Source organism: Robertkochia flava, assembly GCF_020166515.1.
GTDB classification, from domain to species: domain Bacteria; phylum Bacteroidota; class Bacteroidia; order Flavobacteriales; family Flavobacteriaceae; genus Robertkochia; species Robertkochia flava.
Window position 1 is genome coordinate 346,029 of the sequence record NZ_JAINZT010000006.1, and the last position, 115,343, is coordinate 461,371.

Genomic DNA, 115,343 nt, shown 5'->3' on the forward strand with positions numbered 1-115,343 from the left:
ATCAGGGAGTCACCGAGAAGGCTATACAGGCAGCCCTTGAAGAACTGCGCAAGGGAGACCGGGTAACTTCCGCCAGTGCAGAAGACACCTATAATTCCCTGAACAAGTATGCAAAGAACCTGAACCAGCTTGCCAACGACGGAAAGCTCGACCCTGTTATCGGCCGGGACGAGGAGATCAGAAGGGTCCTGCAAATTCTTTCCAGGAGAACAAAGAACAACCCCATGCTGGTTGGTGAACCGGGAGTTGGTAAAACGGCTATTGCTGAAGGACTTGCCCACAGGATTATTCAGGGCGATGTTCCGGAGAATCTCAAGGACAAGCAGATTTTCTCTCTCGATATGGGAGCGCTGATCGCCGGTGCGAAATACAAGGGGGAATTTGAAGAGCGACTTAAGGCGGTTATCAAAGAGGTGACCTCTTCAGATGGCAACATTGTGCTTTTTATTGATGAAATACACACCTTGGTGGGGGCCGGTGGCGGACAAGGTGCCATGGACGCCGCAAATATTTTGAAACCCGCCCTGGCCAGAGGTGAACTCCGCGCTATTGGAGCTACTACTCTGGATGAGTATCAAAAATATTTTGAAAAGGATAAGGCCCTGGAAAGGCGATTCCAGAAAGTAATGGTGAATGAGCCGGATACGGAAAGTGCCATTTCCATTCTTCGGGGAATAAAGGAAAAATATGAAACCCACCACAAGGTACGGATCAAGGATGAAGCCATTATTGCTGCAGTTGAATTGTCTCAACGGTATATCACCAACCGATTTTTACCGGACAAGGCCATAGACCTGATGGATGAGGCTGCTTCCAAGCTCCGGATGGAGATCAATTCAAAACCCGAAGACCTGGATGTACTTGATCGTAAGATCATGCAGCTCGAGATCGAGATCGAAGCCATAAAAAGGGAAGATGATGAAAGCAAGCTCAAAAGTCTGAATGCCGAACTGGCCAACCTCAAGGAAGAGCGGCATGAGGTTTTTGCTAAATGGTCCAGCGAAAAAGAGATCGTCGATAAGGTACAGGCAACCAAAGAGGATATCGAACAGTTCAAACTGGAGGCCGAAAAGGCTGAAAGGGAAGGCGATTACGGAAAGGTGGCTGAGTTGCGTTACGGGAAGATCAAAGAGGCCCAGGAAGCCCTGGAGAAGAGCCAGGACGAGCTGCGACAACAGCAGGAAAGTGGTAAAAGTCTCATCAAGGAAGAAGTGACCAACGAGGATATTGCCGAGGTAGTGGCCAAGTGGACCGGGATTCCTGTGACTAAAATGCTCCAGAGTGAACGGGAAAAACTTTTACGACTGGAAGATGAATTGCACAGACGTGTGGTAGGTCAGGAAGAGGCCATCCAAAGTGTGTCTGATGCGATCCGCAGAAGCCGGGCAGGGTTACAGGATATGAAAAAGCCTATCGGTTCCTTTCTGTTCCTGGGTACTACCGGGGTCGGTAAAACTGAACTTGCAAAAGCTCTGGCCGAATATTTGTTTGACGATGAAAGCGCAATGACCCGAATCGATATGAGTGAATACCAGGAAAGGCATGCAGTAAGTCGCCTGGTAGGAGCACCTCCGGGATATGTGGGTTATGATGAAGGCGGGCAGCTTACTGAAGCCGTACGACGAAAACCCTACTCGGTAGTGCTGCTCGATGAGATCGAGAAAGCCCATCCCGATACATTCAACATCCTGTTACAGGTTTTGGATGAAGGCCGCCTCACAGATAACAAGGGCCGCCTGGCAGATTTTAAGAACACTATCATTATCATGACCAGTAATATGGGGAGTCATATCATTCAGGAGAAATTCGAAAACACCAATGACATCAACAGCGCCACAGAGGCAGCCAAGGTGGAAGTTCTTGGGTTGCTCAAGCAAAGTGTACGGCCTGAATTTCTGAATCGGATCGATGACATCATCATGTTTACCCCGCTTACGGAAGACAACATCAGGAATATTGTGGAGTTGCAATTAAAGCAAGTGACTCGTATGGTAGCCAAACAGGGCATTACCATGGATGCAACCCCTGAAGCGGTGGATCACCTGGCAAAACGAGGGTATGACCCTCAATACGGAGCGCGGCCGGTGAAAAGAGTAATACAGAAAGAAGTGATGAATGAACTTTCTAAAGAGATTTTGTCCGGGAAAATAAGTACAGACAGTATTATACTGCTCGATGCCTTTAACGATGAGATCGTTTTTCGCAATCAGGATGACCTGGTGAATAAAGCGGATATATAATGTAAGGAATGCAAATAAGCAGCGACTATTCACCCGATAGTTTGCTTAAGATGAAGGTAGATAATTCGTGATTGAATTATTTAGTTTTAAGTTGGTTGGTTAGTAAGCCCCTTTCGGAATACGGAAGGGGCTTTTTTTATAATCCTTAGGAAAGAATCTTGGAAAATACCAATCAGTATTATTATATTGGTCATGTGAAACCCTGGTTATGACCACAAAAGCAGAAAGAACCACCCAATTCATTGTACAGACCATTGCCCCAATCTTCAACAGAAAGGGGTATGCCGCAACCAGCCTTAATGATATTACTTCTGCCACCGGTCTCACCAAAGGAGCTGTTTACGGGAATTTTGAGAATAAGGAAACGCTTTATTTGTATTGTTTCGACCATCTGGCCAACCTGGTAATTTCCAACCTGGAACAGCAGGTAGCTTTAGAAAACGATCCTATGGAAGCCTTATTACAGTTTGCAAATTTCTATAAAGGATATTACGAATTCACAGATGCTATAGGCGGGTGCCCGATCGTTAACTTTGGAACAGACAGTAAATTCCAGAATGGCGATATGACCAGAAAGGTACAGGAGGCCATCCACCATATTGAAATGATCATGGCCAGCTTAATTGAAAAGGGAAAACTGAACGGGGCTATTCGAAGGAATATCAAGGGTGATGTCTATTCAAAGAGGTTTTATTCGCTGATCCAGGGTGCCGTTTACATGACCCAGGTTACCAATGATCCCTCCTATCTCAGAGATGCCATGAATGTTATTATTGACACCATGAACCAACGCTTTAAAACCACTTCTTCATGAATCCCATCAGCAGCTATATAGATCACACCCTCCTGGACCCTCTGGCCACTGGCAAAGCTATTGAAAGCCTATGTGAAGAGGCTATGATCTACAGTTTTCATTCGGTATGTGTTCATGGGTGCCATGTTCAACAGTGCCGGGAACTTCTTCGGGATTCCGAAGTAGTGGTATGCGCCGTTGTAGGTTTTCCGCTGGGTGCCGGCTCTACCACGGCAAAGGTTCGTGAGGCAGAAGATGCCATTGCGCATGGGGCCTCTGAAATTGATATGGTCATAAACCAGGGGTGGGTCAAGGAAAATGAATATCACAAGATCCTTCAGGAAGTACACTTTGTAAAGGATGTCATAGGTGGTGCCGTACTTAAAGTAATTATTGAAACTGCCAACCTCACCAAAGAAGAAATCGTTAATTGCGCGAGAACGGTGGTTGAAGGGGGAGCAGATTTCGTTAAGACCTCCACCGGTTTTGGTAATCGGGGTGCATCCCTGGAAGATATTAAAATCATAAAAAATACCATCGGGAATTCTGCAGCGATCAAGGCTTCAGGAGGCATTCGTAATTACGAGGATGCCATGAAATTTATCGAGGCCGGAGCCGGACGAATTGGAACTTCCAGTGGAGTAAAAATGGTCGGTTCCTTTGGTAAATCTTAATTAAGACTCAGGCCTTCCCCTATGGAATCAGGCACCCGAACCATTAAGCTTTTGGATTTCGGGGCACTCTTAACAGGAGTATAATCCCCAGAACAAAAGCAATCCCTATGAAGATCACCGAATTCCGAACACTTTCACTGAGTTGAGCTATTAGGGCGTAAAGTGACATTCCTATTACAATTCCCACTTTTTCGGAAACATCGTAAAAACTGAAGTACGAGGTAGTATCGGGCGTTTTGGGCAGGAATTTAGAATAGGTAGACCGTGACAAGGCCTGAATTCCTCCCATGACCAGTCCCACGATAGCAGCAGTTACATAAAACTGCTGCGGGGTTTCAATAAAATAAGCATAGATACAAATACCTACCCATATGATATTTATCCCGATAAGTGCAGGGATATTCCCGTATAAAAATGAGGCCTTTGAGGTTAACCAGGCACCGAGTATGGCCACCAGCTGTATGAGCAGGATAGAAACGATAAGTCCCATGGTACGTTCTTCTGCACTCCCCCAGGCTAACTCTTCTTCAGCAAAATAAGAGGCCACCAGCATTACCGTTTGCACCCCCATGCTGTAGACAAAAAAAGCTCCTAAATAGCGTTTCAACCTTCGGTCTTCTCCCAGATTGTTCCATACCATTTTTAATTCCCTGAAGCCACTGAACAGAACTTCCCTGTGTACCTTTCCACGGTTCTCATTCCCGTGTGGCAGGAAATAAAAACTGTACTGGGCAAAACCTGCCCACCAGACCCCTACCATAACAAAAGACAACCGGGTGGGTAAACCAGCACCCACAAAGCCAAACCAATCGTATTTAAGGATCATGATTAAATTGATCACCAGAAGAAGTACACTCCCGATATACCCCCAGGAATACCCTTTGGCGCTTATGTCATCCTGTTGCTCAGGATAGGCTATATCCGGCAGATAGGAATTGTAGAATACCAAACTCCCCCAAAACCCGATCAATCCGAGAAAATAAACAATCAAACCGTAATACAAATTTTCAAGGCTGAACCAGTAGAGTCCAATACTGGAAAGGGATCCGAGATAACAGAAAAACTTAAGGAACATCTTTTTATTTCCCACATAATCGGCAACTCCGGACAGGATCGGACTGATAATGGAAATCACGAAGAATGCGGCTGCAGTAACATACATGATAAGAGGGGCCCTGGCGATCATCCCGCCAAAGACCTCAACTTTCTCTATACCCGCTTCCCGGAATAAAGCCCCGTAGTACAAAGGGAAAATTGCGGAGGCAATCGTTAAACTGTAAACCGAATTAGACCAGTCATAGAATGCCCAGGCATGGAGCAGTTTTCTGCTTCCTTTTTCCAATTGTTTCATAGTTTTAGGGTATAAAAAAGCCGTTCTTTTAAAGGAACGGCGGCTAATATATTGAATTAATCCTTCTACCGGGTTATTTTTCAAAATTTGTCACCCCGTATTTCCGGGCCTCCGCTTTTGCATTCGGGGCGTTTTCTCTGAGATTTTGAATCCTCGTACTGCTGCTGGGGTGCGTGCTGAGGATTTCCGGCGGGCCACTGCCGTTGGTCTTTTCCATGCGTACCCAAAGATTGGCAGCTTCCATCGGATCATATCCTGCAATAGCCATCAGGCGTTGCCCGATAATGTCGGCTTCAGTTTCATGACTTCGGCTAAAAGGCAGCATCACTCCTACACTGGATCCTACCCCATAGGCAGCATTAAACAAAAGGTTCTTATCACTGTCGTTCATGGTAGCGACGTTTCCTACCACCAGACCCACCTGTTGCAGGGTCCCTGCACTCATGCGTTGTGCCCCGTGATCGGCCAGAGCATGAGCGATCTCATGTCCCATAACGGCCGCAATGCCTGCTTCCGACTCACAAACAGGCAGGATTCCGGTATAAAATACAATCTTTCCTCCGGGCATACACCAGGCATTGAGGTCTTCACTTTTTACCAGATTAAATTCCCACTGGTAATCCTTCAGGTAACCGGGGTAACCATTGGTATCGAACCAGGTCTCTGCGGCATTCTTGATGCGTTGCCCGACCCGCTTGATCTTTTCGGCTTCGGCGGTACCGGTTATCACCTCGTTTTCCGCTAAAAATGCATTGTATTGTTTAAATGCAGTTGGAAACAAACTGCTGTTATCCTGAAAATTGAGGGTTTGTTTACCTGTAAACGGATTGGTTTTACAGGAAACTATCAACAACAGAAAAACAGAAACTTTAAGTAACTTCTTCATCAAATATTAATTTAGCAGGTATAAAAAACTATTCTCCTATGATGTGTAATTCCGTAAAGTTCTTTGGTATTACCATACTCTGATCTCCGTTAAGCTTTACTTCGCTAAAGGGGATCTCGGCATTATCCAATTGAATCGCCTTCACTTTAAAGGGGATACCGTGAAGCTTTATTTTAAAATGTTCATAGGTCGTATCGTACTTCCCTTCCTTAAAATGCTGAATGATCAACTCATTCTTTCTTCCCGTAAGACGGAACTTTCTCAGGCTGTAACGGCCCTTCCTGTAATCAAATCCGTCCCCGGCATCCTCATAAACCCTGGATATTTCAGTACCTTCGGTATAATATACTTCCAGCTTCAGCTCTTCGATCACCTTCTCCCCCACATATTGCTGCACCGGCCATACCGGGATAATGGCTCCCTCTTTAACAAATAAGGGGATGGTATCCAGGTCAGACTCTACCCAGGTTTCCTTTCCTCCCAACAGCTTTTCATCTGTCCAATAGTTATACCAGTTACCCCTGGGCAGGTACATTCTTCTCCCCTTGGCATTGGGTTCCAGGATCGGGCATACCAACATGTGATTCCCGAAAATGAACTCATCATTCCTGTAATGCGTGTGCTGATCTTCCTGATCGTAATACACCAAAGACTTTAACATTGGAACACCGTCGTTCATATATTCCCAGAACATGGTATAGAGGTAGGGCAACAACTTATAGCGCAGTTCAATGAATTTTCTGGTAATGTCTGTAACCTCGCTATCAAACGACCAGGGTTCCTGATCGCCGTGATCTCCGCTGGAATGCACCCTGCAGAACGGATGAAAAACTCCCAGCTGTATCCATCGCGTAAAGAGTTCTCCGGAAGGCTGCTCGGCAAATCCGCCGATATCAGATCCGGTGAAAGACATCCCGCTAAGACACATCCGCTGCACCTGTACATTGGCGATCCAGAGATGTTCCCAGGTAGCCACATTATCTCCGGTCCAGGAAGAGGTATAGCGCTGAGCTCCCGAATACGCTGCCCTGGTAATTACAAAAGGACGTTTTGGGAAGGTGTACTTTCGCATGCCTTCATAGGTGGCCCTGGCCATTTGCATCCCGTAAATGTTATGGGCTTTTCGGTGACTGCAGGGATGCCCGTCATAATTGTGGCGTACATCGTCAGGAAAGGTTTTCCCCGGCACTTCCATCACTGCCGGTTCATTCATGTCATTCCAGATACCGCGAACGCCCACTTCAGCAATCAGCTCCTTGTAGAGCCCTGCCCACCACTCCCGCACTTCAGGATTGGTAAAATCCGGGAAATTGCATTCTCCGGGCCACACCTTTCCCTTCATATAAGGCCCATCGGCCCTTTTACAGAAATAATCCTTCTCCACAGCTTCCCGATACACCGGGTAATCCTTATCGATCTTTATTCCCGGATCAATGATCGCAACGGTCTTAAAACCATCTTCCAGAAGCTCTTTTACCATTCCCTTAGGGTCGGGAAAGTAGTCTTTGTTCCAGGTAAAACAACGAAAACCATCCATATAATCGATATCCAGGTAGATCGCATCACAGGGAATCTTCATCGCGCGAAAGGTTCTGGTAACCTCTTTTACCCTGCTCTCCGGATAATAGCTCCACTTACACTGTTGAAACCCGAGTGTCCATAGAGGAGGAAGTTCGGGTTTACCGGTAAGGTCTGTATATCCGTGTACCACTTCAGACACCTTAGGCCCGTAAATGAAATAATAGTTCATCTCTCCCCCATCGGCCCAGAACGAGGTCACATTTCTTCGCTCATGGCAGAAATCGAAATGGGTTTTAAAGGTATTGTCAAAAAAGATTCCGTAAGCCGTTTTGTGATGCAGCCCCAGATAAAAAGGAACTGCCTTGTAAAGCGGATTCTGATCTTTTCCGAATGCATATTGATCGGTATTCCAGTTCTCTACCCGCTTCCCTCTCATGTTCAACTGAGAAGGTTTATCGCCCATGCCGTAATAGCTTTCCGATTCCTGAGCGTGTTTGCTCATCTTTACAATATTACCACCGTAATGGTAACTCTCTTCCCAGTGAAAACCCAGCTCATCTTCGTTAATGATATTCCCCTCCAGGTCAAGGACGGCAATCCTCAGGTCTTTTTTAGAAATCCTGACTTCAAGTTTTGCTGTTAATACCCTGTAATAAGTGGGTTCCTCAACCACCTCCAGATGATTATATCCATAATTGGCATCTTCAGATATAGCATAGGAGAAATCCGATTCGAACCCCTCTTCGGTGGCGTAACGAAACCGTAGGATGCTGTCTCTTAAAACAGTGATCTGAAGGCTTACCAGGTTTTCTGTAGTGAAGGTTACCTTGTCGACATCCTTTTTATAATTTAGTATATGGGTGGGGTATAAATTCCCTTTATATTCAAGTTCTGTATTGGTGATCATATCTTCATTTTTCGCTCCCTAAAATAAGAGATTTCCTTATACTGTCACCTAAAAAACTACGAAATATAAAAGGCTACCATAGCCAGGGGCGGCAAAACAACAGATGCCGATTTCTCTCTTCCGTTCCATGGACTATCGAGGATGTCTATCGATTTTTTATTGCTCATACCACTTCCTCCGTACTTTTTATAATCACTGTTAAACACCTGAACCAGAGACTTCCCGGATGGCAGACCGATGCGGTAATCTTCCCGGGGCACCGGGGTCATATTACAGGCTATAACCAGGTGATTTTCTTCCTTGTGTCCCTTTCGCATAAATACCAGTACCGAATTCTCTGCATCTCCGTAATTTATCCATTCGAAACCTTCTGAAGAGAATTGCTTTTCATGTAAAGCCGGTTCCTTCCTATAAAGTTTATTCAGGTCGGTAACCAGCTGTTGTATTCCCTGGTGACTGGGGTACTGCAATAAATGCCAGTCCAGGCTGTTTTGAAAATTCCACTCTTCTCCCTGTCCGAATTCGCCCCCCATAAAAAGAAGTTTACCTCCCGGATGCGTATACATATAGCTAAATAACAAGCGAAGGTTGGCAAAACGCTGCCATTCATCTCCCGGCATACGACCCAAAATGGACTTTTTCCCATATACGACCTCATCATGACTCAAAGGCAGCATAAAGTTTTCGGTAAAGGCATAGGTCATACTAAAAGTAATATCATTCTGATGGTGACGACGATGTATGGAATCCTTCTTAAAATACTCCAGGGTGTCGTGCATCCAGCCCATCATCCACTTCATTCCAAATCCTAATCCTCCCAGAGATACAGGCTTGGTAACCATTGGAAAGGAAGTTGACTCTTCTGCTATGGTCTGAATCCCTTTAAAGGTACTGTAAACCGCTTCGTTGAGGTCTTTCATAAAAGCGATGGCCTCCAGGTTCTCTCTGCCCCCAAATTCATTGGGCTCCCATTCCCCTTCTTCCCGGCTGTAATCGAGATAAAGCATGGAAGCTACGGCATCAACCCTAAGTCCGTCAGCATGAAACTTATCCAACCAGAAAAAGGCATTACTGATCAGGAAAGATTTGACCTCATTACGGCCGTAATTAAATATCAGGCTTTTCCAATCCGGGTGATAACCACGCCTTCTGTCTGGATGTTCATACAAATGTGATCCATCAAAAAATCCTAATCCATGTGCATCTTCCGGGAAATGGGAGGGCACCCAGTCCAGGAGCACACCCACACCCGCCTGGTGCAGTTTATCGATCAGAAGCATGAGGTCTTCTGGCTTTCCGAATCTGGAAGTTGGCGCGAAGTACCCGGTGAGCTGGTACCCCCAGGACGGATCGTAGGGATATTCCATTACCGGCATGAATTCGACATGGGTAAATTGCATTTTTGTGACATAGGCCACCAGCTCCTCTGCCAGCTCCACATAATTTAAAGCCCTTCCTCCATCTTCCACCTTTCGTTTCCACGACCCCAGGTGCAGCTCGTATACAGAGAACGGGCGGTCCAGGGCATTGTGCTCCTCCCGGGTTGCCATCCAGGAGGCGTCTTTCCAATGGTAGTCGTGCTTCCAGGTAAGGGATGCAGTTTGCGGAGGTTTTTCACAATAAAAGGCATATGGGTCTGCCTTTTCGGTTTTAATATCGTTGTGATGAGAATGTATCTTAAACTTATAGCGGGCACCCTGGGTGATCTCCGGGATAAAACCCTCCCAGATCCCTGAGCCGTCCCAACGCACCTGGAGCGGATGATCGCCTTCCAGCCAGTAATTAAAATCTCCGATTACCGATACAGCCTTGGCACTGGGGGCCCAAACGGCAAAATAACATCCTTTTACCCCATCCTTTTCTATAAGGTGGGCACCGAATTTTTCGTAAAGTTTATAGTGTTTTCCGGCTTTAAAAAGATGAATATCAAATTCCGTGAAAAGACTGTGCGGTTGCACCTGATTGCTCATAGTATATAGATTATATATTCTTTAATCGGTTTCATCCAGGATACTCATGATCCCTTCCAGGGGTATGACCGCCCAGAGCGGCCTCGAATTCATTTCATACCCAAGTTCGTATACCGCTTTTTCAAGCAGGCAGTATTTTAATACATAGGTACGTTCTCCAAGGTAACCGATACTCAGGTTTTTTGCTCTTACCAGATCTATGTAGGTATCGGAGAACACGGCGATCATATAACGGTATAAGATCTCCCCGGCCTTAAAGAGCTGCTCCCTGGTCAAGGGATAATCTTCTTCATGATTAAAGATCGTCGCATAGATGGCATAATGGAACGATCGAAACATCCCGGCCACATCCTTGAGAGGGGGTTGTTTTACCTTCCGGTCTCTGATAGTGCTTTCGGGCTCGCCTTCAAAATCGAGGATATAAAAATCATCATCCTTCACCAAAACCTGACCCAGGTGATAATCGCCATGGATACGAATGCGTTCCCCTTTAAGTCTTGTCCAGTCAAAATCCACGAAACGTTTCCGGATCTCATTCTTGCGTTCCAGAAACTCTTGTGCCAGCTCCAGGGCCAGTCCTTCGAGTTTATGCAGGTTATTCTCAACCATATTCAGCCGGTTCTGAAATTGATGCAGCATCCTGTTCTTCAGCCAAACTTCATAATCTCCATTGTAATGGGTAGGGGTAAAGGCCATATCCTCGAACTCTGCGCCCAGGTTCACATGCATCTCCGCGGTGCGCAGCCCCAGTTTCTGTAATTTCTGAAACAGATTAAGACCGGCCCAGTCAATGATCTCCGGGGGTACATCCCTGATGCTTAACCGCGTGAACATATCAGCCTGAGGTAACCGGTTGATGTTGATGTGTTTGTATTCCAGGTTGGAAAACACCTTGTGCAGCTCATCGAGCATATATTCCCAGGCATCACCCTGGTTGGGCACAAGGCATTGCATCAGGGCTATGGTGATATTGATATTCTCCATATCCTTTACACTCATGCTCCCCATGTAGGCCGGGGTATTTGCAAATTCCTTCTTTTCCGATAAAAACCTGCTGAGTTCATAATCCGGATTCTTGGTGGCATATATTCTCCGGAAAAATTTAATCACGTACTTGTCGTTAATAATAATGGAGGTATTGCTTTGTTCCATTCCCATGAAGCGGGAAGATTGATATTCCTCCAGTTCCAGCTTATCACTTTTATGATACTGTACCTTGGTGGTATCAAAGGGCACTGCACTCTGAATTCGCTGAAAAACCACCCTGCGGAACGCTTCCAGGTTCACGGCATCAACAATATACCCTTTCTTTTCACCCAATGATAACTCCAGAATTCGTCCCTTTTCGGCGTAGGCCTCATCGGTAACAAAAGCAATGGGAAGAAAGTAATGCTGAAAGAAGGCTTCGTAAAAGTTGACCTCAAGAATAAGACCGTAATAAATCTCCCCGCTTTGCTGAATACGAAACTGCTCTGCAAGTTCAATATATTTGAGCTTACTGCTCTTCCCTCCGTACCACCGCTGCCCCACGATGTATTTTTCAAGAACATCAGAAAGGAATACCTTTAAAAAGTCCTGATGGTCCATAAGTTCTTCCCAGGTGGTCTTAAAAGTGTAGGGCGGTTTGATCACCTTACTTTCTGATTTCTTACTCATTGCGCTGTTATTTTAATATTTGAAACAGGTGAAAAGGTAATGCCGGGTGCAATTCTACATAGTTCCATTCCTTATCCCATACATATGTACTTCCTGTGATCAGGTCATGCATCTTGATCTGTTGTCCTTCGGAAACCCCCAATTCCTGCAAAGGCAACCGGACCCATCCCTGTTTGGAGTAATATGCATCCAGGTTAACCACCATCAGGATCTCATCCTGACGTGCCTCATCATATTTGTACCACGCCATGAGCTGGTCGTTATCAGTATCGCAAAACAGTATGTTATTGGTCTGTTGCAAAGCCTGGTGTTGCTTTCTCGCGTGGTTGATTTTGGTAATGATATGCGTGAGTTTATTCTCCTGTTCCCAATTCCAATATCGAACCTCATATTTTTCGGAATCCAGATATTCTTCTTTCCCGGGTACAGCATCAGAAACCATTTGCTCATATACCGGCCCGTAAACCCCGGTATTCGAACTCAGGGTGGCTGCAAGGAAATACCGTTGCATAAAAATGGATTCATTCCCACCCTGAAGGGGGTATGGGTTAATATCGGGGGTATTTGGCCAGAAATTCGGCCGGAAGAATTCCCGTTGCTCCGTACCGCTTAATTCCTTTACATAAGCCATAAGCTCCTCCTTATTATTTCTCCAGGTGAAGTATGTATAACTCTGGGTGAATCCCTGGCGAGCGAGCTCATGCATCACCTTAGGCCGTGTAAAGGCCTCCGATAGAAACAGGACATCGGGATGCTTCTTTTTAACCTCTGCAATAAGCCAACCCCAGAATTTAAAAGGTTTGGTATGCGGGTTATCTACCCGGAAGATCCGGATATCAAACTCCTCTACCCAGTACAGGGCGATACTTAATAATTCCTTCCATAAATTTTTCCAGTCGGGTGTTTCAAAGTAGATGGGAAGAATGTCCTGGTATTTCTTGGGTGGGTTTTCGGCGTATTGTACCGTTCCGTCCGGACGCCATTTAAACCAGGATGGGTGTTCTTTCACGTATGGATGGTCGGGAGCGCACTGCAGGGCAAAATCCATGGCGATCTCAATGCCGTGTTCCTTGGCTTTTTGTACCAGGTCCTTAAAATCCTGTGCTGTGCCCAGTTCCGGATGAAGCGATTTATGCCCCCCTTTTTCAGATCCGATGCCCCAGGGAGATCCTACGTCTCCTGGACCGGCCACTGTGCTGTTGTTTTTACCTTTACGATTTACCTCCCCTATAGGATGCACCGGGGGAAAATATAAAACGTCAAACCCCATACGGGCGATGCGTGGCAGCAACCGCTCACAATCCTTAAAGGTTCCGTGTTTTCCGGCTTCCGGTGAAGCCGACCTCGGGAAAAATTCATACCATGTAGAAAACAGCGCCTTGGAGCGGTCTACGTAAACTTTCAGGTCTTTAGACCGGGCCGAAAGAAATTTAACGGGATGCTCTAAAAACAGATTTTTTAATCGCTCGGAAACCGCCTCCTGTACCGCCTGCTGATACTGATTTTCATCTTCAAATATGGCTTTGAGTTCCCTCAGGTAGTCTTTATCCTTTTTAGAACATTTCCCTGCGATCTCCTCCAGGTAGGTTGCTCCTTCCAGGAGTTCACTGCGAACATGTTGCCCATCTTCAAGTTTTCTCGTGATTCCATACTGCCAGTTAAGCGCATAATCGACCCAGCCCTCAATATGGTAGGTATACAACCCTTGTTTCTCCACCCGAAAGCGGCCGGTCCAGTAATCATTGCCACGGTGCTCCATCCGCTCTTCTTTCCAGCTCCGTTCATTTTCATGCTTATAACGCACCACACAGGCTATGATATCATGGCCATCCGCAAAGACATCAGCTCCAATATCTACAGTTTCACCGGTTACTCTTTTAATATAAAAATCCCCATGTTGCAACTGGGGATTCACATTTTCAATTATAATACGTGTTTGATCTTGCATTTCGGGTAGTTAAAGTCATATAAAAATATAAAAAAGCAATCAAATTAAGTAAATTCGCTTCAAAATTGCAGACATGCCCGACCAAATGAAAGATCAGACCCCTGCAGACATGCAAGTTCCCGGGTTTATCAAGATTCCTGCAAGGATTCTTCAATGGATTTCACCCACATTGGCTGCCCGGTTTGCCGCCAGGATATTTTGCACTCCTTTTAAATTTAAAATGCCCAGGCGCGAGCATGATATGGACCGCCAGAGCAAACAGGAAAAGCTAATCGTTCCCGGCATTGGGAAAGAGATCGTGGTATATCATTACGGGAAATCTTCAAAAAAAGTGCTTTTGGTACACGGATGGTCCGGACGCGGCACGCAGTTATTTAAGATCGCCGAGGCGCTGAATAAGGCCGGTTACAGCACCATTAGTTTTGATGCCCCTGCCCATGGAAAAGCCCGGGGAAAACGCACCCAAATGCTCGAATTTATCGAGTCCTGTCTCTTTATCAACCGGGAATTCGGCCCTTTTGAATATGCCGTAGGCCATTCCCTTGGGGCTATGACCTTATTAAACAGTGTGCAAAGAGGCATAAAATTTAAGAAAATGGTCCTTGTTGGTAGTGGCAACCTGGTTACCGATATCATGAGAGACTTCACCGATAAACTCGGCCTGAAACCTGTAGTGGGTATACAAATGAAACGCTATTTTGATGAGATCTCCGGCATGGACGCGGCATCCCTCTCTGCCGAATATGTTGCCCCGGAGGTTGCCCTTCCGGTTTTGGTCATACATGATACCGAAGATCGGGATGTTCCTGTAGAAGCTGCATACCGAATACATAAAAACCTTCCCGAGAGCGAACTTATGATAACCGAAGGACTCGGGCATCGTAAAATCCTTGGAGACAAAAAGGTGATCCGACAAATCACAGAGTTCTTCACATAACTATCATAATGAGCTCAGCCCGGGTAATTTCCATACCCTGCTCCTGCACTTTTCTGCGAACCAGCGCACTTAGGGCGCTGCCCTGATTATTAAAAGGAAGAAAAGATCATTCGGACTACCTTTCTATTCACTCGCTTGCCGACAAAACACGTAACACCCTCATTATTAGTAAATAAAACCCTATAACAAATAATTTTTACGTATTTTTAACATTCCTTCAAGTCCTTTCCCATCTTTTCCTGATTTTCCTAAGGAACACTTCCCAAAGCTGCTCCCTACAATTTTTTAACTAACCATTAATTTTAAGTCAATGAAACGTATTTTAGTACTGTTGGCATTGGTAGCCTTTATCGGCACCTACGCCCAAGATGAAGCCCCCACTGTAGTTTTTGATCAGATCATGGTCACTCCAAATCCATCCAAGGTAGCCGAATTCCATAAGGCCATTGCCGAACACAACAAGCAATTCCATTCCGAGGCTCCCAGACAAGTGGCTGTTTACCAGATCATGACCGGACCAAATACCGGGAAATACATTTGGAACCTTGGACCCTGTACATGGGCCGATCTGGATGAACGCCCTATGGACAAAGCTCATAACGATCATTGGGCGAACGCTGTAGGCCCCACCCTGACCACAGAAGCCAATGCCACTTTTTGGGAATACCATCCGGAATTATCCAATATGAATATCGATTTTAAACTTAACATGCTCAACATTACGTTTTGGGACATTAAGATGGGAATGGGTAATTTTGATAAGGTAAAAGGTATCGTTGAGAAGTTCGTAAAACTGTACCACGAATCCTATCCAGACGATAATTTCGGGATCTACTCCAATGTCATGGGCTCTACTGCAGAAGGGCGGGATATGGCCCTTGTAGGATTCATGGACAAGTACGCAGATATGGCCGAAAGCAACCCTGACGTTCCTGAAAAATATAATGCCATGCACGGTGCAGGGAGCTATGAAAAAGATATGAACGAGTGGGTGAATCTCATCCAGGGCAGTGCTAACGAAATGTGGGTATTTATGCCCGAACTCAGCTCACGCCCTGCAGAGGTTCAGGTAACCCAGAATTAACAAGGAATCATCCTCATGATAAAGCCCATTACGATGGGCTTTTTCTTGTCCGTTTTTTTTTGGCAGGGTAATTGATATTTCCTGAGTACTAAAATCTTTATCTTATGAAAAAACTATTCTCTTTATTAGCACTTTCCCTCGTTTTGTTCACCTCCTGCGAGGGAGATCCGGGACCTCCGGGACCTCCCGGCATCGATGGAGCCGACGGACTAATAGGTACCGTTTTTGAGTATAACGTAACCTTCACCCAACTTAATGAAGATGTTCCGTTCGAGACCTTTGAATTCCCATCAAATCTGGAAGTATTTGATTCTGATGTGGTGCTGGCTTATGTACTGGTAGATGTCATTGATGGTACCGATGTATGGGAACCACTTCCAAGAACCTTGTATTTTAACGATGGAGGTATCCTGAGTTATGGATTCAATCATACATTTTTCGATATACAATTCTTTATGGATGGTAATGTAGATTACACCTTGCTTGATCCGCAATACACTGACAACCTCATCATGCGGGTTGCGGTATTACCGGCAGATCTTCTGGGGGATATCAACACAAATAATATCAACGAGGTGATGAGTGTTTCCAAAATGTTGACCAATACCGATATGGATATTGTCATAGAGTAATCTTGTATTACTCTTGATGCGAAGGTCATAAATGCAGTTTACCCTGTGTTTATGGCCTTTTTTTATTTTGAGCGAAACAGGAAGGAGACAACAAGCGTAGCGATCTGCACGGCAACGGAATATTAAAGCGGCTTCCATAACTTCTGTGTTGCTTCTTATAAAATTTGAAAACCCGCACCTGAACGCATACCACAGCACACCTGCTTCCCCACATCCCTATATCCCCACATCCCTATATCCCCATATACCAACCCCAAACTTTCATAAGTTCTTAACAGTAACTGCGACCAAATAACTATAACTTTAAATAAAAAAGTATGAAAAAGACACTATTGCTAATTATTCCCGCCTTGTTTATTTCATGCAATTCCGGGGCTCAGAACAAGGAGCAGCATAAGGGAGAGACCTCCTATGCCGTAGAGATGAGTGACGACCAATGGAAACAAAAGCTTACCGACATGGAATACCAGGTATTGAGAAAGGAAGCTACCGAAAGGAGAAACAGCAGTGACCTGCTGGACAATAAAGAGGAAGGAGTTTATGTATGTGCCGGTTGCGGGAATCCGCTCTTCAGGAGTGAGCACAAATACGATTCCGGCAGCGGTTGGCCCAGCTTTGACCGGGAAATACCCGGAAGTGTTGCGTACACCACCGATTACAAAATAGGAGTGGCCAGAACAGAGGAACATTGCGCCAGGTGTGGCGGGCACCTCGGTCATGTATTTGACGACGGACCTGCAGCTACCACCGGAAAAAGGCACTGTGTAAACGGGGTGGCCCTGGATTTTATACCAATTCAAGAATTTAACCGTGTAAATAAAAATGAGTAGTTATAAGGTAAATAAGACCGAAGAAGAATGGAAAAAAGAACTGGACCCCGAGAGTTATCGCATTCTGCGAAATAAGGGTACCGAAATGCCGCATTCCGGAAAATTCAATCTCCATTTTGATAACGGAAGCTATCGCTGCAAAGGTTGTGGGAGCGAGCTATTTGCCTCTGAAATGAAATTTAACAGTGGCTGTGGTTGGCCCAGTTTTGACAATGCCATAGAAGGAAGCATTGAATACCAGCAGGACAGAAGTCACGGCATGATCCGAACAGAGATTCTCTGTGCCTCCTGTGGCGGACACCTGGGACACATCTTCAACGATGGCCCTACCGAAACCGGCTTGAGGTATTGTGTGAATTCTTTGAGCCTTGATTTTAATGCAGACGAATAACAGCATTGACTGCTGCATCCTGAAATAAACACAGAATACGCAGTGTTGTGACAGCACTATAATTTAAAGCAAAAAAAACCGCTTCATATGAAGCGGTTTTTTAGATTTATTTATACAGAGTGGGTTACTTCACTTCTTCAAAATCTACGTCCTGAACGTCTTCACCTTCCTGACCCGAAGATCCTGAAGCTCCATCCTGGGCATCAGCACCTGCTCCTGCAGCCCCACCTTGTTGCTGGGATTCTGCCTGAGCCTTGTACATTTCTTCTGATGCGTGCTTCCACGCCTCATTGATCTTGTCAAGGGCGGGCTGGATCGTATCCACATCCTTGGCCTCATATGCCTTTTTAAGCTCTTCCAGGGCATCCTGGATTGGCTTTTTCTTATCATCACTCAGCTTATCTCCAAATTCTCCGAGTTGCTTTTCAGTCTGGAAGATCATAGAGTCTGCCTCGTTAAGCTTATCTACTTTCTCCTTCGCTTTTTTATCGGCCTCGGCATTGGCTTCAGCTTCCTGCTTCATTTTCTGGATCTCTTCTTCTGTTAGTCCTGAGGAAGCCTCGATTCGAATGTTCTGCTCTTTGTTGGTACCTTTATCCTTCGCACTTACATTAATAATACCATTGGCATCGATATCGAAGGTTACCTCGATCTGAGGCACTCCTCTTGGTGCCGGCGGTATTCCGTCAAGGTGGAATCTACCGATGGTCTTATTGTCTGCAGCCATCGGACGCTCGCCTTGCAACACGTGGATCTCCACGGAAGGCTGATTATCTGCTGCTGTTGAAAATACCTGCGATTTTTTGGTAGGAATGGTCGTATTAGCTTCAATAAGCTTGGTCATTACTCCACCCATCGTTTCAATACCTAATGAAAGCGGGGTAACATCCAGAAGCAATACATCCTTTACATCTCCTGTAAGTACTCCTCCCTGGATAGCAGCTCCAATGGCTACTACCTCATCCGGGTTAACGCCTTTTGACGGCTTCTTCCCGAAGAATTGTTCTACAGCATTCTGAACTGCAGGAATACGGGTGGAACCACCTACCAGAATGATCTCATCGATATCACTCTTGCTCAGACCGGCATTTTTAAGAGCCGACTCACAAGGCTTGATGGTGCGAGCCACCAGGTCGGCGATCAGCTGTTCGAATTTCGATCTTGTAAGGGTTCTTACAAGGTGCTTAGGTCCGCTGGATGTAGCAGTAATATAAGGCAGGTTGATCTCCGTCTGAGAAGAAGAAGACAACTCTATCTTGGCCTTTTCTGCAGCCTCCTTCAATCGCTGAAGTGCCATAGGGTCTTTTCTCAGATCCATATTTTCTTCGGCGTTGAATTCGTCTGCCAACCAGTTGATGATCTTTTCATCCACATCATCTCCTCCAAGGTGCGTATCTCCGTCTGTTGAAAGTACTTCAAATACACCGTCACCCAGTTCCAGGATAGATACGTCATGTGTACCCCCGCCAAAGTCAAAGACTACGATCTTCTGATCGGTATGCTTCTTATCTAAACCATAAGCCAGGGCCGCAGCCGTTGGCTCATTGATGATACGCTGTACCTTAAGTCCGGCGATCTCCCCTGCTTCTTTGGTAGCCTGACGCTGCGCATCGTTAAAATAAGCAGGAACCGTAATCACGGCTTCAGAAACATCCTGTCCCAGATATTCTTCAGCTGTTTTTTTCATCTTCTGAAGGATCATTGCTGAAAGTTCCTGAGGGGTATATTTTCTGCCATCGATATCCACACGCGGAGTATCGTTGTCTCCTTTGACCACTTTATAAGGAACACGCTCGGCCTCACGCTGACATTCCGAATATTTGTTCCCCATGAATCTTTTGATCGAGTAAATGGTTTTATGCGGATTGGTAACCGCCTGACGTTTTGCAGGATCACCCACCTTGATCTCTCCTCCCTCAACGAAAGCAATCACAGAAGGCGTGGTACGCTTACCTTCAGCATTTGGGATTACCACCGGTTCGTTACCTTCCATTACAGAAACGCAGGAGTTGGTAGTACCTAAATCTATTCCAATAATCTTGCTCATGTTACTATGTTTATGATGTTCTAAATTTTAATTCTTGCATTCTCTTTAAGTCAATCATTATGCCATGGAAAAAAATATGACAAGCTGTCATAAAACAGGCTTTTTTCATGACGAGATAACCCCCTTCAGGGGTATTTACGCTTCGTTTACAAACATCACAACGGGGAATAACACGGCGACAGGCGGCATGACATGTACATTTCACCTATAAGGAACGGTGTACCTGAAAGTTCAGGTTTTGTTTCTCGCGCCCACCTCAATGACAGAAGAATTTTTTACTTCTCCGATCATGAATATACTATGGGTATTACCGATATGCTTCAGATCGGTTAGCTTGGTCACCATGAAATTCCTGTAATCTTCCATGTTCGCTACATGTATTTTTAAGATGTAGTCGTAATCTCCGCTCACATGATAACACTCCTGCACCTCATGAAGGGAAACCACCTGTTTTTCAAACTCAGCGACATTTTCCTTGGTGTGCTGGGTAAGCCGGATATGACAGAACACTACAAAGGCACGATTGATCTTTTCACGGTCAAGTAAGGCGGTGTACTGCCTGATCACCCCTTCCCTTTCCATTTTACGAATACGCTCATATACGGCTGTTTTACTTAACCCCAGTTGCATGGAGAGTTCTTTGGTGGTTCTCTTGGCATCCTCCTGTAGAAGGCTGAGCAGTTTTCTGTCGGTTTGATCCAGGTTCATGGTGAATATTTTTCAGCAAGTTGACAAAATTAAGGAGACTCAACAAGCGATTGGACTATAAATTACATGAATGATAGTTTTATTCTCTAAAATTGAGTTCCATCATTGATATTTTATCCGCATTACACTTATTTAGCTATCTAACTTTCTAAAAACCCTAGACTATGAAATTTGAACCAGCAAACAAGATCCAGGACCTACAATACTTTGGAGAATACGGCGGGGTGAATCCTTCGATCTCCGACTCGTCCACATATACTTTCCTGTCTGCAAAGACGATGTTCGACACCTTTGAGGGGAATACGGAAGGATGTTACCTCTATTCGCGCCACTCTTCTCCTTCCAACCTTTACCTTGGAGAAGCTCTGGCAGCCATGGAAGGGAGTGAAACAGCTAATGTGACCGCCAGTGGTATGGGGGCTATCACCGCAGTGATCCTGCAGCTCTGTGAAGCAGGAGACCATATTGTATCGGGAAGGACGGTATACGGAGGTACGTATGCATTTATGAAGAACTTCCTTCCCAGGCTACAGATCAATACTAGTTTTACGGATATCACAAAACCTGAAGCCGTGGAAGCATTCATTACCCCTGAAACGAAAATGATCTACTGCGAGGCGGTAAGTAATCCGCTGCTGGAAGTAGCCGACCTGGAAGCGCTTTCTTCCATCGCTAAAAAACACGGGGTCCCGCTGGTGGTAGACAACACCTTTACCCCTATGAACATCTCTCCTCTAAAACACGGGGCCGATATCGTGGTGCACAGCCTTACCAAATTTATCAATGGCAGCAGTGATACGGTCGGGGGTGTGGTTTGTGGCACTAAAGAATTTTGTCTGAGCCTGAAAGATGTCAATAGCGGTGCCGCTATGCTCTTAGGCAGTACTATGGACAGTTTACGAGCAGCTTCGGTATTAAAAAATCTGAGAACCCTGCATATCCGGATGAAGAAACACAGCGAAAATGCTATGTACCTGGCAGAGCGCTTTGAAATGGACGGATTAAAGGTCGTATACCCCGGGCTCCCTTCCCATCCGGGCCATGAGACCATGAAGCGAATGATTAACCCGGAATACGGTTATGGAGGGATGTTAACCCTGGATGCCGGAAATCTCGATAATGCCAATGCGCTCATGGAAATGCTTCAGGAAAATAACCTTGGGTACCTCGCCGTTAGTCTCGGATTTTACAAAACCCTGTTCTCAGCTCCGGGCACCTCAACCTCTTCCGAAATTCCGGAGGAGGAACAAAAAGAAATGGGTCTTTCAGACGGATTGATACGATTTTCTATAGGCCTTGATCAGGATATAGAACGCACCTATAAAGCTATGCGCAGGTGTATGGAGGTACTAAACATCCTCCCAGCTGCTGTAAATGCATAATTGACCATACCACCCTTTTTGCAAACCGACCATTAACCAGTATCCCTTCGACCGCCATACACCCTGGCAAGGCCGAAGGGATTTTTATTTCAGGAGGGAGAGACATTTAAATTGCAGAAGAAACCACCAGACTTCTATCAAGTGTTTGGATCAGGGAAATCAGTAAGTGGGCAACTCAGGATAATATCGAAAGCACCCCGACAGGATTTGGGTTAAAATACTTATATTCATAGAGTTAAACCATTACAAATGGTCAATTTTTTACGTAAATTCAGATGGGATCTCATTCCGGGGAGCCGGATTCGAAAATACCTGCTCTACGCTCTTGGAGAGATCATTCTGGTTGTGATAGGAATTCTGATAGCCCTGCAGATCAATACCTGGAACAATGAACGCCTTTTACTCATCAAAGAAAAGCAATACCTCCGGCAGATCCGTAATGATTTGGAAGAAGACCTTCGGAACCTGGAAAAAACCCTTGAATTTAACGTCCGGAAGGAAGCTGCTATAGAGGATGCTTACAGGATACTTGCTTATAAAGATCCTGACAGTTTGGTCAGGGCATTCAGCAGTAAGATGTCCATCTTACCTAATTTCGAAATTTTTATCAGCACCAGAACTGCTTTTGATAATATGCTTAACTCCAATAGTATCGATCTTATTCGCGATACGGGACTCCGACAAGCCCTTTCTATCTATTATTCTGAGTTAGATCTGGAATACAGTACCCAGGGACGGGTCGTACTTTCTAACCGAAAGTTTGTTGACGACATTTCCCCCATGATCACCACCAGGGAGTTTATTAACCAGGTTATGAGTGCAAGCCTGGATATTCCGGATAACGCCTCTGTAAGCATACAGAATGATCCACGCACCATTGGTAATCTCTTCCAGCTTTATATGAGCACAATAGCCCAGGACTCTTACCTTATTGATACACGAACGGAAACTGAAAAACTGATCGGGCTTATCGATAGCTATCTCCAAATTACACAAGGCAATGAGTAATATTAAGGGGAATAGATACCAGGTTAAAGCACGGCGGGTCAGGAACGGGAAAATATAATACGGGAGCAGGGTAAAAAGTTTAAGGTATTGAACCAAAGACGTTTTAACCTTAAAATAACTTCCTTATGCTTCCATAACAAATACCGCTTACTAATCCGGTATCAGTTCACAAAACCAGAAAGAGGAATCCCAGGTAACCTCATCCTCATCACGGAAACAATTGTCTTCTTCTTTTTCTGAAGGTTTATAGGATCTTAAAATCTTCTCCCCTATAGAAAACGATACCGGGTCTTTAAAAACAGGGCCGTCAAAAACAAAGGTGTGAAACTCCCCGTTTTCTCCACATGGATCTACTCCTTCGGGCAGATCTTTCAGGAATTGATCATCCACAAGTCTTCCGATAAAATCCTTCCCCAGTTTTTTATCGCTTACACTCACCGTGATTGCCTTAAAACCGGCATCGATAAATTCGCGCATCAGGGATTTGGTGTCATTCTTCCACAGGGGAAAAACCGCTTTAACCCCTAAGGTATTTAATTGTTCTTCCCGGTAAGCTTTCAGGTCTTCCAGGAAAATATCACCAAACACGGCATGGGTATAACCATCATTTTTGAGTTGTTGTACATGCTGATTCATGATCATCCCGTACTGCTCCATAGACACCACCCCGGGCAGGTTAATCGTATGTAATGGCAAGCCAATCTGCTTTACCTGCTCAAATAGCAGTTGTTTAGGCAAACCGTGCATGCTAACCCGACCCACTTCATCATTCATTGTGGTTACCAGGGTACCCACATCGTATGTATCTTCCTGAAGTATTCGGTACAGTGCAAGACAGCTGTCTTTACCACTGCTCCAGTTCATATATGTTTTATAAGGCATTTTCATTCTAAAAAGCTTTGTATGGCCAGGTCATAAGACAGGAGTCCGAACCCCAGGATCACTCCCCTGGCATTGGGTGAAATATAGGATTGGTGCCTGAAGGCTTCCCGGGAGAAGGTATTTGAAATATGCACCTCCACTACGGGCGTGGCAATAGATTTTACCGCATCTCCTATGCCTACTGAGGTATGGGTATAGGCTCCTGCATTTAACACAATGCCGTCGCAATCAAACCCTGTCTCGTGTAATTTATCAATTATTTCACCCTCTATATTACTTTGATAATATAGCAGTTCGCAACCTTTAAATTTCTTTTTCAATCCCTCCAGGTATCCCTCAAAAGAGGTGTCTCCGTAAATTTCAGGCTCCCGCTTTCCCAATAAATTCAGGTTAGGGCCATTGATAATAGCAATTTTCATAGACATTAAATTATCTTAATAAGAATTAAGATCGGTAAAAGTAGTAAAAAAGGTACAGTAAGGGAAACAGTATTAATCCTCTATGCTTTGGTTGATCATGGCTTTGAGTTCCTTGATACGTTTTTCTTTAGCCGGTTGCCGCTTCTCCCTGGCATACTGGGTATGATAAGAGTGCTTTTCAAGAAAGGATATTTGAATTTTATTCCATTGGTGTTTGGTATCCACCTTGCCAAAAGCTTTCAATTCTTTAAAGAGACTATCACTGATGGGCCAGAAATCTTTCCTGCCCAGGTAATCCAGGTCGGCATCACAAATGATCATTTCCAGCTCATTTTTAGGATATTGAGGGATTCGGGTTGCAGCGATCAATCCTTCGACAACCTCAATATCGGCCTCATCGAAATGCAGGGCCTCCATATGTTTCCGGGCAATTTCTGCACTGTGTTTTTCGTGTTCTTCGTTCGAAACCGTAAATCCTATATCGTGATATAAGGTACCCAAACGCAATAGTTTGGCTTCCCGTTCCGGAATTCCGCTGCGCTCGATGTACTTATTAACCACCTTCAGCACGTCCAGCGTATGATCTATACCATGATAATACAACTTATCCGAGAGCTGGGAGTCAAGTATTTCTATTGCCTTTTTTCTTAATGTGAAATATCCCTTCATAGGATCTATAAAATATCTTTTAACTGCAAGAGCCACAACACCATGATCAATATCACAAAGATGAAACTGTATGCCATAAACTTCATGGCCTTTTTTACGCTCTTGAATTTCGTGTCAACGATCTTACTTTCAATGTATATCTGCTGCCCGAGCTGATCAAATAATTCCTCCCTGTCGGCGACAGTGTTCATTAGCTTTTTGCTGTATTGGTGTACATCCCCAAAATTATTCACCGCATCTTTAAAGAAGAACACATTCTTATCAAACTTCAACTCCATTTTTGGGATAAAACACTGCAGCGCAAAAAATATGGATACAAACACGATAAAAAGCCACAGTACCACTAAGATAGTAAAGATTGAACTATTGTGAAAAGTTTCTGACAAAACTTCCATCCGGTCAAAGAAAACCCCAATGACCAGGGAATGGAAGGAAAAAATAATACCCGCCTTTAATTCTGAGGCACGGATAAGACGTTCAAGTCGCTCCATTTGTTCCCAGTAATTCTCCGGTTCGACATCCAAAAGGGCTTTAAGATGTCTTTTCTCCTTTTTACCTTTTTTATCCTTATGTAAAGCTTTATCTTCCAATACATCAACAATATAGTAAATTATCCGGGCTTCTAACGAAATTATCCCGTACTAACCTTTTCCTCCTGATCCCGTTCCGGGGCATTAACTTTAACCTCTTTAACATAATACATCTTAAGCATCCCCTTGTTTTTAACTTCCACCTCTCCTCTGTACGTACATTTAAACTGATCCCGTACCAGCGCATAAGTGGTTTCAGAAATATTGATCCGGCCGGGAGCCGAACTTGACTCCATCCTGCTGGCTACATTAACGGTATCGCCCCAAATGTCGTAGGCAAATTTCTTGGTACCAACCACTCCCGCTATCACCGGACCGGTATGAATACCGATCCGAATATCAAACCCGGGAAATCCATCTTCAGGATCCTTTCGCACTTTTTCAACAAATTCCAAAATTTCCAGTGCTGCCATGATCATTTTCCGGGGATGCTCTTCGGTTGGAAAGGGTAAGCCCCCTGCACACATATAGGCATCACCAATGGTTTTTATCTTTTCCAGACCGTACTTTTCTATGATGGCGTCAAATTTGGAGAAAAAGTGATCTACATTTTTAACCAATTCTTCCGGGCTCATAGTTTCCGAGGTTTTGGTAAATCCCACAAAGTCTGTAAACATCACGGTGACCGATTCAAACCGTTTTGCCTCTACTCTTCCCTTTTGCTTGAGCTCCTGGGCAGTTTCCTCCGGAAGGATATTGAGCAACAGGTTGTCTGAGCGTTCCTTCTCTTCGTTAATCAGGTTATTGGCGCGTTTAATGAACTTATACCGATTGAACATACCAAGTGCAAGCATTAGCAGCAAGACCGCTACTGCCACCGTGGCCAGGGTCACACTTTTCTGACGTTTTTGCTGTAGTTCGGTAATCTCCGTCTCCCGTTCCAGCAGCTCTATTTTGCTTTCCTTCTTTTCGAGGTCAAAATTTAACTGGGCATACCGGATCTTATCATTCGCTTTGATGTTAAAAATAGAATCCTTGAACCGGAGGTAGTTTTTATGGCTTTCCAGGGCCTTATCGTATTGCCCGAGGTATTCATAAGCCTTAAAGAGCTCGAAGTATACATCCCTTTCCGATTGAACCAGATCAGCGGCATCGCTGATCATCAATGCCTCCTGAAGGTAATCCAGGCCCCTGTTCGAGTTGGCCGTTTTAATGTAGGTACTGCCTAATTTACTGAGTCCCTCCACCAATTCCCTGTCTGACCTCCATTGCTTTGCTGACTCTATAGACTTTAAATAAAATTCCCTGGCCTTATCCATATTACCAAGACCTTCATAGGCCTCCCCCACACTAAGGAGCGTTTCTGCATAAAAGTTTGTTCCTTCATCAAGCGGCAACAACTTCTCATACTGCTCCAGGGCTGCCTCGTAATTTTCATTGATCAGATTATATTCTGCCATCCCGGCATCATAGACGATTTGTAATTCCTCCATACCCTTAAATCCGGCATCCAGATATTCCCTGCTCCTTTTATAATACTCCATAGCCCTCTCGGGCTCCCCCATAAAGTTTCCATATACAGCTCCCAGGTTAAGCAGTACACTCACGATACGAGTGGTATCCTTTCGCGCTTCGGCTTTGCGCAGTGCAGGTATTAAATAATCGATCGCAACGGGATCTCCTTCATTCAGAAACAACACTCCCAGATTGGATTCCAGGTTGGCAATCCCCAGCGTGTTACCCAGGCGTTTGTAAATCTCCAGGGATTCCAGGGTATAGCGGATGGCATCGTACATGTTGGATTGATTACCATAACTTATCCCCTGGAATTTCAGGGCCTCGGCCTCCCCACTGAGGTATCCGGCATTCCTGGCCAGGTCAATCGCTTCCTGAAGGGTATTGTGTGCTTTATCAAATTCCCCGGAATTCGTATAAAAAGACCCCAGGGCGTTTAAAGCATCCACCTTTAAACTATCGTTTTTAGCAGATGCCACCGCTTCCGCAAGATCCTTTTCATCAGATTCCTGACCGTAAGAGTTTATGGGAAGGTGTAGCCCGGTCAGGCCAAGGAGAATCACGAATAGTACATAATAAAGGGCTTTCTTCATAAGATTATTTATTGTTTGACAACCTTAATTACCTTCTCCTCCAGGGTAGTTACCACCTTAAGCATATAGATCCCCGCAGAAAGGTCATCGGTAACGATACGTTGCTGCACCCCTGTACCACTCTCTCCGGTGATACGTTCATAGATGACCCTTCCCATAATATCATACAGCTGAAGGGTACGAACAGCGCCCTGGCCGGGATGGATGATCAGCGCTTCAGCTACGGGATTGGGATAGGCCGTGATCGCGGTTACCGGAGAAAGGGAGAACTCCGACACCCCCTGGGTACCGGCAGTTATGGTCGCGTCCTTTAGGCTAAGGGATGTAGTAATGGTTTCGATATCTTTTGCTGAGCATTTTTTACTGTCCAGGGTAGACTCCGATCCTGTTGAAGAAGGATTACAACTGCCAAAGGTGCACACATTCCAGGTCATGGGCTTGCCATCAAAGGGGATTTGCACATAGTGCTCCCCGGGTAAAAATTCGGTCGGTAAATTGTTGACATACATGCCTTCTGCCTCGATGTAATTATCATTTTCAAACAAATAAAGCGGGAATTCATTTGGGTTTACGTAGCGAAAATTGGCGATATAGGTATACCCATCCGCAGCGGCATTCGGATTCAATTGCACGCAATCCAGGTAGGTTCTGATCTTACTCCCATCTGTCGGATTTACATACAATACCCCGGGAGAAGTGTTTTCAATAAGATAATTCTGCGGAGCCTCTATACTAATATAAAACACCCCGAAATCACCCTGCTCATAAGTCATTCCCGAAGCATCAGCAAAGGTAAACTCAACCCCGTTGGGGAACACATCGGCCTCCGCTTCTCCATATTCATAACCTGCAATGCTATATTCGATCTGTGCAGGGTCAATTTGCGATCCCTGTTCTACAATCAGGTCGCCTGTGGTTACTGAAAGGGTCGCCGGGTTCATAACAAGACGACTCAGATCGTAAATGACGTTAAAATTGGTTGCAATAGGGTGCAATAACACCCCGGGGTAGGTATAATGTCTTCCCTCTTCAGTAGTGGTAACCCCGAGGCCTGTAATGAGGTTCAGGGCATATAATTTCTGAACCGCACGGTCTTCGGAATCTGTGGAAAGATCGGTCTCGTCGATAATGGTGAATGTCTTTGCGTAAATCCCATCATCATCTTCGTCGCCAAAACTGGTCTCATTAAGTACCGTACGGAAACGGTTGGTTATGGAAGGGTCTTCCACATCGGCGAGGCCATCAAAGAAATCCTGTCCGTTTAACACGGTTCGGAAACGGTTTAAAACAGTTCGGAAACGGTTGGTAACCGGGTCGGTGGCATTGATATAATCTTCGAAATGGTCCATTTCCAGATCGATCACATCCATTCCATTCAGAACGGTACGGAACCGGTTCTGTATGGTATTCTCGGATACCATCCATGCATTGTTATTTAATAAGCTCAGGATATCCTCCCCGTTAAGTACCGTGCGAAACCTGTTCAACAAGGCGAAGGTATTCTCCTCAAAATAACCGGAAGCATGAGCCGAGGCTACTAATTCCCGAAGGACTGGTTCGTTTAAAATGGGCGTATTCTCCGTGTCGTCAAAGATATACTCCATTTCCAGGTCGATAAGGTCCCCATAGGTATAGGTGGCAGGCAGGGGCTTAATGGTCAGTCCTCTCTTGGTTACCGTAAATACGGAGGATTTAAAATTAACAATGTATTCTTCCAGAACGGCCGGTTCAGGATCTTCCGTAAACTCAGGAATAACGGTATACGAGCGCACATCGGGATAGGGGGCCACTGCGGGGGTGCTGAATGTTATTTCGGGCAGGCCTGTATCGGCATAAGTCGTACCTTCAGGCAATCCCTTTACGGTATATTCAAACTCGTAGGGTTGCCCGTATACTATTTCAAGGGGTTGAGCCTCTATGGTGATCGCTCTGCGATCTTCCAGCAGGTCTTCCTCATTAGAGGTCACGATCTCTGTTCCGGCCTGGGAAACAGGTTCTACGGTAACATATATAATTCCGGCACCTTCGAATTCAGGCACATTCACCACGATCTCCGTATCGCTAATACTAACTACCTCAAGCAAAGTTCCATTCAGGAAAACCTGGGAAGAGGAATTGAAGTTTTGTCCCTTTATGGATAGTTGAAAGGCCTCCGAACTTGGAATAACATCTACCGGAGGGTCCAGCGATTCGATCACAGGCGCCCTGGCTGCCAGGCTGGCTACCGTACTTTCAACATCGATGAATCCCGCACCGGTTTGATCCGGATTTCCTGCAGGAAGCGCAAATTGACGGTAGAGTTCAAAAACGGAGGATACCGTACCGGAGGCCATGGCCTGGGCTGAAGCACTTGTGCTGTTCCCGGTCCAGATGTCATATGCCGGTTTAAGTAAAGCGATGGCCCCCATAACATGCGGGGCAGCCGCGGAGGTTCCGAAAAAGCGTTCGAACCCTTCCACAGCCGTGCTCACGCCATCCGGGGCAGCAATATCCGGATATACCGCAGATGAATTGCTTATGACCCCTCCATAACTGGAATACGACCGGGGTAAGGCGCTTCCGGATTCAAAGGCATTAACCGCCCCGACGGTGATCACCTCATTAATGGATGCATGCCCGCTAATGGTGGGCGCCCCTCCATACTCGAGAAATTCGAGGCCCTGGTACCGGAATGCGATTACCCGGAAAGGCACCTGAGGGGTCAGGGCTCCTTGTTCACTTACGATCATAAGATTCGCCTCCCCTTCTTCAGTCACAGAAAAGGTCATGATCTCCAGGGCATCCCTGCCCAGGCTAAAGCTGTTGTTTCCTACCAGAAGCCTGCCCAGGTCGTCTACCACATACATGTCCAGATCGCTCTCGGCCCCGGTCTGATTGTTGGTCGATGCAAATTCCTGGTCCCATTGAAAGGCCAGCAGGTATACCCCGGGCTGCACCCGGAATCGCAACAGGTAATCTTCACTCCCGTCGGGATTGGTTCCAAAAACATGGGCCCGTTCCTGTGGATCCAACTGGAAATTATTCACAGGAACCTGGGAACTCGGTGTAAAGGCCCCGGTAAAGGATTTATCGATAAAATTCCCTGCGGCCGATACAAAATACCTGTCTCCCTTATCCAGAAAATCACGTATGGCCTGACCTGCAGGGCCATCGCCGTCAAATTCTTCATCTACAAAGGTGATGTCATCGCCAATAAGATCAACTCCCTGAGCACTTAACCGATCTACCGCATAACCGAATACCTGGTCGGTAATGGCATAGTGGAAAGCCAGTTTACTGGCAGGGGCCACATCGTGAATGATCTGAAGCATGGCCCGCCCTTCGTCCGTACCTCCCAATCCGGGGTAATCTTCCAAAAGCGTGACCCGCTCTGAATACCCGTTGGGATTATCCGGCCCGGGAAGGTCTCCGCTGGCCTCATCAAAAAGGGCATTAGAACCGGTTGGGGAAGGAAGTTTATCGAAACTATCGGATATTACTCCAACCGAAAAACCAAAACCATCGAGAAACCTGGCCTCTCCATCTACAACCGTACCAAAGGATTTCCGAACGGCAAGGGACCCCTGGAGCGAATCTCCTTCAGAAAAAGCCACCCCCTGTAACCCGTTCTGTTCAAAAAGGGGCACATAATTGGTCCTGACAAAATTGATAATATCGGGATAGTTGTTCAATTCCAGCAATCGCCCTACCGGGACAAAACAATCGACAGAAGAAAAGGCTTCGTCTATCAACACCTGGGGGTCTATCAGAAAATCTCCCGATGCATTATTTAATCCGAAGGTATTTTGAAGCAGGTTGATCAATGCAACCAATTGGCCGGGGTTCGGAATCACCTCTACCAGCAGATCATTTTCCTTTAACTGGTAGATAATATCCGAAGGCTGTTCCCCCTCATTCCCGGTGGCAAGAGCATAGGAAGAAGGATCCAGCAGACCACTGGTTTTTCCGTTTTCGGCATAGACCGGGAAGATAAAATTGGTCTCCTCAACATCCTGACAAAACGAAGCACTGGAATTTGCCTCTACAACAATCTCATTACCACTCGGATAGGTGATTATCCAGGTAACGGTTTCGCCTTCAGAAAAGACCAAACTGAATGCTTTTTTATGAATTCCAGGTTTAAAATTGGTAATCCCCTGCATATTCCGTTTCCCCTTCTCAAACTTCACCAGGCTCTGTTCAGGCCTTAGGCTCACTTCGCGCCGCTGCGGATTCTCATAGGTGAAATTGGCCTGGTATAATCCATTTCCAATATCCTGAACACATGCGCGCGCACCGATATCATTTTTACCCTGGGCAAACAGAGAAGGTCCCGAAAGGATGAGTACAAAGAGAAGAATTAAAGAATAAACAGAGGTATGGAGGAAAGATGTTTTGAGAAAAGCACCTGAAAAGGTACTGTGGTAGTTATTCTTCATTTTGGTCGGTTTTTTAGAAAAGCAGCTTAAATTCTGAAAATTTCCCGCTCAATTTGGCGTATTCCCAGAGGGAAACATCAGCAGATTCAGGACTAAAAACCAACACAAATAACGTTACTCAAAGTACTGACATGGAGACTGTTAAAGATAGTGATTTGACTCGATTAAGGTTAAAAAATAAGAGCAACAACAAGTTATACACCCTTAACAACCTCTTGCACAGGTACGGGGCGGGGTATTGCGGTGTAAAACCTATTTCTTATTTTTAAATCATGACCTGGGAAACCGCCTTGACCGACTATCAGAATTACCTGCGCCTGGAACGCGGTTTGTCTGATAATTCCATCAACAGTTATTTATCTGATCTTACCAAATTATCAGCGTATCTGGAAACTTTCTCCATTACAGACGGACCAGCGGAGATCGGAGCAGAACCCCTGCAACAGTATGTTTATGAGAAGGCGAGAACCTTAAAGCCCCGATCCCAGGCCAGACTGGTCTCTTCCTTGAAAGGATTTTTTGGCTACCTCCAATTTGAAAAATACCGGGAAGACAACCCCACATCCCTGTTGGAAAGCCCACGCCTGGGGCGCAAGCTACCCGAAACCCTCAGCTTCGAAGAGATCGTGATGATGATTGATCTCCTTAAAGGTAAGCGGGAGCGGCTGGACCTTAGCGGAAATTTGCAACACCCTGATTACCATATTCTGCTGCGCAATGAGGCCATACTGGAAACCTTGTACAGTTGCGGCCTCAGGGTGAGTGAACTCACCCACCTGCGCCTCTCTGATCTTTTCTTTGAGGAAGGATTTGTACGCGTAAACGGAAAGGGAAACAAACAACGCTATGTGCCCGTGACCGGGGTCGCCGAACAATGCATTAGAAAATACCTGGAGTCCGGGAGGTCTCAGCTAACGATTGCAGACGGCCATGAAGACATTGTTTTTCTTAACCGGAGGGGCAAGCAGCTTACTCGCGCTATGATCTTTACCGTGATCCGCCAAACTGCAGATCAGGCCAACATTAAAAAAAAGATCAGTCCGCATACTTTCCGGCATTCCTTTGCCACCCACCTTCTCAAGGGAGGAGCCGATCTCAGGGCCATACAACAAATGCTGGGCCATGAAAGCATTACCACCACAGAAATTTATATGCACCTGGATCGAAGTGATCTTAAGCGTAGCATCCTGAATTACCATCCAAGAAAAGACTGATCGCTTTTTGCTTCGTCTCATTTTTTCTTAACTTCAGGCATCCTTACTTGATCAAAAATCTGAAGAAAATAGCATATGAAAACAATTAGCCTGAATAACGATTTGGCCATCCCCGCCATAGGACTTGGCACCTGGAAATCTGCCCCTGGAGAAGTAGGAAAAGCAGTGGAGACGGCCATAGCTGCAGGTTACCGCCATATTGACTGTGCCGCGATCTACGGGAATGAAAAGGAAATTGGTGCAGCACTGAGCAAGGTTTTCAAACAAGGTCTGGTTAAAAGGGAAGACCTCTGGATTACCTCAAAACTTTGGAATAATGCCCACAGGAAAGCAGACGTTATTCCGGCACTGGAGCAAACCCTGAAAGACCTGCAGCTGGAATACCTAGATCTCTACCTGATACACTGGCCGGTAGCCTTCAAACCCGATGTCGTAAACGCCTCCAGGGCAGAAGATTTTCTATCTCTTGAGCAGGCGCCTATTCAGGAAACCTGGGAAGCCATGGAAGAGGCCATGGAAAAAGGCCTTTGCAAAAGTATAGGAGTCTCCAATTTCAGTGTTAAAAAGCTAAAGGAGCTCCTGGAAAATTGTCGGGTTAAACCGGTGATGAACCAGGTGGAGCTGCACCCATACCTGGCGCAAAAGGAATTGCTTGACTTTTGTACCGACCGGGGCATTGTGCTTACAGCCTACTCCCCTCTTGGCAGCGGAGACCGTCCCGAAGGTATGAAGAAGAACGACGAACCCAGCCTGCTGGAAAACCCTGTGGTAAAGGACATTGCCCATAAAAAAGGCTGTTCCCCTGCCCAGGTTCTCATAAGCTGGCATTTGCACCGCAATTGTGTGGTTATTCCTAAATCTACCCATGCCGGAAGAATTCAGGACAACCTCAACAGCCAGGATATCGACCTCAACAAGGACGACATGAAAGCCCTGGCAAACTTAAATAAAGGGTATCGCTATGTTGATGGTACATTTTTCGAGCTGGAAGGCAATACCTATTCGAATGTGTTCGACCAGTAAATCACCCAATATTCTAATTGCACAACATGGAAGGTAACACAGCACGTATATGGTGGAAAGAAAGTGTGGTATATCAGATCTATCCAAGGAGTTTTAATGACAGTAACGGCGATGGTATAGGAGACATCCGGGGAATCACCGATAAACTCGACTACCTGAAAAGCCTTGGAGTAGATGTGCTCTGGCTTAACCCGGTTTACGAATCTCCCAATGATGACAACGGATATGACATCAGTGATTACCGCGCCATCATGAGTGAGTTTGGGAGTATGGATGATTTTGACGCACTTCTGGAAGGGATTCATCAAAGGGATATGCGCCTGATAATGGACCTGGTAGTGAATCACAGCAGTGATGAACACCGTTGGTTTAAAGCGTCAAGGAAATCACGCACCAATCCTTTTCGGGATTATTACCACTGGTGGCCTGCAGAAAAAGGTGTTCCTCCAAAACGGTGGAGTTACTTTGACCAGGAGGACAACGCCTGGCAGTACGATGAAACCACCAACGCATATTACCTGCACTACTTTTCAGTCAAACAACCTGACCTTAAATGGGAAAACCCAAAGGTCAGGCAGGAGATCTATGAGATGATGCGTTTCTGGTTCGATAAGGGAATAGACGGATTCAGGATGGATGTGATCCCATTTATTTCCAAAGACACGTCCTACCCGGAACTTCCGGCATCGTATGATGGTGACTTTATCGCGTATTACGCCAACGGCCCCAGGCTTCATGAGTTCCTGCAGGAGATGAACGCGCAGGTCTTAAGCCAGTACGATGTTATGACCGTGGGAGAAGCCCCGGGGGTAACCCTGGATCAGGCCCTGGATTTTGTTGCCGAAGACCGAAAGGAACTGAACATGTTCTTTCATTTTGACCTCCTGGCCCTGGACCGGGAACCGGGGGAAGTCTTTAAAATGCGAAAAGATCCCTGGAAGCTCACCGAATTCAAAGCCATTCATTCCAAATGGGATCAGGTTTTTGAAGAAAAAGGGTGGGGTAGTATTTTTCTATGTAACCACGATTTCCCCAGAAGTGTAAGCCGGTGGGGGAACGATACCCCTGCATACTGGAGAAACAGCGCCACCATGCTGCATACCTTTTGTTTGAGCATGCGGGGTACCCCTTTCTTTTACCAGGGGGAAGAGATCGGTATGACCAATATAAGGTTTGATTCGATAGAAGATTACAGGGATATAAATACCCTGAATGCATATCATAAGGCCGCTCATAATTGTGACGACCTTCAGGCCTTCCTTGAAAATGAAAAGGATGCCAGCCGGGATAATTCCAGAACGCCAATGCAATGGAATTCCGGTGAAAATGCAGGGTTCACACAAGGAGATCCATGGATCAAGGTGAATCCCAACTACAGGACGGGAATTAATGTTGCCGACCAGGAAAAAGATCCGGATTCTGTATTGAACTACTTTAAAAAAATGATCAGGATCCGTAAAGAGCATCCGGAACTTATCTACGGAGCATACCAGCTCCTCGACGAGGATAACCAAAAGGTGTACGCCTATACCCGGAAGGGAAAGGAAAAAACCTTCCTGGTTTTACTAAGTTTCACAGAAGAAGCTGCAGAATTCTCTTTAAAGGATATTCCAAAAGTTAAGGGACAGCTCGTTATTAGCAATGACCATGCTCCTTCCCAACTCCCGGAAGACCGGATCGTCCTTTCTCCCTACCAGGCGGCCATCTATGCCCTTTCATGATTGGAACCAAGGGATTTCCATGTACCCTTTTCCAGCGGAACATGGCAATGCCTGACCTTTGGCACATCAATGGTTTTACAGGTTGATTTTCAGACACATTCCGGGTTTCAGGAACGCTGTATTCCCGAAATTCTCTGATCTTCTAATGATAAGAAGTACTACGGGTTCGTTCCGAATACATGAGACTCCACTGCCCTCCACACATAGTAATGAAAAACAGAGCCGGCGCTCACCAGAAACAGAAATACAACAATGTTGATCGGTGCAAAAAAGTCGAGATCGTTTTTTAGGAAAAGATACAGTACGCACACAAGAGGTACCATAACAGACTCAAGAATTTTAGGCTTCATAGGTTAAATCTTTGGTTTTCAGGGCATCCTTATTATTAAACCTGAAAGGGGCTATTCACTCAGGCCTAAAAGGATTAAATTATTTTGCTATTAGGTAACCTCAATATTAGGTCAAATCTTCTAGTTTTCAAAAAAATACTTCATTACTTTCGATTTAAATACTAAAATTCTTGTTATAATTACCGAAAATCATTGTACAGATTATCTATATAACCTTACATGATCTATTTTTATTTCGTGAATTTTCTACAGATCGCCCATCGTTTTAAAATAATATCCCCGGTAAAAAATGGAAACGCAATCTTCAAATAATCAAACCCGTCCGGTAAAGGAACACAAAGGGAATCCCTGGACTGCCTTTCTGCCCGTCTATGGCCTTGTGGTAATACTGGATATTATGGTATTGAGCAGTGAAGGCCTTTTATCCCTGAGGGAAATATCCAAGCCACTCATATTAGGATCTCTTATTGCATTCTTCATCTGGCAATACTTCCCGGTAAAGAAACGAAGGGAACGTACCTTTCTTCTCGGGCTTATTTTTTCCTTTTTGGGAGATGGATTTTTGAATTATGAGGGCTGGTTTCTCCCCGGACTGATTTCGTTTTTTATGGCCCATGTTTGCTATATTCTTACCTTCTACTGCAAAAAAGGCTCAAAGAATGTATGGCATCCCTTTTTTCTCCCGGGAATCCTCATTTGGTCCGGAATTGTTTTCCGGATGATCTATGAAGATTTGAAAGAGCTCAAACCCTATGTCATCCTCTATATGGCTGTACTCGTTTTTATGGCGCTTAGCATGCTCACAAGAAAAGGAAAGGTTTCTTCCCGGACCTATTACACCGGATTATCAGGAGGAATTTTCTTTGTTTTGTCCGATTCTGTTCTGGCGATAAATAAGTTCGCTTTTACCACCTTTCTCGCTCCCCAGGTAATCATGTTCACCTATGCCCTGGCTCAGTTATTACTGGTTCGCAGTTTCTGGACAGAACAGGTCTCCGGGTAGCTCATATAAAATTATGTAAGTACTTCCTGCAGTTTGAATTCAGAAAAATTGTTAGTCAATTATCAAAAAAATTCTAAATTATTCTAATTTAGAATTATTCAACTTGCTTATATACAGACTTTTACATACTTTAGAAGAAAATCGCTATTGATCAACTATGATGAGTTCCCTGACCTTCTACATCATTTACTTCGGTTTATTGATATCGGACCTCATTCTCATTATTTCACATCCTGAAGGGTTCTGGAGGCCCTTCTTTGAACCCTTAATGATTCTTCTGCTTTTATTTCACTTCCGACAAAACCACAAAGAAGATAATACCTGCAATCCCAAACAGGTTCAGATCGCTTTGGTTTCCATAATTCTCGGAGGTCTTTTTCTGATGAATTCCCTTCCCGTATATAGTTTTCTAGCGGGTTTTTGCTTCTTTCTGCTGGCCAATATTCTCTATACAATCCTTTTTTATCGCTGTGCAGATCTCAGAGTTAAAAGAGCCATTCCCTTCATTGTAATAGCTTCTGTGCTTTCTATGATCTTGCTTTATGTTTTTTATGAACACTTAGGCGATTATTTTATTCCTGCATCCTTCTACATTTTTGTCTTGCTGAATTGCATGCAGGCCGCATTTCTGCGCTATAAGGTGGTGAACGACAACAGTTTCTACCTGACCTTTATCGGGATGGTCCTGTTTTTCATCTCCCAGGTTGCTGCTGCCTTCTATCATTTTATCGACCATAGCACTGCTTTAAAATTTATTGTAATCATCAGCTTTTTCCTTTCCCAGTTCCTTATTGTCAAGGGGGTGCTGATTAATACCAGGGAACCGGAAGATATTCCCGGGATGCCTGCAATTCCAAAATCTCCCCTTTCCCCGGAAAATTCGATGAAGACAAAACCACAGGCCGGAGATTCCAGGCTGGGCTAAACCGCATTCAAGTTTCCCGTCTAATTGTTTTGAGGGTGGCAACCCATGGATGTATTCCGAATTGTTATCCCTTATGAAACCAAATTCGAATTTCAGATTACCATTATCAAAAACATTTTGGTCAGCACGTGTAACATTTTACTATTTTAGACTACTTACAGGAAACCATCAACCCAACTTATTTGTGAAAAGTGAGCTTGAACATCAATTTGTGCAACAACTGGAGAAAAACCAGAACATTGTTCACAAAATTTGCAGGATTTACACCCATGATGAGCACTCACATAAGGATCTTTTTCAGGAGATCACCATACAACTTTGGAAAGCTTACCCGAAGTTTCGGGGAGATGCCAAGTTTAGCACTTGGATGTACCGGGTAGCCCTTAATACTGCCATCACCCTGTACAGAAAGAAAAAAAGAGGACCACATACCACCGACATAGATCCCATCGCCTATCGTATTAAGGCAGACCACTATGACGATACTGAAGAATTGCAATTGAAACTGATCTATGAAGCCATAAAACAATTGAACGATATCGAAAAAGCCCTGGTATTTCTTTATCTGGAAGATAAAAACTACGCTGAAATCTCAGACACCCTGGGAATTTCAGAGGTAAATGCAAGAGTGAAAATGAACAGAATCAAAACAAAATTAAGAGCAATACTGAATCCCTGATATGGATGAACTTGATATTTTAAAAAAACAATGGAAGAAGGAAGAAGAAACGCTTCCCCGGTTAAAGTCTGAGGATATCTACCAGATGATCCTTAAGCGCTCCTCCTCTGCCGTGAAATGGATCCTGATTATAAGCATCCTTGAACTGGCTATCGGAATTATTCTTCCCTTTCTATGGCACCCCTCCTTTGAGAAACAGGTGCCTCAGTCGGAATTGACAGAATGGATATCCTGGCTCGTTTTACCGGTAGGCATTTATTTCATTTACCGGTTTTTCATGAACTACAAAAGGGTGAACTCCACCTCTTCGGTGAAAGACCTGTTAAGCAACATTATGAGATCCCGAAAAACGGTTCGGTTGTATATCATCGTTAATCTTGTGATTGCAGGAGTACTTACCATGGTCATGATGATCAGTTCCCTGGTCGACCTAAAGGGAGGATGGGAAAACTTTCAGGCAACGGCCACCCTTCCCGAATATCTTATTCTTTTTGGTATCAGTTTAGGGATCACGGTTTTTATGATCGGCATTATATTACTGATCTACTTCCTGCTGTACGGGCTGCTCATGCGCAGACTGAATAAAAATTATAAGGATCTGAAAAAGATAGAGTAATAAAAAAAGGGCTTTCAAATGAAAGCCCTTTTTTTGGTGTTTACGTATTTTAGTACGCCTTGTTTACTCCCTTTTCTACAGCCGGGCGGCCGCGTTCCATCCATTGAGGAGCGTCCTTCCCCTTCAGGTAATGATCAAAGAATTGCATCATACGAATAGAGAGGTCTTTTCTGTTTCCCCAGGCACTTCCACTAAGATTATGTGGCATGCCGTTATAGTTAAGCATCCAGACAGGTTTATCCAGTCGCCTCAGCGCCACAAAAAATTCGATACCCTGGTACCATGGCACTGCTCCATCATCATCGTTGTGCATCATCATCAGGGGCGTCTCCACCTTGTCGGCATAGAACAGAGGTGAGTTTTTGATATAGAGGTCCATATCATCCCAAAGCGTAACACCCAGCCTGCTTTGGGTACGCTCATACTGAAACATACGACTCATACCTGAACCCCATCGGATACCTCCATAAGCCGAGGTCATATTGCTCACCGGAGCACCAGCCATTGCAGCTGCAAACCTGTTGGTTTGGGTGATCAGGTAAGCCGTTTGGTACCCTCCCCAGCTTTGTCCCTGCAATGCCACCTTATCTGAATCGATGAAGGGATTATTGGCCACCATGGCCTCTACCCCACTCACGATACAATCATAAGCACTTTGTCCCGGGTACCCGTCACGGTAAACGATATCCGGTACAAATACCACATAGTCATTGCTTACATAAAATGCTTTATTAATGGTGGAGCGGCTTGGGGTGGGATGAACAAAATTATGGATACGGTCTGAGGAACGTTCATAAAAATAGGTCACCATAGGGTAACGTGCAGATGCATCAAGACCTTCAGGCACATACAATATTCCCTGTAATTTGGTGCCATCATACCCCTCCCAGGCTACTAATCGGGTCTCTCCCCATTTATAATCCAGCATCTGCCTTCCCGCATCACTTACCTTAACGGGGTTTTTCAGATCAGTGGCACTTACCATCAGATCAGGAAAGGTTGTAAAGCTTTCCAGGGTAAATACAAGCCTGTTTGCATCTTTGGCTTTGGCAATAAACTCCGGTTGATGATCGCCCATAAGCATCAGTTCCGGCGCTTTGGCACGATTAAATCGGGTAAGGGCAAATCCCTGCTTCTTATTTTCTTCATTTAATACGGTAAGCATCACCTCCTTCCGGAGATCAATATAATCCTCATCGCTGTCCATCTCCTGGTATCGGTAAATAGTTTTTGTAGCCCTGCCATTTTCCGTAAGATTTACCGGCTTTTTTTTGCCTGAGGGATCAAGCCTCCAGATATCAAACCGGTCATAAACAAATACATATTCATCATTTCTACTCCACCCTGCAATTCCATAAGGCCGGGGCTCAGATGGGGTATCATGTAATTCATCGTAAAAGACCACATCGAGGTCCCTGGTCAGCGGTTCGCGTTTTCCGGAAGCAATTTCGATCCCGTAATAAATACTGTCTGTTCTGTCAAACACGATCGCATACCGCTCATCAGGACCAATTTCTACCTCCTGCTGTGCTTCGGCAAGAAGCGTACGCTCACCCGATTCGGTATCCACCATGTAGTAATCACTGATCCAAAGTCCGCTCCAGGACCTGGCTCTTTCATAGGGTTCATTATCTGTTCCAATGGCGAAACGTGCGTCTCGGTGATTCAACACGCGAATTTCAGGAAGGGTACTGTCTGCCAGTTGTAGCGCCGTTTTTTGTTCGGTATGATACACGGCCCTGAAGGTGCGTTTACCATCTTTGGTTTTATTGAGCAACTGCATTGGCTGAAGCTGCTTATCGGTCCATGCCCAGATATCAAGCTTGGCCCGCTCCCTGCTTAAAAGGGTATCCCTGACCGTTTCACTTTCCGGGTAGGCGGTTCCAAAGAATAGTTTTTTTCCGTTTTCAGAAAAAAATGGATTGGCATTTTTGCTGATGGCCCATCCTTCAGGGAGATTCCTGATCTGATCTGCAGGTACCTCATTGATCGCTGTGGCCGTTCCCGTAAACAGGGCATACGATTTTACCTTGGTAGTATCTGAAGTATATAAAAAAGCCAGTTGGGCTCCTGCTTCATCCAGACTGATCCCTTTAACTTCACCCATTCTGGAAAATACGGTGTCTGCCGACATGGCTTCGGGCTTAAATGTAAGCAGGTGAGATTGTACGCCTGCACTGTCCTTTACCTCGCTTCTCATGAGAAGAACATCAGCCTTTTTCGCCCAGTGGTATTCTTTAATCCCGGAAAAGGCTAGACTATCTCCTTTAAGCGGATTTAAGGCTAAAAGCAAGGTGTCTTTTTTAACTTCCTTTAAGGCATCGCCGGAATCCAGGCTGTCTTTAAGTGCCAAAGCACTATTGCCCTGCTCTGATGCCGTATTTACCAGGGTCTTATACGCCAACCAGCTGCTCCCCTTTTCCGGCATACTGTACCCGTGATTGGAAGGAAATTTTATTAAGCGTCCTGTTTCCAGGATGTAGATTCCCAGGGAATCTTCCTGTCGCTTTTTCCTGTCGACTTCCCCGGTTTCCTCTGTTCTTCTAAGGGCGATCTGGGGTTGTATACTAAAGGCAATATAGCTGCCATCCCCGCTGAACCGAACTTTAGTACCTCTGGGTATGGTATCTGTTCTCCCGTTTTGCAGATCTTTAATGATAAGACTGTTATCGCCCATCCCTGGCTGCAACTCGTAACTCAGGTAACGCCCGTTTGGTGCGAGCTTCGCACCTTCAATGGTCTTCCATTGATCAAAATCTGCCGGGGTCAGGCTCCTTTTTTGCCCATACAGCCCCACTCCTGAAAGGAGAAGTCCTAACAGGAATACATACGTGTTTTTCATATAAAGTAAGATTGGTTAAAAAGATTCGAAATTATCTGGGACGGTTAGACCACCGCCGGGCCTCATTAAGCTCCTCCATCTCGGTGAGTGCTTCCTCCGGAATTACCTTCAGAAAAGATGGATGTTGCTCGATAGCGTATTCTATTTTCTCCACGATCTCATCCACAGTTTCATTATCATAATCGATATGCAGGGGCTCCTTGATGACCATGGATTGAAGAATGCCCTTTTTTTTGATCCTCAGTCCTTTTTTATCAAAAGACCTTCTGAATCCATCGATCACGATAGGCACAACTATCGGCTTATATTCTTTAATAATATGTGCCGTACCTTTTCGTATCGGCTTCCAGGGTTTTGTAGTTCCCTGCGGAAAAGTGATCACCCATCCGTCTTCCAGGGCTATCCCGATATTTTCGGTATCGTGAGGGTTCACTTCCCGTTTGATATCCTTTCCTTTTTCTCTCCAGGTTCTTTCCACCGAAATCGCTCCTGCATAGGCCATAACCTTGGGAAGGAAGCCACTATGCATGGTTTCCCTGGCAGCGATATAGTAAATATTAAGCTTCGGACGTCGGAGATATCCAACATTCCTTATACTGTCTACACGCCCATTAAGACTGGCGTTGAATACGTGAAACATAGCCACCACATCGGCGAAATAGGTCTGGTGATTAGAGACGAAAAGCACGCCCCTGTCGGGTAGGGTATTAATGAGTTCTGAACCTTCTATCTGGAGTTCGTTAAATCCGCGATAACGTCTGTGGGTCATCAATCCTGCGACCTGGATCAACCATTTTTTTATGAGTAGGATGTGCCCAAAAGGATTCTTTTTCAAAAGCGGCATTTACGGTGGGTTATTTTGATGAATTAACAAAATTACAAAATCTGCTCATTAATACCGGGTATTCAGTAATTCTTTCACCTCACTTAAGATCATAGCTGTGGCGCCCCAAACCGTGTAGTCATTCAAACGAAATGCAGGTACTTCGATATCCGCAGCATAGGAAGTATCCAGGCGTTGATAAAACATGGCCTTATCCGATAAAAACTCCTCCAATCGCACCTCTATTAGCCGCTCTACCTCGGTCTCCTGTCTTATGAAACGCAATCTTTCTTCCGAATACCCCATATAAGGATATACCATAAAATTGCTCGGTGGAATATACACTTCGGATAAGGAACGGATGATATTCACTTTTTCCGGATGCACGCCCACCTCTTCGTGGGTTTCCCGGAGCGCGGTATCTTCAAGATCCCGGTCGGAACGCTCCACCTTACCGCCGGGAAAACCCACCTGGTTGGAGTGTACGCCTTTATAAGATTTTCTCAGGATAAGTAAAAGCCTTGTTTCCCGGTCTTCTCCCGGATAAAAAAGATTGAGTACAGCGGCCTGACGGGGTTTAGCCGATTTTAAATAGGCTTCCCGCACATGCCTGATCCGGCTGGGAGGAATCATTTTATGGTGAGAATCCATGCCGGGCAAGGGCAGATTTTTTATTTTTGGGATCAAATTATAAAATTCTTCAAATTTCATGAGTCATACGTGCTTTCGTCCCATTACAATATTACTACTTATTCTGTTAACTGCATGCGGCAACCAGGAGGCCAAACAACAACAGCAACAGGCCGAAAGGGCAAAACACGTGGAAGACAGCCTGAAAACCGCCAGGGAAAAGGCATTATTGGAAGAAAAAAAGAAAAAAGAGGAAGAAGAAAAATTCCTGCTAACGGAAGAAAATGCCATCCCTTTTTTCTTTGAATATCAAAAAGAGCACAAAGAAGATAAGGTTAGAATATATACCAACAAAGGAAATTTTGACCTGGACCTGTACGAGGAAACCCCCTACCACCGGGCTAATTTCATTTACCTGGCTAAAAAACGGTATTTCGACCATACCTATTTCCATCGCGTGGTAAAAAACTTTATCATCCAGGGCGGAAATACCGACCTCATTACCACTGCCGAGAAAAGAAGTAAGATCGGGTCCTATCTTTTACCCCCGGACACCAAAAAAGGATTTAAGCACCACCGTGGCACGATCTCCATGCCTAGTAGTGACAATGTAGATAATCCGCATAAACTGGCATCTCCTTACGAATTCTTTATTGTGGTTACCGATCCGGGGTCTTATCATCTCGACGGTAATTATACTGCATTCGGAAAGGTGATCTCAGGTATGGATGTAGTGGATGCCATTAATAATGTTCCCACAGACGATGGCGAATGGCCCATGCGCAACGTGGTGATTGATTCGGTCAGAATACTCCGGTGATCACGTTTAGTTCTCCGGATGGTATAGGGAGGGTAGGGATAATTTAAATCGCACCGCTAACAACCGGATCAGGATAACCACTGCAATAGGCAGGGCAAATACCACCTCGTCCCGCAATGGAAACTGCTGCAGGATGAAATAAAAGATACCCCCGGAAATACAGGCGGTGGCATAAATCTCTTTACGGAAAATAATAGGGATCTCATTACAGAGGATATCCCGGATCACCCCGCCGAACGATGCCGTTATCGTACCAAGAGTGATACACATGATCGGAGTAAGTCCGGCTGCCACACCCTTCTCTACCCCTACTACTGTGAACAGACCAATACCCAGGGTATCAAACAGGAAAAGGGATTTTCTTAGGTATCGAAGTTGTTCCCGAAAACTCACTGCAAAGACCACAGACCCCATAATCACGTACATATAGGTCGTATTGACCATCCAAGATACCGGGCCAACTCCAAGAAGCATATCCCTTAAGGTCCCCCCTCCCAGGGCAGTAACAAATCCGATTATAAATATTCCAAATGGATCCAATCGCTTATGCATGGCTGTAAGTACCCCTGAAATTGCGAAAGCAACCGTTCCTAAAATTTCAATAATAAAATAAAACATAGGCTATCCGTTAATTCAGAATGTCCTGCAATATGGGCTTTAATCCGCTGAAGAAAAACTCTACAGCAATTACCATTACGATCAGGCCCATAAGGCGCATCATCACATTAATACCCGTTTGCCCTAAAAGTTTTATGATCTTACTGGAACTGTACAAGATAAGATAGGTAACCACCATCACTATAAGGACGCTCCCAATGAGCACTACCTTAAGGCCCACCGTGGAGGCATCTTCCATCAAAACGATGGCATTGGTCAAAGCCCCTGGTCCGCAGATCATCGGGATGGCCAGGGGGGTAATGGAAATATCGTCAATATAAGTATGCACCTCAGACTCCTTTACTTTCACCTTGCCTAATCTGGCCTGGAGCATATCCATGCCCATGAGAAAGAAGATGACCCCGCCCACCATACGAAAGGAATTCACAGAAATTCCAAAAAACTTAAACAGCAATTGTCCGGTGAAAGCAAAGATCACTATAGTAATAAAGGCAGTAATACTGGCCTTTCGTGCCGTACGTGTACGATGATCACTGTCAAGGTCAGAGGTCATGGTAAGAAATATCGGCATGGTGCCCAGAGGATTAATCAGGGTAAAAAATGAAGTGAAGGCCAGTAAACCAAAACTTAAAAGCTCGTTCATAGCAACTAATCTGCTTTAATAATATTGTTTTAAATATCGGAATTTCTGAACCCGCTTTGTTTGTGAATCCAGGGACTTCCAGGCGCAAAGTTCAGAGTTTTATTCGTATTTACTTACATTTCTATACAAAATTATTAGTGCCTGGCAGAAATGAAAATCCCTGCCTGCTAATTACTTTTCCCCAGCTGCAGTATCCTGAAAACTCCTGCAATTATTTTTCAAACCTGCCTGCGATTCGTCACCGGAAATCAACAATTCAGAAACTATTATTTCAGAAACCCCGGATGACTACCGAATTTTGAAAGCGTAATCAAAAAACGATATTATGAAAATTGCAATCTTTTTACTCACCATTTTAAGTACTACCAACCTGCTGTACTCCCAGGAACCCGTAAAAGAAGCAGACGGCCATACCATCTTGGTACAATTGGAAAACCTGGTTAATGATGAAGGCACCGCCCTGATCGCCCTGTACAACGAAGATGGATTTATGAAAAAAGCACCGGTAGCCTCTGGGAAATCTTCCATAAGTGACGGAAAGGCCGAATTCCGGTTTGAAAATGTACAACCCGGAACCTATGCAGTGGTAGCCCTGCACGACACCAACGGAAATCACCGGATGGATTTTGATTCGAACGGGATGCCCCTTGAAGGATGGGCGACCTCAAATAACGATATGACCCCGGGGCCACCAAATTTTGACAGTTCAAAGTTCACCCTGGGGGAAGACCTTGAGCTTACCCTGCGTTTCTGAATCCGGTGGCCGGACACGCCATGCCGAAGGCAGTTCGCTGCCAACAGCATGGCTTTCCCTGGCACCTATCCAACAACCTGCTGATAATCAATATTATTGATCAATTATAAATAATACATAAGAATTCGTGATACTTTCTTAAATTTGGGGTGCCAATAAAACCCGCATCCGCAATGACCATAACCCAATTACAATACGTTCTGGCAGTGGCAGAACATAAGAATTTCACTCTTGCTGCTGAAAAAAGTTTTGTTACTCAGCCTACGCTGAGCATGCAAATCCAAAAGCTGGAGGACGAGCTGGATATCCTGATCTTTGACCGGAGTAAAAAACCGATACAACTTACCCAGGTAGGGGAAAAGATCGTGGACCAGGCCCGAAATATTGTAAACGAATCCTTTCGGATCAAGGACATTGTAGATCAGGAAAAGGGATATATCGGCGGGGAATACCGCCTTGGTATTATCCCTACCATTATGCCAACCCTCTTACCTTTATTTTTGAAGAACTTCATCAGGAAGTACCCGAAGATCAATTTAAAGGTTGAGGAGCGTAATACAGACACGCTGATCGGAATGCTGGAAGACGGATACCTCGATGCCGCCATTGCTGCCACCCCGTTGGAAAATGAACACATCCGGGAGCGTCCGTTGTATTACGAACCCTTTGTGGCCTATATTCCGCAAAGTCACAGGCTAAATGATCTCGGGGATATATCTGTAGAAGACCTGGACCTGGACGACATCCTGTTATTGGAAGACGGGCATTGTTTTCGGGAAGGCGTTATTAACCTCTGTAAATCCAAAGGAGAATTCAACGAACAGCATTTCCAACTGGCCAGTGGAAGTTTTGAAACCATGCTGAAACTTGCCGACGACGGGATGGGAATGACCCTCCTCCCCTATTTGCATACCCTGGACCTTCAGGAGTCGCAAAAAGCTAACCTACATTACTTTAAAGATCCCAAACCCGCCAGGGAGGTAAGTATCATCTACCATAAAAGCGAATTGAAGATGCATATCACCAATGCACTGAAAGAAACCATATCAGGCGTCGTTCGCGGAGCCATCGCCTTTCAAAATGTGCAGATCATCAGTCCGATCAATAAATAAAAAAAGCCGCTTTTAGCGGCTTTTTTGTTTTTCTATACAATAAAGGTTAAACATTTTGAAAGTTCCGGCTTCCCCTGTATGTAATGCATGAGCCAGATTCTCAGCTCATCCAGTTCATGGGGTAACAGTCGTTTTACAGCCTTTTCCAATTCCTTGCGGAAAAGCTGCACATCAAAACTGACTTTTTCAAGAACAGTTTTGGTGTACTCAAACATAGCTCTAGGCATAATCTTTAAGCATTTAGTTAGGTATAATGATCAATAACAATTGAATTATTGACGCTATAAATTTAAAAATAATTTTAAATTAAAATGTGAAATAATGAATTTTAACCTGTCTTTTTTGTGAAATTCATAACAGACGCCTCCTCCAATTCAATTGTATTATTAATAACGTATTTGGAACATTTTATATTGTGGCAGAATAATTATATTCGGTGATAAAATAACATATTTTTCAACCCATCTTTATGAGATACTTCTTAGCCTGCTGCAGTGTTTTCCTGCTAATTTCCTGCGGATCAAACCCTAAACGCCAGTTTTCGAAGGCTTTGCCGGAACTGCTCAACGACCCTTACTTTGAGAACCAGTTTACAGGGATCTTTATTATAGACCCGGAGAGTCGGGACACCCTCTATCAGCAAAACTCCGGGAAATATTTCACTCCCGCCAGCAACACCAAAATATTCACCCTGTTTACCGCAATGGAACTCTTACCTGAACTTTTGCCTCAGTTGCAGTATCAGGCCCATGGAGATACCATTTACATCAGGGGTACGGGAGATCCCACCCTGTTACATCCGTATTTCAAATCGGGAAAATCCCTGGAGCTCATCGCCCAGTTTCCGCACATCAAATACCTATACAACCGTTTTCAGGATACACCCCTGGGCCCCGGATGGTCCTGGGCCGACTTTGATGCGTATTATTCCGCCGAACGAAGCGGACTACCCTTGTATGGAAATGTAGTCCTGGGCGGCAAAACCCCAGGTGGAGAACCCTGGATGACTCCGGATGTATTTCCTTTTGAATGGAGCGTTGAAAAACCCCGGTTCAATCGAAAAAGAGATGAGAATCATTTTTACCTGTACACCAATTCCACAGCAGATACCCTTGAGATCCCATTTGTAACCGATACCAGCAGCGTCCGCACTCTGCTGGAAAACCTGGTAAAAAAACCGGTGGAACTTTGCACATCGGCTCCCGGAGATACCTGGGAAACCATCTATGGGGTGCCAGCCGATTCGGTGTACAAGAGAATGATGAAGATCAGCGACAATTTTATCGCCGAACAGCTGCTCATCCAGGCGTCAGGGATAATAAGCGATACCCTCGACCCGTCCGAGGCTATTGAATTCATGTTCAACGGACCCCTGTCAGATATGGCCCAACAGCCCCGTTGGGTAGACGGATCGGGATTGTCCAGGTACAACCTGTTTACCCCGGAGTCTATGGTTCATGTCCTGGATAAACTCTACCAGTGTTACGGCACCGAAAGACTCTATGCCTTTTTCCCGGAGGGAGGGGTGTCGGGAACCATTAAAAATTATTTTCACGGAAACGACAAGCCCTACCTACACGCTAAAACAGGTACCCTCAGCAACAATTACTGCCTGAGCGGATACCTCGAAACCCAATCCGGAAAAACCCTGATCTTCAGCTTTATGAACAATCATTATATGGGATCCAGCACGCCTCTCAAAGCTAAAATGACTCCGGTGCTGGAGTGGATCAGGGATCATTATTAGGGATGGACAGTGAGTTGGAGTTGGAGTTGGAGTTGGAGTTGGAGTTTGAGTTGGAGTTTGAGTTTGAGTTTGAGTTTGAATTTGAGTTTGAGTTTGAGGGATGAGTGATGCGTGGTGCGTGATGAGTGATACGTGGTGCGTGGTGCGTGGTGATCATAAATTATTGTTTTAATTATTACTTATGACACACTTTTTTGAGCAGTCTCTTAGTAAACATTTGAATAACGCAACACACAATAATAATCGGAATTGGAATTTTAGCTGGGCTATTACTTTATCCCAAAACCAAACCAACATTTCTCAAGGTAGTCTTAATTGGCCTTACAATTAGTTTTGGACTTTCGCTTTTTAAGAATCAATTGTTGACAAACTTGTCATTTTTCAGCTTTGGAATTCTGACCTTATCTTTTTCAGTCCACCAATTTGCTAAACGAAAATTGCCAAATTTTGCGATTGGACTCTTTTCATTTTTACTCTTTCTGTGGGCCTTATTTCAATCCCATTTATTGGAGAATTGAGATTCTTAATGCTTCTTCCGATTGGAATTTACATCTGGACATTAATCAAAAAATGGAAAACGGAAAACGGAATTTCTGTTTTGACAGTTCTGGCTTTTTATGAGCTATCTGAATTTCTGATTTTGATAGGGCAATGGACTCAAATAAAATAAAAAAACCGTTTGCTAACACAGCCTATAACCAAACGTTATAATTCCGTAAGAATCAGACTATTTTATTTATCTTGTTCAGCATTAAAAACCAAACCTGCTGTACTTGGTACCTTGCTCCCGAAACGTCAGGATAATGGCCAGCACTTAGTCCCGCCTTTGAAACTAATAAAAAATGAACTTAATAAAGAACATCTTAATCGTCATCTCTTTAGTCCTTTTAATGGGGTGTAGTGAAACCAAGACCAAACAATTGACAATTTTGGGCTCAGTTCATTTTCCTACAGCTGGAATTAATATGGACTCCGTTTACCTTGCCATAAAAAAGGTACAACCTGAAGTAATTTTAATGGAAAGAGATTCTGTGAGTTTTGACACTGCCTTCAACAGGAAGGTTGAATATGAAGAAAATGAAGACCAGGCGGTTTCCAAGTTTATAAAAGACCATCCTAAAACAGTTTTAAGGCCAATAGAATTTGAAGGGAGAAATGCATACAGGATTAAAATGGGACTATACTCTGAAGCCCATGAGGTATATCAAAAGCTAAATGAACTAAGCAGGTCAAAGAAGTTAAACACTGAAGAGCGTCTTATATGGAGTAGGTTTGCCACTTATTGGGCATTGTTAGACAGTCTTGCAGCTGTTAACTTAAAGGCTCTCAATACTGAAGCGTCTGATGCTATTTTGGATAGCGCCAAGTTTTATCAGTATACTCAAATGAAGAAAATTGTCAATGAGCATGATGAGTTCACTGAAAAGATGCTTGACTCAAAAGGGGACTCTATTTCATTAGCTCAATATTTCGAGAAATGGGTGCAATTTGAACACTATGACAGAAATAATGCTATGGTTGCCAATATCATAAAAACTATAGACCATTCACCCCATAATCGATTTTTGTTAACTGTTGGATATCATCATCGCTATTACATTAAAAAAGTATTAGAACAAAAAGCACCACATATAAAAATAGTCGAGTTCTATGAATAAAACAATGGCCATAGCTTAATCAACTACCTTAAAACACGCTTTAAACTAACTGTTATCATCAATAAAATGAAAATCCTCAAATACTTAAAATACATTATAGCAGCATGGTTACTTCTCACACTTGTAATTTGTGCAGGAGGGGTCATTAAATATAATATAGATCTGAACCGATACATAGATCAGGAAGGCCCCAAAGAAAAGAGAAATAAACCCAATTCCTTAAGCAAGGAAACTGAAGTATATGTAGTGGGGAGCGTTCATTTTGAAACGGACAAGATCAAAAGAGATGACATCTACAATTACGTAGACAATATTTCCCCCTCTGTTATTTTATATGAGAACAACACCAAGACAGTGAAAAGGATGGTGAATAGAACAGATTTTTGGGGGCAACTTATGAGTTCCTTTAAAAAAGGGAATAAAGTAGAAAGTTTCGTTTCACTCAGGTATAAAAAACACCACCCTGGATCTGAAATTTTACCCTTCGAATGGGAAGAAAGAGATGCGTACCACGCTAAACACAACCTGGCAACCAATTCAAGTAAACTGCTCGGTTCAGCGATCCGGCTGAATCGGGAAAACCTCCTGTCCAGTGAGGAGTCCGCAATAATGGACCAATTCCAGGAGATAAATAAAAAATACAATGAGATCGGAAATACTGAAACGGTATATGATATTAATAATTCACATACCGATAGCATTATCAGAATCAGACAGTCCTATGTTTATAAGACCATCCCGGAAATGGTAAAAGAAAGAAACGATTTAGCAGCATTTAAAGACTTTCTCCCTATACATATGGAATATTGGGACACCAGAAATAAAGCAATGACGGCAAACATCTTAAACCAAATCAAAGTCCATCCCAATAAAAGGCTCGTAGTTTTAACCGGATATTCACATCGGTACTATTTAATTGATGAATTAAAAAAGTACGAAGATGAATTAAATTTTTCTGTCAAATCGAGATAATTACTGATGATACACTGGCTATCATCCATAGCTGCTTTCTTACAAGTTCTTACTATTTCCATTATATTTCCGAAACCAACCAATCTTAGGCGATCCGAAGGTCATATCTCCTGTATCCCCTGAGGGGTTCACTATGAAATTTTGAAAAACTGAATTACTTATGAAAAATGTGCTTTGCTTTAGTATACTTTGGATTTTTCTGACTTCTTGTCAAAAGAACGGCCAGGAGGCAGAGCCCATTGATTTTACCGTCAATTATAAATTTTCCTCAGAGATCGATCAATGGGTAAAAGAAGATACCACAGCGTGGAAGTATCAGATCAGTGCCGTAGATTACGCTACCAAAGGCGATTACATGAACGCCCTCCATCACTGGGATTTGGCCATGGGCGGCAGAGAAGTAACCTATACCCAAACAAAGATCGATTCTATTAACAGCCTTTACCGCCAGGTTCCGGCAAAAGAATATATCCTTGAAAGGGCAAAAAATGAACGAGTCATAATTATCAATGAAGCCCATCACAGTCCGTTTCATCGGTTTTTCACAAAGTCTATGCTTCAGGAATTATATGATTTGGGATATAGAAACCTTGGCCTGGAAGGCCTGTATAACGGTACTGAAAAAGACTCTTTGTTAAATGAAAGAGGGTATCCTGTTCAATCTTCAGGGTTCTACATGAATGAGCCTCAGTTTGGAAACCTGGTCAGAGAGGCGATGGAAATCGGGTTTCATGTATTTCCCTATGAACAAACATCAGGGGTTAATAACACAGAACGTGAAATTGAGCAAGCCAGATTTATAGAGGAGTTTATCAGATCGAATCCCGATGGTAAGTTTTTAATTCATTGTGGCTATGACCATGCTTACGAAGGCGAGCACGGCTGGTGGGGCATGGCCATGGCAGGCCGACTTAAGGAATACACAGGCATAGACCCTCTCACGATCAATCAGACCTTATATGCTGAGAAAGGGGATCCGAAATTCAGGCACCCTTTTGCCAAAGCGATCGGTGCAAAAAAATCTGTGGTACTCCTGGATACAGCAAACCAGCCGCTTCAGGCAAAAAGTGGGGAGGCCTATACCGACATCACTGTTTTTCATCCAAATACCAATTATGTGAACGAAAGGCCGGGATGGTTATTTAACCAGGTCAATTCGGAACAGGAAATAGATATAGCCCCCTTTAAATTACCCCTTCCCCTCTTTGTAATGGCTTTTAAAGAAGGAGAGGATATCCATCAGGCAGTTCCTGTTGATATTACAGAGGTGTCCAAGGAGGGTGACAAGGCCATTCTGGCACTTGAAAGCGGCACTTATACTATTATCGTGACCAATAAAGAACGATCCTTTAAATTTAAAACAGAAGTTAATTAACTTGTGCTTAAAAACCCTTTTCGAATCCTCCGGAAAAACTCCAGCCATAAAGGGTGAAAAAAAATAAAAAACACATGAAACCAACCAGGCTATTCGTTACTGTCGGGTACCAAAGAATATCCAACCGAAAAAGGACCTCCTCCATTTTCTGGTTTCAGACCTTAGCCCTTAAACCATTATAAAATGAGCGAGGTAGAATACCTGTACAATCTTTTTACCTTCTGTTTAACGATACTGTTTTCGTCCTATCTCTTTATCAACGGGATAAAAGAACGTCCGGGGAATATCGGTATAGGCTTTTTTATTTGCTATATGGGTCTGGAAAGCCTTGATGCCCTTCTGGTTCAGTCATCATTCTACCTTCAGCATCCTAATTTATATTTACTCATCCCTTCTCTCGGGTTGCTCTTGTACCCGGCCTTTTATTATTACATCAAGAGCACGGCCTTTATCGGAACCCGGCTAAAATGGATAGACCTGATCCATTTGGCGCCCTTTGTAATTATATGGGTTATCCTGCTTGCTGAATATTATTTACAGCCTGTGGAAGTCAAATTGCAAATAATGACCCATCGCGGCGAAATGCCCTGGTTCATCAGCATGATCTATTATGCCTTGCGCATTCAGGGGTTGATCTACATGGTCCTGTCTGTCAGGGTGATTTTACGATTCAGGGCTATTGTAAGAGAACATTACTCCACAAAGAACAAACGAAATTACACCTGGTTGCTGCAACTTACCATTGTCTTCGTATACTACGGCCTATCTACATTGATCTTTAATATTAATCGTTTTGGTGTGCAGATGCTTCCCGGGGAAATCACCTATTATATTTCTGCATCGGTCTCCCTGATCTTTATAATATGGATCATCTACAAGGCATTGTCGCAGCCCTATTTGTTTAACGGAGTCGATGCCAATATCAAATTATTAAAGGAATACCTGGCTGAAAAAAAGAAAAACCATGAATTTGAGGTCAAAGCAGAAGACACCGATCAGGACCTCGCATTAAGATCAAAACTGGATACCTATATGGCTACTGAAGAAGTCTTCCTGGATCCATCATTGACCATTTTTGAGCTCGCGAAAGGGATCGGCCTGACAAGTGCCGAACTGTCTCTTTTTCTGAATAAAAATCTAGGCAAGAACTTCTTTGAATTCATTAATGAATACCGGATCGAAAGGGCAAAGAAAATACTGGAAGACCCGGATAAAAAACAGTTAACGATCCTGGAGATCTTATACGCCATCGGCTTTAACTCAAAATCTTCGTTTAATACCGCTTTTAAAAAGCATGTGGGAAAAACACCTACCGAGTACCGCAAAGAACATGTAAAATAGGCAGTTCCAAAAAAATCCGAACGCTTCAAAATAAAAAGTCGAACCCATTTTATTGAGAAAATTTGGTTCGACTTTTTTATCAGGTCGATTCGCATGCGTCCTTGTGCCATCTTTGACCCATCGTTAATTACAATCAAGCATTATGAAAAGTATCAGTTTACTTGCCTTGTTCTCACTTTTTTCATTACTGAACACGGCACAGGAAATCGCGGTCAAGACCACCTTGAGCAATTTAGAGCGATCAGTAACCCAGGGCGACACCAACCTGGCACTGTCCAACTTTAACTCCAAACAGGAGTCCTTTTATAACGACCAAAAGAGATATCTGGCCAACCTGACCAGGCGGGACAGCCTGGACTATAGTCTGGAGGTCCATACGCTTCACCTTTCTGCAAATAACCAGACGGCTACAGCGGTGGTTTTAGAAACGGCACGTTATTGGAAATACGATAGAACGCAAACAGATATCGGATTTAAAACCTATACGCTGGAATGGACCCACGATCGGTGGATGATCAATGCCGTAACGGAACGGGTATATCTCAAGGGAAAGCACCATGAAATTCAGGCAGACTTCTTTCCTGAAAAAGGCACTATGAACGCAGAAGCCATAATTGATCTCGATATTGTGGAAGAGGGTGAAAAGGCGATCCTTTTTTGGCTTAACCGAGGATTAAAGGTCGACCGCCTTGAAGACGTCCATAGCCATCCCATTGCATTTACACGCAAAGACCTTGCAATCATCATTCCCCGGGACCATGCCTTAAAGAAAGGGGAAAGTCTTTCTCTGAAGATCCATTACTCCGGATCTTTCTATAATGAGTTTAAAGAACTGGGCTATGGCTTAGCAGATATAAGTGAAGAAGGGATCTTTGGCAGCTGGGGAACCGACTGGTATCCTAAATTGAATGGCCCCCTTTCTAAAGCTAAGGCCTTGCTCAAATACACTGTCCCTGCCGAATTGATCGTAGCGTCTGTTGGCCGTTTGGAAGAGCAATCAGAACATGGCGGTAAAGTGACCTATACCTATAATGTGAATACCCCTATGGACTATACCTTCAATGCCAACCGGTTTATCCTATACAGCCATGAGGTGAACGGGGTCCAGGTAAATGCCTATTTGATAAACGGGTCTGTGGAAAAGGCGAAAATGTATGCTGACAACGCAGGGAAAATGATCGAATTCCTGACAGGACTCTACGGTGTTTTTCCCTGCGACAGCTATGGAATATCTGAGGTCCCCATAGAAAAGGTATTAGGTCTGGGCGGCTCCGGAGGGCAGGGCTTGAACTATTATCCCACCCATACGTTAAGAGATGAAACCTTCGAATTTCCGCTAATAGCACACGAAGTGGGACACATCTGGTGGGGAGGCCTGGTCAACTCTGATATCCATGCCGGAAAGCTCCTTGACGAGGGCATGGCTCAGGTAAATGCGTTTCTTTGTTACCGTCACTTTTACGGGGAAAGCGCCATGTGGGACTTTATCAATAATGGCAGCGATTTGTTCTCCAAATCTGCCAGGTTCTATTTCAGACAGTTTAACAGCAGCAACGACTTCCCTATCGGGGTTTATGAGGAAGAGCGATCGAATGACTATGCGGTAATATCCTACCTTAAACCCCACTTTATTATGGCTATGTTAATGGAGACCATTGGGTATGATACTTTTATCAAGGGGATCAGGCGGATCATTAACGAATACTCCTCCGACAAACGCCTGGATATTCCGGCGATCAGGAAAGTTATGGAGGAAGAAAGTCAGCAGGATCTGGGATATTTCTTTAACCAGTGGTTTTACAGGGCAGGAGCACCGGAGTTTACCCTGCAATACAATTCAACCAAAATGGACGATGGCAGGTATCTGGTAGAAGGTCATGTCGATCAGGTACGAGAGGTCTTTCAGGTCCAGGCAGAGATCCAATTGTCCGATCCGCACAATACGGTTACCAAAAAGATCCTGATCGATCAGTCGAGCACCTCATTTTCCTTCCTCGTCGAGTTTGAACCCGCATTGGTGCAATTTGATCCTCACCATAAAATATTGCGTTGGTCCGAAAATGTCGCCCACCTGCATTTTCTTAGCGAGGGCCTGAAAGCCTATTACTCAGGAAATAAGGTCCTTGGTCTTGACAAACTAGAATTGTACCTCAAACATTATCCCTATGATCCCACAGGCCATGTTATCATGGGAGAAATATTCATAAATGAAAAAAAGTATGACCTGGCAGGGAAACACCTTCGGTTTGTAATTAATGAATATGAAACGCTTGGCAGGATGTCTTATGATATACCCCTGGCCTATGCCTTAATGGGAAGCTTGAGTGAAAAGGAAGGAAAGCCGAATCAGGCCCATCGTTATTTCTCCAAAGCACTCAAAATGGTAAATATAGAAGGTTCGCATACCATGGCTAAAGAGTACTTCTCCAGGGTCAATAATCCTGTTGAGCCATCAGGGATGTAAATTGGCTAATGTTTCAAAAAGAAACAGGCAGACCAGTAATTAATTTCTTTCTCCGGAAAGCGATACAATTATTAGAATACATCCTGGCTTACTTTCACCCCAGGAATACCATTAAACCGGCCCAACCCAGAACCTTAGTCTTAACGACAGTGTTGCATTTGGAAGGGACAAATCCACCTGGAGGTGACCAACCCAGGCTTATAACTACCCTTCCTTAAAAAAGGAGGGGACTATTGATCAAATTCGAAAATGGGTGAATAAAAGGTTCTTCGTTTTCACTTCATCACTTCGCAACCTCTTATCCCTGCGGCACCTGGTATGGAGCTAACTAAAACCTGTTATCTCCATCCAGCAGGTCGCCAAGGCCGCCAAGGACAGATCCTTCGCCACGGCTTTTTCCGCCTTTTCTCGGAATAGAGGCCAGTACCCTTTCCGCCAATCGGCTAAAAGGCAGCGATTGTATATAAACCACCCCGGGGCCGCGAAGCGTTGCATAGAACAGTCCTTCTCCTCCGAACACGGTATTTCTGATACCTCCAATAAATTCGATATCGTAATCGATATGCTGGGTAAAGCCCACAATACAGCCTGTATCCACCTTCAAGACCTCTCCGGCCTTTAGCTCCCTGCGGGCCAGGGTACCTCCTGCATGGACAAAAGCCAGACCATCACCCTCGAGCTTTTGCATGATAAATCCCTCACCCCCGAAAAGTCCTCTTCCCAGGCGTTTCGAAAATTCGATTCCCACAGAAACTCCTTTAGCAGCACATAAAAATGCATCTTTCTGGCAGATATACTTTCCGCCATAGGCCGTAAGATCTATGGGTACAATCTTCCCGGGGTAGGGAGAAGCAAAACTTACCTTGCGTTTTCCTGCTGTACTGTTCAGGTAAGCGGTCATAAAAAGACTTTCTCCGGTTAGCAGTCGTTTTCCGGCAGAGAAAATCTTCCCCAGAACACTGTTATCCTGGTTGGATCCATCTCCGAAAATAGTGTCCATTCGAAGTCCCTCCTCCATCATCATAAAACTTCCTGCTTCTGCAATGACAGCTTCCTGAGGATCCAGTTCGATCTCTACGTACTGCATTTCTTCCCCGTAAATATGATAGTCGATCTCGTGTGCGTTCATGCTTTGAAATTTTAATGGGTTTTCTTTTATAGTATAGGTGATAGGAGAAATAGAAATGTTACAGCTATTTACCGGATTTTTTCTTCAGGGTCCATTCAAACTCAAAAACCGCTACCACATCTCCGGATGCATCCTTTCCCTCTGCCTTCATCCAGCAAGTATGCCCTTGATCTGAAGCTATAACCTCGTTCAAAACCTTATCCAGGGCGTTCCCGTCATTACAGGTAAACCGAATTACACCCTTTGCTTTTTTTAAAAATGTAGCCTTATTGGTAATTACCAACATGCTAACGGGCACCTTACAGGCCTTGATCCTGGACATGACCAGAACGCCCGTAGCCAATTCTGCCGCCATTCCCTGTACTGCCCAGAACATCGAATTAAAAGGATTCTGATTGATCCACCGGTGCTTTACCCGGGTTACGGCAGTAGCCGGCGAAAGGGATTCCACCCTGACCCCGGTTATCCAGGCAGCAGGTAATTTTAAGAGTAAGAAGGTGTTGAGTTTGGACGGAGTAAATTCCATATGATCCTTTTTTAGAACACCTAAATTATTGATTATTAACCAGACCCAAACGGACATGAATTCTTAAATAAATGTTAAATTTAAGTACTTTGTATTGCATAATACCTTCTTTTAGATATATATTTGTATAAGAAATTACATGGTAAAGGAAATTATCTGCTATAACATCAATCAATAATCAAAAAAACAATCATGGACACCACCATCAACAAACATCAAATGAATTTGGCAGCGATCATCCACATTTCGACTTTTTCGAAATATTTCATCCCTTTCGGGAACTTTATCCTGCCCATGATCATCTGGATCTCTAATAAAGGACAATCTGCTTTCGTGGATGAGAACGGAAAGAACGCCCTGAATTTTCAGATCAGCATTCTCTTGTACAGTTTGTTTCTTGGCATTCTTTGTATTCCCTTTTTGCTGTTTTCGGCTTTCGATTTTATACAGCTTGCCAACCTTTTGGAACACAACACCCACGATATCGATCTTCCGGTGAGGAGCCTGTACGATCTGAGTATCGGAATGATCCCGGTAGGCATCGCAGGATTACTGATCTTTGCCCTTTTTATTGCCGATGTGCTATGTACCATTCTGGCAGGCATCAGGGCCAGTAAGGGCATCCTGTACCAGTACCCTATAACAATCAACTTTATTAAATAGCACCACATGTAAAAATTCATCCATCAATCATCAATCATCAATCAATCAAAAAACGAACAGTTTAATTTAAAGCATTATGTAACCATGAATATAGAGAACACAAAGGCGCAAATGAGGAAAGGGGTTTTAGAGTACTGTATTCTTTCCATTCTGGAGAGTGAAGACCAGTACGCTTCCGAGATCCTTGACACCTTAAAAGACGCCAAGATGCTTGTAGTGGAGGGAACGATCTACCCGCTGCTCACCAGGCTGAAAAATGCCGGTCTTCTCACCTATCGTTGGGAAGAATCGACTTCCGGACCACCGAGAAAATACTATGCACTCACCGAGGATGGCACCAACTTCCTGAAAGAACTGGACACCACCTGGGACGAATTGAGAAAAGCAGTTAACCTAGTAACCCGATCAAAAAGCACTAACAATGAATAAGACAATCAACATAAATCTCGCAAATATCTTCTTCCATATCGATGAAGATGCATACAGAAAGCTTCAGGGCTATCTTGACGCGATAAAAAGGTCATTCTCCGGCCCCCCCGGAGGCGACGAGATCATGGCCGATATTGAGGCCCGTATTGCTGAACTCTTTGCCGAACGTCAGCAATCTGACCGTCAGGTAATCACCACCAAGGAGGTAGACGAAGTGATCTCCATCATGGGGCAGCCTGAGGATTATATGGTAGACGAAGAGCTCTTTGAAGACCAGGAGCCTGCAGGGAAATCTTCCTACACCTACAAAGAACCTAAAAAACTCTACCGGGACACCGAGAACCAGTACGTAGCCGGGGTATCTGCAGGGCTTAGTCATTACCTTGGGATCGATGTGATCTGGATACGTTTACTCTTTATTTTTACTACGGTATTCTCCGGATTCGGACTGGTGGCATACATCCTGTTCTGGATCCTGGTACCGGAAGCTAAAACCACGGCAGAAAAAATTGCCATGACCGGAGAGCCTGTGAACATTTCCAATATTGAGAAAAAGATAAAGGAAGGTATCGATACAGTTACTGAAAAGGTGAAGAATGTAGACTATGAGAAAATGGGAAAGTCGGTAAAGGATGGTTCCAGGGGATTTTTCGACACCCTTGGAAACGTGATCACGGTACTGTTTAGAATCGTGGGTAAATTTCTGGGGATCATCCTTATCATTGTAGCTGCCGCCACCCTGATCGCCTTGCTGGTAGGACTTTTCACTGCCGGTAGTGTGAATCTATTTGGCGAACAACACTGGACCGATCTGGTTTATATGAATGTAGATGCACCGCTATGGCTCATCAGCCTTATGGTTTTCTTTGCTGTGGGTATCCCGTTCTTTATCCTCTTTTACCTGGGGCTGAGAATTCTTATCAATAACCTGAATTCTTTGGGTAAGGTCGCTCATTTTTCCCTTTTGGCCATCTGGATCCTGTCTATTGCAGGGCTCATTTCTCTTGGAATTCAGCAAACCACCCAAAGGGCGATTTCGGGTAAATCCTCGGAAACCAGGAATTTGAGCATAACCCCTGCAGATACCCTGACCATTAGGGTGAATGCCAATCCTAAATTCACCGGAAGGTTCTTTGACGATAACGACTTTGATATCGTTTCTGTAGAGGGTAGTAAACACATTTATTCTGACGATGTGGAATTCTGGATCCGGAAATCGGATGAGGGCAGTGCTTATGTGGAAATACAGCGGCGGGCTACCGGGGCTTCGTATGACGACGCCTTCGAACGGGCAGAGCAGATCCGGTATAACCTGGATACTGAAGACCGTACCGTAAAGGTCGACAACTTCTGGACCACCGAATTCAGCAATAAATACAGAGACCAGGAGGTTGTGGTAACCTTTTACCTGATCCCGGGAACACGCCTGCAGTTCAACTCCCCTTCTCATTTATACTTCCGCACCCTTGGAGCTAACGGGTATACCGATTACCTGCAGGGACGCACCCAGCATACCTATGAGATCACCCGGGAGAATACCGTGGAATGTCTCGATTGTGAAGAAACCATTTCTTCCGAAAAAAATAGAACCAATACTCCTGATCCCGTGAACAAGACACAGGACCAGGATTCGGTTTCCCCGGCAACCCCGGATTTGGAAACCCTGTAAACCAATAAAAATCAATCATCAATCAACCGGGAGACCGGTAATCAAAATCAATAGTTATGAGCACCTTAGTCAAAATCATCGCCAGTTTAATCCTTTCCATGACCCTGTTTTCCTGTCAGTTCGATTTTATAGGACCCGGAGAAAAGGGTAACGGAAACGTAGTCAGTACCAACAGAAGTGTAGCTAGCGACTTCAATGCCGTGGAAGCCTCCGAGGGCCTCGATGTAATTATCAACCAGGACAACACCCATAGTGTTAGCGTGGAGGCCGATGAAAATCTCCAGGACCTGATCCTGACCGAAGTAAAAGGCAACACCCTGAAAGTACATTGCAGGAGCGCAATTGGAAGGGCAACCTCAAAAAAGGTCTTCGTGAGCATGCCTGAGATCAAAAAACTGGAAGGAAACAGCGGGGCTGACCTGTGGAGCATGGGCGTTTTAAAAAGTGATGCCATTCACCTGAAAACTTCCAGCGGAGCCGATATCCAGGTCGAAGTCGAAGCCCAGGATGTATTTCTTGAATCTTCCAGCGGATCAGACCTCGAAGTACGGGGAAAAGCAACCAATGTAAGCGCCCATGCCAGCAGCGGAAGTGATATCAATGCGGGAGGCCTTGATACACCAATGCTGTTGCCGAAGCGACAAGCGGGGCCGACATTACGGTAAACTCTTCCGACAAGATCGAGATCAAAACCAATTCGGGAGGCGATGTTAGCTATAGAGGTAACCCGGCTATTGTTCAAAAGAATGGCAGCATGCCCGAAAAATTATTTAAAGACTGAAAATCCCTGTACTTAACCGCATTAAACAACCAACCAAAAGAAAGCTGTCCGATTACGGGCAGCTTTCTTTTTAGCTGCAAACGTAAGCAACTTTCTGCAACACCATTCATCATAGAGCAAATAACAAAAAAATCCCCCTCTGGATCCAGAGGGGGATTTTCAATTTATTACAATCCTAAATCGGAGGTACCTTTAATTGACATCCCAAAAGATCGGGGTGGTCAGATCAACGGTAGGCACGTTATCAGGATTTCTAAGGTATTCAGTATCCGGGTAGTCATATCTCAGAATAAATTCTGAACCCAATGCATTATTGGTAGGCACTGTAAAGTCGGTATACTGGTAATTGAATCTTCTGGCATCCACCCAGGATTCCGGGTGCAGGAACATGGCCACATACTTCTCCTTAAAGATCAGGTCAAGGGTCAGGTTGGTTGCACCAACTCCAACAGCCGGATCGGCCAGGTATGCATCGCGGTCTGCTACAGCTACCCCCATTTTATCCATATTGGCTCCAATTCCTGCCAGATAGGCTTCATAAGCCGCGTTGGGATCTCCTGCCCGCAGCGCTGCCTCTGCCTCAATAAACTTAGTTTCAGCATAGGTGATTACCAACAATGGGGAATCTGCAGATGAATAATACCCGGAAGTGGTCAGGTAACATTCCTGCTGCACGGTACCATCGCCAATTCTCCCCTCTCCATTCACGGTACCTCTGTAGGTTACCCCGTCAGGAAGCGGATCTGTAATGAGCGGTAAGCGCGGATCGAACACCCCAAAGGTAGTACCATTCATGGCATCGATCACCTGCTCAGACAACCACCCTCCAAGAATAAGTCCGGCGTTATTCACCGCGATCTGACCCCAGGGGTTCCTGTTCTGGAAACTCTCTACCTGGGCATCGTCATCATTACTGGTGTAGGCCGAATTCAAGGCGTTTAATACTGCATTTGCATCATAACTCCCCATTCCTGTCAAGTGGTTCAGGTAACGGGCTTTTAAGGCATAGGCCGTTTTTTTCCAGGCCTCAATATCGCCCCCATGCAGAAAGTCGTTGGATCCCGGAACAACTTCTCCCAGGTTTTCGGTATTGAAATTTGCAATGGCTTCATCCAGTAAATTGATCATTTGCTGGTAAAGCACCTCCTGATTGTCATAGGTTGGAAACAGGGTCTGAAAATTGAGTGCTTCAGAAAATGGCACATCGCCGTATACATCCACGGCCATCCCCAGATTTAAAACAGTCAGGGTTTTGGCAATTCCCGCATAATGTACCGACTCGCTTTCTTCTGCGATGGTTCGCATATCATAAAGATCCGAGAGGATATCGTAGATACCTCCCCAGGTACCGTCGGTATTTACACGCTCATAAATATCGGTGGCACTGGCCTCATTAGGTGAAGCCAGGTATTGCACGTAATAAGAAGTAGTACCTCCAACGCGATACACATTGATACCGGAGTTATAGGTCGTATTGGCCAGCAATCCTTTTAAAGGAGGCTGTGTTGCAGCATTTGGATTTTCATTGATATCCAAATAATCGTCACAACCCGTCAAAGCGATCGCTGCAATAAATAGATATAATACTTTTTTAATCATAGTTCGCATGTTTAGAAAGAAAGTTTAAGGGTTGCTGCATAGGTCTTCAGACCGGGGTGAGCGGCCAAACCATTAAATCCATCGGCATTTCCGGGATTGATCGAACTTTCAGGATCCCAGCCGTTATAGTCGGTCCATAGGAACAGGTTCGTTCCGGAAAGGGAAAAGCTCGCTCCGGTAAGTCCCATATTGTCTACGAACGTACCTGGTAAACGGTAGGTCAGGCTCAGGTTCTGCAGTCGTACCCACGAAGCATCCTGAACAAAGTTCTCGGTAACTCCCCTGTAAATGGCACGGTAGTAACCCCCACTCAACGCTGTTAATCCGTCCGGAGCGTCTGCCTGTCCAAGGAAGGCCTCCTGGGTATTGGGCTGTCCGTCTGCAGTAACCCCGTCAAATACCACCACATCGTTTCTGTTGGTGGTGTAATCGGAGGTACCAAAGGCTGCCATAAAGTTATCCAGGTTGTTGAACTTCTCAAAGCCCTGACGGAAGTCAAAAGCGAACCCGAGGCTCAGGTTTTTATAGGTAATGGTATTGGAGATGTTCATCAGCCAGTCAGGCGTACTGTTTCCAATGATCTTCTGGTCACGGTTAATCACCGGGTATCCATCGTCTCCGATCAGGATCGGACGGTCGGCATCCAGTACCAACGGATCTTCATCCGCAGGGTTTTCGTAATAACGGGCATAGGAGGTACCAAGAATGGCTCCGTATGACTGTCCCAGATAAATTCCCTGAGAGGCCGAACTTCCGGCATAACCGAAGTCACTTCCAAGGAAAATCCCGTCGATATCATTAAAGATCTCGATCACCTCGTTGTTATTATTCGAGAAGTTCAGAAGAAAATCCCATCTGAAATCTTCACTTTGCACCGGGGTGGCGTTCAGAATAAGTTCAAGACCCTGGTTACGCAGTGTTCCCACGTTGGTGGTATAGGTGCTGTACCCCGTAGACAAGGCTACCGGTAAGCTCAGCAATGATGATTCTGCATCGGTGGTATACCACGCAATATCCACGCCCAGTCTGTTATTAAAGAATTTAAACTCTGCCCGTACTTCAAAATCCTTGGAGATCTCTGCCACCAGGTTAGGGTCGGCTTTGTTGCTTCCTCTTGTCCAACCGGTCACATCCCCGATCGGGAAACCGGATGCTCCGGGAACATATACATCAGAAGTACGGTAAGGACTCGGATCGGAACCACGCTGTGCGTATGAGGTTCTGAATTTTCCGAAATCAAACCAATCCGGCATATCGAATAATTCAGAGAACACAAAAGATCCACTCACAGAATAATAGTTGAATGACCTGTTATCCGCTGATAAGGTCGAAGTCCAGTCATTTCTGTCGGTTACGGTCAGGTAAAGAAAATCGTCATACCCTAAACTCGCTTCCCCATAAAGTCCCACGATTCTTCTGCGCTCCTTGTACTGACTGGCGGTGATAATAGAAGCATTCTGTAAACTAAAGAAGTTGTATACATCCAGTTCAGATCCATTCGTAGTTACCCGGTCATAATCGCGCTGGAATACGTCCAGACCTCCACGAAGCGTCAGGTCGAACTTATCAGAAAGTTCATGCTGATAAGACATGATCAGGTTCGAGTTCAAGTCCATACTATTGATACGGGTTTCGTTTACATACCCTAAGCCATTATTTTCAAAAATGGCCTCATTTTCGATACCTGTTGGCCCGGGGGCGAAAGCGGTTCGCTGGTCGCTGTAGTAATCGATACCAAAGCGATACTGAACATCCATCCCGTCAAAAGGTTGCCAGTTAAAGCCCATATTACCGATCATGCGGTTTACGTCATCCACAAGGCGGTTGGTTTTTGCACCATAGATCGGGTTATTTCCGACTGCGCCGTCAAAACGGTATCCTTTCATGGTTCCGGCCAGTGGACCTTCGGTAAACTGATAATCGGTAACGTCCTTGGCCGGGGCCCAGTAGATCAAACGCGTATTAAAAAGATCCACATCCACACGGTTACCTCCCGAATTGATATAATTCGCTGAGGCGTTCACGCTGAAATTATCAGTAACCTGAACCTTTCCGTTGACCTTTGCTGAGATACGTCCGAAATCAGCGAAAGGTAACACCCCCTGCTGATAGAAATGTCCTAAGGAAGTGTAGAAATAAGCTTTCTCATTCCCGCCAGAGGCATCAAAGTGCAGATTGGTGTTATACCCGGTCTCATAGGCATTCTTGAAGTTGTTGAAGATTTCCTCCGGATGCTCCGGATCGATGGCTCTGGCCTCTTCCACAGTAGGTCCCCATGTTGGCCAGAAGCTGTTGGTGTCATAACTACCGGCAAACCCCTGGGTGTACTCATGCTGGGTTTTAGGGTACTTGTTCACATAATCGATCCCGCTGGTGGCAGAGACATTAAACTGGGTTCTTCCGGTTTTCCCTGATCTGGTGGTAATAATGATGGCTCCATTTTTTGCCCGTACTCCGTACAGAGCCGTAGCGGCACCACCTTTTAATACCGATATACTTTCCACATCGTTCAGGTCAAGATCAGACGCCCGGTTAGACATCCCCCGAAATCCTCCCCCACCTACGGTAAAGGTATCATTGGAGATCTGCACCCCGTCAATAACGAACAGTGGCTGGTTGTCTGCATTGGGGTCAAGGGAGTTCACCCCACGAATCACGATCCTCGATCCTTGTCCGGGAGCTCCACCTCCACGGGTAACCTGCGCACCGGCTACTTTACCCTGAAGGGCATTCACAACGTTGGTCTCCGGAACGTTGAGGATCTGTTCGGTGTCTAATTGCTGGGAGGCATATCCCAGTGCTTTTTTGTCACGTTGTATCCCCAGCGCCGTAACTACAACCTCATCAAGAGATTCGGCATCGGTTTGAAGGGTAACGTTTACGGTTGTTCTTCCTTCCACAGGAACTTCCTGTGTTTGCATTCCCACAAAGGAAAATACCAGCACATCGTCGGCAGAAGCCTGTATACGGTATTCCCCATCAAAATTTGATGAGGTACCCTGGGAGGTACCTTTAATCATGACAGATACTCCCGCAAGTGGGATACCTTCCTGGTCGGTAACAGTTCCCGTAACGGACTGCGCAATACCAAAGGCAAAGCACCACAACGACAGCATCGTTAGAAACAGTTTTTTCATATAATTTGATTTAGTTTGCAAGAAAAATAATACTTATTTGTAAGAAAACAGCATTTTACTGCATAAAAGTTCTTAAAAAAACATGGACAACTGCGAAATAAGATGCTGTTTTGCAGTAAGTTGAAATGTGAAAAACTTCTGTATGAAGACGATTTATACTGGGAGAGCCCCATTTTTACTAATACCCGGGGAGCTACGCTTAAAAATATAGCAGTTTCAGGTATGATGAGCATTACAGCAAAAAACCGCATTTTGTTTTCACAGAACTATGCCCATAAAAAAACCCTGGCTCAGGCCAGGGTTGGTATGCAGGATACAGGTATTGTTAACGGTCGGCGTCTTCCTTTACCACAAGTCGGAAACCTTCCCCGTGTATATTAAGGATCTCAACGAGATCGTCTTTTTTAAGATATTTTCTGAGCTTGGCGATATAAACATCCATACTTCTGGAGGTAAAATAGTTATCGTCTCTCCAGATCTTGGTAAGCGCGAGCTCCCTGGGCATCAGATCATTTTCGTGTAAAGCCAGCAACCTCAGTAATTCATTTTCTTTAGGCGACAATTTTATGGGCTCTTCCTCTTTATAGGTTAGGAAACGCAATTTAGAATTCAGGTGGAAATTCCCGATCTGGAATTCAAACTGTTTGCTGTCGGCCAGGGATTCTGTCGATTTTCGCTGCAGGATGGCCTTGATCTTGAAAAGTAAAACTTCTGAATCGAAGGGCTTATTCAGGTAGTCATCTGCCCCTACCTTGTACCCTTTCAATACATCCTCTTTCATGGTCTTGGCTGTCAGGAAAATGATCGGGATGTTCTCATCCTTTTCCCTGATCTCCTTAGCCAGGGTAAATCCGTCTTTGTATGGCATCATCACATCGAGGATACACAGATCAAAATTTTCTTTGCGGAACTTCTCGAAACCTTCCATGCCGTTCTTGGCGAGGGTCACATCGAAATCGTTCATTCCCAGATAATCCTTGAGTACTACTCCGAAATTGGGGTCGTCTTCTACCAATAAGATCTTTTTATTTACTGTTTCCATATTTTTATATTAAAGGTAACTTTATAAAAAAGGTACTTCCTTTATCTTTTTCACTTTCTGCATACACTTCTCCCTGATGGTCGTCAACAATGCTTTTTACATAGGCCAGTCCAAGACCATGCCCCTTTACATTGTGAATATTTCCGGTTGATTCCCGGTAAAACTTCTCAAAGATCCGCTTTAAAACCGCCTTACTCATCCCTGCTCCCTGGTCGGAGATACGAATGACGATACTGTTCTTTACATTTTCTGTATACACATCGATTTGAGGGCGTTCAGGCGAATACTTATTGGCATTATCCAAAACATTCACCAGGATGTTGGTCAGGTGAAACTCACTGCCCAAAATTTCGGTTCTTGAGGCATCCAGATGAAGGTTCACTTCTCCTCCCCGATCTGCTACGATCAACTCGATATGATCTACAGCATCCCGGATCAATTCATGCACATCCACCTTATCCTTGGTAATATCCAGCTGGTTTTTTTCCAGTTTAGATATCCGCAGTACGTTTTCGACCTGGGCGTGCATTCTTTTATTCTCATCCTTGATCATTTGCAGATACCGCATCACCTTGGACTGATCTTCAAGAACTTTAGGATTTTTAATGGCATCCAGCGCCAGATTGATCGTCGCAATAGGTGTTTTAAACTCATGCGTCATATTATTAATGAAATCCGTCTTGATCTCTGAGATCTGCTTTTGCCGGATAAGCTGATACAACGCGCTGGAATAAGCAATAATGATAATCAGGGTAAAGATCACTGATAACATAGCCATTCCCAGAATCGAAGAGATCAGAAAGCGTTTTTTCTTGGGAAATCCGATCAGCAAATTGTAGCTGCTAATGCCTTCACTGTCTCTGAAGATCGGCGTTTTATAGGAAGAGCTGTGCAACCCTTTAAATCCGTCTGTCTTCACCCGGGTAGGCAACCCCCAGCTATAGATCCCGAATTCATAATCCAGATCTATACTGTGGTTTCGAAGTTCCTGCTGCAACACCAGGTCAATATCCTTAGCATCTACCCTGGAGTGAATCGGGAGTCGTTTTGCACGTTCCCTGAACATCTCTTCCATGGCGATACGATCGATCTGATCCAGGTTTCCGATCTTTTCTATACGCTCCACCGGACTGTACACCCTGCCGTCGATCCCGAACTCTTCCCGATAGATCTCGGTGGTTCGTTTGGAGGTGTAATTTCTCAGGATCAGCGAATCCGTACTGTTTTCAATGAACGAAGGGGGAATCTGATAATCTTCCTCTAGAATACCGTGCCTGTAAATAAAAGTCTCATTGCTGCGGTTATCCGGAATAATAACCATGAATTCCTTGAATTTACTGACTTCAGAAAAATCGAGACTATCATTGAGCTGCAGGTAGTAGTCGAGGGTCTCCCGATACTCCTTTTCCTCCATTTTGGTCGCCACTTCCTGAAGCACCTGCGAAATGGTATTAGAAAACTGTTCTTCCTTATCTTCCACCGCCGTCTTGATCCAATACCCCTGAACGAAAATGATACCGATCAAAGACAAGCTCATCAGGACCACCAGAAGAACAAATAAGCGTCTACTCATTCAGTCAAAATTAAAGTTTTGAAATCACCTTTGTTAACCATTTAACCTAACGTTAACAAAAATGTTAAAATTTTTGAGGTTTTTTAATTTTTAACATAAAAACAGTGAATTTTTTTCACTATCCTCAATGTTTCCTCCAAATCAATGTTTTCTATCACATAATCTGCCAGGGGAATTTTTTGCTCCTCAGGCCATTGATTTTCCATACGTGCAAGCACCTCTTGCCTGCTTACCCCATCTCTTTTGATCACCCTGGAAATCCGGATCTCCTTTGGCGCGGTAACCAGGATCACCTGGTCACATTTTGCTTGGCCTCCATGCTCAAATAAAATAGCAGCCTCATAGATCACATAAGGCGATTGCTGCCTGCTGTACCACAATTGAAAGCGCTGGGCCACTGCAGGATGAATGATCGCATTAAGCGCATCGAGAAGTGTTTTATTATCAAAGACAACAGAAGCAATATACCTGCGGTCCGGAAGGTTGTCCACAAAGGCCGAATCCCCGAGCAAATCACGTACCTTCTCTTTCACCGATTCATCTTCCTCCAGCAGTTTTCGCGCCTCCAGGTCTGCAATAAAAACAGGGACCCCAAGTTCGCCGAACATGGCAGCTACGGTTGATTTACCGCTCCCTATTCCTCCGGTCAGTCCTACGATCATGATCTGTTGATTAAATATTCCACCTTATTGTCAAGTAAGGTCACCTCTCTCACAAAGGATGGTTTCTCCACCACCTTTGGCAGTAGGTAAGCCTGATTGGCACTGATATCATTATAATCGCACACTACACGGAACCCTGAAGGCACCATGCGTTTCAGATCACTGATACTCGCCTTACACAACAGGCGAATGTTTCTGGGAAAGGTTTTGATGGTCACGCCTTCAGGAATATTTTCCACCACAAGGGGCACTTCCAGTATCTTTTCTGAAAACCGGGCCACGGTTCCGGTAAGTATCACTGCAGATTGCTCCAGTTCGATCTTACGAATCGAATCGGGGATCAACACCCTTACCCTGCGATTAAAATCTTCCTTAACTCCTTTCATCATTACTTTTTCAGTAACCAGGCTGTCTATAGCCATTACCACATCTTCCGGCCCTTTGATCTCAATACTGTCCGGAACCACTTTAAGGGGCTCCGAATATTCGTGATCTTCCTGGAAATTCACGGAGAGATCAGGAACCACTTTCACTTTTTTAAATTTATTCTCTCCAAGGGCCAGCCAAAGGGTATCCTTGAATACCCGTCGAACCTCAATACCTCCATACTGATCTTTCAGTTGCGTTTCCAGCTCCTTTCGGCTTAGAAAATACCGTTGTCTTCGGGAACTAAAGGAAGCTACATCCAAAGACAGGTCTTTTCTGAATAATTTGTAGTTGAGCAAACGGTAGCCGCTCGCATTCACACTGGCATCAACAAATCTGTCGGGATCTCCGAGCATGAGTTTCTCTTTCGGAACATTATTATAGGTGAGATCCAGCCGGATCACCGAGGTATATATATCGGCCAGGGTGATCATCAACCAAATTATAAAGGAAAGTATCAAAAACCCCAGAAAGGCAAGGGATTTTGGTTTCTTTAAGGCCTGGGTTACTTTTTTTACCATAGGGCTTATCTGTTAAAAAATAAATTCGGAAAAACCTGCTCCGGATCTTTACCCAGTAAATTAATTAAAAAATGAGAGCGAACAAAGGCCGTTCCATATCCAAAAAACTGCACCAGCACCGCAAAAACCGCCATTAAGGCCACCTTAACAGACTTCTCTGCACCCAGGGCAGCCAAAAACACAAGGGCAAAATACACGATATAAAAATACCCGAGGAAGGTCCATCCAAACAAAGACGTAATCAGGGCCAGGAACAGCCCCGCTGTAAAGATCGTCGGAAACCAATAGGTAATTCGTCGTGTATGTGGATGCCAGGAATTCAAAATGGGCCGTACCATTCCGAATTTCTTTACCTGGGTATAAAAGCTTTTCCAGGATATTCTTCGCTTGTGATATACAAAGGCTTTTGGAAAAAGCCTGGTCATAAAGCCCGCAGCCCAGATCCTTATGGTGAGGTCCGGATCTTCTCCGGGATGAATCACTCCAAAGCCTCCGGTTTGCTCAAAGGCTTTCCTGGAGATCCCCATATTAAAACTTCTGGGCTGGAACCTGCTTACCGCTTTTTTACCTCCCCGGATACCTCCGGTGGTTAAAAACGAGGTCATCGCAAAGTTGATCGCTTTTTGCAGGTCAGTAAACGAAGCATGAGCCGCATCCGGCCCCCCGAAACAATCCACAAAATCCCGCTGCAACTCTGTCTCCACCTCCCGCAAATAGGAAGTTGGCAACAGGCAGTCCGAATCGAGAATAATAAAATAATTACCCTGTGCATGACGCATGCCGTAATTCCTCGAATCCCCGGGTCCGCTGTTCTCTTTTTTAAAATAAGCGATCCTGAGGTGTTCCGAATATTCCTCCACCACAGCCTGCGCATCCTTCTCAGAGCCGTCTTCAACGATCACCACCTCAAAAGGGGTCTCCCCTTCCAGAAGTGTCATGCTGTGAAGTAACTCCCGAATCTCCCGGGGTCGGTTATATACCGGTATAATAAATGAAAAAGATATATTCATAGCTCGTCGTGCAGGACGCTTTGCGAATCCTCCATGGGTGCAAAAGTAGGGATTCTCAACATAAAAAAGGCCACCCTACTACAGGTGGCCTTTTCATACTCATATTCGTTTGGTTATTCCATAAATTTTTCCATCACTTCATTGCTTACCCCGGTATTGGAGAAACCACCGTCATGGAAGAGGTTTTGCATGGTCACCTTTTTGGTGAGGTCAGAGAACAGACTCACTGTGTAGTCTGCACAGTCATCGGCCGATGCATTCCCCAGTGGGGACATTTGCTCTGCATAGGCAATAAACCCGTCGAAACCTTTAACCCCCTGTCCTGCGGTAGTTGGCGTTGGCGACTGGGAAATGGTATTTACACGTACCTTTTTATCTTTTCCGAAAAAGTAACCAAAGCTTCTTGCGATCGACTCCAGGTAAGCCTTATTATCGGCCATATCGTTATAATCCGGGAAACTACGCTGAGCGGCCATGTAGGTCAGGGCAACAATACTACCCCACTCGTTCATGGCATCCTTCTGATACAGGGTCTGACATACCTTATGGAAGGATAACGCGGAGACATCCCATCCTTTTTCGGTAAACCCGTAATTCTGATCGGTATAGGCTCTTCCTTTTCTCACGTTGACGGACATCCCGATGGAGTGCAGTACAAAATCGATCTTTCCGCCAAGAATCTCCATTGACTTTTCCACCAGGTTGGCCAGATCGTCCATATCGGTAGCATCTGCCGGAATGATCTCCGATCCGGTTTGCTCTGCCAGGTTCTTAATCTGACCCATACGCATGGCGATCGGAGCATTGGTCAATACAAATTCTGCACCTTCTTCGTGCGCCCTTACCGCTGTTTTCCACGCTATTGAATTCTCATCCAGGGCTCCGAAGATGATTCCTTTCTTACCTTTTAATAGATTATAAGACATATGCTTAAATGTTAATTTTGCTTATCAGTTGTTTATTGCGGGTCAAAAATATTGAAATTATTCTAAAAAATTTTGAAACACCCGCATTTTAAGGTCCTTGCCCCTTAAACACCTCAGGCTTTGGTAGTGAGCAATTCCCTGGCATGGGCAAGGGCAGAGTCTGATAATTGTTTCCCTCCCAGCATTTCTGCCAGCTCCTCTATACGCTCCTGTTCCTCCAGGGCCTTCATACTGGAAACGGTCTGTCCTGCCTCATCGGCCTTAAATACCTTGAATTGTTTATCTCCCTTTGCTGCTACCTGGGGTAAGTGCGTAATGGTAAACACCTGCATGGTAGCGCTCATCTCCTTCATGATCCCCGCCATTTTGTTAGATACCTCCCCGGAAACCCCCGTATCGATCTCGTCAAACATAATGGTAGGAAGTTTCATATAACGGGCTAACATGGATTTGATAACCAACATGATCCTGGACAACTCCCCTCCCGAGGCCACCTTCTTCAGTTCGCTGAACACCCCTCCTTTATTCGCGGAGAAGAGGAACTGCAGATCGTCTTTCCCATTGCCTCTTAAATCATCTGTTTCCTCCAGCTGGATATCAAATTTTGCATTTGGCATACCCAGCGGACCTAAGGCGCTTTCCAGGTTCTTTTGCAGCCCGGGAACCACCTCTAATCGTTTCGCCCGGATCTGCGATGCCAGTTCCTCCAGCTGGGTTCTGAGTTTTTCCGCCTCAGCCTCCATCTGTTCAATACGCTCATCCAGCCCCTCTGTAGCTAAAACCTTATCTTCCAGCGCTTTTTGAATGGCTATTAATTCATCCATTCCGGCAACCCCGTGTTTTTTCTGCAAATCATAGATCTGCTGCAGGCGCTCATTGGTACGCTCCAACAACTGAGGGTCATCTTCCAACTCCTCCTCCATGGTCTTGAGCTCATTTCCCGCATCATCGAGTTCCAGGAAGGCAGACTCCATTCTTTTGGCGAGCTCCTGATATCTTTCCCCAAAAGAAGAAAGTTTTTTCATGGCGTTCTTCAGGTCAACCAATTGCCCAAGAACTCCAAACTGTTCCGATTCCAGCAGCTGCACTCCATATCCCAGTTGTTCCTTGATGAACTCCACATTATTGAGCTTCTCATAAGTTTCTTCCAGCTCTTCGAGCATGCCGGCTTCCAGTTTGGCTTCCTGCAGCTCCCCTAACAGGAATTGATTGTAATCGTACTCCCTGAGGGATTCCCGCTTTTCTTCCTGTAGCCGGGATAATTGTTTACCCAAGGATCTCCATGTCTTAAGTTTGGCCGAATAAGCCTCCAGCAATTCAAAATTCCCGGCTACTGCGTCGAGAAAACGAAACTGAAAATCGTTATCGGTTAACTTCAGGGTTTGGTGCTGAGAATGAATATCCACCAACTGCTCTCCCAACCCGGAGAGTACCGTAAGGGTTACAGGGGTATCATTAATAAAGGCCCGGGATTTTCCACAGGGAAGGATCTCCCTTCTCAAAATGGTCATTTCCTCAAAGTCAAGATCTTCTTCTTCAAAAAATGCATGCAATCCATACCCGCGAATATCAAAGGTGGCTTCCAGAATACACTTTTCTGAAGCATCTCTCAAACTGTTCAGGTCTGCCCTTTTCCCGAGGATCAGCGACAACCCTCCAAGCAGAATGGATTTACCGGCCCCGGTTTCTCCGGTTATGGTAGTAAAGCCCTCGTTAAAGCTCACCTGGAGCTCATCGATCAGGGCATAATTTTTAATACTAAGAGATTTTAACAAGGTCTTTGATTTTCCCCCAAATATAAAGGTATTTTACAGTCGAAAAAAACAGGAGGATCAGTTAATCCTCGACCAGGTATCACTGTATAGCGGGGCTATTCTGGAAAGGATGCTCACCAGGGCACTTGTATCCATTTGCGGACCCCCGCTAAAGACATTGGCGATCTCTTCGGATTTGGCATCAAAGAAGGTTTGAAGCACAAAGGAATTTGGACGGTTTTCGTTAAGACGCTCAAAAAGATTCATCGAGGCTGCCATGGAGCGCTTGGCCAGCAAGGTGTTCTCGGTCATACCATCCAGCCCTAATCGGTGGTAGTTATACAGTGCCAGCCGGTATTCCCTGAAGGTATTAGACAAGAGGTTATCGACAAGCTCCCAGCGGGTTCTGTTCCCGTCGGTTTGCTGCCATCCCTGATACCCGCTCCCCTGAGCAAGCCCGACGATATTCTGCGCCTGTTTAAAAAAAGGAGTGCCTCCCTCCCTGGAAAAGGTATCGGCATCGATACCCAGGATCACGTACACATAATAGGTGATCACCGCCGTAAGGTTAGATTCAAACACGTTAGGATTATAGAACAGCGGCTGAAACTCCACATAATTAAAACTGAACTGCTTGTCCTGGTGGTTAAAAACCGGAGACTGATAGGTACTATTAAATACCGGTCTGTTTGACTGGATCTGCAAGGTACCCGAAAAACTGCTGTTCTCGTAATCGGTGATGGTTAGCAACATACTGCACTCAATGCGCTTTTCAGGCGCTACCTCCCGATTGCTCCACCGTGTTTTATTGATAAAATCGTTGAGGGATCGTTCCAGGGTACGGAAGATCTGCTGGTTGGTTTGCTCGACCTGATCAGAATTTACTATAACCGTACAGTTAAGCTCCTGGGCCGAAATGTTGAGTCCCACCAGTAAAAGGATGAAAAAACTAATTTTCTTTAGCATCAAAACGAAGAAGAATTTCATTAAAAATATCCCCCGCCACTTCGGCTTTGGATTTCAGGGGGAACGATTTCTCTGTTCCGTCCTTGCTTATAAAAGTAATTTTATTTGTCGGTTTTCCAAAACCTGCGCCCTCATCCATCAAGGAATTGAGCACAATAGCATTGAGATTCTTCCTCCTGAGCTTTTCTCTGGCATTTTCCAGCTCATTCTGGGTCTCCAGGGCAAATCCAACAAGGTACTGCTCTTTTTTCACGGATCCCAGGGAAGCCAGAATATCATCTGTAGGCTCCAGAGGGATATTCATGGAGGCTGTTTTCTTTTTAATCTTTTGACCAGCCACCTGTGCAGGCCTGTAGTCGGCTACTGCGGCAGCCATGATGGTTATTTGGGTGTCCGGATAATGGCGATGCACCTCTTCGTACATCTCCCTGGCTGTAGAAATACGGATCAGTTTAATGCCGGGATTTTGGATCTCCAGATGGGTGGGTCCCGAGACCAGAACCACCTCCGCACCAAGCGCTGCTGCTTTGCACGCCAGCTCGAAGCCCATTTTTCCCGAGGAATGATTACCGATAAACCTCACCGGATCAATAGGCTCGTAGGTGGGACCTGCCGTAATGAGCACCTTTTTCCCGTATAGTGGGGCAGCGGCCTTAAGATGCTCCTCTATAAAGTCTACAATAGCATCCGGTTCGGCCATACGCCCTTCTCCGACCAGGCCACTGGCAAGTTCGCCATGGGCAGCCGGAATAACGGTATTCCCGTATTCCTGTAATTTTTTTAATGAATTGGTGGTGGTGGGATGCTTGTACATGTCCAGGTCCATGGCAGGTGCCACATACACCGGACATTTAGCAGAAAGGTAGGTCGCCAGCAGCAAGCTGTCGCAAACCCCATTTGCCATTTTAGAGAGAGTATTTGCCGTGGCAGGGGCAATAACCATAAGATCCGCCCATAACCCCAGGTCGACATGGTTATTCCAGACATCATTTTCATCCTCCTCGTTGGTAAAGGAAGACAGCACCGGATGTTTGGATAATGTAGAAAGCGTTAAAGGGGTGACAAAATCTTTAGCACTCTCTGTCATCACCACTTTAACGCTAGCTCCGGCCTTGATAAGACTTCTTACCAAAATGGCCGATTTATAAGCGGCTATACCACCGGTTATCCCAAGCAGAACTTTCTTGCCGCTAAGTATGGACATGCCCTACTCTTTTTCAGTATTCCTGTAATAAATCTTATCGTTAAGCCACTCTTCGATCGCAATAGCGTGTGGCTTAGGAAGCTTCTCATAGAACTTAGACACCTCGATCTGCTCCTTATTCTCAAAGATCTCTTCAAGACTATCGGTATAGGTAGCAAACTCCTCGAGTTTCTCGATAAGCTCTTTTTTGATTTCTGCATTGATCTGATTGGCACGCTTTGCCACTACAGAAATAGCCTCGTAGATGTTCTCTGTTGGCGCATCGATCTTGTTACGGTTATAGGTAACGGTCGAAACCGGCGCTTCAGAATTTCTAACTTCACTCATGATATAAGTTATTTACTTAATTGTTCTAATTCGTTATTGATATCCGCTATCATACCTTCGGCTTCCTCCATGTACTCACCCTGTTCATAGTCCTTTTTCAACAGGTTAAACGTGGCCAGCGCATTATTGAGTCGCTCTTCCCGTTTGCTGTAAATACTGTTCATGGCCAGGTTATACTCTGCCGTTAATTTGTAAAACAAAGCATCCTCTCGGTATTCAGACCCGGGATTATCCTTTAAAAATAATTCAAAAGCCTTTATAGAAGCAAAATAATCGGATATGGTGTTGTATTGTTTCGCTATTTCAAACGACTTCTTATCCAGCTTGGCTCTTAATTCCTGTACCATGGCATTGGCTTCGTCCAGATACTGTGAGTCCGGGTATGAATTAATGAAGGCCTGAAGCCGGTCTACAGCCTCATTGGTATCAGACTGATCGAGACTGAATCTTGGAGAGGTCATGTATTCACTTTTTGCCCCCAAATAAGCAGCCTCTTCCGCCTTTTCACTTCTGGGATATGACTTTGCGAATCGTTCAAACTGATAGGCAGACTGATAGTACTGCTCTTCCTGGAAATAACTGTCGGCGTAGAAATAAATGATACGCTCGCCCTGAGGTTTTCCTATATAATTGGGAACGATCTGATCGTATAGTCGTATGGCCTTTTTATAATCTCCTTCATTGTAGAGCTTTTCAGCCATATCATACTTCTTCTTCGTATCATCCTCTTTGAGTACTTTTTGATACTCACTGCAGGAAGAAAAAAGAACAGAGGTTACAATTCCAGCGATAAGGGTTCGGTAGTTCTTAATCATCGGGCAAAATTAGCTAATTATCTTAAATATTAAAAACAATTTACAAAACGGTAAATTTAAAGGAGTGCACCCCCAATTAAAATCATTTATTAAAATTTTAACGGGCCTGGACCTCCCGCAATTTAGCATAAAAAAAGGCTTTAACAACAGCTGTGTTAAAACCTTTCTGAATTTCTTGATATTAAAGCTGCATTTATAAAAACGCCGCCCCGATTTGCAGGTATTTGGATATTTTTTGGCGCAGCTCATCCGAAGCCGGCACCAAAGGAAGCCGTACTGCAGGACTTTCAATTATATCCAACTGGCTGAGCATCGATTTAATTCCCGCCGGGTTTCCTTCTTCAAAGATATAATCGATGATATCCATCATTTCAAAGTGAAGGCCATTTGCCTTTTCCAGGTTCCCGTTCATTGCAGACCTTACCATCCCGGAAAATTTCTCCGGCAGTCCCTGGGCGATAACGGAAATAACACCCGCCCCACCGGCCAGGGTCATGGGCAGGGTAATCATATCATCTCCGGATATCACCATAAAATGCTCCGGCTTATCCTTTAACAAGCGCAACGCCTGAACCATATCTCCTGCAGCCTCTTTGATTGCGATTATATTATCAAAGTCTTCAGCCAGCCTGATCACGGTAGACGGAAGCATGTTCGACCCTGTTCTCCCGGGTACATTGTACAGAATAACAGGCAAGGGAGCATGAAGGGCCACCTGTTCGAAATGCCTGTAAATACCTTCCTGGGTTGGCTTATTATAGTAAGGAGAAACAGACAGGATCGCATCAAACCCTTTAAGCCCATCCTTATCCAGATCGGCAACCACAGCAGCAGTATTGTTTCCACCAACCCCCAAAACCAGTGGAAGGCGGCCTGCGTTGGTCTTTATAACCGTCTGTTTTACAAGTTCCTTTTCCTCCGGGGTAAGGGTTGCAGATTCTGCAGTTGTGCCCAAAACCACCAGGTAATCTACCCCTCCGGCGATCGTATATTCCACCAACCGCTCTAAAGACCGGGTATCCACAGTTTGATCCTCCCTGAACGGAGTAATCAATGCAACTCCGGTACCTCTGTATGCCATCATATATTACTGTTTATTTAAGATCTTTAAATACTTTACCAATTCCTGCCGGAATTCATTAAAATTTTCGGTGCCGGTCAACAAGGTCAGATCATTGATCGCCGAAAGTCCTTCGGAAACGCCAACCTTTAGTTTGGCCCGGGTATGTACAGACATCAGCTGCATTACAGGATTATTATCCTTGTAATAATTCACCAGAAGATCGTACTCCCTTCCCAGGAAATCCTTAACCGTACCGGATTTCACCTCTCCGCTGGTCTTTACCGATGCCTCCGAAAAGACCGGGATCATATAGTTCACCTTCTTGTGAATTTTCTCTACATAGCCCAGGATATATACCTGATCATTGGAAACCGATAAATCGGCCGCAAGATTCAGCAAAGGCTTGAAGTCTGCCAGCTGGTCATAATTGATGATCAGCGCAAGAGATCTAACCTCTCCCAAGGTTGCTCCTCCTTTATTCCTTTGACTTTGCAGCTCCCTGCGAATAATTTTATCAATAGCTTTTTCCTTGAAGCTTTTTAAAATCATTTATCTTTACATTAAGCCACAAAGGTAAAGCTTTAAAGGATTCCGTTGTCAAAATTACAAAAGGCATGCGTCATATTTTTAAACATTTTGTTATATATGTAACAATAATAGGAATGTGTTCCTGCAAGCAAACCCCACCAAACCTCCAGGAAATTCACGGAAATGAGATCGGCATAACCAGCGAATTAACAGAACCCGACAGTCTGGAACAATTTATCGAGCCGTATCGCACCCACCTGGATTCAGTACTCTCCGAAGTTCTTTGCTATGCACCAAGAACCCTTTCTAAAACCGAAGGTCGTTACAATACTGCCATTGGTAATTTACTCTGTGACATCATCTATGAACAGGCCAACCCGGTATTTCAATCCCGGACCGCGAACACCATAGACATCGTACTCATCAACCACGGGGGGATTCGATCGGTAATATCAAAAGGGCCGGTAACCCGAAAAACAGCCTACGAGGTAATGCCTTTTGAGAATACAATAGAAGTGCTCGAATTGACTACAGAAAAGATCGACAACATGGTGGAATATCTTATTGCGGCCCGGCGACCTCATCCTTTCAAAGGATTAAAGATCACTCTTGATGAAAACGGGAACCTCAGGAGTTATTCCATTAACGGCGCGGAACCGGATCAAAGCCGGACCTATTTTGTTGCCACCTCCAATTACCTGGCTAACATGGGTGACAATATGACGTTTTTCGCCAACCCGGTAAACAGGCAATCCATGGATTACCTGATACGAAACGCAATGATCGATTATTTTGAAAAACAAGACACCTTAACCGCCGAAATGGACGATCGGTTTACAGGTCCAAACTAGGGAAGTCATGAAAAGAAGATTATTCATACAAAAAACCTTAGCAGGCACATTATTTCTGGGAACCAGCGGACTTGCCTGGGAGGGTTGCACTCCGGCCAGAGCAAAGAACCATATCACGATCCTGCACACCAACGACGTGCACAGCCATATTGATCCTTTTCCCGCCGACCATGCCAGGAACCCCAATATGGGGGGCGTAGCGCGTAGGGCCTCCCTGATTGAACAGATCCGAAATGAGAATCCAAACACCTTGCTGCTGGATGCAGGAGATATCTTCCAGGGCACCCCTTATTTCAATTTTTACGGAGGAGAGATCGAATTTAAGCTGATGAGTAAACTTGGCTATGACGCCGCCACCATTGGCAATCACGATTTCGACAATGGAATAGAAGGCCTTTACGCGCAAATGCCTAATGCTAAATTCTCCTTTGTTTCTGCTAACTACGATTTCTCCAATACGGTCATGAATGGCCTGGTAAAACCTTACCAGATTTTTGAAAGAGACGAGGTGAAGATCGGGGTATTCGGACTTGGCATTGAACTGGCCGGGCTGGTCAATAAAAAGCAGTATAAGGAAACCGTATATCTGGACCCTGTAGAGATTTGTGAAGACATGTGCCGGGAACTCAAGGACGAACAGGGCTGCGACCTCATCATCTGCCTGTCTCACCTCGGGTACCAATACGATTCTGATAAGGTAAGTGACCGGGTCCTGGCCGCCAAAAGCAAAGACCTCGACCTGATCATCGGAGGGCATACCCACACCTTTATGGACAAGCCTCAGGTTGTTAACAACCGGGAAGATCAGCCGGTACTGATCAACCAGGTAGGTTGTTTCGGACTGTATCTGGGAAGGATCGATTTTTATTTCGACCACAAAGAAACCCGGGGAGAAGGCGTTATAATATCTGTTTAAAATCGAATTCGATAATAAAGCGCATCAGAAAGAAATAAGCTGCCACCGTTGCTATAGAGTGGGACACCTCAAAAATCCGGGCCGGAGTCACATAATCGTAGAGGCCCATCATGATATCCCCTCCTACAAAACTCACTCCGACAATCAAAGTAAACAAATACTCCTTTCGCTCATCATTAAAAAATTTCAGCAGGGCCACGATCATAAACGAACTTAGTATTATGGAATAGGCCATGATATATGGATAATTATCTCCCATCTGACTCCCGAAAATATCCTTTATACTGTAGTTGAAATAGATAAACCACAGCACGATAAAAGGAATAGCCGAAAAAAGGATCTTTTTCACATTCAGATCCTTAATGCACTTGTAAGAAATATACAGAAAGGTGAGGTGGCCTACCGCATAGATTCCCAGCATCACAGGCACTAGATCCGGATCATGCCCGGACATCAAAATATCACCCGTATAATAACTGATGAGCAACATCCAGATCAACCCATTAAACTTCACCTTGTATTTATAGGCATAGGCAAAAACTAATGGCAGGAGGCTCAGCAGCAGGAGCTCCCGACCCGCATCAAAGCCGGCTATAGTGGCTATGATAAATAAAAGCCCTGCTCCCAGGTACCATTTCCATTGTAAAATTTTATTCATTCAACCATTTTCAAGAATTCAGATTCAGAGATGATGGGCACCCCTAGCTTATCTGCTTTTTCCTTTTTACTGGGCCCCATCTTATCTCCGGCCACCAAATACGTAGTTTTTGAAGAAATGGAGGAAGACACCTTCCCGCTGTTATCTTCTATTAATTTTTTAAGCTCATTTCTTCCTATGGTCTCAAAAACACCTGAAACTACAAAAGTCATTCCTTTAAACGCAGTACCCATTTGGGTTAACTGATCTTCCGGGATCTCCAGCTGCAGTCCATAAGAACGTAAGCGCTCTATAATTTCGATATTTTTATCGTTATTAAAAAATTCCACCACACTTTCGGCGATCCTCGACCCTATTTCATCTACTGCGACCAGCCGTTCAGCATCCGCTTGCTTCAGGGCCTCCACAGATTTAAATTCCCGGGCCAGTTTCTTGGCTACGGTCTCTCCCACGTACCGGATCCCAAGGGCGAACAGCACCCTTTCAAATGGGATCTCCTTCGAGTTTTCAACACCTCTGACCAGGTTCTCTGCAGATTTCTCTGCCATGCGCTCCAGCGGTAAAACCTGTTCTCTGGTAAGCTCATAGAGATCGGCATAATTTTCGATCAACCCTTCCTTAAAGAGTAGCTCCACGGTCTCCGAGCCCAACCCTTCGATATCCATCGCCTTTCTTGAAATAAAATGCTGAATGCGGCCAGTGATCTGCGGCGGACATCCATAGGTGTTTGGACAATAATGCTGGGCTTCCCCTTCTTTTCTGATCAGGGATGTGCCGCATTCAGGACATTCGGAGATATAGGTAGTAGGCTCCGAAGCTGGAGATCGCTTCGAAAAATCCACCCCGGTTATCTTAGGGATGATCTCTCCCCCCTTTTCCACATATACCACATCCCCTACCCTGATATCCAGTTTGGCGATCTGATCTGCATTATGCAGGGATGCTCGTTTAACGGTGGTTCCTGCAAGGAGTACCGGCTCCAGGTTTGCCACCGGGGTTATTGCTCCGGTCCGCCCTACCTGGTACACTATTTCCCTGAGAAGCGTCTCGGCCTGTTCTGCCTTAAATTTATAAGCCATGGCCCATCGCGGGGACTTGGCCGTATACCCCAACTCTTCCTGCTGGGCGAGGTTATTTACCTTAACAACCACTCCATCGATCTCATACGGAAGCTGGTGGCGGTTTTTTTCCCAGTGATCGGCATATGCCAATACCTCATCCAGCGAGCTGCAAAAAGCTGCCGTTTCCGGAACTTTAAAACCCCACGCCCTGGCCTTCTCCAAACCTTCCATTTGGGTGGCAATACCAAGGGCATTACCCGCAAGATTGTACAACAGGCACTCCAGTGGCCTTTTGGCAACTTCGGCACTATCCTGGAGCTTGAGGCTTCCACTGGCGGTATTCCTTGGGTTCATATAAGGGTCTTCCCCTTCCTCTATACGCTCCTGATTCATTTGAGCAAATCCCTCTAAGGGAAGGATGATCTCTCCCCGAATATCAAAGCGGTCCGGATAGCCCTCCCCTTTAAGCACCAGGGGCACAGACTTTATCGTTCGAACGTTATTGGTCACATCGTCACCCTGCATTCCATCGCCCCGGGTAACGGCTCGCATCAACCTGCCATGTTCATAGGTAAGACTGATCGAAGCTCCGTCGTATTTCAATTCACAGACAAACTCCAGGCCGTTTGTTCCCAAAGAACGTTCGATTCGTTTTTCCCAATCTTCCAGGTCCTGCCTGGAATAAGAATTCTCCAGGGAATACATCCGGTGCTCATGAGATACGGTTTCGAACTTTTTGGTGACGGCTCCCCCAACGCGAACACTGGGAGAATTAGGATCGTACAATTCCGGGTGCGCCGCCTCTAGCTGCTGCAGCTCCTTGAGTTTCATATCAAACTCATAGTCGCTTATTTCCGGTCGATCCTGTACGTAATAAAGGTAGTTGTGTCGGCTAAGCTCGTCCCTAAGGTCTTTAATCTTTTGGATGGCATCCATGTCTTATAATTGATCTTTTGCAATGCGCTGCCGGAAATCACCAGGTTTCCGGGTTTGCAGTTGTTTCACTAATTCATTTATATTTTCGTGTTCCAGAAGCAATTCCCGGAATTTTCTCTGTAGTAATTCTTTAGACACCATATGGTCCAGCAAGGCAATTAAATGATCGTAATAGCCTCCGGAATTTAATATTCCCACAGGTTTGTTATGCAAACCCAGCTGTGCCCAGGTAATGATCTCAAAAAGTTCTTCCAGGGTACCGAAACCTCCGGGAAGGGCTATGAAGCCATCGGACTCTTCGTTGAGGATCAATTTTCTTTCGTGCATATTTTTAGTTGTGATCAGGCGTGTTAACCCCGTATGCACCACTTCCTTTTTCTTAAGGAATTCCGGAATTACCCCAACGACCTCTCCTCCGGCTTCCAGGGCACCACGGGCCACCTCTCCCATAAGGCCCACCCGGGCACCTCCGTACACCAGGCGAAGACCTTGCTGCGCCATGATTTGCCCCAGGCTAAAGGCTTCTTCCAGATAGCGGGAGTCGTTACCAGGGGAACTTCCGCAAAAGACGGCGATACTTTTCATTTTATTGCTTTTAACATTCGGTGGTTTCCCAAAAGGTCTTTCCTCAGTGTTACCTCAGAAAACCCTTCCGAACTTACCAGGTCATAGGTTTCTCGACCAAGATACTGATTGATCTCAAAATACAAACGCCCCCCGGGCATCAAATGTTGACTGGCGAGCTTCGCAATTTTCCGGTAAAAGATAAGCGGGTTGCGATCTGAAACGAACAAGGCAGATGCAGGCTCATGTTCAAGGACATTTTTATGAATCTCCTTTTTTTCAAGGTTCCGGACATAAGGCGGATTGGAAACCACCACATCAAAGGGAGCTGTATCCCCCTTTTTAAGCAAGACCGACAGGTCCATGAGCTCCAGAATGTCGCATTCAGAAAAATTCACCTCCGTGTTTTGCTTCCCTGCATTAAATTGAGCCACAGCAAGCGCCTCTGCACTTTTATCTAGGGCATAAACCAAGGATTCCGGAAAATGCTTTTTTAATGCAATGGCAATACAACCACTTCCGGTACCCACATCAAGCACCCGGCTTTGGGGATCCAGGCCATCATCGATGATCCATTGTACCAACTCTTCGGTTTCCTGCCTTGGAATAAGGGTGTGTGAATTCACTTTAAGCCACATATCTTTAAACCAGGCCTTTCCGAGAATATACTGCAAGGGCTCCTGCCTGGACAGCCGATCCAAAACCCCCTCCATCACCTCCAGATCACTTTGCGGAAGTACCCGGTTTCGCGCCATGGTAATTTCAAAGGGTTTTAATCCCAACAGCTCTTCGCCCACCATTTTAAACAGGGAAGCGGCCTCCTGATGCCCATAAACGGGCTCAAGGCGATTCATAAAACGTCGTTGAAAAGCACCTATATCCATGTTAAAGATCTTTCAGCAACCAAACCGGACAAGCGGAGTGCCCGGTATCGCCCATAGGTTGATCAATATAATAGAAGCCATTCTTAAGGTAGAGCTGCTGCGCCTGCTTCATATAGGGCATGGTCTCAATATACATTTGTTCATAACCGAATTCCCTGGCCTTTGCAATACAGGTGTCTATCATTTTCCTGCCAAGCCCCATGGCCCTGACCTCATTCAGAAAATACATTTTCTGAAGTTCACATACCGGGCCGTCGTAATTATCCAATTGAGCCACACCTGCGCCCCCAAGGATCTTCCCTTCATTTTCAAGGACAAAATACACAGCTCCCGGCTTGTTATAAGCCTCGTACATTGCATCAACGGCAGGATCAGCATAAGCCGTACCTACCTTAGGTACCCCGAGCTCCTCGAGAACGGTTCGCAATACCTTTGCCACCTGTTCGTTGTCAGCTTGTTGAATTTCTCTGATCAGCATACTGTTTATAGCGGATTTAAAATAGTAATTTTGCGAGTGTGAAGATACATGAATTCTACATAAAGCGATGCCTGGAACTGGCTAAAAACGGAATAGGAAACACCTACCCTAATCCTTCGGTAGGTTGCGTTATTGTTCATCAGGGGGAGGTTATAGGCGAAGGTTATACCAGTAAAGCCGGAGGCCCCCACGCGGAGGTCAATGCCATAAATTCGGTGATGAATAAAGAACTGCTGAAACAAGCCACACTTTACGTTACCCTGGAACCCTGTTCCCATCACGGAAAAACACCTCCCTGTGCAGACCTTATCGTAGAATCAGGAATTCCACGGGTAGTTGTGGGTACACTGGACAGCAACAAACAGGTCAGCGGAAAAGGCATTAAAAAGCTGGCAGAATCCGGTTGCGAGGTTATTGCCGGAATTTTGGAAGCGGCCTGCCGGGAAGCCAACAAACGCTTTTTTTGCTATCATGAATTAAAACGCCCATACATCATTCTGAAATGGGCAGAGAGTGCCGACGGTTACCTGGCACCCTTGCCTGAAACCCGGGTTTCAGGCAAACCGCATCCGGTTTGGTTGAGCGATCAACCCTCCAGACAATTGGTCCACAAATGGCGGAGCGAAGAACAGGCCATCCTGGTGGGCACATCCACCGCCCTTGCAGATAATCCCAGTCTGACCACCAGAGACTGGTTTGGCGCAAATCCGTTGCGCATCTTTTTTGACCAATCAGGGAAACTTCCTGAAAACAGCAATCTACTCGACGGGAGCACCCCGACCATCGTCTTTACAGCCAACGCAGCTTATTATGCAGACAAAGCCATAAAAGACCTCGAGATCGTCCGGATGGCCCCCAAAATACCTCTCCCTGAGCTGGTAGCGAAAACACTATATGAAAAGCACATACAAAGCGTGATCATCGAAGGAGGGGCCACTACCTTGAACAGCTTTCTCGCTGCTGACCTTTGGGATGAAGCCCGGATATTCAGAACACCCACAACCTTCGGCCGGGGAATTAAAGCGCCTGAAATTAACCAGGCGGCCACGCAGATAACCGACTCCGGCAAAGACCAATTACACTTGTATAAACATCCCGGAAACCTTAAGGATACTATTTAGCATGACCCCGAACATAAAGAACATCATATTCGATTTTGGAGACATCTTCATCAACCTGGATAAGGAAGCCCCGCTAAGAGGTATTACCAGGGTTGCTCCCGGCTTTATGCCCGATCCCGAGATCGACCGCATCAATAAACTGTATGAGAAAGGAAAAATAACTACCGAGGTATTCGTTGACCACTACCGGTCTAAACTTCCCGGATCTTCAGAGCAGGAGTTGATCCGCATCTGGAATTCGATCATACTCGACCTTCCGGAACAACGCATCGCCTTCCTGGAACACCTGAAAAATAACCATTCCTATCGTTTATTTCTGCTAAGTAACACCAATGCGCTTCACATGCAACAGGTTTTGCTAAATACGGGCAGGCCTGTTTTTGAACGGTTCAGATCACTTTTTGAGAAATTTTATCTTTCTCATGAGATCGGGATGCGAAAACCGGATGAGGAAATCTACCGGTTCGTTCTGGATCAAAACAACCTGCAGGCCGGTGAAACCCTTTTCATAGACGATCTGCATGAAAATACCAATGCTGCGGCTAAAATAGGGATACACACCTGGACCCTGGAGCCTGGAAAAGAAGATATCACCCAACTATTCTCAAAAGACCTGCCCCTGTGATCTACCTCTGTTTAAGCATCCTGGTTTCAAGCTCGCTGTTTGTGATCTTTAAACTCTTTAACCGCTTCCATGTAAATACCTTCAATGCCATTGTCACCAATTATGTCTTTGCATGCCTAACCGGTTTATTCCTGTACGATCATTCCTGGACCATGGCATCGGTAACAGAGCGCCCCTGGTTTGGCGGCACCATCTTTCTCGGCTTCATGTTTATCATGATATTCATGGTGATGGCCCGTACCGCACAGGAGGTAGGACTTTCGGTTGCCTCTGTAGCCGGAAAAATGTCTCTGATAATTCCCGTAATATTCGGGGTGCTGGTCTACGGGGAATCTGCAGGGCTCCAAAAGATCTTTGGGATCCTGCTGGCACTTTTAGCCGTAGTATTGGTTTCAGTGAAAAACAACAAGGCCCATCTGAATTCTAAAAACCTGTTTTTACCCCTGATCCTTTTCGCCGGGTCAGGTATCATTGACACGACCATCAAATACCTGGAAACCAGATATGTTTCGCCAACAGAATTGCCTTTATACTCATCAAGCATTTTTGGGATCGCTGCCCTGTTTGGCTTCATTATTATATCCTATAAGGCAGTAAGAAAGCGGCTTGAATTTCGCCCGAGGGATATCGCCGGAGGTCTCGCCCTTGGCATACCTAACTATTTTTCCATATTTTTCATCCTGAAAGCGCTCCGGCATGAATCCATGGAAAGCTCCGTGGTATTCTCTGTTAATAATGTTGCAATAGTGATGCTTACCACGATATTCGGTATTATCCTGTTCAGGGAGCAATTGCAACCCCGGAACTGGATCGGTGTTTTTCTGGCTGTGATAAGTATCCTGCTGATCTCGCTGGCTAAAAGCTAAACCTGATGAAAGACGATATTTACAAAACTCTTGAAGCCCCCGGAGAAGAAGTTCTTTTTAAGGACAAGGGCAGCAAATTCTACGGGTATGCCTTCCCTGTATCCAGCGAGGACGAGGTTGGAGCATTCCTGGAAGACCTTAAAGGAAAACACCACAGTGCCCGACACTGGTGCTATGCCTGGCAGTTAGGCACCGAACGCATAAGATACAGAGCCAACGACGACGGGGAGCCCTCAAATTCTGCAGGAATGCCTATTTACGGACAGATCCAAAGCTTTGAACTCACCAATACCCTGGTGGTAGTGGTGCGGTATTTCGGAGGTACCAAGCTTGGGGTTGGCGGTTTAATTCAGGCCTACAAAACCACCGCGCAATGGGCCCTGGAGGCGTCCCCTGTTGTGGAACGAACCATTGACCTTCATTTCATCCTGGAATTCGAATACAAAGACATGAGCCATGTTATGCGGGTGATCAAGGAAAAGAACTACAACCTTATCCACCAGGAAATGGGCATGAGCTGTAAGATCGAAATAAGTGTTCGCAAGAGTGAGGCCGGAGATGTGGTCCCGGCATTTGAACCCTATTACGAGGTGAACGTATCAGCTAAAGACGACGGTATCTAACCACTCACTTGCCATCCTCATGCATCTCATCGATGCTTACAAATTCATACCCCTTGCTTTTTAAGTCGGTTATCAGCGCATCCAGGCGATCGTAGAATTTTTCAACTCTTCTGGGGTCTGTCCCAAAGTGGATCAACATGTGGAACCCATTTAAACTGTGTTCCCGCTCGTAGGTCATAATGTTGTCCCAGATCCGGGAATTGGAAAAATAGGAAGCATCCCCCCCCGGATACGTCCAATCCTGGTTGCTGTTGGTTCCCGGGGTATGATTGATCAGTCGCAATCCATAGGACGAAGTCCAACTGGCAATGGTGTCGTTATACCACTCATAAGGAGGCAGGTAGAAATAGGCATCTTTTCTTTGGATCCCGAATTCTTCCATAGCCCGGTAATTTGCTCTCAGGTCAGCTGCAAATTCGGATTCATCAACTAAAAGAGAATCCCTGTTCTCCCAGCTGCAATACAACAAATGACCATCTGAATGCGCCCCCAGGTAATGCCCCTCCTCTTTCAGGGTTGTGATCACCGGTTTAAATTCCGGATTTCGGTAAAATGCACCGGTTAGAAAAAAGGAGGCCTTCACACTGTGTTTCCGAAGGGCCTCATGCACCTGTTCAAAACCTTCTGCCCTGTCATGTCCTGTAAATATAAGCGCTATGCGCTTTTGGAGGGTATCCCCACTAATGAGAGCTCCCCGATGTGTTCTTTTATAGCCTGCTTCAGGCACTTCAGGAGCCAGGGACGACAAGTAATACGTAAGACTGGCCGTACCATCCATCGTGGGCTCATTGGTGGAATAATCCGCCCAATCGTCATGATACACGACCTTACTGGTCTGGAAGGAGGCATATTCATCGGCTTCGGAAAGCTTTACTCCTTTCAGACTTTTGAAAATACTCGTGTATACCGGTCCATCCACCAGCCCTCCCCAGGGCTCGTCAGGGGTAAAACGCGAAATGGCTGCATGGGTATCTGAGGGGTAATCGCCATGCGCCGGCAGGCCCACCACCATAGAGGTACCCCAGGGATTTTTCCCGAACAACCAATCGCGAAGCGCAGCCTCTGTTTTTTCTTCTTCCGGTGCCGGGTCGCCCGGGAGTCGACTCCTAAGACTAAATTGCGTAAGCATTGCTGCTGCAAGGTTATTGGAACACCACACAAAAGGAATTCCATTCTGAAAGACATTGGATCGGCCTCTTTGCACATTCTCGCGAATTCCCTGTTCAAAATCCCTTAACACTTTCCCTCCCTTTTCTTCCGGCGCCAGGTAATAATGTCCCAGGTTCACAAAGGGATAATACTGGTAATGCCTCACGGTATCCCTGGTCATCCAGGGGGTTACAGGCTCCATGGCTTCAAATTTAAAGGCATCCCTAAGATAGGAGGCTTGCTGAGTTTGCCGGTATAGCTGCGCTGCCGCCAGCTCCATATCATCTGCCCAGTTCTCCTCTTCATAAAAATAAGGCGCCCTGCAGGGTGCTGTTTGACATACTCCCGGGTAAGCTACCCCTTCTTTATAGGCAGCAATCGCTTTCGGAAGAAGGTCGGCCGCAAAATCCGGATAGTAAGGCTTCAACAATTCCGAACCCAAAGCGAAACAGGAGGCGAATTTCCCCGCAATATTGGCCTTCCCATTGGAACGGTTCTTATACTCCATTAACCCCTGGGGTTGGCCGGTTACGAAATATACAGGCCTTTCCTTCCCCTTGCCAAAACCATAATCGAGGGTATCCCGGTAAGGAAGATCAAAGCTCCGGTGATCGCGGTCATCGGCTATTTGATGAAACATCACTCCCGGTTCCGGATTCATTTTCACTAACCAGTCCAGCCCCCATTTTGCCTCATCAAGGATATCTGGCACCCCATTGGGGCCCGGACGGCCGTCAGCCTGGTATCTGTCTGAAAAAGCATGGGGATTTTGTTCATAAGCGAATAACAACTGAAAAGTAGCGTTGGCAGAGGTGGTTACGTACTGCAGGTAATCTGAAGCATCGTGCCAGCCCCCGGTTACATCGATCTTTTCTCCTTCCCTTTCCGGATGGTATATAATTACTCCATCATGCTCGTGACAGGTTTTATCGAAGTACGGATTGTAACCACACCTGCGGGACCTCATATACTGAAGCAAAAAATCTGCTGTGCCGGCATAGACGTCCTGAGCGATCCGGATATCCGGGCTTTTAATGCCCTTCCATTCGAAATAGTAAACCCCCGGTGTACGAAGGAAGGAAAAATCAAGACTAAATAGCTCCTCCAGTTCATAATAGCCCTTCCGGGCCGGTTGCACCGCCACATCACCAACTTTCCTCCCTGTTAGCTTATCGAAAAGAGGAACCCTCGCATCGGATGGTACGGAATCTGCAAGAAGAAAAGCCGATTTAGGATGCTCCGGTAGGTAACCAAGCTGATTTAATCTGAAAGCCGGGTACTCCTGTGCCCTTGCAGGAACGAATGCTGATAAACAAAGAACGCTTAAAATAAGACAAATGATTCTGCTCATAATGGTAAGATTGAGCTGTAAAATTACATCTTATCCGATTTTTTCACTAATAAACAAATCTTTTTCTTACAAACAAACACGCCATTGTTTTGCAGCACAGGGAATTACCTAAATCAGAGGGGCAATTGCTTAAAGAATATTCTGATAGGTATCGTAAATTTTCTAAATGATATTATTACTCCTGAAGTTTGGAAAGTATATAATCCGGACACTTCATAGGTTTCCCGGTTTGCATATTAACAAATGCTAAAACGGTATTCGCTTCAACTAAAATTTTGCCCTTTTCATCTAATACAAGATACTCAAATTCGATCTTCACTCCGGGGTCCTTTTTAAGTCCGACAACCACCGTAAGAAGGTCATCATAACGCGCGGGATTTTTATAATTTAATTGCAGTGAAATTACCGGGAGCATCACCCCATTTTCCTCCATCCATTTGTAGGAAACCCCCAGCTCCCTCAACCACTCGACCCTCGCTACTTCCAGGTATTGTGCGTAATTCGCGTGATAGACCACTCCCATTTGGTCGGTTTCTCCATAGCGGACTCTAATGTTAATTTCATGAGTTTTCTTCATTATAAAAAGGAATTTTTGTAGTTTCAGAAACTGTGAATAAAAAGTTAAAGGGTATGCGAAAAAATTTTGGTAAAATCAACCACCATTTCATTTTTTTTTTAAAATAATTGTTCACATATTTGTTTGACCTAAATGGGATAGTGTCGGAGTTGTTTTCAGCCTACTATCTTTCCTAACTAACTATACAAAATTAATTCTGGTAATGAACTTAACTGCGGAATCAGTATGGAAGAATTGTCTTACGTTCATAAAAGATAATATCCAACCTCAGGCCTACAAAACATGGTTTGAACCCATTAAATCCGTAAAATTAACAGATAATGCCCTTAGTATCCAAGTACCCAGTAAATTCTTTTATGAATGGCTTGAGGAGCATTATGTGAAATTGCTTAAAGTAGCCCTTACCAAAGAATTAGGAGAGAATGCGAAATTGGTTTATGTGATCCGCATGGAGAACACCTATGGAAACAAAAAACCTTACACGGAAAGCATTCCCAGTTCCAACCGTGCCAACATGACTCCGCAGGAATTAGACGTTCCTGTAAAGAATAAAAATCCCGAGCTTAAGAATCCTTTTGTTATTCCGGGGATTCGCAATATCAAAATTGAATCTCAGTTAAATCCTAATTACAGTTTCGACAACTTCCTGGAAGGCGACTCCAACCGCCTGGCGCGTTCAGCCGGTCTGGCAGTAGCCAATAAGCCGGGAGGAACTTCCTTTAACCCGCTGCTCATATTCGGGGGCGTAGGTCTTGGGAAAACCCATTTGGCGCATGCCATCGGGGTCGAAATCAAGGATAAATACCCGGAGAAAACCGTTCTCTATATTTCTGCTGAAAAATTCACCCAGCAATACATCGAATCCGTTAAAAAGAATACCCGTAACGATTTTATTCATTTTTATCAGCTTATCGATGTCCTGATCATTGACGACGTACAGTTCTTCTCGGGAAAATCGGGAACCCAGGATGTATTCTTTCACATCTTCAATCACCTTCACCAGAATGGAAAACAGGTGATCCTGACCTCAGACAAAGCTCCGGTTGATATGCAGGACATAGAGCAGCGATTGCTCTCCAGGTTTAAATGGGGACTTTCTGCAGAGCTGCAAAGTCCGGATTACGAAACCAGGATCTCCATCCTGAAGAACAGGCTATATCGCGATGGTGTTGAGATGCCGGACGAGATCGTTAACTGTGTGGCTCAGAATATCAAGACCAACGTGAGAGAACTCGAAGGAGCCATTATCTCCCTGATAGCGCAATCTTCCTTTAACAAAAAGGAAGTTACTCTCGAACTCGCTCAACAGGTCGTTGAAAAATTTGTAAAGAATACCAAGAGAGAAGTTTCCATTGATTACATTCAGAAAGTCATCTCAGAATATTTTCAAATGGACGTGGAAACATTGCAGTCAAAAACCAGGAAGCGCCATATCGTTCAGGCCCGCCAACTGGCAATGTTTTTTGCCAAGAAGTATACCAAGGCCTCTCTTGCCAGTATCGGATCACAAATCGGAAAAAGGGATCACGCTACGGTACTTCACGCCTGTAAAACCGTTGACAACCTGGCAGAAACCGATAAGCAATTTCGCAAGTACATTGATGACCTGAGTAAAAAATTCGCCCAATAATGACACAGGTGAGGGTTCTTATGGTTTGCCTTGGCAATATTTGCCGGTCGCCATTAGCAGAAGGCATCCTCAGGCACAAGGCACCAGCCGACAAAATCGAAGTCGATTCGGCGGGCACCTCAAATTATCATATCGGAGAAGCCCCTGATCCCAGGTCAGTTTCCATTGCAAGAAAGTACGGTATTGATATTCGCTCACAACGTGGGCGGCAATTTACGGTATCCGACTTTCACGACTTTGACCTCATCTACGCCATGGACAAGAGCAACTACCAGCACATTCTGAATATGGCTCCTGACGAAACATCCCGCAAAAAGGTAGCGCTGATCCTCAACGAACTGCACCCCGGCCAGGACATGGATGTACCCGACCCCTATTACGGCGGAGATCAGGGCTTTGAGAACGTCTTTAACATGTTGGACCAGGCCTGCGACCGCATCCTCGACAAAGTCTTGTAAACCCTCTCCATTATTTCGTATCTTCGAAAATAAACAGCCTGTATGAAAGACACCCAACAGGAAAAAGGAAACCTATATCTTATTCCAACCACTTTAGGCGATGTTGAACCTTTGGAAGTACTTCCCCTTTCCGTAAAACAGGTAGTTGAAAATACCACGCATTTCATCGTTGAAAACGAAAAGACTGCCCGCCGGTTCATCAAGCGGATTCACCCCAAAATATCCCAGGACTCCCTGAAACTTTTTGTGCTTAACAAATATACAGGACCGGAGGAGTACCCTGAATTTATTGCTCCATGCCTCGAAGGAGCCGATGTAGGCATCCTTTCCGAGGCCGGTTGTCCGGGGATAGCAGATCCCGGAGCCGATATCGTCGCGATCGCTCATGAGCGGCAGATCAGGGTAATTCCCCTTGTAGGACCTTCATCCATTGTCCTGGCCATGATGGCCAGTGGTATGAACGGTCAAAGTTTTGCCTTTAACGGATACCTCCCCATTGATAAAGGAGAACGAAAAAATGAGATCCGGCAACTGGAACGCCGGTCAAAAGAGCTCAACCAGTCTCAGGCCTTTATTGAAACCCCCTACCGAAATGACAAACTGCTTGCAGACCTCATCCAGTATCTTAAAAAAGATACCCGCCTTTGTGTAGCCGCAGATATTACCCTGCCTTCCGAATACATTGCTACCAAAACTATTGCCCAGTGGTCAAAAGGACAACCCGAATTACATAAGCGGCCTGCGATTTTTATTCTTCATGCCCGGTAAAAAAAATAACCCGGTCTTTTCAGACCGGGTTATTCCTGTTGTTAGTTGTTTTCTTTTACTTAGATCAGATCCGAGCTTTTCGGAAAGGCTTGATATGCGACACGTCATACCCGGCGAATTTACTCATGTAATACCGGATTGATGTACCAAAGGCATCCTTAAAGCCTTGCTCTCCGTAGGACCTCAGGAATCGCTTCACATTGCGGGCTCCTGCCAGGTGGGCGGCAGCCAGAATTCCGGATTCCGTTACCTTTACACCTCCTACCGTTTTTCCGGAGTACTGCTCGATGTAATCACGCAGTATCCACTTGTTTCGCTGCAGGATGGCTTCAAAGGCCTTCTCCTGAATTTCAGGATTATTGAGAAACTCCTCTTTGCTTGTTACGCCTACTGCCTTCATGGCAGAGGCTCCAAACTGATATTTCCCCATATATCCCAATGAGTTAACTACAAAATAGTTCCCCCTGGACTCACTGTGTGCCAGGGCTTCTTTAAATCCGTTAAAGGATTTTCCGAGAAAAGGCGGATTTACCGTTTCCTTTTTCTCGTGGGTCATTGCAACATCGTATTTCAGGGGTTGTGGTGTTGCACTAAAAACTAAATGAACGTCGTTGGTCTTTTTTATATAAGAAAAACCGAAACTTAAGATTAAAATTAAAACAGCTATTAAAAAATTTAATTTTAATACTTGTTTTCCCATAAAATGATGTTTCTTAAGCCTCCATTTTTTTACAAATTGGCGCTTAAAATTTGGTCGACAAATATAGACTTTATTTTTGATCCCCCGAAGCCTTCCGGATGAAGTGTAAGAAAAAATCTACTTAGCGATTAACGCCCTGACTGTCAATCCATTGCCTGTATTCCCTGGCGTTCCGGTTGTGCTCCGCAAGGGTCCTCGCGAATTTATGATATCCGAAATTCTTCGTATCGGCCACAAAATACAGGTAATTATGCGACTCTGCATGGAGCACTGCATCTATTGAAGAAATATCAGGCATGGCTATGGGTCCCGGAGGTATTCCGGGATTGCGATAGGTATTGTATGGAGAATCTGTTTGAAGGTCTTTATTCAGCACCCTTTTTATGACCATATTGAAATCACCAGCTTCTTTTTTAAGGGCATAAATTACGGTAGGATCGGCCTGCAGGGGCATTTTTTTCCGGATACGGTTCAGGTATACTCCTGCCACCCGGGGGCGTTCATCCACCTTGGCGGTTTCCTTCTGAACAATGGCCGCCAGGGCTATGATCTCTGACGGGTCCAGATTCAGGGCTTCTGCCCTGCTTAGTCGCTCTTCGTTCCAGAATCTCTTGTATTCTTTCAACATCCGGTCACGAAAACCCTCTGCTCCTGTATTCCAGAAAAATTCATAGGTGTTCGGAATATACATACCCAAAGCCGTTTCCATATTAAACCCATTTTGGTCCAGGAATTCACGGTCGGTAAAAGCGGTCAGTAATTCCAGACTATCTGCCTCGATCTGCTCTGCAATCCTGCCGGCCAGATTCTCCAGACGCTCCTGGTTGTTAAAGGAAATATCCATTGGAATATTACGACTTCGGATGGAATTCACGATCTCATTGTTATTCATCCCCTTCTTTACAAGGAATCTACCCGGTTTAATGTTCGCGGGATACCCTTTTTTCGAAGCCACATCTGCAAAACTTTCAGGGTTCTTCAAAAGGGGTGACAATTGTTCATAGACATCACTGAAACGGTCGTCGGAAGCGATATAAACATATGCTTTCTCATTTTCAAAGGCAGTATTTGGGGAAAATATAGCCGTATACACCTTATAAACAAAAACTCCTCCGGCAATCACCCCCAAAAGGGAAATGATGAGTAGTATTTTTTTAATGTACATCTTTTATTCTTTGAAATAATAATTCATTTTTATAGGTTCCACCTGCATAGGTCCAGTCTCGCTTTACTCCCACCTGTTCAAAGCCCAGCCGGGTAAATAGGTGGATACTGGCCAGGTTGTCTTCATTAATATTGGCATAGACCTGATGCAGGTCTAAAACCCCGAAGGCGTAATTCATCAGCAATTTCAGGGATTCCCTGCCCACGCCCTTATTGCGGTCTTCCTTATCCAGGATTACAATACCAATACCGGCCCGCTTATTCCTGGGGTTAAAATCATAAAGATCGATGAATCCAAGTATCCGGTGCTTATAATTGCAAATGGCCAGACGCAACTGTTTTACATCATAAATATCGCGATGACTGTTGGCCAGGTATTCTTTAAGCACAAACTTGGAATACGGAGCCAGCGTTTCACTTACTTCCCAAACTGTTTCATCGTTCTCCAGGATATAGAGCACCTCCAGGTCCTCGGGTTCCAGGGCTCTGAGATAACAGTTATCGCCTTTTAAAGAGATCATATTTCTAATTCTATGGTTCCTTCAAACACTTGTACCGCAGGCCCCTGCAGCACAACTTTAGTATATCCTTCTGTAGTCGGCTCAAAGGAAACCGACAACATCCCGCCGGGGGTTTGCAGGCGAACTTTAGTGCCCTGGGTAAGCTTACGGTCATACATGGCAAGAGCAACTGCTGTAACCCCGGTACCACAGGAAAGGGTTTCATCTTCCACCCCACGTTCGTAGGTACGTACTGCGAACAGATCGTCTTCCAGTTTCTCCACAAAGTTAATATTACTACCCCCTTGTCCGTATTTGCTATAGCGCAACCTGGAGCCTTCCTGCCTGACATCCAGGTCCTTCAGATGCGGATGCATTTGTACGTGATGGGGAGAGCCTGTATCCAGGAAACTAAATCCGGGAAAATGCTCGACCTTAGATACTGCCTGCATTTCAAGACTCACTTCCTTGCCGCTAATGGTAGCCTCATGAATCCCGTCCACAGCCATAAAGGTTGTTTTGTTACCAATAACACCCAGGTAATGGGCAAAGGCCACCAGGCACCTTCCTCCGTTCCCGCACATGGTACTTTCATTTCCATCCGCATTATAATACACCATCCTGAAGTCGGTGTCATCATCTTCTTCCAGCAGTATCAGTCCGTCAGCACCTATGCCAAATTTTCTGTCACAAAGCAGGCTGACCAGTTTGGTATTATTTTTGGGAAATTTCATTGAACGGTTATCGATCATAACAAAATCATTACCCGTTCCCTGGTATTTAAAGAAATGAAGTTTCATCAGGCTGTGTTAAGCTGCAAATATACAACATTGTTAGGCGGATTTCCATTGTTAAAGTCCGGTTAAAACAAGAGTTCAGACATAATATATCTATAATTTTAATTGTTAATCAAACATAAAACGAGGATGCAAACCATGAAAAAAATTTCGAGTTTATTTTTGTTAGCTTTGATTAGTGGCGCTGTAACACTTGGAGCGTATAAATTATTTTTTGAGCCTGCCCCGGTGGTCATTAATGACACTAACGGAGCCTCTCCTTTTGTGAACACTTCCCTTCCCGCTCCGGGATGGGATGCTGAAGATGTCGATTTTACCGCGGCTGCAGAAAATACCGTACATGCTGTGGTGCACGTGAAAAATGTCACCATCAGCCGGGGACCAACCAGCCTGTTTGACTTTTACTACGGGTCAGGAGGCGCACAAAGAGCACAGGTGGGTACAGGTTCAGGTGTCATTATTTCCCCTGATGGCTATATCGTTACTAACAACCATGTGATTGCCAACGCTTCGGAACTCCAGATAACTTTAAACAACAACAAGACCTATAATGCCGAACTTATAGGAGCTGACTCGGAAACCGATATCGCCTTGTTAAAGATAGACACCGAAGAAGACCTGCCCTACCTGCCTTTTGGAGATTCAGACCAGACCCGGCTTGGTGAATGGGTATTGGCTGTGGGGAATCCGTTTAACCTGACCTCTACGGTCACTGCCGGAATCATTAGTGCCAAGGCTCGGGACCTTGACGAAACCGACAGCAGGTTTCAATCTTTTATACAAACCGATGCTGCGGTAAATCCCGGAAACAGCGGGGGAGCACTGGTAAATATCCGCGGGGAACTGGTGGGTATCAATACAGCCATTACTTCCCAGACCGGATCGTATGTCGGGTATTCTTTTGCCGTGCCCAGTAATATTGCGCGTAAGGTCGTGGAAGATATCATGGAATTCGGCGATGTACAGGTGGTCAATATAGGGATCCGGGGAAGTGACCTGAAAAATTTGGATACCGATCAATTAGGAATCGAAGAGACCGAAGGGATCTATATCGCGGAAATTATTGAAGACTCCGGGGCAGACAACGCAGGCCTTAAAAAAGGAGATATTATTAAAGAGATTGACGGAATCAAGATAAGTAAGTTCGCCGACCTTACCGGATACCTGCGCAGCAAACGTCCGAACGACAGGATTTCTCTTGCCATTCTCCGGGATCGCGACCGGATGGAGATTCCCGTAACCCTGTTAAAAAATACAAGTTACGACATCAGAAACCTTGGGCTTTCGGTAAAGGAACTATCCGATAAGGACAGAAAAGATTTCAGAAATGCAGAAGGAGTCAAGATCATTAACAGCTCTCCTTACTGGGAAGAAGCCGACCTGGAAGGAAAACTATTGATCGCTATCAACGATATGAAAACCGAATCGATCGATGATGTTAAATCAGCAATGTCTAATCTAAACAAGTATCGCAGCCTGAGCATTTTGATTTTAAATCAAAAAGGGGAACGAGAAAGAATATATATAAAGGATTAAATACCTCTTTTTCGGATATAATTCAAAGCGTAAAGGACCTGAAAAACAGGTCCTTTTTTTTTAAATAAATTATTTTACGAAAACGTTTGAAATATATACTTTTGCGCCAAATCATAAGATGTTATAAACAACACAAAAAACATGATAAGTTTAACTACTACCTACGAAAAAGAACTGGCCTTTCAGGCAGACCGACGAAAAGCCGCAGTAGAATTCATTAAGGTTGTAAGCGACCTTTGGTATGAGAATTCCATTGAACTCGTACTCTTCAGAAATCAGCTGATCGACAAAAGCATCAGTGAGGTGATGAACCTGCATAAATATGCGGCTGAATTCGTAGAAAAACCCATTTCCATCTTTGATACTGTAGAAATTGCCTATGCCATCAGGGATATGAATTTACCGGCAGCCAAGATTGATATCGGGAAACTTACCTATGAATATCATCTTGAAGACAATCATAAGGAGGATGCCAATGAATTTGTACACCATAAATTAAAAGGTGCATGGACCAACGGGGAGATCGAACCCAAGGATGTGGTACTTTACGGATTCGGGAGAATCGGGCGTTTACTTGCCAGAGAACTTATGCTTAAAACCGGAAGCGGCACACAACTCAGGCTCAGAGCCATTGTTACCCGCGGAGAGATCACCCGGGAGGTCCTTGAAAAAAGAGCCTCACTCCTGGCCTATGATTCTGTACACGGCGACTTCCCAGGCACGGTGAGTATCGATATGGAGAAAAAGGCCCTGATCATAAATGACACCAGTGTATATGTGATCAGTGCGAACCAGCCCGAAGACATCGATTACACCCGATACGGGATTGAAAATGCCCTGGTTATTGATAATACCGGAGCTTTCAGAGATGAGCAGGCCCTGGGACGCCACCTGAAATCAAAAGGAGCGAATAAGGTTTTACTGACCGCTCCGGGAAAAGGAGTTCCCAACATCGTACATGGGGTAAACCACCTCGATTACGACCCGGATACTACGGCTATCTTTTCAGCAGCCTCCTGTACGACAAACGCCATTACCCCTATCCTGAAGGTTGTGGAAGACACCCTGGGTGTTGAAAAAGGCCACCTGGAAACCATCCATGCCTATACCAACGACCAGAACCTGGTAGACAATATGCATAACAAATACCGAAGAGGAAGAGCTGCTGCCCTGAATATGGTGATCACCGAGACGGGTGCCGGAAAAGCCGTTTCAAAGGCCCTGCCTTCCCTGGAAGGAAAACTTACCTCCAATGCGATCAGGGTTCCTGTGCCAAACGGATCTCTTGTTGTGCTTAATCTGCAGGTGCAAAATGCCACCAGCAGGGATGAGATCAACAACATCGTTAAGAAATACGCCCTTGAAGGAGACCTGGTAGAGCAGATCAAATACTCCATGAACAATGAGTTGGTATCGTCCGACATCGTAGGCACCTCGGCACCTGCAATTTATGACAGTAAAGCGACCCTGGTTTCAGATGATGGTGAAAATATCATCCTTTATATATGGTATGATAATGAATACGGATATAGTCAGCAGGTGATCCGACTGGCTAAATACATCGCGAAAGTAAGAAGATTCACATATTACTAGTAATCAAAAGCTTGAAATATTTTATTTGATCGAAAACAATATGTAAATATTATGTCCGTTACCAAGTAAAAACATAAATTTGCAACCCAAAACCTAATTTTTCAAGGACATGATGAAGACCAGAAAGAACTTGCTCACAACCTTAGTCTTATCGCTATTTTTAAGTGTTGTGGTTTCGGCCCAGGAGAAGGAAGAGGAACCCTCCTTAAATGACGGAAGCATCGATAAGCAATTTGAGTACATTATGACCGAGGCCAATAATTACCGTAATTATAAGGTCGTTAAAACGGCATGGCTCAATACTTTGAAGAAAAACACCCTGGATTCGATCGCAAGACTGGAAAATGAACTGGCCTCCAGCCAGGATCTCACTTCCAAACAGAAATCAGAGATCGACGGGTTGAAGACGGAATTGGCCAATACCAATGCCCAGTTATCGAATGTAACCGAAGAAAAGGACAGTATTTCCTTTTTTGGATCACTCATCGATAAGCCGGTTTATAAGTCCATCATGTGGGGTATTGTAGCTGCACTGACCCTTGTGCTTTTACTTTTTATTTACAAGTTCAAAAATGCCAATGCGGTTACCCAGGAAGCGAAACAATCACTCGCCGAGCTGGAACAGGAATATGAAGAACACCGCAGAAAAGCTTTGGAGCGAGAGCAAAAAGCCAGAAGACAGCTGCAGGATGAGATCAACAAGCAAAAGATGCAAAAATCGAAATAAGTCATCCAGACTCATTACTTTGAAAACTCCCCAAACGGGGAGTTTTTTTATGAGCACCACTCCTCTCCTCCCTGGAATATTTCGCATCTTTGCAAAAAACCGGAAACCATGCGTATTGACATCATTACGGTATTACCCGACCTAATTCAGAGTCCGTTTGAAGCCTCTATTTTAAAAAGAGCTATAGAAAAAGGGTTGGTCGAGGTACATTTTCACAACCTGCGCGACTATACCACCAACAAGTACAAAACCGTAGACGACTATCAGTTTGGCGGTGGGGCGGGCATGGTCATGATGATCGAACCCATAGACAAATGCATTACCGGGTTACAGGCGCAACGCACCTATGACGAGATTATTTATATGACCCCGGACGGGGTTACCCTGAACCAGGGGATCGCTAACGAACTTTCGCTGAAAGGGAACCTGATGATCCTTTGTGGGCACTATAAAGGCGTAGATCAAAGAGTAAGAGACCGATTCATTACCCGGGAAATCTCCATAGGCGATTACGTGCTTTCCGGAGGAGAGCTGGGTGCTGCGGTTTTGTGTGATGCGGTTATACGCCTGATTCCGGGAGTGTTAAACAATGAAACATCGGCCCTTACCGACTCTTTCCAGGACAACCTGCTGGCCCCTCCGGTGTACACCAGGCCATCGGATTACAAGGGCATGAAGGTACCGGAAGTGCTGCTAAGCGGTAATTTTGCAAAGATCGAAGCCTGGAGAGAACAGCAGGCCCTGGAGCGTACCCGATCGCGGAGGCCGGATCTTTTGGAAGACTAAAGGTTTTTGAAGCGGAAAGAATTGTAAATTAAAATTAAATAATTATTTTTGCATCCAATTTCAGATCAACCTCTGGCGATAATCGTGAATGTTGGTATGATATAATTCTAAAAATAGCAAAATGGAAGCTTTAGTAAAATTTGTTCAGGATGAGTTTGTAGAAAAAAAAGAATTTCCTGAATTCTCTGCTGGAGACACGATCACTGTTTATTACGAGATTAAAGAAGGTGAAAAAACCCGTACTCAGTTCTTCAGAGGGGTAGTTATCCAGAGAAGAGGTACTGGTCTTACAGAAACCTTTACCATCAGAAAAATGTCTGGAACTGTTGGTGTTGAAAGGATTTTCCCAATCAACATGCCGGCGCTTCAAAAGGTCGAGATCAACAAGCGTGGTAAAGTACGCAGAGCTCGTATCTACTATTTCAGAGGGCTTACCGGTAAGAAAGCGAGAATCAAAGAGGTACGTTCTTAAGTATCCGATTTATCATAAAAAGAAATCCCGCCCTGTGCGGGATTTTTTTGTTGATAACCACTGCCTTGCACACCATGGCAAATTGTTGATATTTTTTAACACGCAAAGTGCTGATTTATAGAATTTTATAACTACTTTGCAATCAGTAAAAAGTTCTTATTCATAATAAAGTATTGCGATTTAATTAGGTCTCGAAGAATTTCTGCTACCCACAGTAGTGAAGGATTCCACAGAAAGTTTGAATCATTCATTGAATTGAATGGTCAGTGCCGAAACTTCAGCATCGGAAGAGGCTGAAAGAGTAGGAAATTGAATTGTCAATAGCAGAGATCTTAGTTATACCATTTATAGGTATAAATATTATCTCAAACAGGAAATAGTCGATCAGTGTAGTTGAATTAATTGTAGAGTTAATAAATGTAATTGACTGTTTCCAAAAAAGCCATATCATCTCATTCAAGTCATGATATGGCTTTTGTTTTTTATGCCCGCCACATTGTTTTCCTTTCTACCTCGCAATCCCGCTACCGGAAACAGACTTAAAATTGTATATTTGCGCAGTTTAATAAAATAAGTTCTAAAGATACATGGCACATAAACCAACAATTTTTTACACTAAGACTGATGAAGCCCCGGCACTGGCTACCTACTCCTGGCTACCCGTGGTAAAAGCATTTACAGCCTCGTCAGACATCAATATAGAAACCGCAGACATTTCTCTTGCCGGAAGAATTCTGGCCGTTTTCCCAGACCGTCTTCAGGAAGCTCACCCTGATGCTTTACATCAATTGGGAGAACTTGCCAAACAACCCGAAGCCAACATTATTAAGCTCCCCAATATCAGTGCATCCATCCCGCAGCTGGAAGATGCTATTGAAGAGTTACAGGCCAAGGGCTTTAACATCCCGGATTACCCACATAATCCCCAGAGCGAAGAAGAGAAAGAGATCAAGGCACGTTTTGACAGTGTAAAAGGTAGTGCCGTAAATCCTGTTCTTAGGGAAGGAAACTCTGACCGAAGAGCTCCTAAGGCAGTTAAGAATTACGCCAGAAAAAATCCGCATTCCATGGGAGCATGGGCAGCGAGCTCACAATCTCATGTGGCCACCATGGAGGAAGGTGACTTCAGGCATACCGAAAAATCACTGACACTGGGGCAAAACGATGAGCTTTCCATCAACCTGATCAATAAGGAAGGAAAGAACACCGTGCTTAAAGATCATCTCAAGGTGCTTAAAGGAGAGGTTATCGATGCCAGTGTGATGAGTAAAAATGCCCTTGTACAGTTTCTGGAGAACCAGATGGAAGATGCCAAAGAGCAGGGTGTACTTTTTTCACTGCATATGAAGGCGACCATGATGAAGGTTTCTGACCCCATTATTTTCGGTCATGCCGTTCGCATATTTTTCAAGCCGTTGTTTGCAGAATTTAAGGATACCTTCCAGAAAATCGGGGTTAATGAAAATAACGGCCTCGGAGATCTGATGGATAAAGTAAACCAACTTCCCGTTGAGACCAAAGACGCCATCGTAAATAAGATCCAACAGATCATGGAGCAGCGACCGGATCTGGCAATGGTGAATTCAGACAAAGGCATCACCAACCTGCATGTACCAAGTGATGTAATTATCGATGCATCAATGCCTGCTATGATCAGAAATTCAGGACAAATGTGGAATGCAGAGGGGAAAGCTCAGGATACCAAAGCCGTAATTCCAGACAGCAGTTACTCCGGGGTATACCAGGCCACTATAGATTTCTGTAAGGAAAACGGGGCTTTTGATCCAACAACCATGGGTACCGTTCCTAATATCGGGCTTATGGCTCAAAAGGCCGAGGAATACGGTTCACACGACAAAACCTTTGAGATTCCGGAAGCCGGATCCGTACAGGTAAAAAATAAGGCAGGAGAGGTTATCCTCGAGCATAAGGTGGAAGAAGGAGATATCTGGAGAATGTGCCAGGTAAAAGACCTTCCGATTCAGGATTGGGTAAAACTCGCGGTAAGCAGAGCGAGAGCCACCAATACACCGGCCGTTTTCTGGCTGGACAAGGACAGGGCTCATGATGCAGAACTGATCAAAAAGGTGGAGACCTACTTAAAGGATCACGATACTGAAGGTCTTGTAATCAAGATTCTCGCTCCAAAAGAAGCTACCCTTTACACCTTACAGCGTATTAAAGAAGGTAAGGACACGATTTCTGTAACCGGAAACGTTTTAAGAGATTACCTAACGGACCTCTTTCCTATCCTTGAGGTGGGAACAAGTGCTAAAATGCTTTCGATTGTTCCGTTAATGAATGGCGGGGGCTTGTTTGAGACCGGTGCCGGGGGTTCTGCTCCGAAACACGTACAGCAGTTCGTGGAAGAAGGACACCTGAGATGGGATTCTCTTGGAGAGTTCCTGGCGCTAGCCGTTTCTTTAGAGCATTTCGGAAATAAGAACAACAATCCAAAAGCTCTTGTTCTGGCCGAGGCTCTGGACAAGGCTACAGAAAAATTCCTTGATAATGACAAATCTCCTAAGCGAAAAGTAGGTCAGTTGGACACCAGGGGCAGCCACTTCTACATGAGCATGTACTGGGCTCAGGAGCTGGCTACACAAACCGCCAACTCCGAGCTTCAGGAAGCCTTTAAGCCGATAGCAGAAGCGCTAACGGCAAATGAGAAGGCCATAGTTGCCGAGCTCAGTGAAGCACAGGGGCACCCTGTGGATATTGGAGGCTATTACCTTCCCGAGGAAGAAAAGGCCAGCAGGGCTATGAGGCCAAGCACCTTATTAAATGATATCCTGAACAGGTTATAATCCTGTCAGAAAAAGCAAAAAAGGCCTGATTTTACATCAGGCCTTTTTCATTTAAGGGATAGGATACTTCTGATAAATTCTGTTTAACTTTATCGCAAAAAAGTTATGCAAAAAGTTTTCAGGCTTTTCAGCTTGATCCTGATCTTGATTCAGGCTCCCCGGATCGCCGCCCAGGAAACCTATACCATAAGTGGAGAGGTTTCTGAACGCAACACCACGGAATCGGTTATCGGCGCCACCATTCTTGCTGAGGGAACCCGCCAGGGAACCGCAACCAACGAATATGGATTCTATTCTTTAACCCTGCCCAAAGGTAAGTACACGATTATCATTTCTGCCCTGGGTTTTAAAAGCGTTTCCAGGGAGATCGATCTTCAAGGCAACCTCAGACTCGACATCCAACTGGAAGAAAATACAGAACTACTCGACGAAGTCGTGGTGAGCGAGGATACCGAGCGCCTGGAGATCAATCAGCCTCAAATGAGTGTTAATGCCCTGAAATCTACTACGATTAAAAATATACCCGTTGTCCTCGGGGAAGCAGATGTACTGCGATCTCTGGTACTCTTACCCGGAGTGTCCAACGGAGGTGAAGGCGCTTCAGGATTCAATGTTCGGGGGGGTGCAGCAGATCAAAACCTGATCTTACTTGACGAAGCTATTATCTTTAATTCCTCACACCTCTTCGGATTTTTCTCGGTATTCAATCCCGATGCCATCAAAGACATAAAACTGTACAAGGGAGGTATTCCTGCCCGCTATGGAGGCCGTGTTTCTTCTGTACTGGACATCTACCAGAAGGAAGGGAATAAAAACGACTTTAAGGTGAACGGTGGGATTGGGCTGGTCGCTTCCCGGCTTTTGGTAGAAGGCCCGATCACTAAAGAGCGTTCCTCATTTTTATTGGGTGGAAGAAGCTCTTATGCACATCTCTTTCTGCCCCTGTTCGATATCAATAATTCCGCCAGCTTTTATGATCTTAATACCAAGATCAGCTTTAAGCTCAATCCCAACAACAATATCTATTTCTCCGGCTACTTCGGACGTGACCGCTTCAGTATTGAAGATCGTTTTATAAATTATTACGGGAATGCGGTATTCAATTTCAGGTGGAATCATCTTTTTTCTGAAAAGCTCTTCTCGAACCTCTCTTTGATCTATTCGGACTACGACTATGGACTGGAACTGGATTTTGTAGGATTTGAATGGGATTCGGGAATTCAAAATATGAACCTGAAATACGATCTGAAGTACTACCTCAATAACAATATTCAGATCAATTTCGGGCTTAATAATATTTACTACGGGTTTAATCCCGGAAAGATCATCCCAAACCGGGAAGATTCAGGTATTGTAGAAGACCAGCTCACAAAAAAATATGCCAACGAGCTCGCGGTATATGGCGACATCGAGCAGCGCATCACAGACGAGTTGAGCATACAGTACGGTTTGCGATGGAGTCATTTTACCCGTCTTGGGCAGGACGAGATCGCCGTCTACGAAAATGATCTGCCGGTGCTCTACGATCCGGAGACCGGTATTTATAAGGAGGCCGTGCCTACGGATATTATTACCGGGGAAAGAAGCAATTCCCTGGCAACCTTCATGAATTTTGAACCGAGGTTTTCACTCACCTATCACTGGGACGATCAGAATGCGATTAAAGCGAGCTATATGCGAATTTCGCAATACTTGCATCTTTTGTCCAATACCAGTTCGCCAACCCCACTTGATGTATGGACGCCAAGCGGACCCTTCATCAAGCCTCAGCTTTCAGATCAGATCGCTGCCGGATACTTCAGAGAATTCAACAATGCAGGACTAAGCCTGGAAACGGAGGTTTTTTACAAGAAGATCAGGAACAGGATCGATTATATTGACGGGGCCGATCTTATCGCCAAAGAGAATATAGAAACCGTTATCTTAAACGGGGAGGCCAGGGCTTACGGGGTCGAATTTCTTTTGCGAAAGAATACCGGAAATTTCAAGGGCTGGCTGGCCTACACCCTGAGTCGTTCAGAACAAAGAACACCGGGAAGAGGTTCGGTAGACTTTAACGGCACCACGGTTGAAGAACCGGGAATTAATAATGGGCAGTGGTACAGCACCCCCTGGGATAAAACCCATGATATTTCTCTTTACGGCAGCTATCAGTTCAACAGAAAATGGAAGATGAATGCCAATTTCATATATCAAACCGGGCAACCCACAAATTACCCGATAGGGCAATTTGAATTTCAGGGATTAAGTGTACCCTATTACGGACTTCGCAACGAGGTGCGGCTTCCGGATTACCACCGCCTGGATCTTTCCGTTTCCCTCACCCCGGATAAAAACGGGGAGCGCAGGTGGCAGGGAGAATGGGTTTTCAGTATTTACAATGCGTACAATCGAAAAAATGCGGCTTCCATTAACTTCCGCAGAAATACAGACAGCGGCAATAACGAAGCGGTAAGAACTGCCATTTTCGGGATCGTTCCCTCGGTAACCTATAATTTTAACTTTTAAGTCATGAGAAGGTTTTTCATTCTATATATATTTCTTTTGCTCTTTACATCCTGTGAAGATGTTGTTGATATTGATCTGAACGATCCTGAACCCCGACTGGTAGTAGATGCCCTGCTGAGGGTCGACTCAGAAAGTCCTTCCAACCGGGTGAGCGTAAAACTGCTGCTTTCCAGCAATTTCTTTGAAGATAATACTGCGGTAAACGATGCCTCCGTAAGCCTTCTGAACGTCGATACCGGTCAAAACATCCTTTTACCCGCAGAGGGGAATAACGGTGTATATTCGGCCGTGGCAGATACCGATGTACTCACCTCAGGTACTCTGGAACTACAGATAACATACAACGGCATATTGTATACTGCGATCAACGAATTTGCACCTTCCACTCCTATCGTTAAACTGGAACAAGGAACTTCGTCCCTATTTGACGACGAAGATATAGAGATTATCATCGGGTATGAGGACCCTGCTGATCAGACCAACTATTACCTTTTGGATTATGACCAGGGAGAGTATTTCACTTCTGAAGACACGTTCTATCCCGGCCAGTATTTTGAATTCTCCTATTTCCATGGAAAGGCCATACCCGGGGATACCCTGGAGGTATACCTGTTGGGAGCCAACCAGGAGTTTATAAACTATATGAATCAGGTACTGGAACTGAGCGGGGAACAGGGCTTAACTCCTTTCCAGACTCCCGTCTCAGCAGCACGAGGTAATATTGTTGGTCCGAATGACACCTCAATGAATTTTGCTCTGGGGTATTTTGCCGTCCTTGAATCCTATTCACAAACCCTGATCGTTGAATAACAGGAATACCATGGGGCATGCAGGACTGTTGCAGAACTTAACGATCATAAAAAGGGTAACACACGTTTTCCGGGTTTCAATAACCCGGAAAACTAATTACTTTTGCAGAGGTACAAATACTTTGTTCACACGATACCTTTTATCCTGAAAATGAAAAGAACCAATCGAGACCTGTTTTTAAAAAGTCTTAAATATTTTGCCTACACCATGCTCATGATGTTTATGGCTCCCGTGGTGATCTACCAGGCATTTAAAAACCAGACACATCCCTGGTACTGGCCGGTGCTCATTTTTGGGATCCTTCTTGCCATTGCTGCTATAGGAATGGGTTTCTACAGCATCCGAGTGATCATGAGGTCATTTTTTGGAGAAAGAAAAGACGGCAAGGATTAACCTAAGAGCATCTTCATTGCCAGTATTACCAGTATTCCTGTAATTCCCTGGAACAGGGTAGCTAAAGTATGACTACCCAGGGCCTGTTTTACACTGAGATCCGAAAACTGGCTTACCACCCAAAAATAACTATCGTTTACATGGGAAACGGTCAATGCACCGGCCCCAATGGCGAGGACCGTCAGGGCGGTGTCTGTACTGCCTTCAAGACCAAATTGCATCATAAGGGGTGAAATGATGGCTGCAGTTGTGATAATAGCAACGGTAGACGAGCCCTGGGCCGATTTTAATACAGCAGAAATAACAAAAGCCACCAACAGTCCGCCTCCAGTCAGATTAAGCTCCTGTTCCATGATTTGACCCAGATCGGCACTTCGCAGCACATTTCCAAAAGCACCACCAGCTCCCGTAATAAGTACAATGGATCCCGCATCCTTTAAGGCTTCACTGATCCATTGCGCCCGCGTCTTCAGGGATAATTCCATGCCGGATAGCATTGCGAGAATGGCCCCGATAAACAAGGCGATCACGGGAGAACCCAGGAAGGCAAGCACAGCGGTTAGCGCACTATCTTCAAGCGGATTTCCGGGGTACCCGGCCACAGATGCAGCTCCGATCAACACAATAGGGGTTATCAGTGGAAGCAGCACCCTGGTCAGGGAACCCTTGGCATTCATCTCAAAATGGGCTTCGGAAAAGTCCTTTCCTTGTTCCGCTGCAGCGTTCGCATGACGTTTTTGCAGGATACTCCCCCACACCACTCCGGAAAAGGATACCGGTATTGCCACAACAAACCCAAGGAGCATGACCAACCCAATATCTGCCCCAAGTACGGAAGCCGCAGCGAGCGGACCCGGGGTTGGAGGCACAAAAACATGGGTTGCATACAACCCTGTTGAGAGACAGACGGCAAATACCACAAGGGGAATACCTGTTTTCCTGCTCAATGCCTTATTCAGCGCAGAGAGAATAATGAACCCTGAATCACAGAATACAGGAATGGAAATAATAAACCCCACCAGGTTCATCGCCATTGGCGACCATTTCTCAGGCAGGGTTCTCAGCAATCTCGAGGTAATGAGCTGCATACCCCCATTTTTTTCGAGAAATACTCCGATCACGGTACCAAAAGCGATAACCAGCCCGATCTCAGATAAGGTCTTTCCAAAGCCTGTGGTGATGATCTCAACCAACGCTCCGGGTAGAAATCCCAATAATAACCCGGACAACAGGGCCGCCCCGGTAAGGGAGAACACAGGGTGCAATTTAAAGCGAACGGTCATGAAAATAATGAGAAGGATGACCAGGAAAAGGATTAGAAAAACATTCATTAGCTACTGAAGCGGTTTAAATTATTTAAGGTAGGTCCTGAAGAATTCCAGGGCTTTTGATTTCAATAACATTTCTGCATGACGCAGGTTATAGGACAATTCCCTGTTCGGGTCACTGATCTCTATAATTTGATGAAGTCCAAGGTCTTCACGATTTCGCTGTTTTAATGCATTCACTCCGCAAAATGCAATCACAGGAGTCCCCCCTTTTCCCGCCGCTCCCGCCAAACCGGAGATCAGTTTACCATAGTAGGTCTGATCGTCAATGCTCCCCTCTCCGGTAATCACGAGGTCGTATGCTCCCGTTTGCAGTCTTTTTGTGACGCCCTGCAGGTCTAATATAAATTCGGCACCATTGATAAAAGATGCATCTAAAAAAGCCATTAATCCGAATGCGGTTCCTCCCGCTGCACCACTTCCATTAATATGCGCTAAATCCTTTTTAAATATCTCATTCACCACATGGGAAATATTCCTGAGGCCCTGATCCAGCATTTCGATATCTTCCGGAGTGCCTCCCTTTTGTGCAGCATAAACCCAGGCAGCTCCCTCCGGACCGTATAAGGGATTAGAAACATCATTGACGGCAAACACCTCTGCATCCTCCAGAAAATGATCCGGGATAACAATATGGGAAATGGCTGATAAATTTGCCCCACAAGGTTGAAGTATATGCTCATCCCGATCCAAAAACCGGAAACCCAGGGCATGAGCGATACCCGTACCCGCATCATTGGTTGCACTGCCTCCCAAACCGATATACAGGGATTTGGCCCCTTTTTCCAAGGCGTGTTTAATAAGCTCTCCCGTTCCTAAAGTAGAAGTGTTCATCACCTTCCGTTCGGCCTCCTTTAATAAAGAGAGGCCGGAAGCCTCTGCCAGTTCGAAATAGGCCTTTCTGTTGGCTGGATCGTAGAGATAAGACGCCCTGATATTTCTTCCTAACGGATCACTTACGTTTTGAGAGATTATGTCAATATCGGGAAGTGCATTTTGAACAACCTTTAAAAACCCGTCTCCCCCGTCAGATAAGGACACCGTTTCGAGATCAGACTCGGGCTTTAGAGCTGTAATTACCTCTGAAATACAGGTATTGACCTGGGCCTGAGTTAAGGCATCCTTAAATTTATCTGAAGCAATAAGTATTTTCATCCTATAGGATTTTACTTATTAAATATAAGGCGAATAATTGAAAGTGCTCTAAATCTGCCATATAGCTCCGGATACATCTTCCATCCCCCCGGGGTGGGCATAAAAAAAAGGAGCCTCATACCTGAGACTCCTTAGGGTCAAACCTAACTCACCATTATGAAATAATCAGTTTACTTTTACTTTCTGATGGCTTGTTGTAGTGTTCAGATAATTATCTTTTAACAGCTTTCGGTTCAGTTTTCCCGTATCATTTTTAGGAATTTCAGAGCAATTTACCACTACTGCCGGAATCTTGAATTTAGCCAGCTTTTCCTGGCAAAAACTCTTTATTTCGCTGCTGTTTAATTCGCGATCGGCCACTAAAAAAGCAACTCCGCTTTCTCCCCACTTCTCATCGGGCACTCCGATCACCACTGCTTCTTTTACATCCTGATGAGACAGCAGGACACGTTCTACTTCTACAGGATACACATTCTCCCCACCACTGATATACATATTCTTTTTTCGGTCTACGATATAGATAAAGCCTTCACTATCCATTGTAGCCACATCCCCGGTACGTAACCAGGCACCCAATTTAGCTCCTTCTGTAGCCTCAGGCCTGTTCCAGTATCCGGGGGTTACCATAGGTCCGCCTATAAGTAATTCTCCGGGTTCTCCGGCTTCAACATCCTTTCCAAGATCATCGACAATTCTGATATCCACATAGAAATTTGGCTTTCCGATAGACCCTTCTTTTCGTTTGGCCTCATCCTGATGCAAGGACGTAAGGTTAGGGCCGGCTTCGGTGAGTCCGTATCCCTGCCGCACAGGTATTCCTTTTCGGTGAAACACATCAATAAGCGGAATCGGCATACTCTCCCCTCCTACGATCAGGTATTTCAGGGAAGAGAGATCCTTGGCAGAAAACTGAGGCAGGTCCACCATCATTTTTAGCATGGTCGGAACCGCCATAAACAGATCCAGACGCTCTTCCTCTATGCAATCCAGAATCATGGCCGGATCGAACTTATTAAACAACAACATGGTGCCACCATGATGCAATATCGGTGTCAGGAACACATTCCAACCTCCGGTATGAAAGAGAGGCATACAATTAAGGGTTGTTGTGGAAGAGGTCAAACTCAGGCTGTGTGCTGTGTTTATGCTATTCCAAAACATCATCTTATGGGTATAAACAGCTCCTTTGGGAAACCCGGTAGTACCACTGGTATACAGAATAAAAACAGCATCCTCTTCATGAAGCTTTTTACTTTTATAAACAGGTCTTTCATTAAAGCAATTAGAAAGCTTATCTATAGCAACGGCCTCACATCCCGGTTTCAATTTTTTGACATCCACGCAGGAATCCCGGTAAAAAAGCAATTTACTTCCGGAATCTTCCAGCATATACTGCAGCTCTTCCGAAGCGAGCCTGAAATTCAGAGGCACCAGAACGGCACCCGTTTTAAGGGCTGCGGCGAACAGCAGTACCTGGTAAATGCTGTTATCACTAATTATAGCAATACGGTCTCCTCTTTGAATACCATAGGTATCTTCCAGGTCGACAGCCAGCGCATTAGCTGCAAAATGCAATTCCCGATAGGTATACTTTTTCCCTGTCTCTCCTATCTTTACAGCGATCTTTTCCGGATTGTACTCCGACCATTTTGCAAACCAGTCAAAGGTATTGATCATAGCGAATAAATTTTGATGTTAAAGAATAAAGGCATTTGCCGCGAAAGCTAATCCTCCTCCGGATCCAATGAAAAACAAGGTATCCCCCTCTTTAACCTTTCCCTTCTCCCAGGCCTCGTTAAATGCCATAGGTATACAGGCAGAGCCGGTATAGCCATACTCGTGCATTACGGTGTGGGCCTTTTCTGCGGGAACACCTAATATACGTAAGGTCTCCCAAATAGCGTTGATATTAATCTGGGTGATCAGAAATTGATCTACCTGCTCAATACCGATGTTCATATGGGAGGCGAGATCCTTCGCCATTGCACTCCACATGTTTGGATTGAGTTCCGGCGGAAATTTTTTGACGAATTTTAATTGATGATCGTTCTTTTGCAGGATATCACTACTTACCGGATGATGCGTTCCTCCGCCATAGATCCCCATCCAATCGGCATACTCTCCTTTGGTCACCATTTTTCCAGCCTGGAATCCTTTATTTTTTTCTGTAGTGGCAGAAAGCAGTACAGCCCCTGCCCCGTCAGCAAAAAGTGTAACGGTTTTTTTATCGTGTTTATTCAGGTACTTGCTCATGGCGTAGGCGCCGATAACAAGAGCGTGTTTAACCCCTCCGCTTCTGATAAAATGTGTCGCCGTTTCCATGGCCGTTACAAACCCGGCACAGGCCGAATTTAAATCAAAGGTTCCCGCTTTACTGGCATTAAGCCTGTGCTGAACCACCGCTGCGGTTGATGGTGAAACATATTCCGGAGTATCGGTGGCAATGATCAGCAGGTCTAACTCTTCCGGACTCAATCCGG

At 45.0% G+C, this 115,343-nt stretch carries 102 protein-coding genes (2 of these 102 cut by a window edge); 49 read left to right on the plus strand and 53 right to left on the minus strand.

Annotated elements, in window-relative coordinates; genetic code table 11:
* From clpB to deoC, 3 genes are all read left to right on the plus strand, one after another.
* A protein-coding gene (gene clpB, locus K7R11_RS10675; protein WP_224490625.1) for an ATP-dependent chaperone ClpB crosses the window boundary here: on the plus strand, positions 1–2,240 show its 3' portion. The gene continues 376 nt to the left of window position 1, outside the view; 2,240 of the gene's 2,616 nt are visible here — the last part of the coding sequence; its start codon lies beyond the left edge, outside the window; its stop codon occupies positions 2,238–2,240.
* A 208-nt stretch (positions 2,241–2,448) separates the two neighbouring features.
* Positions 2,449–3,054 (plus strand): TetR/AcrR family transcriptional regulator, encoded by a 606-nt coding sequence (locus K7R11_RS15105; RefSeq protein WP_317196475.1) that lies wholly within the window; start codon positions 2,449–2,451, stop codon positions 3,052–3,054.
* Positions 3,051–3,707 carry a deoxyribose-phosphate aldolase gene (gene deoC / locus K7R11_RS10685; protein ID WP_224490627.1) on the plus strand — a complete coding sequence of 219 codons (657 nt, stop codon included), beginning with the start codon at positions 3,051–3,053 and terminating at the stop codon, positions 3,705–3,707. The genes K7R11_RS15105 and deoC overlap by 4 nt, the downstream gene beginning before the upstream one ends.
* A 43-nt stretch (positions 3,708–3,750) precedes the next feature.
* Here the strand turns inward: deoC and K7R11_RS10690 are convergent, their stop codons facing one another.
* The 6 genes from K7R11_RS10690 to K7R11_RS10715 form a co-directional block, all read right to left on the minus strand.
* A complete protein-coding gene (locus K7R11_RS10690) occupies positions 3,751–5,058 on the minus strand; it encodes an MFS transporter (protein ID WP_224490629.1) in 1,308 nt (435 codons plus the stop codon).
* A 73-nt stretch (positions 5,059–5,131) separates the two neighbouring features.
* Entirely contained in the window at positions 5,132–5,944 is an 813-nt protein-coding gene (locus tag K7R11_RS10695) for a M48 family metallopeptidase (protein ID WP_224490630.1), read from the minus strand.
* Between the two features lie 28 nt (positions 5,945–5,972).
* Positions 5,973–8,372 (minus strand): glycoside hydrolase family 31 protein, encoded by a 2,400-nt coding sequence (locus tag K7R11_RS10700; RefSeq protein ID WP_224490632.1) that lies wholly within the window; start codon positions 8,370–8,372, stop codon positions 5,973–5,975.
* A gap of 56 nt (positions 8,373–8,428) precedes the next feature.
* The gene (gene glgB / locus K7R11_RS10705) at positions 8,429–10,342 is read right to left on the minus strand and encodes a 1,4-alpha-glucan branching protein GlgB (protein ID WP_224490634.1); all 1,914 of its coding nucleotides are present in this window, start codon (positions 10,340–10,342) and stop codon (positions 8,429–8,431) included.
* Positions 10,343–10,363: 21 nt separating this feature from the next.
* Positions 10,364–11,998 (minus strand): trehalose synthase, encoded by a 1,635-nt coding sequence (locus K7R11_RS10710; protein ID WP_224490636.1) that lies wholly within the window; start codon positions 11,996–11,998, stop codon positions 10,364–10,366.
* A 7-nt stretch (positions 11,999–12,005) separates the two neighbouring features.
* Positions 12,006–13,946, minus strand: a complete 1,941-nt coding sequence (locus K7R11_RS10715; protein ID WP_224490638.1) for an alpha-1,4-glucan--maltose-1-phosphate maltosyltransferase — start codon at positions 13,944–13,946, stop codon at positions 12,006–12,008.
* Between the two features lie 73 nt (positions 13,947–14,019).
* Here K7R11_RS10715 and K7R11_RS10720 point away from each other — a divergent pair, with 73 nt between their 5' ends.
* The 5 genes from K7R11_RS10720 to msrB (K7R11_RS10740) all read left to right on the plus strand — a co-directional run bounded on the left by K7R11_RS10720 (position 14,020) and on the right by msrB (K7R11_RS10740) (position 17,820).
* Entirely contained in the window at positions 14,020–14,883 is an 864-nt protein-coding gene (locus K7R11_RS10720) for an alpha/beta hydrolase (protein ID WP_224490640.1), read from the plus strand.
* A 310-nt stretch (positions 14,884–15,193) separates the two neighbouring features.
* Positions 15,194–15,967 (plus strand): hypothetical protein, encoded by a 774-nt coding sequence (locus tag K7R11_RS10725; RefSeq protein ID WP_224490642.1) that lies wholly within the window; start codon positions 15,194–15,196, stop codon positions 15,965–15,967.
* 104 nt (positions 15,968–16,071) lie between these two features.
* A complete protein-coding gene (locus K7R11_RS10730) occupies positions 16,072–16,599 on the plus strand; it encodes a hypothetical protein (RefSeq protein ID WP_224490644.1) in 528 nt (175 codons plus the stop codon).
* Between the two features lie 317 nt (positions 16,600–16,916).
* Entirely contained in the window at positions 16,917–17,429 is a 513-nt protein-coding gene (msrB, locus tag K7R11_RS10735; protein WP_224490646.1) for a peptide-methionine (R)-S-oxide reductase MsrB, read from the plus strand.
* A complete protein-coding gene (gene msrB, locus K7R11_RS10740; RefSeq protein WP_224490647.1) occupies positions 17,422–17,820 on the plus strand; it encodes a peptide-methionine (R)-S-oxide reductase MsrB in 399 nt (132 codons plus the stop codon). Before msrB (K7R11_RS10735) ends, msrB (K7R11_RS10740) begins: the two co-directional genes overlap by 8 nt.
* Positions 17,821–17,944: 124 nt before the next feature.
* Here msrB (K7R11_RS10740) and dnaK read toward each other — a convergent pair whose 3' ends face one another.
* Both dnaK and K7R11_RS10750 read right to left on the minus strand, forming a co-directional pair.
* Complete coding sequence (gene dnaK / locus K7R11_RS10745; RefSeq protein ID WP_224490648.1) at positions 17,945–19,867, minus strand: molecular chaperone DnaK; 1,923 nt, start codon at positions 19,865–19,867, stop codon at positions 17,945–17,947.
* Positions 19,868–20,098: 231 nt separating this feature from the next.
* Entirely contained in the window at positions 20,099–20,575 is a 477-nt protein-coding gene (locus K7R11_RS10750; protein ID WP_224490651.1) for an Lrp/AsnC family transcriptional regulator, read from the minus strand.
* 164 nt (positions 20,576–20,739) lie between these two features.
* Here K7R11_RS10750 and K7R11_RS10755 point away from each other — a divergent pair, with 164 nt between their 5' ends.
* Positions 20,740–21,957 (plus strand): aminotransferase class I/II-fold pyridoxal phosphate-dependent enzyme, encoded by a 1,218-nt coding sequence (locus K7R11_RS10755; protein ID WP_224490653.1) that lies wholly within the window; start codon positions 20,740–20,742, stop codon positions 21,955–21,957.
* 249 nt (positions 21,958–22,206) lie between these two features.
* Positions 22,207–22,965 (plus strand): DUF6090 family protein, encoded by a 759-nt coding sequence (locus K7R11_RS10760; RefSeq protein WP_224490655.1) that lies wholly within the window; start codon positions 22,207–22,209, stop codon positions 22,963–22,965.
* Positions 22,966–23,115: 150 nt separating this feature from the next.
* Here K7R11_RS10760 and K7R11_RS10765 read toward each other — a convergent pair whose 3' ends face one another.
* From K7R11_RS10765 to K7R11_RS10790, 6 genes are all read right to left on the minus strand, one after another.
* Positions 23,116–23,847 carry a Dph6-related ATP pyrophosphatase gene (locus tag K7R11_RS10765; RefSeq protein WP_317196476.1) on the minus strand — a complete coding sequence of 244 codons (732 nt, stop codon included), beginning with the start codon at positions 23,845–23,847 and terminating at the stop codon, positions 23,116–23,118.
* 2 nt (positions 23,848–23,849) lie between these two features.
* Complete coding sequence (locus K7R11_RS10770; RefSeq protein ID WP_224490659.1) at positions 23,850–24,266, minus strand: type II 3-dehydroquinate dehydratase; 417 nt, start codon at positions 24,264–24,266, stop codon at positions 23,850–23,852.
* A gap of 72 nt (positions 24,267–24,338) precedes the next feature.
* The gene (locus K7R11_RS10775; protein ID WP_224490661.1) at positions 24,339–24,935 is read right to left on the minus strand and encodes an HD domain-containing protein; all 597 of its coding nucleotides are present in this window, start codon (positions 24,933–24,935) and stop codon (positions 24,339–24,341) included.
* Between the two features lie 5 nt (positions 24,936–24,940).
* The gene (locus tag K7R11_RS10780) at positions 24,941–25,525 is read right to left on the minus strand and encodes a Pycsar system effector family protein (RefSeq protein ID WP_224490663.1); all 585 of its coding nucleotides are present in this window, start codon (positions 25,523–25,525) and stop codon (positions 24,941–24,943) included.
* Positions 25,526–25,566: 41 nt separating this feature from the next.
* The gene (locus K7R11_RS10785; RefSeq protein ID WP_224490666.1) at positions 25,567–27,573 is read right to left on the minus strand and encodes an adenylate/guanylate cyclase domain-containing protein; all 2,007 of its coding nucleotides are present in this window, start codon (positions 27,571–27,573) and stop codon (positions 25,567–25,569) included.
* Positions 27,574–27,581: 8 nt separating this feature from the next.
* Entirely contained in the window at positions 27,582–31,991 is a 4,410-nt protein-coding gene (locus tag K7R11_RS10790; RefSeq protein WP_224490667.1) for a S8 family serine peptidase, read from the minus strand.
* Positions 31,992–32,263: 272 nt separating this feature from the next.
* Here K7R11_RS10790 and K7R11_RS10795 point away from each other — a divergent pair, with 272 nt between their 5' ends.
* From K7R11_RS10795 to K7R11_RS10805, 3 genes are all read left to right on the plus strand, one after another.
* Positions 32,264–33,205, plus strand: coding sequence for a tyrosine recombinase (locus K7R11_RS10795; RefSeq protein ID WP_224490670.1), 942 nt, complete (start codon positions 32,264–32,266; stop codon positions 33,203–33,205).
* Between the two features lie 75 nt (positions 33,206–33,280).
* On the plus strand, positions 33,281–34,228 hold the full coding sequence (locus K7R11_RS10800) for an aldo/keto reductase (protein ID WP_224490671.1): 948 nt from the start codon (positions 33,281–33,283) through the stop codon (positions 34,226–34,228).
* Between the two features lie 26 nt (positions 34,229–34,254).
* Complete coding sequence (locus K7R11_RS10805) at positions 34,255–35,949, plus strand: glycoside hydrolase family 13 protein (RefSeq protein WP_224490672.1); 1,695 nt, start codon at positions 34,255–34,257, stop codon at positions 35,947–35,949.
* 158 nt (positions 35,950–36,107) lie between these two features.
* Here the strand turns inward: K7R11_RS10805 and K7R11_RS10810 are convergent, their stop codons facing one another.
* A complete protein-coding gene (locus K7R11_RS10810) occupies positions 36,108–36,299 on the minus strand; it encodes a hypothetical protein (RefSeq protein WP_224490674.1) in 192 nt (63 codons plus the stop codon).
* A gap of 289 nt (positions 36,300–36,588) precedes the next feature.
* On the opposite strand from K7R11_RS10810, the gene K7R11_RS10815 reads away from it, so the two are divergent.
* The 4 genes from K7R11_RS10815 (at position 36,589) to K7R11_RS10830 (ending at position 39,522) form a co-directional block, all read left to right on the plus strand.
* Positions 36,589–37,302, plus strand: coding sequence for a lysoplasmalogenase (locus tag K7R11_RS10815; RefSeq protein WP_224490676.1), 714 nt, complete (start codon positions 36,589–36,591; stop codon positions 37,300–37,302).
* 157 nt (positions 37,303–37,459) lie between these two features.
* Positions 37,460–38,227 carry a lysoplasmalogenase gene (locus tag K7R11_RS10820; RefSeq protein ID WP_224490678.1) on the plus strand — a complete coding sequence of 256 codons (768 nt, stop codon included), beginning with the start codon at positions 37,460–37,462 and terminating at the stop codon, positions 38,225–38,227.
* A gap of 184 nt (positions 38,228–38,411) precedes the next feature.
* On the plus strand, positions 38,412–38,906 hold the full coding sequence (locus K7R11_RS10825; protein WP_224490680.1) for an RNA polymerase sigma factor: 495 nt from the start codon (positions 38,412–38,414) through the stop codon (positions 38,904–38,906).
* Between the two features lies 1 nt (position 38,907).
* Positions 38,908–39,522: a hypothetical protein gene (locus K7R11_RS10830; RefSeq protein WP_224490682.1), complete on the plus strand. Its 615-nt coding sequence runs from the start codon at positions 38,908–38,910 to the stop codon at positions 39,520–39,522.
* Positions 39,523–39,571: 49 nt separating this feature from the next.
* On the opposite strand, the gene K7R11_RS10835 is transcribed toward K7R11_RS10830, so the two are convergent.
* Genes K7R11_RS10835 through K7R11_RS10845 form a run of 3 tightly spaced genes read right to left on the minus strand, consistent with a single transcriptional unit; the run spans position 39,572 to position 43,838 of the window.
* The gene (locus K7R11_RS10835) at positions 39,572–42,364 is read right to left on the minus strand and encodes an alpha/beta hydrolase family protein (protein ID WP_224490683.1); all 2,793 of its coding nucleotides are present in this window, start codon (positions 42,362–42,364) and stop codon (positions 39,572–39,574) included.
* A gap of 31 nt (positions 42,365–42,395) precedes the next feature.
* Positions 42,396–43,208, minus strand: a complete 813-nt coding sequence (locus K7R11_RS10840) for a lysophospholipid acyltransferase family protein (RefSeq protein ID WP_224490685.1) — start codon at positions 43,206–43,208, stop codon at positions 42,396–42,398.
* A 48-nt stretch (positions 43,209–43,256) separates the two neighbouring features.
* Positions 43,257–43,838 (minus strand): NUDIX hydrolase, encoded by a 582-nt coding sequence (locus K7R11_RS10845; RefSeq protein WP_317196477.1) that lies wholly within the window; start codon positions 43,836–43,838, stop codon positions 43,257–43,259.
* 58 nt (positions 43,839–43,896) lie between these two features.
* Between K7R11_RS10845 and K7R11_RS10850 the strand changes: the two genes are divergently transcribed.
* Positions 43,897–44,637, plus strand: a complete 741-nt coding sequence (locus tag K7R11_RS10850) for a peptidylprolyl isomerase (protein WP_224490688.1) — start codon at positions 43,897–43,899, stop codon at positions 44,635–44,637.
* Positions 44,638–44,643: 6 nt separating this feature from the next.
* On the opposite strand, the gene K7R11_RS10855 is transcribed toward K7R11_RS10850, so the two are convergent.
* Positions 44,644–45,255, minus strand: coding sequence for a trimeric intracellular cation channel family protein (locus K7R11_RS10855; RefSeq protein WP_224490691.1), 612 nt, complete (start codon positions 45,253–45,255; stop codon positions 44,644–44,646).
* A 10-nt stretch (positions 45,256–45,265) separates the two neighbouring features.
* Complete coding sequence (locus tag K7R11_RS10860) at positions 45,266–45,898, minus strand: MarC family protein (protein ID WP_224490693.1); 633 nt, start codon at positions 45,896–45,898, stop codon at positions 45,266–45,268.
* A 325-nt stretch (positions 45,899–46,223) separates the two neighbouring features.
* Here K7R11_RS10860 and K7R11_RS10865 point away from each other — a divergent pair, with 325 nt between their 5' ends.
* Together K7R11_RS10865 and K7R11_RS10870 are read left to right on the plus strand one after the other, a co-directional pair.
* Entirely contained in the window at positions 46,224–46,652 is a 429-nt protein-coding gene (locus K7R11_RS10865) for a DUF2141 domain-containing protein (protein ID WP_224490695.1), read from the plus strand.
* A gap of 173 nt (positions 46,653–46,825) precedes the next feature.
* Positions 46,826–47,764 (plus strand): LysR substrate-binding domain-containing protein, encoded by a 939-nt coding sequence (locus K7R11_RS10870; RefSeq protein WP_224490697.1) that lies wholly within the window; start codon positions 46,826–46,828, stop codon positions 47,762–47,764.
* Between the two features lie 32 nt (positions 47,765–47,796).
* Here the strand turns inward: K7R11_RS10870 and K7R11_RS10875 are convergent, their stop codons facing one another.
* A complete protein-coding gene (locus tag K7R11_RS10875; protein ID WP_224490698.1) occupies positions 47,797–47,991 on the minus strand; it encodes a hypothetical protein in 195 nt (64 codons plus the stop codon).
* A 242-nt stretch (positions 47,992–48,233) separates the two neighbouring features.
* On the opposite strand from K7R11_RS10875, the gene K7R11_RS10880 reads away from it, so the two are divergent.
* The 6 genes from K7R11_RS10880 (at position 48,234) to K7R11_RS10905 (ending at position 57,321) form a co-directional block, all read left to right on the plus strand.
* Positions 48,234–49,511 (plus strand): D-alanyl-D-alanine carboxypeptidase/D-alanyl-D-alanine-endopeptidase, encoded by a 1,278-nt coding sequence (locus tag K7R11_RS10880; RefSeq protein WP_224490700.1) that lies wholly within the window; start codon positions 48,234–48,236, stop codon positions 49,509–49,511.
* Positions 49,512–50,353: 842 nt separating this feature from the next.
* Positions 50,354–51,169 carry a hypothetical protein gene (locus K7R11_RS10885; RefSeq protein WP_224490702.1) on the plus strand — a complete coding sequence of 272 codons (816 nt, stop codon included), beginning with the start codon at positions 50,354–50,356 and terminating at the stop codon, positions 51,167–51,169.
* Between the two features lie 66 nt (positions 51,170–51,235).
* Complete coding sequence (locus tag K7R11_RS10890; RefSeq protein ID WP_224490703.1) at positions 51,236–52,141, plus strand: hypothetical protein; 906 nt, start codon at positions 51,236–51,238, stop codon at positions 52,139–52,141.
* A gap of 160 nt (positions 52,142–52,301) precedes the next feature.
* A complete protein-coding gene (locus K7R11_RS10895; protein ID WP_224490705.1) occupies positions 52,302–53,516 on the plus strand; it encodes a hypothetical protein in 1,215 nt (404 codons plus the stop codon).
* A gap of 183 nt (positions 53,517–53,699) precedes the next feature.
* Positions 53,700–54,857: a helix-turn-helix domain-containing protein gene (locus K7R11_RS10900; protein WP_224490708.1), complete on the plus strand. Its 1,158-nt coding sequence runs from the start codon at positions 53,700–53,702 to the stop codon at positions 54,855–54,857.
* A 142-nt stretch (positions 54,858–54,999) separates the two neighbouring features.
* Positions 55,000–57,321, plus strand: coding sequence for a M1 family aminopeptidase (locus tag K7R11_RS10905; RefSeq protein ID WP_224490710.1), 2,322 nt, complete (start codon positions 55,000–55,002; stop codon positions 57,319–57,321).
* Positions 57,322–57,649: 328 nt separating this feature from the next.
* On the opposite strand, the gene K7R11_RS10910 is transcribed toward K7R11_RS10905, so the two are convergent.
* Both K7R11_RS10910 and K7R11_RS10915 read right to left on the minus strand, forming a co-directional pair.
* Entirely contained in the window at positions 57,650–58,450 is an 801-nt protein-coding gene (locus K7R11_RS10910; RefSeq protein WP_224490712.1) for a TIGR00266 family protein, read from the minus strand.
* Between the two features lie 64 nt (positions 58,451–58,514).
* Positions 58,515–58,976: a DUF4442 domain-containing protein gene (locus K7R11_RS10915; RefSeq protein WP_224490714.1), complete on the minus strand. Its 462-nt coding sequence runs from the start codon at positions 58,974–58,976 to the stop codon at positions 58,515–58,517.
* 192 nt (positions 58,977–59,168) lie between these two features.
* On the opposite strand from K7R11_RS10915, the gene K7R11_RS10920 reads away from it, so the two are divergent.
* The 5 genes from K7R11_RS10920 (at position 59,169) to K7R11_RS15130 (ending at position 62,518) form a co-directional block, all read left to right on the plus strand.
* The gene (locus tag K7R11_RS10920; protein ID WP_224490715.1) at positions 59,169–59,639 is read left to right on the plus strand and encodes a DUF4870 domain-containing protein; all 471 of its coding nucleotides are present in this window, start codon (positions 59,169–59,171) and stop codon (positions 59,637–59,639) included.
* 84 nt (positions 59,640–59,723) lie between these two features.
* Entirely contained in the window at positions 59,724–60,068 is a 345-nt protein-coding gene (locus K7R11_RS10925; protein WP_224490718.1) for a PadR family transcriptional regulator, read from the plus strand.
* Positions 60,061–61,737 (plus strand): PspC domain-containing protein, encoded by a 1,677-nt coding sequence (locus K7R11_RS10930; protein WP_224490720.1) that lies wholly within the window; start codon positions 60,061–60,063, stop codon positions 61,735–61,737. Before K7R11_RS10925 ends, K7R11_RS10930 begins: the two co-directional genes overlap by 8 nt.
* Before the next feature lie 56 nt (positions 61,738–61,793).
* Positions 61,794–62,402: a head GIN domain-containing protein gene (locus tag K7R11_RS10935; RefSeq protein WP_224490722.1), complete on the plus strand. Its 609-nt coding sequence runs from the start codon at positions 61,794–61,796 to the stop codon at positions 62,400–62,402.
* Entirely contained in the window at positions 62,393–62,518 is a 126-nt protein-coding gene (locus tag K7R11_RS15130; protein ID WP_410528198.1) for a hypothetical protein, read from the plus strand. Before K7R11_RS10935 ends, K7R11_RS15130 begins: the two co-directional genes overlap by 10 nt.
* Before the next feature lie 192 nt (positions 62,519–62,710).
* On the opposite strand, the gene K7R11_RS10940 is transcribed toward K7R11_RS15130, so the two are convergent.
* The 15 genes from K7R11_RS10940 to K7R11_RS11010 form a co-directional block, all read right to left on the minus strand.
* A complete protein-coding gene (locus K7R11_RS10940) occupies positions 62,711–64,117 on the minus strand; it encodes a SusD/RagB family nutrient-binding outer membrane lipoprotein (protein WP_224490725.1) in 1,407 nt (468 codons plus the stop codon).
* 11 nt (positions 64,118–64,128) lie between these two features.
* A complete protein-coding gene (locus K7R11_RS10945; RefSeq protein ID WP_224490727.1) occupies positions 64,129–67,254 on the minus strand; it encodes a SusC/RagA family TonB-linked outer membrane protein in 3,126 nt (1,041 codons plus the stop codon).
* A 325-nt stretch (positions 67,255–67,579) separates the two neighbouring features.
* The gene (locus tag K7R11_RS10950) at positions 67,580–68,296 is read right to left on the minus strand and encodes a response regulator transcription factor (RefSeq protein ID WP_224490728.1); all 717 of its coding nucleotides are present in this window, start codon (positions 68,294–68,296) and stop codon (positions 67,580–67,582) included.
* A gap of 4 nt (positions 68,297–68,300) precedes the next feature.
* Complete coding sequence (locus K7R11_RS10955; RefSeq protein ID WP_224490730.1) at positions 68,301–69,869, minus strand: sensor histidine kinase; 1,569 nt, start codon at positions 69,867–69,869, stop codon at positions 68,301–68,303.
* An 83-nt stretch (positions 69,870–69,952) separates the two neighbouring features.
* Positions 69,953–70,531, minus strand: coding sequence for a dephospho-CoA kinase (gene coaE / locus K7R11_RS10960; protein WP_224490732.1), 579 nt, complete (start codon positions 70,529–70,531; stop codon positions 69,953–69,955).
* Entirely contained in the window at positions 70,528–71,478 is a 951-nt protein-coding gene (locus K7R11_RS10965) for a CdaR family protein (RefSeq protein ID WP_224490735.1), read from the minus strand. The genes coaE and K7R11_RS10965 overlap by 4 nt, the downstream gene beginning before the upstream one ends.
* A 5-nt stretch (positions 71,479–71,483) precedes the next feature.
* Positions 71,484–72,488, minus strand: coding sequence for a glycosyltransferase family 2 protein (locus tag K7R11_RS10970; RefSeq protein ID WP_224490737.1), 1,005 nt, complete (start codon positions 72,486–72,488; stop codon positions 71,484–71,486).
* 113 nt (positions 72,489–72,601) lie between these two features.
* Positions 72,602–73,414, minus strand: coding sequence for an enoyl-ACP reductase FabI (locus tag K7R11_RS10975; protein WP_224490738.1), 813 nt, complete (start codon positions 73,412–73,414; stop codon positions 72,602–72,604).
* Between the two features lie 113 nt (positions 73,415–73,527).
* The gene (recN, locus tag K7R11_RS10980; RefSeq protein ID WP_224490740.1) at positions 73,528–75,189 is read right to left on the minus strand and encodes a DNA repair protein RecN; all 1,662 of its coding nucleotides are present in this window, start codon (positions 75,187–75,189) and stop codon (positions 73,528–73,530) included.
* 57 nt (positions 75,190–75,246) lie between these two features.
* Complete coding sequence (gene porD / locus K7R11_RS10985) at positions 75,247–76,134, minus strand: type IX secretion system protein PorD (protein ID WP_224490742.1); 888 nt, start codon at positions 76,132–76,134, stop codon at positions 75,247–75,249.
* Positions 76,118–77,338, minus strand: coding sequence for a bifunctional phosphopantothenoylcysteine decarboxylase/phosphopantothenate--cysteine ligase CoaBC (gene coaBC / locus K7R11_RS10990; protein WP_224490745.1), 1,221 nt, complete (start codon positions 77,336–77,338; stop codon positions 76,118–76,120). Before coaBC ends, porD begins: the two co-directional genes overlap by 17 nt.
* Positions 77,339–77,341: 3 nt before the next feature.
* Positions 77,342–77,665: a DNA-directed RNA polymerase subunit omega gene (locus tag K7R11_RS10995; protein WP_224490747.1), complete on the minus strand. Its 324-nt coding sequence runs from the start codon at positions 77,663–77,665 to the stop codon at positions 77,342–77,344.
* 8 nt (positions 77,666–77,673) lie between these two features.
* Positions 77,674–78,480, minus strand: a complete 807-nt coding sequence (locus K7R11_RS11000; protein ID WP_224490750.1) for an outer membrane protein assembly factor BamD — start codon at positions 78,478–78,480, stop codon at positions 77,674–77,676.
* Between the two features lie 193 nt (positions 78,481–78,673).
* Positions 78,674–79,564 carry a 4-hydroxy-tetrahydrodipicolinate synthase gene (dapA, locus tag K7R11_RS11005; RefSeq protein WP_224490752.1) on the minus strand — a complete coding sequence of 297 codons (891 nt, stop codon included), beginning with the start codon at positions 79,562–79,564 and terminating at the stop codon, positions 78,674–78,676.
* 3 nt (positions 79,565–79,567) lie between these two features.
* Positions 79,568–80,092, minus strand: coding sequence for a DUF6913 domain-containing protein (locus K7R11_RS11010; RefSeq protein WP_224490754.1), 525 nt, complete (start codon positions 80,090–80,092; stop codon positions 79,568–79,570).
* 113 nt (positions 80,093–80,205) lie between these two features.
* Here K7R11_RS11010 and K7R11_RS11015 point away from each other — a divergent pair, with 113 nt between their 5' ends.
* Together K7R11_RS11015 and K7R11_RS11020 are read left to right on the plus strand one after the other, a co-directional pair.
* On the plus strand, positions 80,206–80,922 hold the full coding sequence (locus K7R11_RS11015; protein ID WP_224490756.1) for a 5'-nucleotidase C-terminal domain-containing protein: 717 nt from the start codon (positions 80,206–80,208) through the stop codon (positions 80,920–80,922).
* A 7-nt stretch (positions 80,923–80,929) separates the two neighbouring features.
* Positions 80,930–81,838 carry a bifunctional metallophosphatase/5'-nucleotidase gene (locus K7R11_RS11020; RefSeq protein ID WP_224490759.1) on the plus strand — a complete coding sequence of 303 codons (909 nt, stop codon included), beginning with the start codon at positions 80,930–80,932 and terminating at the stop codon, positions 81,836–81,838.
* On the opposite strand, the gene K7R11_RS11025 is transcribed toward K7R11_RS11020, so the two are convergent.
* From K7R11_RS11025 to K7R11_RS11045, 5 genes are read right to left on the minus strand one after another with little or no spacing between them, the layout of a single operon-like run.
* A complete protein-coding gene (locus K7R11_RS11025) occupies positions 81,822–82,496 on the minus strand; it encodes a lysoplasmalogenase family protein (protein ID WP_224490760.1) in 675 nt (224 codons plus the stop codon). The genes K7R11_RS11020 and K7R11_RS11025 overlap by 17 nt on opposite strands.
* Complete coding sequence (gene ligA, locus K7R11_RS11030) at positions 82,493–84,493, minus strand: NAD-dependent DNA ligase LigA (RefSeq protein WP_224490763.1); 2,001 nt, start codon at positions 84,491–84,493, stop codon at positions 82,493–82,495. Before ligA ends, K7R11_RS11025 begins: the two co-directional genes overlap by 4 nt.
* A 3-nt stretch (positions 84,494–84,496) precedes the next feature.
* Positions 84,497–85,078 (minus strand): LOG family protein, encoded by a 582-nt coding sequence (locus K7R11_RS11035; RefSeq protein WP_224490766.1) that lies wholly within the window; start codon positions 85,076–85,078, stop codon positions 84,497–84,499.
* Positions 85,075–85,911, minus strand: coding sequence for a peptide chain release factor N(5)-glutamine methyltransferase (prmC, locus tag K7R11_RS11040; protein WP_224490767.1), 837 nt, complete (start codon positions 85,909–85,911; stop codon positions 85,075–85,077). Before prmC ends, K7R11_RS11035 begins: the two co-directional genes overlap by 4 nt.
* 31 nt (positions 85,912–85,942) lie before the next feature.
* The gene (locus K7R11_RS11045; RefSeq protein ID WP_224490830.1) at positions 85,943–86,428 is read right to left on the minus strand and encodes a GNAT family N-acetyltransferase; all 486 of its coding nucleotides are present in this window, start codon (positions 86,426–86,428) and stop codon (positions 85,943–85,945) included.
* 29 nt (positions 86,429–86,457) lie between these two features.
* Here K7R11_RS11045 and ribD point away from each other — a divergent pair, with 29 nt between their 5' ends.
* Genes ribD through K7R11_RS11065 form a run of 4 tightly spaced genes read left to right on the plus strand, consistent with a single transcriptional unit; the run spans position 86,458 to position 89,654 of the window.
* Positions 86,458–87,540: a bifunctional diaminohydroxyphosphoribosylaminopyrimidine deaminase/5-amino-6-(5-phosphoribosylamino)uracil reductase RibD gene (gene ribD / locus K7R11_RS11050; RefSeq protein ID WP_224490769.1), complete on the plus strand. Its 1,083-nt coding sequence runs from the start codon at positions 86,458–86,460 to the stop codon at positions 87,538–87,540.
* Position 87,541: 1 nt separating this feature from the next.
* Positions 87,542–88,165 (plus strand): HAD family hydrolase, encoded by a 624-nt coding sequence (locus tag K7R11_RS11055; RefSeq protein WP_224490770.1) that lies wholly within the window; start codon positions 87,542–87,544, stop codon positions 88,163–88,165.
* Positions 88,162–89,031, plus strand: a complete 870-nt coding sequence (locus tag K7R11_RS11060) for an EamA family transporter (RefSeq protein WP_224490772.1) — start codon at positions 88,162–88,164, stop codon at positions 89,029–89,031. Before K7R11_RS11055 ends, K7R11_RS11060 begins: the two co-directional genes overlap by 4 nt.
* 5 nt (positions 89,032–89,036) lie before the next feature.
* Entirely contained in the window at positions 89,037–89,654 is a 618-nt protein-coding gene (locus tag K7R11_RS11065) for an IMPACT family protein (protein WP_224490774.1), read from the plus strand.
* 4 nt (positions 89,655–89,658) lie between these two features.
* Here the strand turns inward: K7R11_RS11065 and K7R11_RS11070 are convergent, their stop codons facing one another.
* Positions 89,659–92,154, minus strand: a complete 2,496-nt coding sequence (locus tag K7R11_RS11070) for a glycoside hydrolase family 9 protein (RefSeq protein ID WP_224490776.1) — start codon at positions 92,152–92,154, stop codon at positions 89,659–89,661.
* Positions 92,155–92,329: 175 nt separating this feature from the next.
* Positions 92,330–92,731 (minus strand): acyl-CoA thioesterase, encoded by a 402-nt coding sequence (locus tag K7R11_RS11075; protein ID WP_224490778.1) that lies wholly within the window; start codon positions 92,729–92,731, stop codon positions 92,330–92,332.
* A 202-nt stretch (positions 92,732–92,933) separates the two neighbouring features.
* Here K7R11_RS11075 and dnaA point away from each other — a divergent pair, with 202 nt between their 5' ends.
* From dnaA to K7R11_RS11090, 3 genes are read left to right on the plus strand one after another with little or no spacing between them, the layout of a single operon-like run.
* The gene (gene dnaA / locus K7R11_RS11080) at positions 92,934–94,361 is read left to right on the plus strand and encodes a chromosomal replication initiator protein DnaA (protein ID WP_224490780.1); all 1,428 of its coding nucleotides are present in this window, start codon (positions 92,934–92,936) and stop codon (positions 94,359–94,361) included.
* Complete coding sequence (locus K7R11_RS11085; protein ID WP_224490781.1) at positions 94,361–94,819, plus strand: low molecular weight protein-tyrosine-phosphatase; 459 nt, start codon at positions 94,361–94,363, stop codon at positions 94,817–94,819. Before dnaA ends, K7R11_RS11085 begins: the two co-directional genes overlap by 1 nt.
* A 42-nt stretch (positions 94,820–94,861) precedes the next feature.
* Positions 94,862–95,587 carry an SAM-dependent methyltransferase gene (locus tag K7R11_RS11090; protein WP_224490783.1) on the plus strand — a complete coding sequence of 242 codons (726 nt, stop codon included), beginning with the start codon at positions 94,862–94,864 and terminating at the stop codon, positions 95,585–95,587.
* A gap of 64 nt (positions 95,588–95,651) precedes the next feature.
* Here the strand turns inward: K7R11_RS11090 and K7R11_RS11095 are convergent, their stop codons facing one another.
* From K7R11_RS11095 to dapF, 4 genes are all read right to left on the minus strand, one after another.
* Positions 95,652–96,143, minus strand: a complete 492-nt coding sequence (locus tag K7R11_RS11095; protein ID WP_317196478.1) for a lysozyme family protein — start codon at positions 96,141–96,143, stop codon at positions 95,652–95,654.
* A gap of 265 nt (positions 96,144–96,408) precedes the next feature.
* Positions 96,409–97,452 (minus strand): endolytic transglycosylase MltG, encoded by a 1,044-nt coding sequence (gene mltG / locus K7R11_RS11100; RefSeq protein ID WP_224490786.1) that lies wholly within the window; start codon positions 97,450–97,452, stop codon positions 96,409–96,411.
* On the minus strand, positions 97,442–97,972 hold the full coding sequence (locus K7R11_RS11105) for a GNAT family N-acetyltransferase (protein WP_224490788.1): 531 nt from the start codon (positions 97,970–97,972) through the stop codon (positions 97,442–97,444). Before K7R11_RS11105 ends, mltG begins: the two co-directional genes overlap by 11 nt.
* Positions 97,969–98,751 carry a diaminopimelate epimerase gene (gene dapF / locus K7R11_RS11110; protein ID WP_224490791.1) on the minus strand — a complete coding sequence of 261 codons (783 nt, stop codon included), beginning with the start codon at positions 98,749–98,751 and terminating at the stop codon, positions 97,969–97,971. The genes K7R11_RS11105 and dapF overlap by 4 nt, the downstream gene beginning before the upstream one ends.
* Positions 98,752–98,886: 135 nt before the next feature.
* On the opposite strand from dapF, the gene K7R11_RS11115 reads away from it, so the two are divergent.
* From K7R11_RS11115 to K7R11_RS11155, 9 genes are all read left to right on the plus strand, one after another.
* Entirely contained in the window at positions 98,887–100,284 is a 1,398-nt protein-coding gene (locus K7R11_RS11115) for a trypsin-like peptidase domain-containing protein (RefSeq protein WP_224490792.1), read from the plus strand.
* Between the two features lie 141 nt (positions 100,285–100,425).
* Positions 100,426–101,877 (plus strand): glyceraldehyde-3-phosphate dehydrogenase, encoded by a 1,452-nt coding sequence (locus tag K7R11_RS11120; protein ID WP_262899809.1) that lies wholly within the window; start codon positions 100,426–100,428, stop codon positions 101,875–101,877.
* Between the two features lie 109 nt (positions 101,878–101,986).
* Entirely contained in the window at positions 101,987–102,604 is a 618-nt protein-coding gene (locus K7R11_RS11125; protein WP_224490794.1) for a tRNA (guanine-N1)-methyltransferase, read from the plus strand.
* 108 nt (positions 102,605–102,712) lie between these two features.
* Positions 102,713–103,390, plus strand: a complete 678-nt coding sequence (gene trmD / locus K7R11_RS11130) for a tRNA (guanosine(37)-N1)-methyltransferase TrmD (protein ID WP_224490796.1) — start codon at positions 102,713–102,715, stop codon at positions 103,388–103,390.
* 121 nt (positions 103,391–103,511) lie between these two features.
* On the plus strand, positions 103,512–103,862 hold the full coding sequence (gene rplS, locus K7R11_RS11135; RefSeq protein WP_224490797.1) for a 50S ribosomal protein L19: 351 nt from the start codon (positions 103,512–103,514) through the stop codon (positions 103,860–103,862).
* A 587-nt stretch (positions 103,863–104,449) separates the two neighbouring features.
* A complete protein-coding gene (locus tag K7R11_RS11140; protein WP_224490799.1) occupies positions 104,450–106,669 on the plus strand; it encodes an NADP-dependent isocitrate dehydrogenase in 2,220 nt (739 codons plus the stop codon).
* Positions 106,670–106,774: 105 nt separating this feature from the next.
* The gene (locus K7R11_RS11145; RefSeq protein WP_224490801.1) at positions 106,775–109,177 is read left to right on the plus strand and encodes a TonB-dependent receptor; all 2,403 of its coding nucleotides are present in this window, start codon (positions 106,775–106,777) and stop codon (positions 109,175–109,177) included.
* A 3-nt stretch (positions 109,178–109,180) separates the two neighbouring features.
* Complete coding sequence (locus tag K7R11_RS11150; protein ID WP_224490803.1) at positions 109,181–109,987, plus strand: DUF4249 family protein; 807 nt, start codon at positions 109,181–109,183, stop codon at positions 109,985–109,987.
* Between the two features lie 150 nt (positions 109,988–110,137).
* Positions 110,138–110,380, plus strand: coding sequence for a DUF6095 family protein (locus K7R11_RS11155; protein WP_224490805.1), 243 nt, complete (start codon positions 110,138–110,140; stop codon positions 110,378–110,380).
* Here K7R11_RS11155 and K7R11_RS11160 read toward each other — a convergent pair.
* The 4 genes from K7R11_RS11160 to K7R11_RS11175 all read right to left on the minus strand — a co-directional run.
* Entirely contained in the window at positions 110,377–111,711 is a 1,335-nt protein-coding gene (locus K7R11_RS11160) for a GntP family permease (RefSeq protein ID WP_224490806.1), read from the minus strand. The genes K7R11_RS11155 and K7R11_RS11160 overlap by 4 nt on opposite strands.
* Positions 111,712–111,732: 21 nt before the next feature.
* Positions 111,733–112,863 carry a glycerate kinase gene (locus K7R11_RS11165; protein WP_224490809.1) on the minus strand — a complete coding sequence of 377 codons (1,131 nt, stop codon included), beginning with the start codon at positions 112,861–112,863 and terminating at the stop codon, positions 111,733–111,735.
* Between the two features lie 165 nt (positions 112,864–113,028).
* On the minus strand, positions 113,029–114,540 hold the full coding sequence (menE, locus tag K7R11_RS11170) for an o-succinylbenzoate--CoA ligase (RefSeq protein WP_224490811.1): 1,512 nt from the start codon (positions 114,538–114,540) through the stop codon (positions 113,029–113,031).
* 18 nt (positions 114,541–114,558) lie between these two features.
* Positions 114,559–115,343, minus strand: the 3' portion of a protein-coding gene (locus tag K7R11_RS11175) for a 3-oxoacyl-ACP synthase III family protein (RefSeq protein WP_224490814.1). 202 nt of this gene lie beyond the right edge of the window; the window shows 785 of its 987 coding nt (coding positions 203–987); its start codon lies off the right edge, out of view — the gene reads right to left on this strand; its stop codon occupies positions 114,559–114,561.

Excerpts from the sequence above, each read along its gene's own strand:
- K7R11_RS15105 (WP_317196475.1), top strand. The coding sequence starts at position 2,449 with ATGACCACAAAAGCAGAAAGAACCACCCAATTCATTGTACAGACCATT.
- deoC (WP_224490627.1), top strand. The coding sequence starts at position 3,051 with ATGAATCCCATCAGCAGCTATATAGATCACACCCTCCTGGACCCTCTG.
- K7R11_RS10690 (WP_224490629.1), bottom strand. The coding sequence starts at position 5,058 with ATGAAACAATTGGAAAAAGGAAGCAGAAAACTGCTCCATGCCTGGGCA.
- K7R11_RS10695 (WP_224490630.1), bottom strand. The coding sequence starts at position 5,944 with ATGAAGAAGTTACTTAAAGTTTCTGTTTTTCTGTTGTTGATAGTTTCC.
- K7R11_RS10700 (WP_224490632.1), bottom strand. The coding sequence starts at position 8,372 with ATGATCACCAATACAGAACTTGAATATAAAGGGAATTTATACCCCACC.
- glgB (WP_224490634.1), bottom strand. The coding sequence starts at position 10,342 with ATGAGCAATCAGGTGCAACCGCACAGTCTTTTCACGGAATTTGATATT.
- K7R11_RS10710 (WP_224490636.1), bottom strand. The coding sequence starts at position 11,998 with ATGAGTAAGAAATCAGAAAGTAAGGTGATCAAACCGCCCTACACTTTT.
- K7R11_RS10715 (WP_224490638.1), bottom strand. The coding sequence starts at position 13,946 with ATGCAAGATCAAACACGTATTATAATTGAAAATGTGAATCCCCAGTTG.
- K7R11_RS10720 (WP_224490640.1), top strand. The coding sequence starts at position 14,020 with ATGCCCGACCAAATGAAAGATCAGACCCCTGCAGACATGCAAGTTCCC.
- K7R11_RS10725 (WP_224490642.1), top strand. The coding sequence starts at position 15,194 with ATGAAACGTATTTTAGTACTGTTGGCATTGGTAGCCTTTATCGGCACC.
- K7R11_RS10730 (WP_224490644.1), top strand. The coding sequence starts at position 16,072 with ATGAAAAAACTATTCTCTTTATTAGCACTTTCCCTCGTTTTGTTCACC.
- msrB (WP_224490646.1), top strand. The coding sequence starts at position 16,917 with ATGAAAAAGACACTATTGCTAATTATTCCCGCCTTGTTTATTTCATGC.
- msrB (WP_224490647.1), top strand. The coding sequence starts at position 17,422 with ATGAGTAGTTATAAGGTAAATAAGACCGAAGAAGAATGGAAAAAAGAA.
- dnaK (WP_224490648.1), bottom strand. The coding sequence starts at position 19,867 with ATGAGCAAGATTATTGGAATAGATTTAGGTACTACCAACTCCTGCGTT.
- K7R11_RS10750 (WP_224490651.1), bottom strand. The coding sequence starts at position 20,575 with ATGAACCTGGATCAAACCGACAGAAAACTGCTCAGCCTTCTACAGGAG.
- K7R11_RS10755 (WP_224490653.1), top strand. The coding sequence starts at position 20,740 with ATGAAATTTGAACCAGCAAACAAGATCCAGGACCTACAATACTTTGGA.
- K7R11_RS10760 (WP_224490655.1), top strand. The coding sequence starts at position 22,207 with ATGGTCAATTTTTTACGTAAATTCAGATGGGATCTCATTCCGGGGAGC.
- K7R11_RS10765 (WP_317196476.1), bottom strand. The coding sequence starts at position 23,847 with ATGCCTTATAAAACATATATGAACTGGAGCAGTGGTAAAGACAGCTGT.
- K7R11_RS10770 (WP_224490659.1), bottom strand. The coding sequence starts at position 24,266 with ATGAAAATTGCTATTATCAATGGCCCTAACCTGAATTTATTGGGAAAG.
- K7R11_RS10775 (WP_224490661.1), bottom strand. The coding sequence starts at position 24,935 with ATGAAGGGATATTTCACATTAAGAAAAAAGGCAATAGAAATACTTGAC.
- K7R11_RS10785 (WP_224490666.1), bottom strand. The coding sequence starts at position 27,573 with ATGAAGAAAGCCCTTTATTATGTACTATTCGTGATTCTCCTTGGCCTG.
- K7R11_RS10790 (WP_224490667.1), bottom strand. The coding sequence starts at position 31,991 with ATGAAGAATAACTACCACAGTACCTTTTCAGGTGCTTTTCTCAAAACA.
- K7R11_RS10795 (WP_224490670.1), top strand. The coding sequence starts at position 32,264 with ATGACCTGGGAAACCGCCTTGACCGACTATCAGAATTACCTGCGCCTG.
- K7R11_RS10800 (WP_224490671.1), top strand. The coding sequence starts at position 33,281 with ATGAAAACAATTAGCCTGAATAACGATTTGGCCATCCCCGCCATAGGA.
- K7R11_RS10805 (WP_224490672.1), top strand. The coding sequence starts at position 34,255 with ATGGAAGGTAACACAGCACGTATATGGTGGAAAGAAAGTGTGGTATAT.
- K7R11_RS10810 (WP_224490674.1), bottom strand. The coding sequence starts at position 36,299 with ATGAAGCCTAAAATTCTTGAGTCTGTTATGGTACCTCTTGTGTGCGTA.
- K7R11_RS10815 (WP_224490676.1), top strand. The coding sequence starts at position 36,589 with ATGGAAACGCAATCTTCAAATAATCAAACCCGTCCGGTAAAGGAACAC.
- K7R11_RS10820 (WP_224490678.1), top strand. The coding sequence starts at position 37,460 with ATGATGAGTTCCCTGACCTTCTACATCATTTACTTCGGTTTATTGATA.
- K7R11_RS10830 (WP_224490682.1), top strand. The coding sequence starts at position 38,908 with ATGGATGAACTTGATATTTTAAAAAAACAATGGAAGAAGGAAGAAGAA.
- K7R11_RS10835 (WP_224490683.1), bottom strand. The coding sequence starts at position 42,364 with ATGAAAAACACGTATGTATTCCTGTTAGGACTTCTCCTTTCAGGAGTG.
- K7R11_RS10840 (WP_224490685.1), bottom strand. The coding sequence starts at position 43,208 with ATGCCGCTTTTGAAAAAGAATCCTTTTGGGCACATCCTACTCATAAAA.
- K7R11_RS10845 (WP_317196477.1), bottom strand. The coding sequence starts at position 43,838 with ATGGATTCTCACCATAAAATGATTCCTCCCAGCCGGATCAGGCATGTG.
- K7R11_RS10850 (WP_224490688.1), top strand. The coding sequence starts at position 43,897 with ATGAGTCATACGTGCTTTCGTCCCATTACAATATTACTACTTATTCTG.
- K7R11_RS10855 (WP_224490691.1), bottom strand. The coding sequence starts at position 45,255 with ATGTTTTATTTTATTATTGAAATTTTAGGAACGGTTGCTTTCGCAATT.
- K7R11_RS10860 (WP_224490693.1), bottom strand. The coding sequence starts at position 45,898 with ATGAACGAGCTTTTAAGTTTTGGTTTACTGGCCTTCACTTCATTTTTT.
- K7R11_RS10865 (WP_224490695.1), top strand. The coding sequence starts at position 46,224 with ATGAAAATTGCAATCTTTTTACTCACCATTTTAAGTACTACCAACCTG.
- K7R11_RS10870 (WP_224490697.1), top strand. The coding sequence starts at position 46,826 with ATGACCATAACCCAATTACAATACGTTCTGGCAGTGGCAGAACATAAG.
- K7R11_RS10875 (WP_224490698.1), bottom strand. The coding sequence starts at position 47,991 with ATGCCTAGAGCTATGTTTGAGTACACCAAAACTGTTCTTGAAAAAGTC.
- K7R11_RS10880 (WP_224490700.1), top strand. The coding sequence starts at position 48,234 with ATGAGATACTTCTTAGCCTGCTGCAGTGTTTTCCTGCTAATTTCCTGC.
- K7R11_RS10885 (WP_224490702.1), top strand. The coding sequence starts at position 50,354 with ATGAACTTAATAAAGAACATCTTAATCGTCATCTCTTTAGTCCTTTTA.
- K7R11_RS10890 (WP_224490703.1), top strand. The coding sequence starts at position 51,236 with ATGAAAATCCTCAAATACTTAAAATACATTATAGCAGCATGGTTACTT.
- K7R11_RS10895 (WP_224490705.1), top strand. The coding sequence starts at position 52,302 with ATGAAAAATGTGCTTTGCTTTAGTATACTTTGGATTTTTCTGACTTCT.
- K7R11_RS10900 (WP_224490708.1), top strand. The coding sequence starts at position 53,700 with ATGAGCGAGGTAGAATACCTGTACAATCTTTTTACCTTCTGTTTAACG.
- K7R11_RS10905 (WP_224490710.1), top strand. The coding sequence starts at position 55,000 with ATGAAAAGTATCAGTTTACTTGCCTTGTTCTCACTTTTTTCATTACTG.
- K7R11_RS10910 (WP_224490712.1), bottom strand. The coding sequence starts at position 58,450 with ATGAACGCACACGAGATCGACTATCATATTTACGGGGAAGAAATGCAG.
- K7R11_RS10915 (WP_224490714.1), bottom strand. The coding sequence starts at position 58,976 with ATGGAATTTACTCCGTCCAAACTCAACACCTTCTTACTCTTAAAATTA.
- K7R11_RS10920 (WP_224490715.1), top strand. The coding sequence starts at position 59,169 with ATGGACACCACCATCAACAAACATCAAATGAATTTGGCAGCGATCATC.
- K7R11_RS10925 (WP_224490718.1), top strand. The coding sequence starts at position 59,724 with ATGAATATAGAGAACACAAAGGCGCAAATGAGGAAAGGGGTTTTAGAG.
- K7R11_RS10930 (WP_224490720.1), top strand. The coding sequence starts at position 60,061 with ATGAATAAGACAATCAACATAAATCTCGCAAATATCTTCTTCCATATC.
- K7R11_RS10935 (WP_224490722.1), top strand. The coding sequence starts at position 61,794 with ATGAGCACCTTAGTCAAAATCATCGCCAGTTTAATCCTTTCCATGACC.
- K7R11_RS10940 (WP_224490725.1), bottom strand. The coding sequence starts at position 64,117 with ATGATTAAAAAAGTATTATATCTATTTATTGCAGCGATCGCTTTGACG.
- K7R11_RS10945 (WP_224490727.1), bottom strand. The coding sequence starts at position 67,254 with ATGAAAAAACTGTTTCTAACGATGCTGTCGTTGTGGTGCTTTGCCTTT.
- K7R11_RS10950 (WP_224490728.1), bottom strand. The coding sequence starts at position 68,296 with ATGGAAACAGTAAATAAAAAGATCTTATTGGTAGAAGACGACCCCAAT.
- K7R11_RS10955 (WP_224490730.1), bottom strand. The coding sequence starts at position 69,869 with ATGAGTAGACGCTTATTTGTTCTTCTGGTGGTCCTGATGAGCTTGTCT.
- coaE (WP_224490732.1), bottom strand. The coding sequence starts at position 70,531 with ATGATCGTAGGACTGACCGGAGGAATAGGGAGCGGTAAATCAACCGTA.
- K7R11_RS10965 (WP_224490735.1), bottom strand. The coding sequence starts at position 71,478 with ATGGTAAAAAAAGTAACCCAGGCCTTAAAGAAACCAAAATCCCTTGCC.
- K7R11_RS10970 (WP_224490737.1), bottom strand. The coding sequence starts at position 72,488 with ATGAATATATCTTTTTCATTTATTATACCGGTATATAACCGACCCCGG.
- K7R11_RS10975 (WP_224490738.1), bottom strand. The coding sequence starts at position 73,414 with ATGTCTTATAATCTATTAAAAGGTAAGAAAGGAATCATCTTCGGAGCC.
- porD (WP_224490742.1), bottom strand. The coding sequence starts at position 76,134 with ATGCTAAAGAAAATTAGTTTTTTCATCCTTTTACTGGTGGGACTCAAC.
- coaBC (WP_224490745.1), bottom strand. The coding sequence starts at position 77,338 with ATGTCCATACTTAGCGGCAAGAAAGTTCTGCTTGGGATAACCGGTGGT.
- K7R11_RS10995 (WP_224490747.1), bottom strand. The coding sequence starts at position 77,665 with ATGAGTGAAGTTAGAAATTCTGAAGCGCCGGTTTCGACCGTTACCTAT.
- K7R11_RS11000 (WP_224490750.1), bottom strand. The coding sequence starts at position 78,480 with ATGATTAAGAACTACCGAACCCTTATCGCTGGAATTGTAACCTCTGTT.
- dapA (WP_224490752.1), bottom strand. The coding sequence starts at position 79,564 with ATGATGGCATACAGAGGTACCGGAGTTGCATTGATTACTCCGTTCAGG.
- K7R11_RS11010 (WP_224490754.1), bottom strand. The coding sequence starts at position 80,092 with ATGATTTTAAAAAGCTTCAAGGAAAAAGCTATTGATAAAATTATTCGC.
- K7R11_RS11015 (WP_224490756.1), top strand. The coding sequence starts at position 80,206 with ATGTGTTCCTGCAAGCAAACCCCACCAAACCTCCAGGAAATTCACGGA.
- K7R11_RS11020 (WP_224490759.1), top strand. The coding sequence starts at position 80,930 with ATGAAAAGAAGATTATTCATACAAAAAACCTTAGCAGGCACATTATTT.
- K7R11_RS11025 (WP_224490760.1), bottom strand. The coding sequence starts at position 82,496 with ATGAATAAAATTTTACAATGGAAATGGTACCTGGGAGCAGGGCTTTTA.
- ligA (WP_224490763.1), bottom strand. The coding sequence starts at position 84,493 with ATGGATGCCATCCAAAAGATTAAAGACCTTAGGGACGAGCTTAGCCGA.
- K7R11_RS11035 (WP_224490766.1), bottom strand. The coding sequence starts at position 85,078 with ATGAAAAGTATCGCCGTCTTTTGCGGAAGTTCCCCTGGTAACGACTCC.
- prmC (WP_224490767.1), bottom strand. The coding sequence starts at position 85,911 with ATGAATCGCCTTGAGCCCGTTTATGGGCATCAGGAGGCCGCTTCCCTG.
- K7R11_RS11055 (WP_224490770.1), top strand. The coding sequence starts at position 87,542 with ATGACCCCGAACATAAAGAACATCATATTCGATTTTGGAGACATCTTC.
- K7R11_RS11065 (WP_224490774.1), top strand. The coding sequence starts at position 89,037 with ATGAAAGACGATATTTACAAAACTCTTGAAGCCCCCGGAGAAGAAGTT.
- K7R11_RS11070 (WP_224490776.1), bottom strand. The coding sequence starts at position 92,154 with ATGAGCAGAATCATTTGTCTTATTTTAAGCGTTCTTTGTTTATCAGCA.
- K7R11_RS11075 (WP_224490778.1), bottom strand. The coding sequence starts at position 92,731 with ATGAAGAAAACTCATGAAATTAACATTAGAGTCCGCTATGGAGAAACC.
- dnaA (WP_224490780.1), top strand. The coding sequence starts at position 92,934 with ATGAACTTAACTGCGGAATCAGTATGGAAGAATTGTCTTACGTTCATA.
- K7R11_RS11085 (WP_224490781.1), top strand. The coding sequence starts at position 94,361 with ATGACACAGGTGAGGGTTCTTATGGTTTGCCTTGGCAATATTTGCCGG.
- K7R11_RS11090 (WP_224490783.1), top strand. The coding sequence starts at position 94,862 with ATGAAAGACACCCAACAGGAAAAAGGAAACCTATATCTTATTCCAACC.
- K7R11_RS11095 (WP_317196478.1), bottom strand. The coding sequence starts at position 96,143 with ATGACCCACGAGAAAAAGGAAACGGTAAATCCGCCTTTTCTCGGAAAA.
- mltG (WP_224490786.1), bottom strand. The coding sequence starts at position 97,452 with ATGTACATTAAAAAAATACTACTCATCATTTCCCTTTTGGGGGTGATT.
- K7R11_RS11105 (WP_224490788.1), bottom strand. The coding sequence starts at position 97,972 with ATGATCTCTTTAAAAGGCGATAACTGTTATCTCAGAGCCCTGGAACCC.
- dapF (WP_224490791.1), bottom strand. The coding sequence starts at position 98,751 with ATGAAACTTCATTTCTTTAAATACCAGGGAACGGGTAATGATTTTGTT.
- K7R11_RS11115 (WP_224490792.1), top strand. The coding sequence starts at position 98,887 with ATGAAAAAAATTTCGAGTTTATTTTTGTTAGCTTTGATTAGTGGCGCT.
- K7R11_RS11120 (WP_262899809.1), top strand. The coding sequence starts at position 100,426 with ATGATAAGTTTAACTACTACCTACGAAAAAGAACTGGCCTTTCAGGCA.
- K7R11_RS11125 (WP_224490794.1), top strand. The coding sequence starts at position 101,987 with ATGATGAAGACCAGAAAGAACTTGCTCACAACCTTAGTCTTATCGCTA.
- trmD (WP_224490796.1), top strand. The coding sequence starts at position 102,713 with ATGCGTATTGACATCATTACGGTATTACCCGACCTAATTCAGAGTCCG.
- rplS (WP_224490797.1), top strand. The coding sequence starts at position 103,512 with ATGGAAGCTTTAGTAAAATTTGTTCAGGATGAGTTTGTAGAAAAAAAA.
- K7R11_RS11140 (WP_224490799.1), top strand. The coding sequence starts at position 104,450 with ATGGCACATAAACCAACAATTTTTTACACTAAGACTGATGAAGCCCCG.
- K7R11_RS11145 (WP_224490801.1), top strand. The coding sequence starts at position 106,775 with ATGCAAAAAGTTTTCAGGCTTTTCAGCTTGATCCTGATCTTGATTCAG.
- K7R11_RS11150 (WP_224490803.1), top strand. The coding sequence starts at position 109,181 with ATGAGAAGGTTTTTCATTCTATATATATTTCTTTTGCTCTTTACATCC.
- K7R11_RS11155 (WP_224490805.1), top strand. The coding sequence starts at position 110,138 with ATGAAAAGAACCAATCGAGACCTGTTTTTAAAAAGTCTTAAATATTTT.
- K7R11_RS11160 (WP_224490806.1), bottom strand. The coding sequence starts at position 111,711 with ATGAATGTTTTTCTAATCCTTTTCCTGGTCATCCTTCTCATTATTTTC.
- K7R11_RS11165 (WP_224490809.1), bottom strand. The coding sequence starts at position 112,863 with ATGAAAATACTTATTGCTTCAGATAAATTTAAGGATGCCTTAACTCAG.
- menE (WP_224490811.1), bottom strand. The coding sequence starts at position 114,540 with ATGATCAATACCTTTGACTGGTTTGCAAAATGGTCGGAGTACAATCCG.